Source organism: Paenarthrobacter sp. R1 (assembly GCF_030264015.1).
Classification (GTDB): domain Bacteria; phylum Actinomycetota; class Actinomycetes; order Actinomycetales; family Micrococcaceae; genus Arthrobacter; species Arthrobacter ureafaciens.
The window spans coordinates 1,203,965-1,313,021 of the sequence record NZ_CP127115.1 but is presented as its reverse complement, the minus strand read 5'-3'; the positions used below and the strand labels follow the sequence as shown (position 1 = coordinate 1,313,021).

130 protein-coding genes and 2 tRNA genes (2 of these 132 cut by a window edge) are annotated in these 109,057 nt (G+C 63.0%); 58 read left to right on the top strand and 74 right to left on the bottom strand.

Annotated features, from left to right (window positions below; genetic code table 11):
• Nucleotides 1-1,203 carry the 5' portion of a phage portal protein gene (locus tag QN084_RS06345; protein WP_285751336.1) on the bottom strand. Its footprint begins 423 nt before the window's first position, so the window shows 1,203 of its 1,626 coding nt (coding positions 1-1,203); its start codon is at nt 1,201-1,203; its stop codon lies beyond the left edge, outside the window.
• A 119-nt stretch (nt 1,204-1,322) separates the two neighbouring features.
• Between QN084_RS06345 and QN084_RS24005 the strand changes: the two genes are divergently transcribed.
• On the top strand, nt 1,323-1,778 hold the full coding sequence (locus tag QN084_RS24005) for a DUF2283 domain-containing protein (RefSeq protein WP_352231331.1): 456 nt from the start codon (nt 1,323-1,325) through the stop codon (nt 1,776-1,778).
• Here the strand turns inward: QN084_RS24005 and QN084_RS06340 are convergent.
• Complete coding sequence (locus QN084_RS06340) at nt 1,698-1,997, bottom strand: glycosyl hydrolase family 28-related protein (protein ID WP_285751334.1); 300 nt, start codon at nt 1,995-1,997, stop codon at nt 1,698-1,700. The genes QN084_RS24005 and QN084_RS06340 overlap by 81 nt on opposite strands.
• A 27-nt stretch (nt 1,998-2,024) precedes the next feature.
• On the opposite strand from QN084_RS06340, the gene QN084_RS06335 reads away from it, so the two are divergent.
• Nucleotides 2,025-2,321, top strand: coding sequence for a DUF732 domain-containing protein (locus QN084_RS06335; protein ID WP_264398720.1), 297 nt, complete (start codon nt 2,025-2,027; stop codon nt 2,319-2,321).
• Here the strand turns inward: QN084_RS06335 and QN084_RS06330 are convergent.
• The 48 genes from QN084_RS06330 to QN084_RS06100 form a co-directional block, all read right to left on the bottom strand.
• The gene (locus QN084_RS06330) at nt 2,318-3,619 is read right to left on the bottom strand and encodes a PBSX family phage terminase large subunit (RefSeq protein WP_285751331.1); all 1,302 of its coding nucleotides are present in this window, start codon (nt 3,617-3,619) and stop codon (nt 2,318-2,320) included. The genes QN084_RS06335 and QN084_RS06330 overlap by 4 nt on opposite strands.
• Nucleotides 3,616-4,149 carry a helix-turn-helix domain-containing protein gene (locus QN084_RS06325; RefSeq protein WP_285751329.1) on the bottom strand — a complete coding sequence of 178 codons (534 nt, stop codon included), beginning with the start codon at nt 4,147-4,149 and terminating at the stop codon, nt 3,616-3,618. The genes QN084_RS06330 and QN084_RS06325 overlap by 4 nt, the downstream gene beginning before the upstream one ends.
• A 30-nt stretch (nt 4,150-4,179) precedes the next feature.
• Nucleotides 4,180-4,662 carry a hypothetical protein gene (locus QN084_RS06320; RefSeq protein WP_285751326.1) on the bottom strand — a complete coding sequence of 161 codons (483 nt, stop codon included), beginning with the start codon at nt 4,660-4,662 and terminating at the stop codon, nt 4,180-4,182.
• Nucleotides 4,663-5,020: 358 nt separating this feature from the next.
• The gene (locus QN084_RS06315; RefSeq protein WP_264398714.1) at nt 5,021-5,254 is read right to left on the bottom strand and encodes a hypothetical protein; all 234 of its coding nucleotides are present in this window, start codon (nt 5,252-5,254) and stop codon (nt 5,021-5,023) included.
• Nucleotides 5,255-5,527: 273 nt separating this feature from the next.
• Nucleotides 5,528-6,328: a ribonuclease H-like domain-containing protein gene (locus QN084_RS06310; RefSeq protein ID WP_285751324.1), complete on the bottom strand. Its 801-nt coding sequence runs from the start codon at nt 6,326-6,328 to the stop codon at nt 5,528-5,530.
• Nucleotides 6,329-6,529, bottom strand: a complete 201-nt coding sequence (locus QN084_RS06305) for a hypothetical protein (protein ID WP_262275944.1) — start codon at nt 6,527-6,529, stop codon at nt 6,329-6,331.
• Nucleotides 6,530-6,624: 95 nt separating this feature from the next.
• Nucleotides 6,625-6,697, bottom strand: a tRNA-OTHER gene (locus tag QN084_RS06300).
• Between the two features lie 131 nt (nt 6,698-6,828).
• Nucleotides 6,829-6,899, bottom strand: a tRNA-Trp gene (locus QN084_RS06295).
• A gap of 159 nt (nt 6,900-7,058) precedes the next feature.
• Nucleotides 7,059-7,217: a hypothetical protein gene (locus tag QN084_RS06290; RefSeq protein WP_264398710.1), complete on the bottom strand. Its 159-nt coding sequence runs from the start codon at nt 7,215-7,217 to the stop codon at nt 7,059-7,061.
• Nucleotides 7,218-7,224: 7 nt separating this feature from the next.
• Nucleotides 7,225-7,500 carry a DUF7455 domain-containing protein gene (locus tag QN084_RS06285; RefSeq protein ID WP_264398709.1) on the bottom strand — a complete coding sequence of 92 codons (276 nt, stop codon included), beginning with the start codon at nt 7,498-7,500 and terminating at the stop codon, nt 7,225-7,227.
• Between the two features lie 120 nt (nt 7,501-7,620).
• Complete coding sequence (locus QN084_RS06280; RefSeq protein ID WP_285751314.1) at nt 7,621-7,932, bottom strand: hypothetical protein; 312 nt, start codon at nt 7,930-7,932, stop codon at nt 7,621-7,623.
• A 106-nt stretch (nt 7,933-8,038) separates the two neighbouring features.
• Complete coding sequence (locus QN084_RS06275) at nt 8,039-8,482, bottom strand: hypothetical protein (RefSeq protein ID WP_285751312.1); 444 nt, start codon at nt 8,480-8,482, stop codon at nt 8,039-8,041.
• Nucleotides 8,483-8,496: 14 nt separating this feature from the next.
• Nucleotides 8,497-8,739: a hypothetical protein gene (locus tag QN084_RS06270; RefSeq protein ID WP_285751310.1), complete on the bottom strand. Its 243-nt coding sequence runs from the start codon at nt 8,737-8,739 to the stop codon at nt 8,497-8,499.
• Nucleotides 8,736-9,050: a hypothetical protein gene (locus tag QN084_RS06265; protein ID WP_285751308.1), complete on the bottom strand. Its 315-nt coding sequence runs from the start codon at nt 9,048-9,050 to the stop codon at nt 8,736-8,738. The genes QN084_RS06270 and QN084_RS06265 overlap by 4 nt, the downstream gene beginning before the upstream one ends.
• Nucleotides 9,047-9,199: a hypothetical protein gene (locus QN084_RS06260; protein WP_285751269.1), complete on the bottom strand. Its 153-nt coding sequence runs from the start codon at nt 9,197-9,199 to the stop codon at nt 9,047-9,049. The genes QN084_RS06265 and QN084_RS06260 overlap by 4 nt, the downstream gene beginning before the upstream one ends.
• The gene (locus QN084_RS06255; protein WP_285751267.1) at nt 9,196-9,945 is read right to left on the bottom strand and encodes a hypothetical protein; all 750 of its coding nucleotides are present in this window, start codon (nt 9,943-9,945) and stop codon (nt 9,196-9,198) included. Before QN084_RS06255 ends, QN084_RS06260 begins: the two co-directional genes overlap by 4 nt.
• The gene (locus QN084_RS06250; protein WP_285751265.1) at nt 9,942-10,133 is read right to left on the bottom strand and encodes a hypothetical protein; all 192 of its coding nucleotides are present in this window, start codon (nt 10,131-10,133) and stop codon (nt 9,942-9,944) included. Before QN084_RS06250 ends, QN084_RS06255 begins: the two co-directional genes overlap by 4 nt.
• Entirely contained in the window at nt 10,130-10,342 is a 213-nt protein-coding gene (locus QN084_RS06245; protein WP_285751263.1) for a hypothetical protein, read from the bottom strand. Before QN084_RS06245 ends, QN084_RS06250 begins: the two co-directional genes overlap by 4 nt.
• A gap of 486 nt (nt 10,343-10,828) precedes the next feature.
• The gene (locus QN084_RS06240) at nt 10,829-11,341 is read right to left on the bottom strand and encodes a hypothetical protein (protein ID WP_285751261.1); all 513 of its coding nucleotides are present in this window, start codon (nt 11,339-11,341) and stop codon (nt 10,829-10,831) included.
• Nucleotides 11,328-11,468, bottom strand: a complete 141-nt coding sequence (locus QN084_RS06235) for a hypothetical protein (RefSeq protein ID WP_285751259.1) — start codon at nt 11,466-11,468, stop codon at nt 11,328-11,330. The genes QN084_RS06240 and QN084_RS06235 overlap by 14 nt, the downstream gene beginning before the upstream one ends.
• Nucleotides 11,469-11,600: 132 nt before the next feature.
• Nucleotides 11,601-11,795, bottom strand: coding sequence for a hypothetical protein (locus tag QN084_RS06230; RefSeq protein ID WP_285751257.1), 195 nt, complete (start codon nt 11,793-11,795; stop codon nt 11,601-11,603).
• On the bottom strand, nt 11,792-12,202 hold the full coding sequence (locus QN084_RS06225; RefSeq protein WP_285751255.1) for a hypothetical protein: 411 nt from the start codon (nt 12,200-12,202) through the stop codon (nt 11,792-11,794). Before QN084_RS06225 ends, QN084_RS06230 begins: the two co-directional genes overlap by 4 nt.
• Nucleotides 12,199-12,468, bottom strand: coding sequence for a hypothetical protein (locus QN084_RS06220; RefSeq protein WP_285751253.1), 270 nt, complete (start codon nt 12,466-12,468; stop codon nt 12,199-12,201). The genes QN084_RS06225 and QN084_RS06220 overlap by 4 nt, the downstream gene beginning before the upstream one ends.
• Nucleotides 12,465-12,620, bottom strand: coding sequence for a hypothetical protein (locus QN084_RS06215; RefSeq protein ID WP_285751251.1), 156 nt, complete (start codon nt 12,618-12,620; stop codon nt 12,465-12,467). The genes QN084_RS06220 and QN084_RS06215 overlap by 4 nt, the downstream gene beginning before the upstream one ends.
• A gap of 103 nt (nt 12,621-12,723) precedes the next feature.
• Complete coding sequence (locus QN084_RS06210) at nt 12,724-12,915, bottom strand: hypothetical protein (protein ID WP_264398688.1); 192 nt, start codon at nt 12,913-12,915, stop codon at nt 12,724-12,726.
• Complete coding sequence (locus QN084_RS06205) at nt 12,912-13,055, bottom strand: hypothetical protein (RefSeq protein ID WP_264398686.1); 144 nt, start codon at nt 13,053-13,055, stop codon at nt 12,912-12,914. The genes QN084_RS06210 and QN084_RS06205 overlap by 4 nt, the downstream gene beginning before the upstream one ends.
• Nucleotides 13,055-13,474: a DUF4326 domain-containing protein gene (locus tag QN084_RS24000; protein WP_352231330.1), complete on the bottom strand. Its 420-nt coding sequence runs from the start codon at nt 13,472-13,474 to the stop codon at nt 13,055-13,057. The genes QN084_RS06205 and QN084_RS24000 overlap by 1 nt, the downstream gene beginning before the upstream one ends.
• Nucleotides 13,475-13,568: 94 nt before the next feature.
• Complete coding sequence (locus QN084_RS06200) at nt 13,569-13,871, bottom strand: hypothetical protein (RefSeq protein WP_264398685.1); 303 nt, start codon at nt 13,869-13,871, stop codon at nt 13,569-13,571.
• Between the two features lie 192 nt (nt 13,872-14,063).
• On the bottom strand, nt 14,064-14,429 hold the full coding sequence (locus QN084_RS06195; protein WP_285751249.1) for a hypothetical protein: 366 nt from the start codon (nt 14,427-14,429) through the stop codon (nt 14,064-14,066).
• Nucleotides 14,430-14,438: 9 nt separating this feature from the next.
• Nucleotides 14,439-15,242, bottom strand: coding sequence for an LvrA C-terminal domain-related protein (locus QN084_RS06190; protein ID WP_264398682.1), 804 nt, complete (start codon nt 15,240-15,242; stop codon nt 14,439-14,441).
• 109 nt (nt 15,243-15,351) lie between these two features.
• On the bottom strand, nt 15,352-15,744 hold the full coding sequence (locus QN084_RS06185; protein ID WP_264398681.1) for a hypothetical protein: 393 nt from the start codon (nt 15,742-15,744) through the stop codon (nt 15,352-15,354).
• Nucleotides 15,741-15,929, bottom strand: coding sequence for a hypothetical protein (locus QN084_RS06180; protein ID WP_285751246.1), 189 nt, complete (start codon nt 15,927-15,929; stop codon nt 15,741-15,743). Before QN084_RS06180 ends, QN084_RS06185 begins: the two co-directional genes overlap by 4 nt.
• A complete protein-coding gene (locus QN084_RS06175) occupies nt 15,926-16,396 on the bottom strand; it encodes a hypothetical protein (protein WP_285751244.1) in 471 nt (156 codons plus the stop codon). The genes QN084_RS06180 and QN084_RS06175 overlap by 4 nt, the downstream gene beginning before the upstream one ends.
• Nucleotides 16,397-16,611: 215 nt before the next feature.
• Nucleotides 16,612-16,779: a hypothetical protein gene (locus QN084_RS06170; RefSeq protein WP_285751242.1), complete on the bottom strand. Its 168-nt coding sequence runs from the start codon at nt 16,777-16,779 to the stop codon at nt 16,612-16,614.
• The gene (locus QN084_RS06165) at nt 16,776-17,138 is read right to left on the bottom strand and encodes a hypothetical protein (protein ID WP_264398676.1); all 363 of its coding nucleotides are present in this window, start codon (nt 17,136-17,138) and stop codon (nt 16,776-16,778) included. The genes QN084_RS06170 and QN084_RS06165 overlap by 4 nt, the downstream gene beginning before the upstream one ends.
• Nucleotides 17,139-17,217: 79 nt before the next feature.
• A complete protein-coding gene (locus QN084_RS06160; RefSeq protein WP_285751240.1) occupies nt 17,218-17,667 on the bottom strand; it encodes a single-stranded DNA-binding protein in 450 nt (149 codons plus the stop codon).
• 242 nt (nt 17,668-17,909) lie between these two features.
• On the bottom strand, nt 17,910-18,860 hold the full coding sequence (gene bet, locus QN084_RS06155) for a phage recombination protein Bet (RefSeq protein ID WP_285751238.1): 951 nt from the start codon (nt 18,858-18,860) through the stop codon (nt 17,910-17,912).
• Nucleotides 18,861-18,873: 13 nt separating this feature from the next.
• Entirely contained in the window at nt 18,874-19,674 is an 801-nt protein-coding gene (locus QN084_RS06150) for a hypothetical protein (protein WP_285751236.1), read from the bottom strand.
• Between the two features lie 216 nt (nt 19,675-19,890).
• Nucleotides 19,891-20,109 carry a hypothetical protein gene (locus QN084_RS06145; RefSeq protein ID WP_264398669.1) on the bottom strand — a complete coding sequence of 73 codons (219 nt, stop codon included), beginning with the start codon at nt 20,107-20,109 and terminating at the stop codon, nt 19,891-19,893.
• Nucleotides 20,106-20,285, bottom strand: a complete 180-nt coding sequence (locus QN084_RS06140) for a hypothetical protein (RefSeq protein WP_264398668.1) — start codon at nt 20,283-20,285, stop codon at nt 20,106-20,108. Before QN084_RS06140 ends, QN084_RS06145 begins: the two co-directional genes overlap by 4 nt.
• 9 nt (nt 20,286-20,294) lie before the next feature.
• Entirely contained in the window at nt 20,295-20,576 is a 282-nt protein-coding gene (locus QN084_RS06135; RefSeq protein WP_264398666.1) for a hypothetical protein, read from the bottom strand.
• On the bottom strand, nt 20,573-20,704 hold the full coding sequence (locus tag QN084_RS06130; protein WP_021470846.1) for a hypothetical protein: 132 nt from the start codon (nt 20,702-20,704) through the stop codon (nt 20,573-20,575). Before QN084_RS06130 ends, QN084_RS06135 begins: the two co-directional genes overlap by 4 nt.
• Nucleotides 20,701-20,943 (bottom strand): hypothetical protein, encoded by a 243-nt coding sequence (locus QN084_RS06125; RefSeq protein ID WP_285751230.1) that lies wholly within the window; start codon nt 20,941-20,943, stop codon nt 20,701-20,703. The genes QN084_RS06130 and QN084_RS06125 overlap by 4 nt, the downstream gene beginning before the upstream one ends.
• Nucleotides 20,940-21,074, bottom strand: a complete 135-nt coding sequence (locus QN084_RS06120) for a hypothetical protein (RefSeq protein WP_285751228.1) — start codon at nt 21,072-21,074, stop codon at nt 20,940-20,942. Before QN084_RS06120 ends, QN084_RS06125 begins: the two co-directional genes overlap by 4 nt.
• Complete coding sequence (locus QN084_RS06115) at nt 21,071-21,247, bottom strand: hypothetical protein (RefSeq protein WP_264398660.1); 177 nt, start codon at nt 21,245-21,247, stop codon at nt 21,071-21,073. The genes QN084_RS06120 and QN084_RS06115 overlap by 4 nt, the downstream gene beginning before the upstream one ends.
• Complete coding sequence (locus QN084_RS06110) at nt 21,244-21,405, bottom strand: hypothetical protein (protein WP_264398659.1); 162 nt, start codon at nt 21,403-21,405, stop codon at nt 21,244-21,246. The genes QN084_RS06115 and QN084_RS06110 overlap by 4 nt, the downstream gene beginning before the upstream one ends.
• Entirely contained in the window at nt 21,402-21,722 is a 321-nt protein-coding gene (locus QN084_RS06105) for a helix-turn-helix domain-containing protein (RefSeq protein WP_285751225.1), read from the bottom strand. The genes QN084_RS06110 and QN084_RS06105 overlap by 4 nt, the downstream gene beginning before the upstream one ends.
• A gap of 3 nt (nt 21,723-21,725) precedes the next feature.
• Nucleotides 21,726-21,974: a helix-turn-helix domain-containing protein gene (locus tag QN084_RS06100; RefSeq protein WP_264398657.1), complete on the bottom strand. Its 249-nt coding sequence runs from the start codon at nt 21,972-21,974 to the stop codon at nt 21,726-21,728.
• Between the two features lie 359 nt (nt 21,975-22,333).
• Here QN084_RS06100 and QN084_RS06095 point away from each other — a divergent pair, with 359 nt between their 5' ends.
• From QN084_RS06095 to trhO, 5 genes are all read left to right on the top strand, one after another.
• On the top strand, nt 22,334-22,888 hold the full coding sequence (locus tag QN084_RS06095; RefSeq protein WP_264398655.1) for a hypothetical protein: 555 nt from the start codon (nt 22,334-22,336) through the stop codon (nt 22,886-22,888).
• Between the two features lie 119 nt (nt 22,889-23,007).
• Nucleotides 23,008-23,424: a hypothetical protein gene (locus tag QN084_RS06090; protein WP_264398654.1), complete on the top strand. Its 417-nt coding sequence runs from the start codon at nt 23,008-23,010 to the stop codon at nt 23,422-23,424.
• A 37-nt stretch (nt 23,425-23,461) separates the two neighbouring features.
• Nucleotides 23,462-24,664 carry a tyrosine-type recombinase/integrase gene (locus tag QN084_RS06085; protein WP_285751221.1) on the top strand — a complete coding sequence of 401 codons (1,203 nt, stop codon included), beginning with the start codon at nt 23,462-23,464 and terminating at the stop codon, nt 24,662-24,664.
• Between the two features lie 69 nt (nt 24,665-24,733).
• A complete protein-coding gene (locus tag QN084_RS06080) occupies nt 24,734-24,961 on the top strand; it encodes a hypothetical protein (protein ID WP_285751219.1) in 228 nt (75 codons plus the stop codon).
• Nucleotides 24,962-25,638: 677 nt separating this feature from the next.
• A complete protein-coding gene (gene trhO, locus QN084_RS06075; RefSeq protein ID WP_210731097.1) occupies nt 25,639-26,529 on the top strand; it encodes an oxygen-dependent tRNA uridine(34) hydroxylase TrhO in 891 nt (296 codons plus the stop codon).
• A gap of 53 nt (nt 26,530-26,582) precedes the next feature.
• Here trhO and QN084_RS06070 read toward each other — a convergent pair whose 3' ends face one another.
• On the bottom strand, nt 26,583-27,116 hold the full coding sequence (locus QN084_RS06070) for a DUF6023 family protein (RefSeq protein WP_069695916.1): 534 nt from the start codon (nt 27,114-27,116) through the stop codon (nt 26,583-26,585).
• 66 nt (nt 27,117-27,182) lie between these two features.
• A complete protein-coding gene (locus QN084_RS06065) occupies nt 27,183-27,626 on the bottom strand; it encodes a DUF6023 family protein (RefSeq protein WP_069695915.1) in 444 nt (147 codons plus the stop codon).
• A gap of 91 nt (nt 27,627-27,717) precedes the next feature.
• Between QN084_RS06065 and QN084_RS06060 the strand changes: the two genes are divergently transcribed.
• The 7 genes from QN084_RS06060 (at nt 27,718) to proC (ending at nt 36,703) form a co-directional block, all read left to right on the top strand.
• The gene (locus tag QN084_RS06060) at nt 27,718-29,364 is read left to right on the top strand and encodes a DUF7059 domain-containing protein (protein WP_285751218.1); all 1,647 of its coding nucleotides are present in this window, start codon (nt 27,718-27,720) and stop codon (nt 29,362-29,364) included.
• Between the two features lie 107 nt (nt 29,365-29,471).
• On the top strand, nt 29,472-30,110 hold the full coding sequence (locus QN084_RS06055; protein ID WP_062097847.1) for a helix-turn-helix domain-containing protein: 639 nt from the start codon (nt 29,472-29,474) through the stop codon (nt 30,108-30,110).
• A 134-nt stretch (nt 30,111-30,244) separates the two neighbouring features.
• Entirely contained in the window at nt 30,245-32,965 is a 2,721-nt protein-coding gene (gene topA / locus QN084_RS06050; RefSeq protein WP_062097845.1) for a type I DNA topoisomerase, read from the top strand.
• A 68-nt stretch (nt 32,966-33,033) separates the two neighbouring features.
• Nucleotides 33,034-33,468, top strand: coding sequence for an SseB family protein (locus QN084_RS06045; protein ID WP_062097843.1), 435 nt, complete (start codon nt 33,034-33,036; stop codon nt 33,466-33,468).
• Between the two features lie 72 nt (nt 33,469-33,540).
• On the top strand, nt 33,541-34,701 hold the full coding sequence (locus QN084_RS06040) for a Ppx/GppA phosphatase family protein (RefSeq protein ID WP_241650873.1): 1,161 nt from the start codon (nt 33,541-33,543) through the stop codon (nt 34,699-34,701).
• Nucleotide 34,702: 1 nt separating this feature from the next.
• Nucleotides 34,703-35,533 carry a sugar phosphate isomerase/epimerase family protein gene (locus QN084_RS06035; RefSeq protein ID WP_062097841.1) on the top strand — a complete coding sequence of 277 codons (831 nt, stop codon included), beginning with the start codon at nt 34,703-34,705 and terminating at the stop codon, nt 35,531-35,533.
• Between the two features lie 339 nt (nt 35,534-35,872).
• Nucleotides 35,873-36,703: a pyrroline-5-carboxylate reductase gene (proC, locus tag QN084_RS06030; protein WP_062097839.1), complete on the top strand. Its 831-nt coding sequence runs from the start codon at nt 35,873-35,875 to the stop codon at nt 36,701-36,703.
• A 55-nt stretch (nt 36,704-36,758) separates the two neighbouring features.
• Here the strand turns inward: proC and QN084_RS06025 are convergent, their stop codons facing one another.
• Together QN084_RS06025 and QN084_RS06020 are read right to left on the bottom strand one after the other, a co-directional pair.
• On the bottom strand, nt 36,759-37,445 hold the full coding sequence (locus QN084_RS06025) for a potassium channel family protein (RefSeq protein ID WP_069695913.1): 687 nt from the start codon (nt 37,443-37,445) through the stop codon (nt 36,759-36,761).
• A complete protein-coding gene (locus QN084_RS06020; RefSeq protein WP_062097837.1) occupies nt 37,438-38,871 on the bottom strand; it encodes a TrkH family potassium uptake protein in 1,434 nt (477 codons plus the stop codon). The genes QN084_RS06025 and QN084_RS06020 overlap by 8 nt, the downstream gene beginning before the upstream one ends.
• Before the next feature lie 103 nt (nt 38,872-38,974).
• Between QN084_RS06020 and QN084_RS06015 the strand changes: the two genes are divergently transcribed.
• Entirely contained in the window at nt 38,975-40,201 is a 1,227-nt protein-coding gene (locus tag QN084_RS06015) for an acetoin utilization protein AcuC (protein ID WP_069695912.1), read from the top strand.
• Nucleotides 40,202-40,211: 10 nt separating this feature from the next.
• On the opposite strand, the gene QN084_RS06010 is transcribed toward QN084_RS06015, so the two are convergent.
• Complete coding sequence (locus tag QN084_RS06010; RefSeq protein WP_062099328.1) at nt 40,212-40,688, bottom strand: hypothetical protein; 477 nt, start codon at nt 40,686-40,688, stop codon at nt 40,212-40,214.
• Between the two features lie 157 nt (nt 40,689-40,845).
• On the opposite strand from QN084_RS06010, the gene QN084_RS06005 reads away from it, so the two are divergent.
• Both QN084_RS06005 and gdhA read left to right on the top strand, forming a co-directional pair.
• Nucleotides 40,846-41,385 (top strand): ArsR/SmtB family transcription factor, encoded by a 540-nt coding sequence (locus tag QN084_RS06005; protein WP_062099325.1) that lies wholly within the window; start codon nt 40,846-40,848, stop codon nt 41,383-41,385.
• 206 nt (nt 41,386-41,591) lie between these two features.
• Nucleotides 41,592-42,929, top strand: coding sequence for an NADP-specific glutamate dehydrogenase (gene gdhA / locus QN084_RS06000; protein WP_069695911.1), 1,338 nt, complete (start codon nt 41,592-41,594; stop codon nt 42,927-42,929).
• An 85-nt stretch (nt 42,930-43,014) separates the two neighbouring features.
• Here the strand turns inward: gdhA and QN084_RS05995 are convergent, their stop codons facing one another.
• Nucleotides 43,015-44,346 carry an alpha-hydroxy acid oxidase gene (locus QN084_RS05995; protein ID WP_062097834.1) on the bottom strand — a complete coding sequence of 444 codons (1,332 nt, stop codon included), beginning with the start codon at nt 44,344-44,346 and terminating at the stop codon, nt 43,015-43,017.
• A gap of 78 nt (nt 44,347-44,424) precedes the next feature.
• Here QN084_RS05995 and QN084_RS05990 point away from each other — a divergent pair, with 78 nt between their 5' ends.
• On the top strand, nt 44,425-45,123 hold the full coding sequence (locus QN084_RS05990; RefSeq protein WP_069695910.1) for a FadR/GntR family transcriptional regulator: 699 nt from the start codon (nt 44,425-44,427) through the stop codon (nt 45,121-45,123).
• Nucleotides 45,124-45,147: 24 nt separating this feature from the next.
• Here QN084_RS05990 and QN084_RS05985 read toward each other — a convergent pair whose 3' ends face one another.
• A complete protein-coding gene (locus QN084_RS05985; protein ID WP_062097829.1) occupies nt 45,148-46,197 on the bottom strand; it encodes a LacI family DNA-binding transcriptional regulator in 1,050 nt (349 codons plus the stop codon).
• A 181-nt stretch (nt 46,198-46,378) separates the two neighbouring features.
• Here QN084_RS05985 and QN084_RS05980 point away from each other — a divergent pair, with 181 nt between their 5' ends.
• The 5 genes from QN084_RS05980 to QN084_RS05960 are packed head-to-tail and all read left to right on the top strand — an operon-like array spanning nt 46,379 to nt 52,263.
• Nucleotides 46,379-47,788 carry a Gfo/Idh/MocA family protein gene (locus QN084_RS05980; protein ID WP_069695909.1) on the top strand — a complete coding sequence of 470 codons (1,410 nt, stop codon included), beginning with the start codon at nt 46,379-46,381 and terminating at the stop codon, nt 47,786-47,788.
• Nucleotides 47,789-47,815: 27 nt separating this feature from the next.
• Entirely contained in the window at nt 47,816-48,802 is a 987-nt protein-coding gene (locus tag QN084_RS05975) for an NAD-dependent epimerase/dehydratase family protein (protein WP_069695908.1), read from the top strand.
• Complete coding sequence (locus tag QN084_RS05970; protein WP_062097823.1) at nt 48,799-49,704, top strand: 5-dehydro-4-deoxyglucarate dehydratase; 906 nt, start codon at nt 48,799-48,801, stop codon at nt 49,702-49,704. Before QN084_RS05975 ends, QN084_RS05970 begins: the two co-directional genes overlap by 4 nt.
• Nucleotides 49,704-50,831: a mandelate racemase/muconate lactonizing enzyme family protein gene (locus QN084_RS05965; protein WP_069695907.1), complete on the top strand. Its 1,128-nt coding sequence runs from the start codon at nt 49,704-49,706 to the stop codon at nt 50,829-50,831. The genes QN084_RS05970 and QN084_RS05965 overlap by 1 nt, the downstream gene beginning before the upstream one ends.
• Nucleotides 50,812-52,263, top strand: a complete 1,452-nt coding sequence (locus QN084_RS05960; protein ID WP_069695906.1) for an aldehyde dehydrogenase (NADP(+)) — start codon at nt 50,812-50,814, stop codon at nt 52,261-52,263. Before QN084_RS05965 ends, QN084_RS05960 begins: the two co-directional genes overlap by 20 nt.
• A 140-nt stretch (nt 52,264-52,403) precedes the next feature.
• Here the strand turns inward: QN084_RS05960 and QN084_RS05955 are convergent, their stop codons facing one another.
• From QN084_RS05955 to QN084_RS05945, 3 genes are read right to left on the bottom strand one after another with little or no spacing between them, the layout of a single operon-like run.
• Entirely contained in the window at nt 52,404-53,516 is a 1,113-nt protein-coding gene (locus QN084_RS05955) for a M24 family metallopeptidase (RefSeq protein ID WP_069695905.1), read from the bottom strand.
• Nucleotides 53,513-55,567, bottom strand: coding sequence for a DUF6807 family protein (locus QN084_RS05950; protein ID WP_062097817.1), 2,055 nt, complete (start codon nt 55,565-55,567; stop codon nt 53,513-53,515). Before QN084_RS05950 ends, QN084_RS05955 begins: the two co-directional genes overlap by 4 nt.
• The gene (locus QN084_RS05945) at nt 55,564-56,775 is read right to left on the bottom strand and encodes an acetylxylan esterase (RefSeq protein WP_069695904.1); all 1,212 of its coding nucleotides are present in this window, start codon (nt 56,773-56,775) and stop codon (nt 55,564-55,566) included. Before QN084_RS05945 ends, QN084_RS05950 begins: the two co-directional genes overlap by 4 nt.
• 384 nt (nt 56,776-57,159) lie before the next feature.
• Here QN084_RS05945 and QN084_RS05940 point away from each other — a divergent pair, with 384 nt between their 5' ends.
• The 3 genes from QN084_RS05940 (at nt 57,160) to QN084_RS05930 (ending at nt 60,571) form a co-directional block, all read left to right on the top strand.
• Nucleotides 57,160-58,104: a carbohydrate ABC transporter permease gene (locus tag QN084_RS05940; protein WP_021474328.1), complete on the top strand. Its 945-nt coding sequence runs from the start codon at nt 57,160-57,162 to the stop codon at nt 58,102-58,104.
• On the top strand, nt 58,097-59,029 hold the full coding sequence (locus QN084_RS05935) for a carbohydrate ABC transporter permease (RefSeq protein ID WP_021474329.1): 933 nt from the start codon (nt 58,097-58,099) through the stop codon (nt 59,027-59,029). Before QN084_RS05940 ends, QN084_RS05935 begins: the two co-directional genes overlap by 8 nt.
• A 165-nt stretch (nt 59,030-59,194) precedes the next feature.
• Nucleotides 59,195-60,571 (top strand): ABC transporter substrate-binding protein, encoded by a 1,377-nt coding sequence (locus QN084_RS05930; protein ID WP_062097812.1) that lies wholly within the window; start codon nt 59,195-59,197, stop codon nt 60,569-60,571.
• A 149-nt stretch (nt 60,572-60,720) separates the two neighbouring features.
• Here the strand turns inward: QN084_RS05930 and QN084_RS05925 are convergent, their stop codons facing one another.
• The gene (locus QN084_RS05925; RefSeq protein WP_069695903.1) at nt 60,721-62,739 is read right to left on the bottom strand and encodes a beta-galactosidase; all 2,019 of its coding nucleotides are present in this window, start codon (nt 62,737-62,739) and stop codon (nt 60,721-60,723) included.
• A gap of 205 nt (nt 62,740-62,944) precedes the next feature.
• On the opposite strand from QN084_RS05925, the gene QN084_RS05920 reads away from it, so the two are divergent.
• The 5 genes from QN084_RS05920 to QN084_RS05900 are packed head-to-tail and all read left to right on the top strand — an operon-like array spanning nt 62,945 to nt 68,058.
• Nucleotides 62,945-64,231: an ABC transporter substrate-binding protein gene (locus QN084_RS05920; RefSeq protein WP_021474332.1), complete on the top strand. Its 1,287-nt coding sequence runs from the start codon at nt 62,945-62,947 to the stop codon at nt 64,229-64,231.
• Between the two features lie 32 nt (nt 64,232-64,263).
• Complete coding sequence (locus QN084_RS05915) at nt 64,264-65,217, top strand: carbohydrate ABC transporter permease (protein ID WP_021474333.1); 954 nt, start codon at nt 64,264-64,266, stop codon at nt 65,215-65,217.
• The gene (locus QN084_RS05910) at nt 65,214-66,134 is read left to right on the top strand and encodes a carbohydrate ABC transporter permease (protein ID WP_069695902.1); all 921 of its coding nucleotides are present in this window, start codon (nt 65,214-65,216) and stop codon (nt 66,132-66,134) included. Before QN084_RS05915 ends, QN084_RS05910 begins: the two co-directional genes overlap by 4 nt.
• Before the next feature lie 10 nt (nt 66,135-66,144).
• Complete coding sequence (locus tag QN084_RS05905) at nt 66,145-66,762, top strand: Poxvirus protein I5 (protein WP_069695901.1); 618 nt, start codon at nt 66,145-66,147, stop codon at nt 66,760-66,762.
• Between the two features lie 15 nt (nt 66,763-66,777).
• Complete coding sequence (locus tag QN084_RS05900; protein WP_083261959.1) at nt 66,778-68,058, top strand: MFS transporter; 1,281 nt, start codon at nt 66,778-66,780, stop codon at nt 68,056-68,058.
• Here the strand turns inward: QN084_RS05900 and QN084_RS05895 are convergent.
• Nucleotides 68,055-70,079: a DUF6807 family protein gene (locus tag QN084_RS05895; protein ID WP_069695900.1), complete on the bottom strand. Its 2,025-nt coding sequence runs from the start codon at nt 70,077-70,079 to the stop codon at nt 68,055-68,057. The two genes, QN084_RS05900 and QN084_RS05895, sit on opposite strands and share 4 nt — an antisense overlap.
• 290 nt (nt 70,080-70,369) lie before the next feature.
• On the opposite strand from QN084_RS05895, the gene QN084_RS05890 reads away from it, so the two are divergent.
• From QN084_RS05890 to QN084_RS05845, 10 genes are all read left to right on the top strand, one after another.
• A complete protein-coding gene (locus tag QN084_RS05890; protein ID WP_069695899.1) occupies nt 70,370-71,131 on the top strand; it encodes a YesL family protein in 762 nt (253 codons plus the stop codon).
• 287 nt (nt 71,132-71,418) lie between these two features.
• Nucleotides 71,419-72,951, top strand: a complete 1,533-nt coding sequence (locus QN084_RS05885; RefSeq protein WP_069695898.1) for an extracellular solute-binding protein — start codon at nt 71,419-71,421, stop codon at nt 72,949-72,951.
• Nucleotides 72,948-73,922 (top strand): ABC transporter permease, encoded by a 975-nt coding sequence (locus tag QN084_RS05880; protein ID WP_069695897.1) that lies wholly within the window; start codon nt 72,948-72,950, stop codon nt 73,920-73,922. The genes QN084_RS05885 and QN084_RS05880 overlap by 4 nt, the downstream gene beginning before the upstream one ends.
• On the top strand, nt 73,922-74,794 hold the full coding sequence (locus QN084_RS05875) for a carbohydrate ABC transporter permease (RefSeq protein WP_021474343.1): 873 nt from the start codon (nt 73,922-73,924) through the stop codon (nt 74,792-74,794). The genes QN084_RS05880 and QN084_RS05875 overlap by 1 nt, the downstream gene beginning before the upstream one ends.
• A gap of 38 nt (nt 74,795-74,832) precedes the next feature.
• Nucleotides 74,833-75,504 carry a rhamnogalacturonan acetylesterase gene (locus tag QN084_RS05870; protein ID WP_069695896.1) on the top strand — a complete coding sequence of 224 codons (672 nt, stop codon included), beginning with the start codon at nt 74,833-74,835 and terminating at the stop codon, nt 75,502-75,504.
• On the top strand, nt 75,501-76,226 hold the full coding sequence (locus tag QN084_RS05865; RefSeq protein ID WP_069695895.1) for a DUF1961 family protein: 726 nt from the start codon (nt 75,501-75,503) through the stop codon (nt 76,224-76,226). Before QN084_RS05870 ends, QN084_RS05865 begins: the two co-directional genes overlap by 4 nt.
• 49 nt (nt 76,227-76,275) lie before the next feature.
• Nucleotides 76,276-77,283 carry an acetylxylan esterase gene (locus tag QN084_RS05860; protein WP_021474346.1) on the top strand — a complete coding sequence of 336 codons (1,008 nt, stop codon included), beginning with the start codon at nt 76,276-76,278 and terminating at the stop codon, nt 77,281-77,283.
• 220 nt (nt 77,284-77,503) lie between these two features.
• A complete protein-coding gene (locus tag QN084_RS05855; protein ID WP_021474347.1) occupies nt 77,504-78,652 on the top strand; it encodes a 3-deoxy-7-phosphoheptulonate synthase in 1,149 nt (382 codons plus the stop codon).
• Nucleotides 78,653-78,802: 150 nt separating this feature from the next.
• The gene (locus QN084_RS05850; RefSeq protein WP_021474348.1) at nt 78,803-79,015 is read left to right on the top strand and encodes a helix-turn-helix domain-containing protein; all 213 of its coding nucleotides are present in this window, start codon (nt 78,803-78,805) and stop codon (nt 79,013-79,015) included.
• Between the two features lie 171 nt (nt 79,016-79,186).
• Complete coding sequence (locus QN084_RS05845; RefSeq protein WP_003792170.1) at nt 79,187-79,285, top strand: 30S ribosomal protein bS22; 99 nt, start codon at nt 79,187-79,189, stop codon at nt 79,283-79,285.
• Between the two features lie 245 nt (nt 79,286-79,530).
• Here the strand turns inward: QN084_RS05845 and QN084_RS23990 are convergent, their stop codons facing one another.
• Complete coding sequence (locus QN084_RS23990; RefSeq protein ID WP_310649511.1) at nt 79,531-80,106, bottom strand: endonuclease domain-containing protein; 576 nt, start codon at nt 80,104-80,106, stop codon at nt 79,531-79,533.
• A 529-nt stretch (nt 80,107-80,635) separates the two neighbouring features.
• The gene (locus tag QN084_RS05835) at nt 80,636-81,451 is read right to left on the bottom strand and encodes an HAD family hydrolase (RefSeq protein WP_021474351.1); all 816 of its coding nucleotides are present in this window, start codon (nt 81,449-81,451) and stop codon (nt 80,636-80,638) included.
• A 269-nt stretch (nt 81,452-81,720) separates the two neighbouring features.
• On the opposite strand from QN084_RS05835, the gene QN084_RS05830 reads away from it, so the two are divergent.
• Both QN084_RS05830 and QN084_RS05825 read left to right on the top strand, forming a co-directional pair.
• Nucleotides 81,721-81,975, top strand: coding sequence for a glutaredoxin family protein (locus QN084_RS05830; RefSeq protein ID WP_021474352.1), 255 nt, complete (start codon nt 81,721-81,723; stop codon nt 81,973-81,975).
• 75 nt (nt 81,976-82,050) lie between these two features.
• On the top strand, nt 82,051-82,758 hold the full coding sequence (locus QN084_RS05825) for a redox-sensing transcriptional repressor Rex (RefSeq protein ID WP_021474353.1): 708 nt from the start codon (nt 82,051-82,053) through the stop codon (nt 82,756-82,758).
• Between the two features lie 58 nt (nt 82,759-82,816).
• On the opposite strand, the gene QN084_RS05820 is transcribed toward QN084_RS05825, so the two are convergent.
• The 3 genes from QN084_RS05820 to QN084_RS05810 form a co-directional block, all read right to left on the bottom strand.
• Nucleotides 82,817-83,584: a hypothetical protein gene (locus tag QN084_RS05820; RefSeq protein WP_062097793.1), complete on the bottom strand. Its 768-nt coding sequence runs from the start codon at nt 83,582-83,584 to the stop codon at nt 82,817-82,819.
• A gap of 264 nt (nt 83,585-83,848) precedes the next feature.
• Complete coding sequence (locus QN084_RS05815) at nt 83,849-84,565, bottom strand: hypothetical protein (RefSeq protein WP_285751202.1); 717 nt, start codon at nt 84,563-84,565, stop codon at nt 83,849-83,851.
• A gap of 193 nt (nt 84,566-84,758) precedes the next feature.
• Nucleotides 84,759-85,310, bottom strand: coding sequence for a YceI family protein (locus tag QN084_RS05810; protein WP_069695972.1), 552 nt, complete (start codon nt 85,308-85,310; stop codon nt 84,759-84,761).
• A gap of 204 nt (nt 85,311-85,514) precedes the next feature.
• On the opposite strand from QN084_RS05810, the gene QN084_RS05805 reads away from it, so the two are divergent.
• The 10 genes from QN084_RS05805 to QN084_RS05760 all read left to right on the top strand — a co-directional run bounded on the left by QN084_RS05805 (nt 85,515) and on the right by QN084_RS05760 (nt 99,662).
• Nucleotides 85,515-86,180 carry a histidine phosphatase family protein gene (locus QN084_RS05805; RefSeq protein WP_031217170.1) on the top strand — a complete coding sequence of 222 codons (666 nt, stop codon included), beginning with the start codon at nt 85,515-85,517 and terminating at the stop codon, nt 86,178-86,180.
• A gap of 9 nt (nt 86,181-86,189) precedes the next feature.
• Complete coding sequence (locus QN084_RS05800; RefSeq protein WP_069695893.1) at nt 86,190-86,798, top strand: TlpA family protein disulfide reductase; 609 nt, start codon at nt 86,190-86,192, stop codon at nt 86,796-86,798.
• A gap of 4 nt (nt 86,799-86,802) precedes the next feature.
• Complete coding sequence (locus QN084_RS05795; protein WP_021474360.1) at nt 86,803-87,558, top strand: cytochrome c biogenesis CcdA family protein; 756 nt, start codon at nt 86,803-86,805, stop codon at nt 87,556-87,558.
• Nucleotides 87,558-89,255, top strand: coding sequence for a cytochrome c biogenesis protein ResB (resB, locus tag QN084_RS05790; protein WP_062097790.1), 1,698 nt, complete (start codon nt 87,558-87,560; stop codon nt 89,253-89,255). The genes QN084_RS05795 and resB overlap by 1 nt, the downstream gene beginning before the upstream one ends.
• Nucleotides 89,255-90,316: a c-type cytochrome biogenesis protein CcsB gene (gene ccsB / locus QN084_RS05785; protein WP_021474362.1), complete on the top strand. Its 1,062-nt coding sequence runs from the start codon at nt 89,255-89,257 to the stop codon at nt 90,314-90,316. Before resB ends, ccsB begins: the two co-directional genes overlap by 1 nt.
• Nucleotides 90,317-90,529: 213 nt before the next feature.
• Nucleotides 90,530-92,569: an Hsp70 family protein gene (locus tag QN084_RS05780; RefSeq protein WP_069695971.1), complete on the top strand. Its 2,040-nt coding sequence runs from the start codon at nt 90,530-90,532 to the stop codon at nt 92,567-92,569.
• Nucleotides 92,570-92,571: 2 nt separating this feature from the next.
• Complete coding sequence (locus QN084_RS05775) at nt 92,572-94,641, top strand: LuxR C-terminal-related transcriptional regulator (RefSeq protein ID WP_083261958.1); 2,070 nt, start codon at nt 92,572-92,574, stop codon at nt 94,639-94,641.
• A gap of 166 nt (nt 94,642-94,807) precedes the next feature.
• A complete protein-coding gene (locus QN084_RS05770; protein WP_069695892.1) occupies nt 94,808-96,097 on the top strand; it encodes an IniB N-terminal domain-containing protein in 1,290 nt (429 codons plus the stop codon).
• A 146-nt stretch (nt 96,098-96,243) separates the two neighbouring features.
• Nucleotides 96,244-98,160 carry a dynamin family protein gene (locus QN084_RS05765; RefSeq protein ID WP_193786413.1) on the top strand — a complete coding sequence of 639 codons (1,917 nt, stop codon included), beginning with the start codon at nt 96,244-96,246 and terminating at the stop codon, nt 98,158-98,160.
• Entirely contained in the window at nt 98,157-99,662 is a 1,506-nt protein-coding gene (locus QN084_RS05760; RefSeq protein ID WP_069695891.1) for a dynamin family protein, read from the top strand. The genes QN084_RS05765 and QN084_RS05760 overlap by 4 nt, the downstream gene beginning before the upstream one ends.
• On the opposite strand, the gene QN084_RS05755 is transcribed toward QN084_RS05760, so the two are convergent.
• Both QN084_RS05755 and QN084_RS05750 read right to left on the bottom strand, forming a co-directional pair.
• Nucleotides 99,631-100,179, bottom strand: a complete 549-nt coding sequence (locus QN084_RS05755) for a hypothetical protein (RefSeq protein WP_052474246.1) — start codon at nt 100,177-100,179, stop codon at nt 99,631-99,633. The genes QN084_RS05760 and QN084_RS05755 overlap by 32 nt on opposite strands.
• Before the next feature lie 5 nt (nt 100,180-100,184).
• Nucleotides 100,185-100,628, bottom strand: a complete 444-nt coding sequence (locus QN084_RS05750; RefSeq protein ID WP_069695890.1) for a PLD nuclease N-terminal domain-containing protein — start codon at nt 100,626-100,628, stop codon at nt 100,185-100,187.
• Nucleotides 100,629-100,718: 90 nt separating this feature from the next.
• Between QN084_RS05750 and QN084_RS05745 the strand changes: the two genes are divergently transcribed.
• A complete protein-coding gene (locus QN084_RS05745; protein ID WP_021473845.1) occupies nt 100,719-101,024 on the top strand; it encodes a DUF4229 domain-containing protein in 306 nt (101 codons plus the stop codon).
• Here the strand turns inward: QN084_RS05745 and QN084_RS05740 are convergent.
• The 5 genes from QN084_RS05740 to QN084_RS05720 form a co-directional block, all read right to left on the bottom strand.
• On the bottom strand, nt 101,021-101,899 hold the full coding sequence (locus QN084_RS05740; RefSeq protein WP_021473846.1) for a 1,4-dihydroxy-2-naphthoate polyprenyltransferase: 879 nt from the start codon (nt 101,897-101,899) through the stop codon (nt 101,021-101,023). The two genes, QN084_RS05745 and QN084_RS05740, sit on opposite strands and share 4 nt — an antisense overlap.
• Before the next feature lie 51 nt (nt 101,900-101,950).
• Nucleotides 101,951-103,090 (bottom strand): AMP-binding protein, encoded by a 1,140-nt coding sequence (locus QN084_RS05735; RefSeq protein WP_069695889.1) that lies wholly within the window; start codon nt 103,088-103,090, stop codon nt 101,951-101,953.
• Nucleotides 103,091-103,097: 7 nt separating this feature from the next.
• Nucleotides 103,098-104,045: a 1,4-dihydroxy-2-naphthoyl-CoA synthase gene (locus QN084_RS05730; protein WP_021473848.1), complete on the bottom strand. Its 948-nt coding sequence runs from the start codon at nt 104,043-104,045 to the stop codon at nt 103,098-103,100.
• Between the two features lie 22 nt (nt 104,046-104,067).
• Nucleotides 104,068-104,505: a VOC family protein gene (locus QN084_RS05725; RefSeq protein WP_062099312.1), complete on the bottom strand. Its 438-nt coding sequence runs from the start codon at nt 104,503-104,505 to the stop codon at nt 104,068-104,070.
• Nucleotides 104,506-104,654: 149 nt separating this feature from the next.
• Complete coding sequence (locus QN084_RS05720; protein WP_021473850.1) at nt 104,655-105,383, bottom strand: CPBP family intramembrane glutamic endopeptidase; 729 nt, start codon at nt 105,381-105,383, stop codon at nt 104,655-104,657.
• A gap of 52 nt (nt 105,384-105,435) precedes the next feature.
• On the opposite strand from QN084_RS05720, the gene QN084_RS05715 reads away from it, so the two are divergent.
• From QN084_RS05715 to QN084_RS05700, 4 genes are all read left to right on the top strand, one after another.
• The gene (locus QN084_RS05715; RefSeq protein WP_069695888.1) at nt 105,436-106,380 is read left to right on the top strand and encodes a metal ABC transporter substrate-binding protein; all 945 of its coding nucleotides are present in this window, start codon (nt 105,436-105,438) and stop codon (nt 106,378-106,380) included.
• The gene (locus QN084_RS05710) at nt 106,377-107,111 is read left to right on the top strand and encodes a metal ABC transporter ATP-binding protein (protein WP_069695887.1); all 735 of its coding nucleotides are present in this window, start codon (nt 106,377-106,379) and stop codon (nt 107,109-107,111) included. Before QN084_RS05715 ends, QN084_RS05710 begins: the two co-directional genes overlap by 4 nt.
• A 1-nt stretch (nt 107,112) precedes the next feature.
• Nucleotides 107,113-107,973 carry a metal ABC transporter permease gene (locus QN084_RS05705; RefSeq protein ID WP_021473853.1) on the top strand — a complete coding sequence of 287 codons (861 nt, stop codon included), beginning with the start codon at nt 107,113-107,115 and terminating at the stop codon, nt 107,971-107,973.
• Nucleotides 107,974-108,099: 126 nt separating this feature from the next.
• A protein-coding gene (locus QN084_RS05700; protein WP_069695886.1) for an ABC-F family ATP-binding cassette domain-containing protein crosses the window boundary here: on the top strand, nt 108,100-109,057 show its 5' portion. Its footprint extends 704 nt past the window's final position; 958 of the gene's 1,662 nt are visible here — the first part of the coding sequence; its start codon is at nt 108,100-108,102; its stop codon lies off the right edge, out of view.

Below are 109,057 nucleotides of genomic sequence, written 5' to 3'. Positions count from 1 at the left end.
CGCGGTCACCTCAGTCGCGGTCTTATCCCCGCCTGTGGCGTCTTTCTCGCCGAACGTCTGCGAACTGTAACCGGCTGTGCGGATGATGACCGCGAGCAGCGCAGCGGCCATCTCAAGGTGCTCGGTCACACGGATGTCGAACTGGACTTTCTCGATCGCGAGTTTCGAGTCAGCCGCGGCGCCGGGGGAGGCCAGAACTTCTGAGATGATCGCCCGGTCGTTATCGAACGCGGCGCCCTTACCGGGGCCGAGGTCGTTCATCATGTAGGACGGGACGACGAGGCGGGCTTTGCCGAGCTCAAGTTCCCGCATCAACGACGAGTACACGCGGTCCAGGGCGTCGAGGAATGATTCGATGCCGTCAAGGTCGCTGCGTCCTAGGTAGGCGCCGTGTGGGTCGGTGCGCCATTTCCGGGTGGGGGTCATGTTGGGGACGTACTCGACGGCGAGGCCGGGGGTTTGGGTGCTGATGACCGAGTTGGCGTCAACCACGTCAGCGAGGTGCTTCGTCGCGGCGGACTCGGTCAGCGGGATCCGGGTGCCGATGTCCGTGGCGGAGCCTTGGTAAAGGGCCTGCTCGATGACACCGATACCGAAACTGTTGATTGAGTGGTGTTCGAGGTGGCGGGTGAACACCGTGCCCTCAACGTCCACGACGCGCCAGAACGTCACCTCAACCAACCTGCCGTACCGGAACACCGGTAAAGCGCCGTCAGCGTCCACCTTCGTGAGGAACACGTGTTTGTAGAGGCTGTCATCCCATGTTGCGCGGAGGTACGAACCGCCAAGCGCTGCGGCGACTTCAGCGGAGGCGACGAGGGTCTGGTCGAACCCCGCCCCGGTGATCAGGTCAAGACGGTCCTGCACTGCCTTGTTCTTGCCCTTGCTGTCTTCCACGGTGAACGTGGGCGGCTCGGAGTAGAGCAGGTCAGCGGACACTTGGCACAGGTCCGACGCGAGCGGTACATGCAGTTTCGTGACGCCGGCTTCCCCGTCGCTGCCCTTGGGGGTCCAGAACCAGTCAGCGACCCGGTTGAGCAGGCCGCGTCGTACACCGGCTGGGCCGGGGGTGCCGTTCGCGGAGTAGGCGGTGCGGAGCATGGCAATGTCATTTGCATACCATGCTGACCAGATCGCAAAGTCTTCGTGGATGTGGGCAACGTTATGCGGGGGCCATGCGGCGCCGTTGGCAGGCAGAGCCAAAATGGCCTCCTAAAAGTATTACTGGACACTAGCGGACACGAAAGGTACTATAAGGACATGGCAAAACGCATATCATCCGACGCGCCCTTGACCCCGCCGCTAAGTTGCCCTCCAAGACGATGACGAAGGAAGTTACTTGCGTCCTCGAAGTTGATCAGGAATCTGACAGCGCCTATATCAGGCTGCAAAACTTCACCGTTGCTCAAACCGTGGAAGTCTCTACTGACGTGCGAGTTGACCTCGATGATGCGGGGCGAATCTGTGGCATTGAGATAACGTCTCTTAATTCCCACTCCGCGCTTGCGAGAGTCATTGAAACGCTTTTTGCCGATTCCATGCATGAGCAAGCACGGAGAAAGGCAGCAGAAGGGCACTATTCGGCAGAAGTCGAGGCAATCATGAGTAAACCAACCATGAGTGTCGATGAATTGGCTACGATCTTAGGCGTAGGGCGCCGGCAGGCTTACGACGCTGTCAGGCAGGGAACGATACCGTCAATCCGTCTGGGCAAGAGGATCCTCATCAGCACCCGCATCGTAGAGAGCATCCTCTCTAGCGAGCCTGCTTCGGACTGAGAAGGCGAGGTTGATGCGCTCACGGAGAGTGAGCGCATCAACCCATTCAGGCCGCAGCATGCCGTCTGCTAGGGCAAGTAGGTAATCCCTGTGGTATTCGCCAACCATCTGCCCCGCGACTGTGGCCTTTGAGATGGCAGATTTGAACGCCTCAGTGTCATCGGTAACCCTGTCACCCGTGGCGCCGTGGTCTTGGACGTTGATGTATATAGGCGCCATGCCAATGCTCCTTGGTACGATTGGGGGATGAGGAAACTTGTGGGGGTGGTCACGGTGTTGTTGCTCGTGGCCGGGTGTTCCGCTGCTACGGGCGAGGCGGGGTTCGTTGACCGCGTCAAGAACGCCGTTAGGGAGCCCGCGGGCGGTGACTACGGTTCACTGGTGCAGGTCGGTCGTGACGTGTGCGCGTCGAAAGACACAGCAGCGGACACCACCAAACAATGGGCCGATGCGGGGTTCCGCGAGGATGAGGCCCGCGCGATTGTCACCGCAGCCGTTGAGACGCTATGCCCCGACCGGAAACCCTGGCTTGACGGGCACTAACCCGCTGGGTGGTTCAGGTATGGGCGCCAGTTCGTTTCCGTGGACGTAACCACGTACCTAAGGGCATCGACGCTATGGTCATTTACCTTGAGCGGCTTGTCCTCGCCGTTCTCCGTAGCCTTCGGATCCCACGCGTACTCGGACATTTCACCGATCAGGCCCGTGCACTTGTCCGACACCCGCAACCTGCCACTGTCAAGGACTGATGCGACGGTTTGGATGCCGTACAGCACTTCGTTGTTCGCGGGAAACATGTTCACGATGCCCTGTGACGCCATTTCCACCCGTAGCGAGGCTGCGGAGGGGTCGTGGATCAACCATTCGGGCATGGGCCTAGTGCCGTCAGGGAGTGTGAGGCCGTCGAGCCATTTGGTGATGCCCTCTACTATGGCGCCGTTGGTGAGGTTGATCTTGTCGGCGCGGGAGTCGTGCCGCCATTCGTCGATTGCGTAGAGGCGGTAGTCTTCGCCGAGGCCGAGCAGGATCGCGCTGGTGGCGTTCGTGGTGCCGTAGTCGATGCCGAGCCCGAGGATGCGCTGCATGCGGGGAAGGTCGGCGTACTTCACAATGTGTGACTCGGCTGACCACATGTCGTAGATCGCGCCCTCAGCGTTCGTCCACTCACCCTTGATCATGCGGTCGTAGAACACGCCCGAGTAAGACGCCTTCATGTCACGCATGTAGTCCGCCGTCAACGATGGGTTGTCGTCCATGGTGAAGTGGAAGACTTGCATGTTCTTCTGGCGGGCTTGCAGGATCCACTCCGTACGGAGCCAGTGACGCGTTGATCCTGGGTTCGTGGTCGCGAGTAGCCGGGGCGGGTTGGGGGTGCGGAGACGGGAGACAAGCATCTCCCAGAACCCCGTGGTGTTGTCCTTACCGCGCGGCAACAGCGTGGCCTCATCCACGTAGGCGAGTTCGATCGTGGAGCCGCGGATCTTTTCCTCAGAGCGGGCGTCGTTCGCCCCAACGAGGTGCACGGTCTTCCCGAGGATGATCGCGACACCGGAACCTTTGGTGTGTTGGATCGCGCCGGCAGCGAGCCCGTATAGGCGTGCGTCCATGAGTGGCTCAAGGATGTTCCGCTCAATGGTTTGCAGGGTTTTGCCGATGATTACTATGAGGCCGGTGCCCTCGGTTTTTTTGATCGCGATGAGGAACGCGAACAAGCTAGCGATGGTCTTACCAGCGGAGACGGCCCCGACCCATAGGCTGATCTTGACAGGGGGTACGTCGTCGCTGATTTGGGTGGCGCGAACGATGGAGTTGATTTGCTTTTGGGACAGGGGCGCGGTCACTCGGCGGGTCCATCACTGGTCGGGTTGAACGCTTGCGCGAGGCCGTTGATGAGCTTGTCCATGACGGAATCAACCTCGGCGGTCTGGTTGCCGTCTTCCTTGGGTGCGAGGCGGGCGATCGTGCCCGCGTGGGACGCCAGGGATGAGGCGTTGGAGCGCTTATCGTTGGGTGGGATGAAGTCGAGTTCCGCGACATCCTCGCCGCCGCCTGTGGACCGCAGCACGGTCTTCCACGTCTTGTTACCGCGCTGCACTTCGCGTATCTCAGCTGCGTCATGCTCGGCGATACCGATCACGTCCAAACGCAGGGCGCTGATGCGTTCCTGCGCGGACAGGACGTTCTTCTCGATCGCGGCTTTCTGGTCCGTGGAGTCGTACCTCATCCCGTTCCGGGTCATCCATTGCCCAACAGTGGACTTAGCCTTGTTCAGGTGCGCTGCGATGTCACGGTGTGAGTCGCCGCGTTCGTAGGCTTCTTTGATGTAGGCCTTGTCCGCGTCGGATAGTGCCGGTGGTCGTCGGGTCGCCAACTGGCACCTCCTGGATGCGCTCGGCGGTGGTTACGTGGCGTGGTTCCACCCTTTGGTTTCGTAGAACAAGGCCCAGTCTTTGGGGGTGGGTAGCCATGGGCGTGGGGCTTGGAGGCCTGCGGCGGTGATGGCTGTTTGGGCTAGGGCTGAGCAGGTGGTGGGTCCCCGGTTCGCAAGCCACCGCTGCACGGCTGGTGGCGTGTCTGTGCGGGTGATGGCCGCGATGGCGTGGGCTGCGCAGGCGAGGTAGTCGTACCGGACACCGATGCTGTATTCGGCGATACCGGCGATCAAATGGGCTTGCCGGTCGGTCAGCACGTATTGGGACCATGTCACATGCTGGTAGTCGCTGATGAGCCGGCGCCTCGTGCCACCAGGTTCGGCGCTGATGCATTGGACCTCGGATGTGGCGATGATGACGTGGGAGGTGTCTGAGCGGGTGACCCATTCGATGATGCGGGAGATGGGGTGCCGTGACTTACGCACGAGTCCTACCTGACCGGTGAGTGTCATGTTGCCCTCTTGCATCTGTGGCACCGTGTGCGGGTGGTGGGCGGGAAAACGCCGAGCTCGCAGATGGTGTAGACCTTGAACGTGGTGACGCTGGGTGACGCGCAGGTGGGGCACCAAACCCCTTGTGCGGTTACCTCGGCGTGGAGGGTCAGTAGGATCGCCATGAGGTTTCCCGCTTACCTAGCCGGCGTATCCTGCGCCGGAAGGGGCGTTTGCTGGCGCCTTGCACGCATCTGTCGCAGTTTGGGCTGGGGCAGCGTGTCCATCCGTGGCGGCGTTCGGTTCGGGACATGCGCGCCCTCCTAGTGCCATGTGCGGAGCCAGCGGCGGGGCCGATACAACACCAACCAGTAAGGCCTCATCGTTCCATGTGCTGAAGTGCCCGCTGCAGCAACCCCAGTTGGCTGTGGTACGGGATCCCGTCATTGCCGAGGAACCAGTACGAGGTGTGTTCCACGTCATCGGAGATGGCGGCAGCGGCGACGAGATGCCAGTCTGTCAGGTACTCGATGGAGTTCCCTTCGGCGGCGTTCTCGTCGGCGATGTGCGCGGCTATGGCGTCTTGCACAGCCTGCTTCGTCGCCTCGCTCATGGCTTACCCCCGTTGTTGATCAACGGCTTAGCCCACCATGCTCGGCGTACGAAACCGCACTTGCAGCGGTTGTAGCGCGCTTCCCAGTCCACCGTCATTGAGCAGCCACGCTTACTCATGGCGTTCCTAGGCTGAGGTCGTCGTGGGCGAGTAGGGCTTTGAGGTCTGCGCGGGCGAGGTCATCGACGCTGACCCATCCGGGGCAGGTGCAGTCGTTCCCTTGCGACCCGTCACCGCCACAGTCGCCACAAGTAGTACGTGGTGGATTGTCACTCATCGTGCGCTCCTGGTTTGCGTGGCGTCCTGTAGCTTCTTGGTGCCGCGTACCCAGTGGCCGCAGGTGCATTGGTACATGCGGTAGCGCTGCACGTTTGCGTATGAGGTGCCTGCCCGGAATTTGGACAGGTCTTTGTTGCCGCACACTGGGCAACCCCATTCCTCGCCCGTGAACATGCTGAGGTGCGGGTGGTTCGGGATCCAAGCCCGCAAACGGTCGTAGAGCTTCTCGGTGAGTACCACGTCTTGCATGTTGTACTTCCGCATGGTGTCCCATGCTTTGTCGTCACCGGCCATGCATTTGACCCAGAGTTCGTGGCCTATGTGGCTGGTTTTCTTGCCGAGGCCGATCTGTTGGGCGACGTGGTCGAGTTTCCCTGACGAGAACTTGAACTGCTTTCGGACGGTGAGTAGGAGGTCCACGTTCTTGTACGGTGCGGGCGGGTTCAAGCCGGCGAGGATGAATTCGCGGTTGAGGTGTTTCATGTCGAACCCGGCACTGTTGTAACCGACGATGAGGTCAGCTTCTGACACGAGCGCGTGGATCTTGTGGATCATCTCTTTGTGGCCGTTGTGATGGTCGCTGTAGAACAGGACTTCTTTGTCCCCGTACCATTTCGCGGCGACGCTGATGACTTTGGCTGTGTCCTGTAGCTGGGACAGGGACACGTTCTGATTGAACAGTGACCAGACATGCGCGAGGTTTGGGGAGTTCTCAATATCGAGGGTGAGGATGCGGACCTGTTGGACCGCTGCGGGCGCTATCTTCGGCGCGAGGCGTTTGGCGAGGTCACCCATTTAGAGCCACCCGCATGAGCAATCTGATTTGCGGTGGCGGCGTACGGCGTGTTCGGACATGGGGTGTCCGGCTTCGGTGAAGTCGCGTGCGATGTCGGTGTTGCTTTTGGTGGAGTTGAGCAGGTTGTGGATGGCTTCCTGGTCTTGCGGGTCGCCTTCGTTAATGATGCGGCTGAACATGCAGCCTTTGTTTCTGCTCATGGTTTTACTCCCTTGCTCATGGGGTTGAGGGTGATGGACAGGTACTAGATCGCATCGCGGTTCGTGTTGTTGACCGATGGGGTTCGCTGTCCTCGTGGGAGCAGCAGGAATCGAACCTGCCGTGGACTGATTTACAGTCAGCCCTGTCACCTTGACTCTTCTACTCCCGTTGCCATTCGCCACGCGTCCGTGGCTCCGGTGATGACTCACCGCCCCGCGCTGTACCGTGTAGGCGCTACAGGGACTAACAAGCGCCACAATGGGCGCTGTGCCCTACCGCCGAAGCAACAGGGGTTGAGCAGGGCATTGAGGGATCGAACCCCAATTGGCGGGTTTGGAAGCCGCTGTCTTGCCATTAGACGAATGCCCCGATGGACCCCGAAAGCTCATGTTCAATCGGGGCTATTTAGTTGTCCGGTCCCGATTGCGGGGTTTCCGGTGGTTTGGTCCTGTGGTGTGGCAGCGCAAGGCATGCGCCACGTCTCAGATGAGCGGCTGAGGGAAGGCGTTCACCACACCACAGGGGCTTTTAGCGGGTTCCAGGCGGATAAACGCCGAACCCTTGCGAAGGCTTTGAATCGTTGATGCCAAGGGTGATGGGAATCTCGATAGTCCCAATCTCTTTGGGTTCGTCCGCGCCAACTTGAATGAGGACCTTCGCGAGGATGCTCTTTACTGCAGCGGCCATGGGTTGCTCATTTCTTGAGGTTGGTTAGCTCGGTGGCCTCGGGCGGTTGGATGTGCTGTTGCAGGAATCGTGTTTCATCCAGGAGGTGGAGGACGTTGCAGCGAAGCTTGATGATCGGCATCGTTTCGCGCGAATGGTGAGCGCAAAAGAACAGCTCACCGCTGTCAGGGTAGCCGGCTTCGTTTAGGCCGGTTTCGATGATGACGTGCACGTACGCTCGTGATCCGCAAGCATCGCAGCGGTGGAGGGCGTTCAGCGTGGGTTTGTGCATATCAGCGGCCATCGCAGCGCCCCGTCCGGCAAAAGGAAAACCCCCGACGTTTGCGGGGGTTTCCGAGGTATGAATATTTCAGGCTAAAACGATAGTAGGACGAAACACTGCAACTTGTCAATACTTCTTGCACTAAGTTGCGGGAACTTCGTCAAAATGCGGTGCAAGGGCGAATCGGTAGACGGTGTTTTGGATGTCGAAGTGCTCATCCCAGCTAGCTTCTGGGTAGTCATCGCCAGAGGAAAGTTCATTGTACTGGCATTGATACCTGCGGGCGTTGAGCTTGTGGTACTCGGCCATGAGTTCAGCGTCAGTGAATCGTTTGTCGTTCATGCCGGTTGCGAGGGCTTCGGGCATCCATTGGCCTTTGTACCGGACAACGTCTTGCGCCCACTCGGACCGTGGGTGGTAGGTAAGGAACCCGCACTGGACTTCCGCGCTCATCGGTGGACCCCGCAAGCTGTACAGTGCCCGATGGTGTGGCGTTGGTGGGAGATGCAGAGTCGCCGGCGTTTGACCAGGATGCGTGTCACGAGCCGAACAGCCTCCCTCATGCGGCTTTTCCTTCGATCTCGATAATGTGATCGATGGCAAGTTTCAACGGTGGGGAAACATCCTCGTACGGGATGCCTTCGCCGCGGAACTTCTCCGCTAGGGTGTCACGTCGGCGGTTCAACTCCATCTCAGCCTCTTGCGCTGCTGCTGCTTTCTCGGCCTCCCGGTATTGCCAAACGGCGAGGTGTTCGAGGGCTGTTTCGCGTGGGTGGTCATCGTCGCCGGCCCAGCAGTCGCCGTTGATTTCGATGCCTTCGCTGCTGCATCCACAGTTGCCAACTGTGGGCAGATCTGCGCGTCGGATGAACAGGTATTCGGTCTCTATCGCCATGGCTGCGGCTTTGTCTTGGCGCCTGGGTTGCCCGTCTGGTCGTGTTCCGAGTTCTTTATCGGCGGCGGTTGCGATGAGTTGGGCGAGTCGGTTCGTTTCGTTGTTCATGGGTTCCCTTTGCGCTATTGCTGCGCCGTCGAAGTATTAGGGTTGCTGGGTTGGAATCCGAGACGGTACACGCCACCGTCATCGTCATCTATGGATCCACGCCCGTATCCTGCGTGCATTTCTGGTTTGGTGGTGTAGGAGTGGGCGTGTTCGGCTTGTGACGCGCCTGCACCTTCTGGTTCAGGTTCGGCGGTTTCGCTCATGGCTTTGGCGGATGCTTCAAGCCATTCGCAGACCGCGTTGTAGAGTCGCCTCATGGTGCGCTGACTTTGTACTTGCCGGTGATGGCGCTTCGGGGCATTGGCACCCGATAGGTTCCGTCGCCTAGTGGGATGAAGCTGCGGATCCGTTGGCGGATGGTTGCGGCGTTGTATCCGGCTTTGATGCGGGCTGCTTTGGGGTTTGCCTCCCAGCCGCCCACGAAAACAAACTGATCGGGTCGCAGGTCGAGCGTGTTGATGGTGTACCCGTCGTGGACGTAGATGTGCTCGAACCACTTGTGCCCATTCCGGTCGCACCATGAGTTGTACGCCCAACGATTCGCCGCGATCACATACTTAGGGCTCATTCAACTACCGCCCATCCGTTGCCGTCGTCCATGACAAGGGTGGCGGGCGCGTCCATTTGGGCGAGGTTGAGTTGACGGCGCGCTTCGGCCTCGGAATCGTAGACCCAGACGCCATCCCAGCGAGTCGCAACACCCCAACGCGGGCTCATGCTGTTCTTCCTTCGAGTGGTGTCCGGCGTGCGGCGTGGTAGAGGTCGAGTACGTCGTTGAGGCGGTATGCGGGTGGGATTGGTTGGCCTGTTTCGTTGGTGGCTGGGTTTGCGCGTTCCAGCTTGTCCCGTTGCGCCCATTTGCGGATCCGGTCGGCGGTAACCTGAATCCCGTACTCCGGCGTGGAGAGTTTCCTGCTGAGGTCGGTGGGTGTGCCGATGTAGTTGCCGTAGTGCTTGCGTGCGAAGTCCCGCCAAGCAACCACCTCATACGTGGCCGAACACGTCCCACAGCGTGCTTCGGGTTGGCCTTTGACCGCGTACAGGTCCGTGTCGCATTCCGCGCATCTGCCGGCGAACACCTTGGGCTCGCGGCGTGTGCGGGCGTTGTCCAAACCGTTTGTGTGCTCCACCACGGCTTTGTAGAAGTCGAGGCCCCATAACTGTGCGACGATCCAGGGGGCACGGGCGTACAGGTAATTGGTCAGGCTGTGCACGTCCCGGCCTGTCAACCCTTCCCCGGTTTCCATGGCTATCCTGAGCGCCCGATCCATCAGCAGGCGGTGCGCGGCTGCTTTTTTGTCGATGAGGTCCACGTCCACGGGTAACGGCGCGTGCTCCTGCGAACCGGTCGAGGTGCGGTGCCCGTACGACGCAACCATGGAGCCCCTGCCGATGTTCACCGCAGCCACCACCTGATCCAACACCGTCAACGCCCGCTCAAGCTGCTCCACCGTGACCGTCACGCCGCCACCTCCCAATCTGGTACTTCGCGATACACAAGGCGAGCGAGGCCTTCCTTGCGGCGGTTCATGCTCTCAACCATGTCCCTAGCCTCTTGCTCGGTGATGAGCCTGTAGTTCTGTGTCGTCACCACGCGGTCATAGTCGCCGTCAAGGAACGTCTTGTACTGGCACGCCCACTGAACTATCACGCGTCACACTTGAGAGCAGCAACGATGATCTTGACGGCGGCGTGTGCTGCGTTGGCGTCCAACTGCACGAAGCTGTCAGGCCTGCCACCGAATGGCAGCTTGACCCACGAGACTTCCCTTGCTGCCCGTTCTATGGCTTCGTCGGAGAACATCACCGCATCAGCAGCGGCAAGGAGGGTTGCGAGCGGGTCAGGCTGGGCGGTGGTCATGATGCTGGCTCATACAGCACATTCGCTGGCAGGTATGGTGCGTGCCAGTGCCCAGCTCCAGAACTTACGGCTGGCGTAACGCGCCGCCATCCAATAGGGGCATTTGTCACCTTGGTGCAAGAGGCGCCGAACGAGTCGAGCACCACAGACCCAATAGCAAGTTCACTTAGCTCTCCGATAGTGGCGATCTCTCTAGCCGCCGTGCTTTTGGATGCGAACAGAGCGCCAGCCACGAACGCACGGCGTTCACTTTCTGCCACCCCCCAGTCATCAACTGGCTCTTGATTGAATTCGTCCCAATCGCCCTTGTAGCGGGAAGAAGCTTCTTCGCTAGCGGCGGTCAAGACCGCATGTTCCTGGCTCATAGTGTTGCCTCGATGTCTTTTGCGATGGAAGGCGTTGACGGTGTTGGATCATAAGGGAACTCGCGTCGATAGGCTACACGCGCCGCATGAACTGCTTCCTCGGGGACGTTCACGTTCTCATTCACAGAAGAACTCCTTCGTTGATTGCTTTGGTCATGCCGCCTGTGCCGGGGAAGATGTCCGTCATGGTGTCACCTTCTTGATAGCCCATGAGGTCGAGGATCCAGCGGTTGAACTTATGGGGTTTCGCGCCCGTGAATCCTCGCTTGAGGGTGATGGGTTCGGATAGGTGGTCGCGTCCGATTGGGTCACCTTCGCGGCGAGGCAAGGCGCGGCGGAAGATGACAGGCTCCCAGGTGTATGCGATGGGCACGTTGCGTTTGAATGCCGCGAATGGCTTGACCCATGACGCCACTCGGACACCTTCGAGTTCGAGCACTGGCGCAAGCCACCCCAGATCGCGAGCGGTGCAGCTGTATGCCCAGCCGTCGTAGTCCCTGTCCAGAGTCGTCAGCAGGTCGAGGTGTGTTTGCTTCTCGTCCCAGATATGAGATTCGGGGTGGTCGTAGAAGTGCGAGCACCCGAGGTAGGGCGGGTCTGCGTAGGCGAACTTGCGAGGCTCATCCTTCTGCATATTCGGCCTGCCATGCTTTGAGGTGTTCAGGTGCTGGACCTGCGTACCAGAAGCCGTCTTCTGCTATGTGTCCGCAGCCGTCGCAGGTCCCGCCGCAGTCATCTGCGTGCCAAACTTCCTGGCTCATCGGTTGTCCTTGTCTTGTTCGTGTTCGCAGTGTTCGAGTGTGAGGTGGTGGAGTAGTTCAGGGATGTCGTATCGTCCGGTGCCGCGCATTTGGTCGAGTGCGTAGCGGGCCTTCGCAAGCTGACGCGCAGCCTCACACATTAGGGTTGTCCTTACGGGCATGATGTTGTGCATTATGGTCAGCGGCCATCGTTGGAAGGTAATCGGCGTAGCTGGACGTTTCAAACGTCCAGCCCCATTCGATCCCGCAGGCGAGGCATTCGACCATAAGGCGCGGTTGCCCATCGTCGTAGCTGGGCGGGACGTAGGGAACGATAACAGCGCTCATGCTTCTTCCCTGAGCGCGGACTCAATGGACTTGCGGAGGATGTTTGCGACGGCACCGGCAGAAGCGTTCAGGTTGTCAGATGAAGACGGGTTGACCTTCTCCACTGCGTCAAGGTTGAGGCACCATTCCTCCACGGCTTTCACGGCGGCGAGTAGGCGGGCGGTGTCCGTGGGGGATGCGGCGATGAAGTCAGCATCCTCTTTGCACCCGGTATGTATCTCAACAGCAAGCCAGGGTTCGTCCTCGTCGGCGGTTGGGTTATGGAAAGCATCGTTCGCGACGCACCACATTGGGCGGGGAGGCCATTCGCCCTCGTTTGCGTCGTACGTCTCCCATGGCCCCGGTGTCGCCGCGTCCAGGCGTTCCTGGATTGGTTCGAGCAGGGCAGGGATACCGGGGGTGGTCATGCTGTCACCTCCCAAGGGCCAGCGGGAACCTCGGCAACCAGCTTGGGTGTCCGCCGCCAGAGCATAGTGTTGCTGCCGTCGCAGTCCGCCGAGACGGTGAACTCGTGGGTGCCGTCATTGGATAGAGTGTCAAGGAACTCCGGCTCAAGTTTCCGGTAACCAGCGGCAAGGATCGCGTCAGCGGTTTCGTTGGGGCTGTGGTGTCGCCAGTCGTCAGCGTCTATGTCGTAGATGAGTGCGGCCAGTTCGTCGCGTTCGGTGCTCACAGGTCACCCTCCCAATCAACTTCGCGGCCTGTGGACTCAACTGCAAGCCCAATGGATTCAAGGACGCCGTACGGGTCTGACCATGACCCGCCGTCATTCGGGGTCACAAGCTGCGCTATACGATCCAGCGCGTCTGATTCTGGTGTGCTCATCGTTTTGGCTCCTGTGTGAGGATTTGGTGGAGTTGTTGGGGTGGGAGGTTCCGCAGCTTCGACGCCAACACGGGCGGGATGGTGGCGAGCGGGTCAGGGGCGGTCATGCTCGGACTCGCTCAATGCCGCCGCATTCCAATACTCCGATGTCTGGGTATTGCTCCCATGCCATGTCGTAAGCAGCTTCAAGTGCTACATCCTCGTTAGCTGCCTTGACCGTGAAGGTGTCTAGCAAGACCATCCCGTCTTCCGGGTTGCCATAATGCTCAATCGCCACGCGGAACAACTTCTTCATGGTCCGTTCTCCAAGTCTTTTGCGATGGTGTGTGCGGTGAGTTTGAGTTCCCTGACGAGGCCCCATTGTGCGCCTTCGTCTAGGCCGTCGATGAGTTCGAACAGGTGGTTCAGGTTGTGATGCTCAGGATGGGTTGGCATCACGCGGCACTCCCTACGAATCCGTGCTGCCGGAAACCCAGCAGAGGCCCGTAGACATTAGCTAGCTCAAGGAGAATGTCAGCGTGGCACGGTTGGCTAATTGGACACCGGCACACAAGATCCTTACCTCGCAGCGCGGGAAGGTTCTCCAAGAAAACCTGACGGTCAGCGTACGGAGTACCGATGAACGATTCATGCCCACCCGGCGCAACCCACGTCCAGCCGATTCCAGGCTTCCGGCGCCACACGAGCGGCATCGTCAGCCATTGCTTGAAGTGATCAGATACCAACTGACGGGATCCAGTTGACCAACCTTGCGGAGTGCCAAATGGGTTGTTGAACTTCGACCGAGGACCAACCCAAACGGCGTCTTTGCTTGGCTTCCATTCCTCGGTGCGTTGTATTCGCTTCGGGCTCATGATGTTCGCCGGCTTCCATGCTCCGGGGCGGGCCGCTCATAACCCGCCTGATGCACACCAGTTTACACCAAAACCCGCAAGAAAGTGCAACACTTCACGAACTTTTACCCGGTCGTTTCCCGCTAAGCAAAGCCACCAAATCATCGACCGTCATGAACACAACCTGCCGGCCAGGATCCGTTGTCCCACGACGCTTAGCCACCACCACACCCGCGATCGCGTTAGGCAGGTTCAGGCGCTCGATTTCGACCTCAGTGAGCCAAGTGCCCACGAGGAAACGCCCGCCGTAATCCTTGAACTCAACCGCCACGGGGAGCTCGTTGAACGTCTCCACATTCGCCGCATCACCCCTGTCCTTACCCCCATACAGCGGCATCTTCTCGATAAACCGGGACACGTGAACCCGCAAATAATCCGTGACGCTCCTGGCATGCCGGCTACCCGCAGCCTTCGCACTAGACCTCGACCTAACCACACAAACCACCCCCACAAGCCACAGACGCCGATCTCCCAGCCTCACACGCGCGCCCCGTAAAGATGGACGCCCCCGCATATTCCAGCGTCTTAGCAAGCGCTTTCCAATTGTTTTTCATGTTGTGCGTTCTTTCAGGGTTGTTTCACGTTGTTGTTTTCCGGCTTCGAGTAGGGCTTGCCAGCGTTGTGGGTCGCGTCTGCGGAGCGGGATTTGGTCGGATGGTTTGGCTGGTGTGGCGGTGAGTGCGCGCTGCTTGGCCGTGTATGACGCGACGAGTTGTCGTGCTCTTGTGGCTATTTCGGAGGGTTTGGGGGCTGTTGGGTAGAGCCGGAAGTGTTCCATGGCTGCGGCTTTTGCGGCCCGCACGTTGGTGTTCTTGAGTGCGTGGTGCCAGACTTCGCGGGCGCCTTCTTCATACATGACCCTTGGGTCAATTTTCGCGAGCCAGTCAGTGAACGCGATGGTTTCCTGGGGTTCCATGGGGTCGCCTTACTGTTCGATCATGAATGGTTCGGTGTCGTTGGCTTGGAGTTGTCGGAGCATCCGTTGTGATGCTGCTTCCACACGTTGGGCGTGGGTGGTTGGGCCGGTGTTCCTTGGCGGTAAGGGTTCGTCATCCCAACAGCCGTTGTTCAACCATGTCGCCGGGAGCTTCGTGAATTGTCCTTCACGGTTAGGGTCGGCTGCGTATCGTTCAGCGCCGGCGACCAACACCTCATGCGAGGCTTTCGACCGGGCCTTGATGTAGGCTTTCTCGGCTGCTGCCCTGGCTTCTTTCCTTGGGTAGGCCATATACCAATCCATGAAGTCGTCCGGTCCCACCGGACAAGTCTTTTCTATCCTCTGTTCCTCTGTTCCTCTGTTCCTCTGTTCCCCTGTTCCAGGCGCGAGGGTTACGGGAGGGCTCGCGACACTCTCGCGAATTTCGGATTGTTTGTAGTCGAAAGTCCCGTCAGGACGCGGATTTCTGCCCTTTCCGGGCTTGTCGATGCGTTGGGTTGTCTCCCACCAGGAGATGTATAACAACTGGTCGCCGTTGGCCTCGTATCGGTGCACTAAACCGGCTTGGTGGAGCTGGGAAATGGCTTCGGTAACCCTCGCGACAGTCTCGCGAGGGTTACTGAACATGTCGCGAGGAAATACGTCGGTAACGATGAGTTCGATGTCGTCCACGCCCACGCCGTTGTCATCCACATAGGACTCAAGGCCCTTCAGAACGAGGCGCGCGTCCCAGGACACGGACGCGATGCGGCGTGACTTCCAGAATTCCGGCTTGGTGCTGCGGATCCTCATGTGCGGCGCCTCCTTTGTGCTTGTTGTTCGCGTTGTTGGCGCATGGTTTGTTTGCGTGCGGTGTCCGCTTGTTTACGCTGCTGCCGGCGCTCACGATCAGACGCCGCGGTCATGCGGCGTCTTCCATTGCTGCTAGTGCTGGGATGATGGCGGGGTAGGCGTCAACGATGAGTTGCGCGGCGTTGACGTAGGTGCTGGTCTTGTTGACGTTGTAACGGTCCATGAGGATAGCCAGCGTGTAGACGGCCACTTGCTCAGGGGTGTCGCCGTCTTGGCTCATGTCTGGGCGGGTGGTTGCCTCGCACATCAGTTCCGTGCGGAGGTCTTCCATGATTCGGTGCTTCATGATGCCGAACGCCTGGTCAACGCTTCCGTGGCGTCCCGCGCATCCCTTCCGGTGGCATTCGGGCCACTCAAACTCAACCGCAGACCGGCTCACCTTCGTATCAGCTACGGTCGCGAGGACACGGCGGATAAGCGCTTCATCAACTTCCCGGCTCATGCTTCGCCCCCGAACACAACAACCTCGGGCGACGGTTTACCTTCGGCCTCGTTAGCTTTGCTGAACAGGTGAGCGGCGATAGCCCGGGCTTGCTTCGGTGTCATCTGGATGTACTGGTCATCCGGCAGACGCAGAAACACGTCACCTCCAACAACGCTGACTTTGGTGCGGTACGTTTCGCTCATGCTGCGATGTCCTTTGCGTATCCGTGGTGGTTGGGGTTGTCTATGAGGTCTTCGTCCCAGGCGAGGGGTGGGAGCCATCCGTTGATTTGGGCGATGGCGCGGGCGCGGGTGGCCGCACGTGACGGTACCGGGTTTGGGGTCATTTGGAGCCGGGTGAAGACATCAGCTATTGCTTGGGCCGTTTCAGCGCGAATGTACTTTTGCTTGAGTACGTGCCTTGGCTTGTCCGGGTGGATGCCGGCAAGTTTGGCTTGTTCTTCGAGTGGGTAGCCGATTGCTGCGAGGGCTTGGACGCGTCGGATAGTCCCGGTTGCGTTGGTTTTTCCTTCGGGTTTGGTTCGGTCTTCGGAGGTGACTTTGAGGATGGATTCGGAAGTGTGGTTGATGATTGTTTTCTGGCCGTCGAGGATGCGCGAGATGGTTTGGTGTGCGTTGGCTGAGTGGTGAGCGATTTCGGCTTTTGTCATGCCTTGTTTGAGTAAGCTTCGGATGTGTTTGCGGGCCGCTGCTGCGGGTACTTTGTGGGGGCGTGGGCGCCCGTATGCTTCGAGGCGGCGGTGTCGGTCGCGTTTCTGGGTGGCGTCATCGGTGCATGGGGTGCAGCGGCATGCGTGGGTGAGGTAGTTGTTGCGGGTGCCGTGGTAGTGCCGTGTCCTGGGGCAGTGGCAGTTGGTGTTGGGGTTCAATTGTTTTCCTCGAATCTGATGGCGAGGTCTGGGCGGTTGTGGCGTCGTAGCCAGCGGGCGAGTGTTTGTTCGTGTTTGTAGCCGGCGACTGTCATGGCGGTGTGGCTTGATTGGCCTTGGGCGAATTGCCATTCGATTTCTTCGATCAGGTGTGCGGGTTTCATGCTGCTTTGCTGCTTTCCCACTGTTCGGCTTCGGCGGTGGCCGCTTCGAGTCGTTTGCGTGCCCAGTGTTTGACGAGGTTGTTCTTTGCGCGTTGCCGTTCGCGGTTGCGGTCCTGCCTGGTTGGGTAGTCGCGGTCTAGTTGAGCGAGGCCGAAATCGTAGGCTTGTTCGCGGATTGCTTTGGCTTGTTTTTCGGCGGTTTTGATGATGGCTTGTGCGCGGTGGAGTGCTTCGATTTCGTTGCGTACGCCTTCGAGTCGGCGTGCTAGTCGGGCTCGTTCCATTTGTGCTTCGCGGAACGTTTTGACGAGGTTTTGTTCTTTCTTTCGGCTGGCGCCGAATGTGTATGTGGTGCTCATGGTTTGTCCTTGCTCAAGGGGGTTGGTGCGGGCGCCGGAGTGTTGCCGGCGCCCGCGTGGTGAGTCGTGGTGAGTTTGGTTAGAAAGCGGGGTCTGCGGTTGGCCCGTTGCCCCAGCCGCCCGCGCTTGCTGCGGGCGTGGCCCAGGGGTCATCCTGCGGGGCCTGCTGGGAGCGGGGCTGTTGTGCCTGCTGGGGCTCGGCCTTCGCCAGCTTGCGCACCGTCTGGAGGTTCAGGACAGGCTTGGACTTCTTCTCGCCGTCCTTCTCCCACTGCTGCGTTTCGAGGCGCCCGACAACGTACACCTGTTCACCTTGGGACAGGGTTTCCGCGAGACGTTCGGCGGCGTGCTCCCATGCCTGGGCGTCTGCGTAAAAGGTCTTGGTTGTGACCCATTTGCGTTGCTGTTCGTCGTATTTGGAATCGTTGAACGCGAGCCGCATGGAGAGGACGGCTTTGCCTGACTGCGTGTAACGGAGCTCCGGCGCGTTGATGATTCCGGCGATATCGGTGATGGTGGGGATGCTCATTAGGCTGCTTCCGTTTCGAGGGTGGTTGCGTATTTTTCGAGGTTTGCCGGGGTGGTGTAGATGGTGATTGCCTTTGTCATGCAGCTTTCTTGGTTCGGAGTGGGCTACGAGTCCAGTGCCACGATCCGTGTTGGCATTGGTAGTAGCGGACTGGTTCCCCGCCTCGCGCGGCCCATACTTGGGCGTGTACGAGGCGGGATTCCTCAAGAGTTGAGGATTGGACTTTCCCGCAGGCGCAACGGTTACGCGGCATCGGGGGTGGCGTCGTTTAGGAGGTCGATGATCCTGGTGGCCTCCGCTTTGGTGATGTCGCGGCGGGACACGAGTTGCCTGCCGATGATGGACTCGATGTAGTCCTTCTGGGCCGACGTGCCGTCATCGGTGAATCCGTTCTGCGCGAGCAGGGCGAACATCATCTTGGATTGGGGTTCGGTGATGAGTTCGACGGCGGGTTCGTCCACGATTTCGGCGGGTTCATCGTCGGCGGGCGCGGGAAGGTCTGTTGGGGCTTCGATCGGCGTGACAGGCTTGCGGGACCGGGTTTGCTTGGGCTTCGGTTCCGGGGCTGGTTCGGGTGCCGGCGCCGGGGCGGGGTGCTGGTTATCAGCCTGCGCCATTTCCTCCGCGGTGTAGATGCCTGACAGATCTTGCGGGAAGGCCTTGCGGAGAGCCAACGCCTCGGCGCACTTGGCGATCATGATCGCGCCCTTGGAGGACCACATCTGGGTATAGCTGCCGTCCTTGTTAGTTCCGGCGTACTCGCTAAAGAGGGCTACGGCGGAGAACCGTTCGCCGCCGCGGAGGACGGTAACCTTGGCTGCTGCGGGTGCGCTCTTGGACAGCCACACGTCACGCCACTGTCCGTCTTCGCCGCACCAGAGGGTGTCCTCGTAGCCAAACTGTTCGTTACGGCGGTCGGCAGCACGGCGAGCGATGAGTCGGTAACCGTCGATGCCGGTTTGAATCGTCTGCTTGACGCCCTGCTTGGTCCAACGCCCGATCATGTATATCTGGCGGGCGAACGGATCCAGGCCTGTTCGTACTGCTTGGTGGAAGAACACGGCGAGGTCTTCGCGGGTTGCGTTCTCTACCCCGAGATGCCGGAGGACTGCTACCTGGGGCTGGGTGAATTCGGATTGGCCGTCCTGGATAGTCAGGGCGGTGCTTTGGTGGCGGATTGCTAGGGTGCTCATTGTGTTCTCCTAGTTATGCGGCTGCGCTGAGGGGTGCGGCCATGGGTTCGGGGATCAGGTCACGCTCACGGGTGGTGTAGTAGGTGTACGCGGCGGCGCGGAACATGGCGTAGTGCCGGTCGATCGCTTCGGGGTTGGGCGCGAGTAGGTAGAGGTTGGTGCCGAGGGGAGCGTCACCGTAGCGGGCGTTCTCACCTTCCCGGTCCATGGGGGTCACATGCGCGACGTAGGTGGCGACAATCTCCGGCAGCTCGTGTTCGGTTTCCCCGTCCGCGTCCGTCGTGTAGAAGTCAGCCTTCGAATACGCCGCAGTCTGCAACTTCGTCTCCCCGTACACGCCCTTCGCGGTCTTGAGGTCGATCATCACGACCTTGTCCCCGTGGAGTTTCGGGATGCGGGCCAGGAGGTCGAACCTGCCGGCGACGTTCTTGCCGGGGTAGATGTTGCGGATGCCGACGTTGCATTCGGAGAGGACGGGTTCGACGCCGAAACGGTCAAGGAAGTCAAGGTACCCGTCAATGTATCCGGCGAGCTCATCATCGAAGGTGATGTCTTCGCCGTTGTGGAGTGCTTCGGCGAGGGCGTGGACGGCGGTTCCGCGTTCGGCTGCTTTGTCGCGTACGTCCCATGGTGCTTTGCGGATGGTGTCGTATGGGGCGCCGGGGTTGTCTATTGCGTATTGGGCGGCTTGGTTTGCGGCCCAGTAGGGGAGTGCTGGTTTGGGGATGGCGCCGCCGAGGATGGTGGTGACGCTGGTGGGGCGTTTGCCGTCGAGTGTGTAGCGGTGTCCTTCGTGGCTGAATTTGAGGCTCATTCGGGGTCCTGTTCGAGGTTGAGGGAGTGGATGGTGGCTTGGATGGCTTGGGCGCGTTGCTCGCGCTCGTACTGCTCTTGGGTGGTCATTCGATGTCCTCGCGGGGGAGTGGGTCGGTGGTGGGTCGGCAGTCGCAGCCGGGGTTTCCGCATTGGGTGAAGGTGTCCGGTGTTGCCCATGCCTCGTCCGGGTCCAACGGGTCCGACTTGCGGGGCTTCACAGTCCTGCCGCCTTGTTCACAAGTTGCATGTATGAGTTGCTGAGCTTGTGCCCGGCTCCCTCAATGCGCCTCACTGCTGCGGTGTCGAAGTAGCAGGAATCGAAGATCTTTCGCCAGTCATTGGTGTTGTCGATGAGGACGTACTTTCCATAGCGGTCCTGCACTAGGTAGTGCCAGGTATCCCCGCGTTTAGTGACGTATCCCTTGGCTTTCATGCCACGTCTCCGAAGATCATTTCCTCAAGGGCGGGGGCGAGTCGCTTGACCCTGCGGCGGGCGAGGTGCGCGTCAGGTACGGGTGCGATGCGGTTGAGCAGGGATTGGCGCATGGGGTCGAAGATCGCGGTCGGGGTGTAGGTGGTGTTCAGTGCGGGGAGGTTCAGGGCGGACATTGGGTGCTCCTAACGGGTAATCGGGGCGAGGATGGTGACGTGATCTTTTGCCTCATACCTTGCGAGGCAGTTGAAGCAGACGACGTTGCTGTTGGTTAGGACCGCTGCGACCATCCATGCGCAGTAGGCCTTGATTACGTTCACACCGCATTCGCACTGGACGCGCGCATAGTGGGTGGCTGGTCCGTCTGCATGCAGATCATGGCTGCAGGACTCGCATGCCAGTTCTTCGAACTCCCCGACCAGAACCTCAAGGTCCGTCACGGTTTCGATGCCTGCTTGGACGGTCATTGCCGGCGCCCTTCCATGAACGTGTCCCAGATGGCGAGTGCATAGGCGAACAGGAAAACAAGGATCCCAGCGCAGGCCGTGAACCCGATGGATGCGCAGAGGTAGATGAGAACAAGTTCCGGGCTCATGCCGCGTCCAGTTCCGTGTAGTCGCCGGCAGCGGCCTTGGATGCGATGCCGATGGCCCTGTCGCGGTCGAAGTACGTGCGGATTTTGAGTCCATGTTCCGGGTGCTTGACGGATACTCGCCACGCTCCGGGGAAGTTGGGGCTCTGGTAGACGAACGGCTTCTCTGGGTTGGTGCGGTGGTGCTGGAAGTGGCAGACGAGGCCGTGCGCGTCCGGGCAGTTGGGGGTGTGCTTGCTCATTGTTCGCCTTTCCTGACGCTGTCTGCGTCGTCTTCTAGTCGGGTTTGTTGTTGGGCTTCGTCGTCTTCGCGCTGCATGTAGTAGAAGCAGTCACGCGGTTCGGTCCAGTCGTAGGATTTGCCGGTTTTCATGATTCCTCCGAGAACTTAGATTCGAGGTCGCGCATCTCGGCCTCATTAGCTTTGAAGCGGTCGATGTCGTTCTGCCGTGGGGCGCTACCTGCCGCGACTGCTTTAGCGATCTGGTAGGCCATGGTGTCCCGGCGCTGTTTGGCTTTCTGCCACAGCTCGAACGTGTTGCTCATGCCGCGACCGCCGTAACAGTGGTGACCGGGCCGTGCTCGGTGATGGTGACCGATGTTACGTAACCGGGTCGTGCGCCGAGTTCTTGTTCGATCCCTTGGAGGATCGAAGGGTCACGCCGAAGGTCTGACGTGAGGACGGAGAAGGTGTGCTTGCTCATTTGAGTGTTCGTTTCTTTAGTTCTTCGGTTAGTACGTGGATTGCGTCGTGGAGCCCGGCAGCTTTGTGGACCGCTTTGGGCTCTTGGTTGCCCGCTAACTGAGTCACGTCAATGCCGAACAGGTCAGCTAATGCGAGTGCCTCGTGCAGTAAGACAGGGCGTTCACCTTTTTCGGTGCGGGCGACTGTTACTTGATAGAAGTTCGTCCATCCGGCTTCGTTCATGCGGCGGGCGAGGTAGCTCTGTGACCAGCCCATCTGGGCGCGGAGGTCTGCTATGCGCGCCCCGACTTGGATGTTTCCCGCTCTTGCATCCATGGCCTATGCGGCGTTCGGGTCAAGGATGCGGGGTTCAAGGCCGAGCGCATCGACAAGGCGGGGGATCCGATTTGCTGGGAGAGGCCGCCCGCCTCGTTCGTATCCGGCGAGGGTTGTTCGGTCGCAGCCGATGAAGCTCGCCAGATCTTCCTGGCTAAGGCGTTTGTGATCGCGGGCGAGGGCGATGATGCGCCCAATACGCACGTCGTCAATGTTCGTGATCTTCGCGACGGGTGTCCGCTTCTTAGTCAAGGGGTGCTCCTAACTTTCGTTTGCTCATTTCGCCTCTCCTGCTCATTTGGAGGGCGTAAAGCAAGACTATGCAACAACATGCCACTACGTCAACAGTCTTGGTGCAACAACTTGCAAAACAAGTGTTTCCGCAGGTCAGAAGGGGGTTGTTCTTTCCGGGCGGATGGTGATGTTGCAAGAAAACTTACGCAAGAGGGCAGAAAAAAAGTTTTGGTGTTGCATCAAAAGCTGCGCAACCATGAAAGGGCGATACCGAGTAGCCCAATGAGCGGGGCCACCGGTATTCACGTAGGAATGAGCCCCAAGACACGTACCTGCACCCCTTGGCTGGCAGGTAGCAACCGAAGGACAGTAAGCGCATGAGCGACGAGAAGAACTCGAAAAACACGCAAGGCCTCGCCTTGTGGATCAGCATGGCCCTATCCAGGAAAGGCCTCAGCCCGGACCACTTCGCCGCTGACCACCTGACCGGCTCCGCCAAGCGATCCTTCTACAACTGGTCAGCCGGCAGAAACGCGCCACAAAAGTCCAAGCACCCCGAAATTGAAGCTGCGCTTGGCTGGAAGTCCGGGGCAATCGATCGAATCCTGCGGGATGAGTTCGTGACTGAACAAGACGTGTTCTTAGCGGACGAGGATAAGGCTGCAAAGCGGGCCTCTGAACTGTCCACGGATGAACTACTCACGGAGCTCACCCGCCGCATGAAGGCGGCTGAGGCGATTGCTGAACAGTATGAAGCTAACGTGATCAAGATCGACGCGACCCTCCATGAAGGCAAGTCCGACAGTAAGCCTGCTGATAAGCAAAATCATGGGACCGTTACCGCTTTGGGCACGCGACGCAAGGCGCCACAGTACCAAGCGGCACGGACGGAAATACCAAGTGATAGTCCACTAGACGACTCAGACGAGTAACGTAACTCGACACGCCGCGAGGGTTTGTAAAACCGGCATATTAATCGTTCCATTTCCCTAGCGGCCCTGCTGGGGGGTGGCGGTTAGAGGCTTTAGGGGCGTGTCGAGTGCGCGGAGTTGTGTACGAAGAACTCAGCGGTGGGGTGCTGGGGTACTACGACCATGAAGATGGTTTGATCAGGGTTGATCCGCGGAAACCGCGGCGCAAGAGGCATGTGACGATCGTTCATGAAGCGTTCCACCGGACGCTAAGGCACGGGGAAGACGCCATGCCGAAACGGGTGTCCAGGGAGATTGTCGTTGAGCGGATGACGGCTCTGTACTTCATCAGTTTCCGTGATTTGTTGGATGCGTTCGTGCAGTGCGGGTCGGTGGATGAGATGGCCCGGTTTCTGAACGTTGATAACGGGCTGATCTACGCCCGCTGGTTGGCGCTGACGCAGGCGGAGCAAACCATCCTGAATGTGTGCGGGCGGGCGTGTATCGGGATCGATTACCGGGAGCCTACCCGTGCGGATCTTACCGTCGTCGCTTGACACGCATGAGATAATGGGTGTATAAGAGGGGGTTTTAATGCCACGACCACAACTAGGCATTGGCGAATACGGCACCATCGGCTACAGCCGCGACGGAACCAAACACGTCGCCATGGCCCGCTACCGCGACACGGACGGCGAGACGCGCCGCGTGAAAGCCGTAGGCACATCCAAAAGCGCAGCAGCCGCCGCACTCCGGGAAAAGTTCAAAGAACGCGCCCGCAGGGGCGGTGAAGACGACATCACGTCAGAGTCAACCATCGCGGAACTCGCTGACAGGTACCTTGCCGAGAAGCTGGCCGAGGACCTCGCGCCGAACACGATCCACAACAACCGGCGCTCCATGGAGAACCACATCAAACCCAAGCTCGGGAAACTCCGCCTCCGTGAAGCGTCCCCGCAGCGCATCTCGAAGTTCATTTCGGGCGTGACCGTGTCGAACGGCCCGGGTACGGCGCTCATGGTCCGGTCTGTCCTGTCCGGGATGTTCGCCGCCGCCGCCCGCTGGGACGCAGTCCCATCAAACCCGGTAGCGTACACCAAGCCGCCGAAGCTGGAACAGAAACCCATCCGGGCGCTCAGCCTGGACGAGCTTGTACGCATGCGTGAGCTCGCCTCCGAGGTCTTCGCACCTTTCACCCTTGAGCAGCGTTTGGAGCGGGCAGGAGGCGACGTGCGGCGTCTGGGAGGGCAGAACAGGTCACGTACCACCCTCGATATCATTGACTTCCTCATCGGCACCGGTTGCCGCCCCGCCGAGGCCCCCGGTCTAGCGTGGGAGGACGTGCACTTGGACGATGAACTTCCGTGGGTGAAGATCCACAAGCAGATCGTCATGGTCCCCGGCGAGGGCCTGCTCAGGACCCCCACCAAGGAACGGGACGTGCGCGACCTCCGCTTGCCTGGGTTCGTCGTGGACATGCTACGCAGGCGCCGCGCCGAGCACCCGGACGCGGTCATGGTATTTCCCTCCGAACGTGGGGGCGGGTACCGGTCACCAAGGAACATCGCCACAGCGTTCCAAAAGGCGTTCGCCGGCACCGAGTTCTCATGGATGACCCCCAAGACCCTACGCAAGACCGTCGCCACCCTGATCGATGGGCAAGCCGGGTCGGCGCAGGCAGCGCAGCAGCTCGGGCACAAGTCCGACACGATGACCCGCCGCCACTACATCGAACCGTCACGCCTACCCATCGACTCAGGCTCTGTACTTGAGTTGTTCCAGCAGGAATCGGTATAGGGTGTATTGACAGGGTGTATATACACCCTGTAGCTTTGTCTTATCGGAAACAACGAAAGGGCAAGGCAAGTGAGTAAGGTTCAGGAACTTCAGGTAGTTACCATCGCAGGCGCCGACTACACCGTTGAGGACTGGTCCGGGATGACGATGCTCATCTCCGCAAAGGGAACCGCCTACTGCATCGAAGAAGGCATCTCGCAGCCGATTTCGTTTCCTGGTGGCACGCCGCTCCGCAAGCGCGGAAACCCGGTGCGTGTCATGAATGTAGGCGGCTTCATCGAAGAAGTAAAGAAGTGAGCCCGTTCGAACAAGCGGCCCCCTGGGATGAGGGCCGCACTACCGCCCCGCTCCCAACGCTACCGGGGATGGCTCCTGGCATAGTCGCTGTCCGGGATGGGCAGCGGGGCAGGCTCTACACGCTTCAATGCATGAAGTGCTTCGCGACTGAAGAGCCGGAACGTCTAACTGCAATGACGATCCACTTCCATGCGCGCTCAGGGGACGGTAACCCGCGCCTTTGCCGGGAATGCCGAGTTGCCACCTACCCCGACTGCACGTGCGATTACTGCCGCCACGATCGAACTGGAAGTGAGTACTGAAATGGCACTAAGCCTGTCCTGCCTTCTTGGGTTTCACAACTGGGGGCCACTGTTTCTCAATCGGTGCAACATCTGCGGGAAGATATCGAAATGAGTAAGGGAACCAAAGTCCGTACGGTGCGTATCGATGACGCACTGTGGGACGCAGCCCAAGCCAAAGCCGCAGAGCAGGGTGAGAACCTGAGCGAGATAATCAGGGGAGCGTTAACGGAATACGTGTCTACGGGACTGAAACGGGACACAATGACCACGGGCCGAAAACATGCGGACAAAACAGCCAGTATTGTTGCAAGTGCTTGCAACACCAAAACGAGTTAGATCGGAAAGACCCTGAAAGACAAGACCTGCACTTGCACGTTCCTTCACAAGCCTGTTCTGAACCGAATTGTACTTTTTTACGGCTTTACTCCGATCGCCGACCCGGATGCAGTGCGCCTATGGCAGCGCGCCCTCTGCGAGAAACTGGGCCTTACCGGCCGCATCCTGATCTCCAAGGACGGCATCAACGCAACTGTCGGCGGTGAGCTCAACAACATGAAGCAGTACGTCAAAACCACGCGTGAGTACAAGGGTTTCCACGATATCGACTTCAAATGGTCCGACGGCGGCGCTGACGACTTTCCGCGGCTCAGCGTCAAGGTCCGCGATGAGATTGTCTCCTTCGGCGCACCGGGCGAGTTGAAAGTGGACGAGAACGGCGTTGTGGGTGGCGGCAAGCACCTGCAGCCCGAGGAGCTGCACGCCCTGCTGGACAGCAAGAAGGCCGACGGCGAGGACGTTGTTTTCTTTGACGGCCGCAACGCGTTCGAGGCTCAGATCGGCAAGTTCAAGGATGCGGTGGTCCCGGACGTCGCCACAACGCACGACTTCATCAAGGAACTGGACTCGGGGAAGTACGACGACCTCAAAGATAAGCCTGTAGTTACGTACTGCACCGGCGGGATTCGTTGCGAAGTTCTCTCCAGCCTGATGGTCAACCGGGGATTCAAGGAGGTCTACCAATTGGACGGCGGAATCGTCCGGTACGGAGAGACCTTCAAGGACAACGGTCTTTGGGAGGGCTCGCTGTACGTCTTCGACAAGCGCATGCATGTGGAGTTCAGCGACGACGCCAAGACCATCGGCTCGTGTGTCCGGTGCTCGGCGCCCACCAACAAGTTCGAGAACTGCTCCAACCCAAGCTGCCGTACGTTGACGCTTTACTGCGCGGATTGCGCTTCGGATCCGGCAACCTTGAGGTGTCCGGACGGCTGCGAAGCCGCCTGACCGCCGTCGGGCGCCGAACCAAAGGCGGCTACCCGCCCAAGGCGGCTGACCCGCTAAAGCCGGCTGACCCGGTACGCGAAGTTGGCATCGGACCTCGTTCCAACAGTGATGTCCAGGACCGCATCAGCCTCGAGTTGCACGACGCTCACGCGGGCATTTGCGCACCCAAGGGTCAGATCCACCAAATCCGATTCACCAAGCGCCACTTTGAAGGAGACCCTGCGGGTGCCGCGGCAGGCCAACGTCACCGCGTACGTGCCGCCGGGCAGTTGAACCGTTTGTTCCGTCCGTGATTCTCCTGGCTCAAGGTAGCCGCTGCTTGAGTAGAAAGACCGTCCCTGGGATTCGGGCAGTGCCGCTTGCGCCCACTCTTTCAGGGCTTCACCGGTCACTGTCGATTCCAAGGCCGGATCCGGAGGAAGCACTACGTTCCTGCCCGCGGAGGTCGTGGAATCAGCTTCGGCCCGACCAGGTTCCTCATAGGTGTACTCGCACCCCGTCAGCGCCGTGACCACTCCAAGCAGAAGCACGACGGCGGAACCCGCCAACCGTCGCGGTCCCACGGAGCCAGCCGCCTTGCCGCCCATGTTCTGACTTTACGCTTGCGCGCCGGCTCTCCATAGAGCCGGTTGTTGGTTCGATGGAGGCGGAGTTCAGCTCGTCGCGGGCGCCAGTTGGTAGGCGTAGATCAATGGCGCGTCGACGCTGCTCGTGGAGATGATGACCGCCCCCGTGGCCGGGATCTTGATCTTCACGGTTTCACGGCTGCCGTTGCAGGCAGCGCCGGCGTCGGCGATCTGCTGTCCGCCCGTGGATACCACGAAGAAGGCTTTTCCTCCGCCGTCACAGGCCATGGTGAGGGTGTACTGGCCGGCAGCAACGTTCTGAGCATCCTTCACGATCGGGTCCCGGTCCAGGATCTTTCCCGAGTCCTCCAACACAATGCCGGACGCGGCGGGCAGTGCGTCCTTCTTCCAGGCGGACACATCGGCGCGGGAGATGTCCACCGGCTGCTGGCATGCGGTGGCTGCCAGCAGGAAGCCGGCGGCAGTGAGAACCATGCCGGCACGGCGGACTGTGGAGGAGAAATTGAGCATGGTTCCACGCTACCGGTTTCCCCGCGGGAGTCTTTCCACATAGCGCATCCACGGTGAACCGGCAGGGCAACCCCGACCATAGACTGGCAACGTGAACCCATCCACATCAGTGTTTTCCTCAGGCAATACCCCCGATGCTCCCCGCAGTGACCAACCGGCGCTCCTGGCTGCCCTTGCAGACGCGTTCAAGTCAGTGAATTACACGCTCGACGGCGTTGCGGACCTTCTGGGGCCATCAGCCTATGCGGCGCTGGGCAGGGACCAGATCATCCCGGCCCTTTTGGCCACGGAACGGACGTCGGGTTCGGACCAGGCCGGGCTGCGGGGGTTAACCGTCCTGGTGCGGCTCTGGCTTCTTGCGGTTCCGCAGGCTGTTGCGGACGTTGATGCCGCCCTGCCAGGTCCAAGTGCCAACGGGCTCGCCGAGCTCGGGCTCGTCTCCATCGCGGACGGGGTTGTTACCGCCGCCGTCGATGTCCGTCCTTATGGATGGGACGCTAATCCGGACGGCAGCGGCGGAGCGGAACTGTGGGTGGCGAGTGACCTGGCGGCCCACCAGCAGCCGGGCGTGCTGCGGCACGACCACGTCCTGGGAATCGGCCAGGCTTCCACAACGCTGGTGCAGACCACCATTAGGCCGCATGCCAAGCGTGCCCTGGACCTGGGTACCGGTTGCGGAATCCAGACCTTCCACCTGCTCCACCATTGTGAGCACGTCACGGCAACAGACATTTCGGAAAGGGCCCTGGCCTTCACGAGGTTCAATCTCGTCCTCAACGCCGCAGTTTTGGAAGTGGATCCAAACAACCTCGAAGCCCGCATCAGCTTGAGGCTCGGTTCCCTCCTGGAACCGGTGGAAGGCGAACGATTCGACCTCGTAGTCTCCAACCCGCCCTTCGTCATCACTCCCCGCACCAAGGGCGAATCCGCAGCAGACCAGTTCACCTACAGGGATGGCGGTTTGCCGGGCGACCAGATCGTCTCTTCCTTGGTGAAGTCCCTCGGCAGCGTCCTTGAGCCAGGCGGAACCGCCCAAATGCTGGGCAACTGGGAGATCACCGCTGGTGCGCAGTGGAAGGACCGGCCTGCGTCCTGGCTCGAGGGTTCCGGACTGGACGTCTGGTTCATCCAACGCGAGCAGGTGGGGCCCGAACAGTACGCCGAGACCTGGCTCCAGGACGCATCCGAGTCCCGGGACCCGAACCACTACAAGGAGGCCTACGCTGCCTACCTTGAGGACTTTGCCTCCCGGAATGTGGAGGGCATTGGTTTCGGCATGATCTGGTTGCGTCGGCCGGCCGGAAGTCAGGGCACCATCAGCCGGTTCGAGGAAATCACCTACCCCATCGAGCAACCCATTGGCCCCCACTTGGGCGCGGCCATCGCGAGGGCGGACTGGCTGTCGGCCAACCAGTTGAACGAGGCCCATTTGCTGGTGGCCGAGGACGTCACCGAGGAGAGGCATCAACGGCCGGGCGCTGAGCACCCCGGAGTGATTCTGCTGCGGCAGGGGGCAGGCCTCCGCAGGACCAACCTGCTGAGCAGCGAACTAGCCGGCTTCGTCTCTGCCTGCGACGGTGACCTCAGCGTCAACCAGATCATCACGGCACTGGAAGCTCTCCTGGGCGGGGAAGAGGGATTCGACGCCGAAGCCTTCACGTCCACGCTCTTCCATGAGGTGGGCAATCTGGTCCTGGACGGATTCCTCGTGCCGGACGAGCCGGGCAAATCTCCATGACGCACGCAGATCCACGGAGGTCATTCCCCGGTGCCGGCACCCGCCCTCCCTCAGTACCCCCACGTGGCGCTGATCTCCCTGGACGTGACGCTGATTACACTGATGAAGTGATTGCGAAGAATCAGGAGACCGGGGTAGCGGGCGAACCGGCGGGCAGTGGACGTAACGAGCAAAAAGTTGAGATCACCGATCCCAAAGCCATCCGCGCCTTGGCGCACGCGGCGAGGTTGGAAGTCATCTCGGAACTTTATGCCACGCAGGTAAGCCACACGGCCACGGAACTTGCTGCCAGGACGGGCCTGACTCCCAGCGCCATGAGCTACCACCTCCGCGCACTCCAGAAGTGGGGGATCGTTGTTCCGGCCGAGAACGCAGGCGACGCCCGCGAACGTCGGTGGAAGGCGGCAGGGAAGGACTTCACCATTTCCGGCGGCAGCGTCGCCAGCCCGGAGATCGCGGTTGTCGATCTGGAACTCGATGCGTTCAGGCGGAGGGCGTCCGCTTTTGCCAAGGCCAGAGGCGAACGGCGGCAACGCGGTGAGACTGCGGAGGAACCGGCATCGGTGCTCCTGTCCAGCAACCTGCTGTATTTGACCAACCAGCAGCGTAAGGAACTTTCGGACAGAATCCGTGAAATTCTCAGGGAGTACGAGCTCGAGGATCCCACCCGGATTCCGCAAGATGCTGAACGTGTTGCTACGTTATGGTCGATGATTCCGGACGATCGGTCAGCGCCCGGGAACTAGGATTCAGGAGCCAGCCACCAACCGGCATCCTGGAAGGGCGGATTGACCGGCCCAAACGCAGGATTCTGCAAACTATGGTGAACTAGGCCAATATGGGCACCAGCCCAAATACACATTTTTTCTGTAGGAGCACCGTGCCCAGCAAGGCAAAAACCGGCAAGAAACTCGTGATCGTGGAGTCTCCGGCCAAGAGCAAGACCATCGCCAAGTACCTTGGCGAAGGCTTCATCGTCGAGGCTTCCATTGGTCACATCCGTGACCTTCCGCAGCCGTCCGACCTCCCTGCAGAACTCAAGAAGACCTCGCTGGGCAAGTTCGCTGTTGACGTTGAGCACGACTTCAAGCCGTACTACGTCGTCTCCCCGGACAAGAAGAAAAAGGTCGCCGAACTCAAGGCCCAGCTGAAAGACGCCGACGCGCTTTACCTCGCAACCGACGGGGACCGCGAAGGCGAAGCCATCGCGTGGCACCTCCTTGAGGTCCTGAAGCCCAAAGTTCCGGTCTACCGCATGACCTTCGGTGAAATCACCAAGGAAGCAATCCACCGCGCGATGGACAACCTGCGCGACGTGGACACGGCCCTCGTTGATGCGCAGGAAACCCGACGGATCCTGGACAGGCTGTACGGCTACGAAATATCGCCTGTGCTGTGGCGCAAGGTTGCCCGCGGCCTTTCCGCAGGACGCGTGCAGTCCGTGGTGACCCGGATGGTGGTTGACCGTGAACGTGAGCGCATGGCGTTCAAGGCCGCTTCCTACTGGGACCTGACGGGCCAATTCGGCGCCGAGTCGGGCTCCTTCAAGGCCAAGCTTGCTGCCGTCGACGGCTCCAAGGTTGCCACCGGCCGCGATTTCAATGACGACGGCCAGCTGGTCTCCTCGAACGTGGTCCACCTCAACGAGGAACTAGCCACCTCCCTTGCTGCCGGCCTGGAGAACGCGGACTTCAAGGTCCGCTCCGTGGACACCAAGCCGTACACCCGCCGTCCCGCCGCCCCGTTCACCACTTCCACGCTGCAGCAGGAAGCCGGCCGTAAGCTCAGGTTCTCCTCCAAGAGCACCATGCAGGTTGCGCAGCGCCTCTATGAAAACGGCTACATCACCTATATGCGTACGGACTCCTCGGCGTTGAGCGACGAGGCCGTCACGGCCGCGCGTCGCCAGGCTGCTGAGCTCTACGGTCCCGAATTCGTGCCGCAGAGTCCGCGGATCTACGCGAACAAGGCCGCGAACGCCCAGGAAGCGCACGAGGCTATCCGCCCGGCCGGTGACTCCTTCCGCACCCCGGCCCAGGTGGCCAAGCAGCTCAGCGGAGACGAGTTCCGGCTGTACGAACTCATTTGGAAGCGCACCGTGGCCTCCCAGATGGCAGATGCCAAGGGCTCCACGGCAACCATCCGCCTTGGCGCAGTTGCAGCGGACGGCCGGGACGCCGAGTTCTCTGCTTCCGGTACCGTGATCACCTTCCCCGGCTTCCTTGCCGCCTATGAGGAAGGCAAGGACGAGGGCCGCGGCGATGACGACTCGGACGACGCCCGCCGCCTGCCGAACGTGGCCAAGGACGATTCCCTTACCGCCTCGGATATTGTTGCGGTTGGCCACGAGACATCTCCGCCGCCGAGGTACACCGAAGCGTCATTGACCGCTGAACTGGAAAAGCGAGGCATTGGACGCCCGTCTACCTACGCTTCGACCATTTCCACCATCCAGGACCGCGGCTACGTCCGCAAACAAGGTTCCGCGCTGGTACCCAGCTGGATCGCCTTCTCTGTGATCCGCCTGCTGGAACAGCACTTCACCGACTATGTGGACTACGAATTCACCGCTGACATGGAAGGCGACCTGGACAAGATCGCCAACGGGCAAGCGGTGGGCGCAGCATGGCTGAAGCACTTCTACTACGGAGAAGATGCCGATCCCGGCCTGTTGAGCATCGTCAACAACCTCGGCGAGATCGACGCCCGCGAGATCAACTCCGTGCCGATCGCAGACGGCATCACGCTGCGGGTGGGTAAGTTCGGCCCGTACCTTGAGAGCACCATCCCCACGGTCGATGAGAAAACCGGGGAGGTCGTGGAGTCCGCGCGGGCCAATGTTCCCGAGGAACTGGCCCCGGATGAGCTGACGGCCGCCAAGGCCATCGAGCTCATGGAAACGGCGGCACCCGAGGAACGGGTCCTGGGAACAGATCCGCACACCGGGCACACAGTTGTAGCCAAGAACGGCCGCTACGGCGCTTACGTCACCGAGATCATCCCGGAAATGACGGAAGAACAGCTCGCCAATCAGCCGGTTGAGTATTACAAGAACGGCAAGCCGAAGCCGCCCAAGAAGCCTGTGAAGGTCAAGCCCCGCACCGGCTCGCTGTTCAAGTCCATGTCCGTGGACACCGTCACGCTGGACGAAGCTTTGCAGCTGATGAGCCTGCCACGGGTCCTCGGCGAGGACGCGGAAGGCAACCCCATCACCGTGCAGAACGGCCGCTTTGGGCCTTACCTGAAGAAGGGGACGGACTCGCGCTCCATTGGTTCGGAGGAGGAAATCTTCACGATCACCCTGGAGCAGGCGCTGGAGATCTATTCGCAGCCCAAGCAGCGTGGCGCGCGTGCAGCGGTCCCGCCGCTGGCTGAGTTCGGTCCCGATCCCGTGTCGGAAAAGAACATCGTGGTGAAGGAAGGCCGCTTCGGCCCCTACATCACTGACGGCGTCACCAACATTACGGTTCCGCGTTCCACGTCCTTGGAAGAGCTCACCAGGGAACGGGCCATCGAGCTGCTCGCCGAGAAGCGCGCCAAGGGCCCGGTGAAACGGACCACCCGCAAGGCACCGGCCCGCAAGGCAGCGGCGAAGAAATAGCACTGCGTCGGGACGCATGGCGATGATCGCACTTTGCGTCCCGGCCGCCATCATGGTCGAGTAGAACCATGACTGAACAGACTGCCGCCCCGGACAACCAACCATTGAATGATCTTGAGGCGAAGCTTGCTTTGGCCGAGCAGCCGGATGCGAATCCGGTGGATGTCATCCTCGCCTTCCTGAACAACGAGGTCTACCTGGTCAGCTCCGAAGCCGTAGACGGTCCGGATTCCTCCGTGGAACCCTTGGTGCTGTCCAACGCGGACAACCAGCCGGTCCTGGCTGTCTTCAGCCACCCGAGCCGTGTGGATGCCCGCTTCCTCGAAGCGGCCCCGAACGTGCTGGGTACCATGGGCTCGGCCATCCTCGCGAACATCGGCGACGAACTGGGCCTGGTCATCAACCCTGGAAGCGAACACGGCTTCGAGATCGATCCTGAAGGCATCGCCAATATCCGCCGTGATTTCAAGCGGGCGGACGAAGTCGACGAGACTGCAGAGTAAAAGGGCCTCAGAGTCGGACGAAACGTGCCCGCGAGTTGCTTCCCGGGCTCCGATTCGGTGAATAATGGCAGAATGCGTCTTGGCGTTCTCGACATCGGGTCAAACACCGTCCACTTGCTGCTGGTCGATGCCCATCCCGGCGCGCGTCCGGTGGCTTTCGCCTCCCATAAGCGTCCGTTGTCGCTGGTGCAATACCTGGACGGCGACGGAAACATCAGTGATGAGGGCCAGCACGAGCTGATCGAATTTGTCCTTGAGGCGTGGGAGTTCGCTGCCCGCCACAAGGCCGAGGATCTGTTGGCCTTTTGTACCTCGGCCATTCGCGAGGCCACCAACGGTGCCGAGGTCCTGGCCAGGGTCAAGCACGAAACCACCGTGACGCTGCAGGAACTCACCGGGAGCGAAGAAGCGTCCATGACGTTCTTCGCCGTGCGCCGCTGGTACGGCTGGGGGGCCGGGCCCATCCTGGACCTGGACATAGGCGGCGGCTCGTTCGAAATGGCCTACGGCACTGACGAGCTTCCCGAGTTCGCCACGTCCGTCCCCTTGGGCGCAAGCCGGCTCACCCGGGACTGGCTGCATGAGGACCCGCCCACGGCCAAGAGCGTCAAGGAACTGCGCCGGTACATCCGCTCGACCCTGAAACCGGTGGTGCGCGAATTCCAGGAACTCGGCCGGGCCAACCTCGTGGCGGGGACGTCCAAGACTTTCCGGTCCCTGGCACGTATTGCGGGTGCCGCGCCGAGCGCCGCAGGCCCGTACGTCAAACGCGAGCTCCATGCGGCGGACCTCGGCCTCTGGGCACAGCGGATCTCCGCCATGACCGTGGCGGATCGCCTGTACCTCCCGGGAGTTTCCGACGCCCGGGCCCGCCAGCTGCTCGCCGGAGCGCTGGTCGCCGAGGCTGCACTGGAGCTTTTCGAGTTCCCCAAAATGGAGATCTGCCCGTGGGCGCTGCGGGAGGGCCTGATCCTCCGCCGGCTGGACCAGTTGGTGTTCGAGGAAGCCCTCGAACCGGCCCCGCATGTGGGCAAGCGCAAGAAAGACAAGTCCAAAAAGAAGAAGAAGGCCAAGGAAAGCGAAGAGCACACGGACACAGACAAGCACTTGGAAACGGCCGGGCAAGCAGATGCCGACGGTCCCGCGCACCCGGTAGAGGGCCTGCCGGTACAGCTCGGCGCGCCGGTCTCCGACACGGCACCGGCCATGACGGCAAGGGGGGTGGCTTCCTAGGATGACTACCGACGTCGAACCTTCAGAGAACCATCGCCGGATTCCGGTGGCGCTGTCCAGCGCATCCGTTTACCCGCTCAGCGTCCACGACGCCTTCGCCGTGGCCCAGGACCTCGGTTATGACGGCGTGGAGGTCATGGTCACCAACAATGCCGTGAGCCAAAACCCCGGTGCGCTCATCCAGCTAAGCCACCGCTACAACCAGGAAATCGTGTCCATCCACGCACCCACGCTGTTGTTGACGCAACAGGTTTGGGGCACCGCCTGGAACAAGATTGAGCGTTCCTGCCAGATGGCCAAGGAGGTGGGTTGCGACACCGTGGTGGTGCACCCGCCTTTCCGGTGGCAGTCCAACTACGCCGAAAACTTCGTTGAAGGCGTCCGTGAGATCTCGGCAATGTACCAAGTGCACATCGCCGTTGAAAACATGTACCCGTGGCGCGTCCGGGGACGTGAAGCGGTGGCTTACCTGCCGCACTGGGACCCTATGGAGGGGGATTACGACGCCGTCACGTGGGACTTCTCGCATGCGGCCACTGCCGGGGCCAACAGTTTGGAGGCCGTGAAGGCCTTGGGCAGCAAACTGCGGCACGTCCATCTCACGGATGGTTCAGGCTCGGGCAAAGACGAACACCTGGTCCCGGGAACAGGAACCCAGCAGTGCGCCGGTGTCCTTCAACATCTTGCCTCCAACGGGTTCACAGGCGCGGTGGTGGCCGAGATTTCCACCCGTAAGGCCAAGGTCACCGGGGAGCGTGAGGAGATGCTCGCTGAGACGTTGCGCTTCGCACGCCAGCACCTCGCTGCCCCGGTCCGCAGCCTGGAGGGGTAGCGCCGGCTTCGGCAAGGCCCGGGACCCGGACATAAAACCTGGGCCCGGGCTTTGGCGTGCTTACAGCGGAAGCCTTTGCCTCGCGTTTTGTCCCATAACCCCGCTTAAAAGCGAAAGCACCGGCGGCCGAATCGGGAAATGGGGGAAAACCCGTCCCGGCCACCGGTGCTGCTGGCGGACATCCCCATGCCCGCCTCATCACTCGCACCCTCAATGAGGTAAGAACCAACTTACGGACCAACCTTGGGTGGGGCCTGCAATAATCTTGGGAACTTGCTGTGAATCCCTCAGTGCGGACTCCGTTCGACCCCTCCGCAGGGGAACTGCCATGATGGACCAATGAGCAACCGAATCGCATTCCTTGGCTGTGGATCAATGAACGAGGCAATTCTCACCGGCATCCTTGCTGCCGGGACCGCCCCTTCGGACATCGTCGCCACGGTGCGGCGGGCCGAGCGGGCGGAGGAGCTGGCCGAGCGGCACCGGGTTACCGCTATTGCAGGCGAAGAGGAACCGGACAACAACAAGCTGGCCACCAAGGGTTCCAGCATGGTTATCCTGGGCGTCAAGCCTGTGGGCATCACGGACCTCGCCCGGGAAATCAGCCCGGCGCTGGCGAAGGATACTGTGGTGGTCAGCGTTGCTGCCGCGGTTTCCATTGCCCAGCTTGAGGCGGCCCTCCCGGACGGCCAGCCGGTGATCCGCACTATGCCGAACACTCCCTCCAAGTTGGGCCGGGGCGTCATTTCAGTGTCGCCCGGAACGCACTGCACGGCTGTGCAGCTCGAGTCAGCCAAGGCTGCGTTCGCAGGAGCCGGCAAGGTTGTGGAGATTCCTGAGGAGCAGGTGGACGCCCTGTCCGCGATCAGCGGTTCGGGTCCCGCTTATGCGTTCTATCTGGCCGAGGCCATGGCCGCCGCCGGTGTTGAGCTCGGTCTGGACGAGGAATTGTCCGTCATGCTTGCGCGCGAGACCGTAGCCGGGGCCGGCTTCATGCTCGCTGAACCGGGTGCGGATCCGAGCGCACTCCGCAAGGCAGTCACCAGCCCGAACGGCACCACCGAACGCGCCATTGCCGCGTTCGACGACGGCGGGCTGCCCAAGATCATTGCCGAAGGCGCCCGGGCTGCCGCAGCGAGGGCAGCTGAGATCACCAAGGAGCTTGGCTGACCGCCAAGGCGGCGCCGCACCGCTAAGCCCGCGCCGAACCGCCAAGGCCGCGCCGCTAAGGCCGCGCCGCGAAGCGCTCCAACAAGTCCACGTGTCCGGATACGATCAGCATGTCGTGTCCGGACACTTTGGTTTCCGGCCGGGCATACGTGAAGTCCTCGCCCGGAGTCTTCACGCCAACGATCGTCACGCCGTACTTTGAGCGGACCTTGGATTCCTCCAGCGTGAAGCCCACGGTTTCCTTGGGCGGGTACATCTTGACGATTGCGTAGTCGTCGTCGAACTCTATGAAGTCCAGCATGCGCCCGGACACGAGGTGCGCTGCGCGGACGCCGGCATCGGCTTCGGGGTAGATGACGTGGTTGGCACCGATGCGGCTGAGGATCTTCCCGTGCGAGGGCGTGATGGCCTTGACCCACAAGTGCTGGATTCCGAGGTCCACCAGGTTCACTGTGATCAACACGGAGGATTCGATCGATGTACCGACGCCCACCACGGCGGAGCTGAATTCCTGCGCACCGAGCTGGCGGAGGGCGTCGATGTTGGTGGCATCGGCTTCCACGACGTGGGTCAGCGCCGGTGCCCACTTCTGGACAAGGCCACGGTCACGTTCGATCGCAAGGACCTCCCGGCCTTGTTTCACCAGTTGCTCGGCGGTTGCCGAACCGAAACGCCCGAGTCCGATCACCAGGACAGGCGCGTTGTGGGCGGGGCGATTGGCCGCCCCTTGGATGCTAGCCAATGATTGGCCTCTCTTCCGGGTAGTGGTACAGCTGGCTGCGCTGGCGCAGGGCCAGGCCCGCAGCAAGGGTAACGGTGCCGACGCGGCCCGCGAACATCAACGCTGTCAGGACGTAAACGCCCGACGGCGGCAGTTCGGCACTGAGGTTGGTGCTCAGTCCAACGGTGGCAAAGGCGGAAATGGTTTCAAACAGCACCCGGTCCAGAGAAGCTCCGCTGATGGACAACAGCAGGAAAGCAGCCACGGAGACGAGCGTTGCTCCGGCCACGATGACGGAGATGGCTACCCGCATGGTGCCTTGGGGGATGGTTCGGCCGTAGACCTTGACGTCTGCGTCACCGCGCGCTTCGGCAACGATTGCCAGGAACATGACGGCGATGGTGGTCACCTTGATTCCGCCCGCGGTGGACGCCGAACCGCCGCCGGCGAACATCAGGGCATCCGTGAGCAGCATGGTGGTGGATTCCATGTGGTTCTGGTCCACCAGGTTGAATCCACCGGACCGGGTCATCACCGAGGCGAAGAGTGAGTGGATGATCTTGTCCCCAAGGCTCATGTGCCCGATGGTCCGCAGGTTGTCCCACTCCATCAATGCCCAGAGGACTGTTCCCGCCGCCAGCAGGATGAAGGACACCTGGATGGTGAGCTTGGTGTGCAGGTTCCATTTCTTCCAGTTCAAGCCGTTTTGCTGCAGCACCATGACCACGGGAAAGCCGAGGCTGCCCAGGAATACCCCCAGCATCAGGGGTACGAGGATCCACAGATCGGTCTCGTAGGGAACGATTCCGTCCGAGTGCGGAGTGAAGCCGGCGTTGTTGAAGGCTGAGATGGAGTAGAAGACACCGTGCCACACCGATTGCCAGAACGGCTCACCCAGCAGCATGAACCGTGGCACCAGGACCAGGGCCAAGGCACCCTCGATGACCACCGAGGTCACGATCACGATCCGGAGCAGGGTACCCACTTCGCCGAGCCTGCCGGCGTTGTTCATGGCTTCCTGCGCGATGAGCTTTCCACGGACACCAAGCCGTTTGCTCACCATGAGGGCCAGCAGCGACGCCAGCGTGAGCGTACCGAGGCCGCCCACGAAGATGCCGATCAGGATGACGAGCTGCCCGAAGAAAGACCAGTGGGTGGCAGTGGAAACAACCGTCAACCCGGTAACGCAGACGCTGGAAACCGCGGTAAACATGGCTTGGTGGAGGGGAGTGGGCTCCCCGGAGGCAGAAGACGCCGGAAGTGACAGTAGCCCGGTGAAAAGCAGGATGACCAAGGAGAAGGCCACCAGCGCCAGGCGGGCCGGGGAGGTGTTGGCGATGTTGTCGATAAAGTCGCGCGCACGCGTGAAAATCCACAAGCCTTCGCGTTCCGGCTGGCCGGGTTGCCAGTTGGCCGGGGTAGTTGACCGCGACTGGCTTTGAGACATGGCGCTCTTCCTCAAGTGAACATACTTTCCCTGAGTAGTAAACCACTATTCGCCCGCCGTAACCGGGCGAAGCGGCGGGACGCCCTCAGGTAGCCTGTTCTGGATGAATGACACGCTTGGAACGTCTGCTTCCAGCATCACCCGCTCCGCACTGCCAACGACGGTGGTGTGGGACTCTGCCATGACCGCGTACAACTTCGGGCCTACCCACCCGATGGCACCGCAGCGGCTTGAGCTGACAGCAAGACTTGCTGAAACGCTGGGCCTGTTCGACCACAAGCATGTGGCGATGGAACCGCCCAGGATAGCCACCGACGTCGAACTTTGCTCGGTCCATAGCGCCGCCTATGTGGAAGCGGTGCGGAAGGTCAGTGATGACCCTTTCACTCCGGATGAAGGACGCGGGCTCGGGACCGAAGACGACCCGGCGTTCGCCGGAATGCACGAGGCCAGCGCGCGACTGGCCGGAGGTTCGCTGGTGGCGGCGGACGCGATTCTGTCCGGGGCCGCCGTGCGGGCCGTCAACTTCAGCGGCGGGATGCACCATGCCGCCCGCGAACGGGCCAGCGGCTTCTGCATCTATAACGACGTCGCGATGGCCATCCAGAGGCTGCTCGACAACGGCGTGCAGCGGGTGGTGAGCATCGACGTCGACGCCCACCACGGCGACGGGACCCAGAGCCTGTTTTGGGACGATCCGCGCGTCATGACCATTTCCTTGCACGAGTCGGGCCTCACCATGTTCCCCGGAACAGGTTTCGCCAATGAGACCGGTGGCCCGAATGCCCCGGGCACGGCAGTGAACGTGGCCGTTCCGGCGTTCACGGGCGACGCCGCGTGGCTTCGGGCGTTCTACGCAGTGGTTCCGCAGATCGTGGGCGCTTTCCAGCCCGAGGTCATTGTGAGCCAGCACGGTTGCGACTCCCACCGGCTGGATCCATTGACGCACCTCAACCTCAGCGTGGACGCCCAGCGGGAGGCCGCAAGCGCGATCGGAAGCCTCGCGGCCAGGTACTGCGATAACCGGTGGATAGCCACCGGGGGCGGCGGGTACGAGGTTGTGAACGTTGTTCCGCGCGCGTGGACCCACTTGATCGGAATGGTGACGCAGCGTCCCGTTCCCCTGGCCAAGCCCGTGCCCGCATCGTGGCGCACCTATGTCAGCGAGAAGTACGGGGTGTCCGCGCCGGAAAGCATGGGCGACGACGTCGATATCTGGTGGCGCTCCTGGGAAGTGGGCTATGACCCTGCCGATCCCGTGGACCGGACTGTCATCGCCACGCGCAAGGAGATCTTTCCGTTGTACGGCCTGGACCCCTGGTTCGACTGAGCGTTTGCGGCTAGGCGTCCGACTTTTCGGTCTGGAACACCACCCCTGCAGCCCCCACCAGCCAGCCGAGCAATGACAAGGCGAAAGCTCCGATGAGGTCCGTTGAAGCCTGGCCTTTGAAGAGCCACAGCACCAGGACCAGCATGCCCATGGTCATGTAGGTCATGATCGCGAAGATCACCCGTCCGGAGAGCCGGGTGGCCACCTGTGCAGGGTTCACCAGCGGCCCGTTCCCGTCCGCCCCGGCGTTGTCCCTTTTGACCTCCGAGATGGTGAACCCCAACGCCGAAGCGGTGAGGGAACTCAGCGACGTGGCCAGGACTCCGGCGGCCGTCACCAACGCTCCGTTGAGTTCGGGTGCCTCGGCCTGGCCGGTCGGAACCCACGTGCCCACCCGGATGAGCACCGTGGTCCACACCAGGACAAACAGCGCCAGGAACGCCGCAGCGATGATGTTGAAGATATGCCGGCGGAAGAAGTCAGCCATAGCAATGCACCCCGTGCAGTTGGCGGTCGGGGCCTGGGAGCCCGGACGGACCGTGAAAACGTTGTAGCACCGGGTCATTGCGCGGTCAACGGGGAGGGCGGTGACGCCGCAGGAAACAGGGATGCCAATTGACGTATATGTCGCTAGGGTGGGAGGCATGGTGACTGACGACGTATTTGCCGTCATAGCTGAGGCAACCAGGCGCGAGATCCTGGTTTCCCTCCGCTCTGGGGATAAGGCTGTAGGCGAACTGGTGGAAGAACTGGCTGCGAGCCAGCCCACTATCTCCAAGCACCTGAAAGTCTTGCGTGAAGCGGACCTTGTCAGCATGCGCGCGCAGGGCCAGAAGCGTTACTACACCCTGAACCCCAAGCCCCTGGCCGGCGTGGCCAGCTGGCTGGAAACGTTCGACGTCGGACCCGCGGCTCCCGTCGCCGTCGTACCTTCTGCGGGGGAGAAAGCGGCAGTGGCTGCCGAGGTGGCCGAAGCTCCCGCCGCAGCCGAACTGACAGCGGTGCCCCAAGCGTTGAGTCCGGCCGTCACGGTTCAGGCCGGCGAGGCTCCGGTCTCGGTGGAGCTTCAGACCGATGACACTGTTCCGCAGCAAATTGGCCGCACGGTGGGCCGGGCCGCCACCAAGGCAGCCGACCTGCTTGCGAACCTGCCCACCCTGCCTAAGTTCGGGCGGAAGCGCTAGCCCGCAATCTAACGTGATCCTTCTCACATTGTGAGGTTTTGTTCACCTTCTGATCCTTTACATTTCAAGGATTTTCCACGGTTGTGTTAACTCGCGTTCCTCGGTCACATCCGACCCGGGTGGAGATCCTACCTTTGATGGTGAAACCATGAGTGCGACTTACTGTCTTGCCGCCGCCCGTGGCACTGAAGGGATTGGAAGACGCAATGGATTCAAGGCTCGAAGCCGTCCGGGACACCGTACTTGCTCGCAATCCGGGTGAGAAGGAGTTCCACCAAGCCGTGACCGAGGTTTTCGAAAGCCTCGGCCCGGTCCACGACAGGCACCCCGAGTTCCTTGAGGGTGCGGTCCTGGAGCGCCTCTGCGAGCCTGAACGCCAGATCATCTTCCGCGTCCCGTGGACTGACGACTCCGGCCGTGTACACGTCAACCGTGGCTTCCGGGTGGAGTTCAACTCGGCCCTCGGCCCGTACAAGGGGGGTCTCCGTTTCCACCCGTCCGTGTACCTGGGAATCGTGAAGTTCCTGGGCTTCGAGCAGATCTTCAAGAACGCCCTGACCGGCATGCCGATCGGTGGCGGCAAGGGCGGATCCGACTTTGACCCCCGTGGCCGCAGCGATGCGGAAATCATGCGTTTCTGCCAGTCCTTCATGACCGAGCTGTACCGGCACATCGGAGAATACACTGACGTCCCCGCGGGCGACATCGGCGTGGGCGGCCGCGAAATCGGCTACCTCTTTGGCCAGTACAAGCGGATCACCAACCGGTATGAGTCCGGTGTGCTCACCGGAAAGGGCATCTCCTGGGGCGGATCGCTGGTCCGCCCGGAGGCCACCGGCTACGGCACCGTGATCTTCGCGCAGGAAATGCTGAAGACCCGCGGAACCTCCTTCGACGGCCAGCGCGTTGTGGTCTCGGGTTCGGGCAATGTTGCCATCCACGCGATCGCCAAGGCCCAGGCGCTTGGCGCAACTGTGGTGGCGTGCTCCGATTCGGCCGGCTACATCGTGGACGATTCCGGCATCGACGTCGAACTCCTGCGCCAGATCAAGGAAGTGGAGCGCGCACGCCTCACGGAGTACGCGGCCCGGCGCCCCGGCTCGAGCTACGTTGCCGGCGGTAGCGTGTGGGACGTCAACGGCACTGTTGCCCTGCCCTGCGCCACCCAGAACGAGCTGGACGGCAACGCCGCCGCAAAGCTGGTCAGCAATGGCCTGCTCGCCGTGGCCGAAGGTGCCAACATGCCTTCCACCCAGAAGGCCGTGTCCGTCTTCCAGGAGGCCGGCATCCTGTTCGGGCCGGGCAAGGCTGCCAACGCCGGCGGCGTGGCAACCTCGGCCCTGGAAATGCAGCAGAACGCCAGCCGCGATTCGTGGTCGTTCGAGCACACCGAGGAAAGACTCACCGAAATCATGGTGGGCATCCACGACCGCTGCGCCGAGACGGCCGAGGAATACGGCGCGCCCGGTAACTACGTAGTGGGCGCGAACATCGGTGGTTTCGTCAAGGTTGCCGACGCGATGCTCGCCCAGGGCCTGATCTAATTCCAACTGAGTAGCAGTAGAGCGCGTTCTGAACCCTCAGAACGCGCTCTACTGCTACTTGGATGGGTTAGCGTACCTGGACGGGTCAGCGCTGGAGCAGCCGCACGTGCTCCGGGTTCAGCTCCGAAACCTTGCTGACGCCCAGCAGGGCCATGGTGCGGGTCATGTCCTTCTCCAGGATCTGGATGGTGCGGTCCACGCCCTCGCGGCCCCCGGCCATGAGTCCGTACAGGTAGGCGCGGCCGATCAAAGCGAAGTCCGCGCCAAGGGCAAGTGCTGCCACGATGTCGGCTCCGCTCATGATGCCTGTGTCCAGGACGACCGCGGCGTCGCTGTTGTCCGCTTCCAGGGCAGAGGTCACCTCCGGCAGCAAGTGGAACGGAATCGGTGCCCGGTCCAGTTGGCGTCCGCCGTGGTTGGACAGGACGATCCCGTCTGCGCCATGGTCCACGACGCGCCGGGCGTCCTCCACTGTCTGGATGCCCTTGACCACGAGCTTGCCCTTCCACGTTTCGCGGAGCCAGTCGAGGTCCTCGTAGGTCAGTGTGGGATCGAACATCGAGTTGATCAGGTCGGCCACCGTGCCCGTGTAGCGGGACAGTGAGGCGAAGGTCAGCGGTTCGTGCGTGAGGAAGTTGAACCACCAGGCCGGCCGGTAGGACGCGTCCAGCACCGTCTTCAAGGTCAGGGCCGGCGGGATGGTCATGCCGTTGCGGACATCGCGGAGCCGGGCGCCGGCCACTGCCGTGTCCACTGTGACCATCAAGGTGTCATTGCCTGCCTTGGCAGCGCGCTCGATCAGCTCGAGCGAGCGGTCCCGGTCCGTCCACAAGTACAGCTGGAACCAGTTCCGGCCGTTCGGTGCAGCCGCTGCAACGTCTTCGATCGATGCCGTGCCCATGGTGGACAGCGTGTACGGGATCCCGGCGGCTTCAGCTGCCTGGGAGCCGGCGTACTCGCCTTCGGACTGCATCATACGGGTAAACCCGGTGGGGGCGATGCCGAACGGAAGCTTCGACTCCTGCCCAAGGATGTCTGTGCGCAGGTCGATCTTCGACACATTGCGCAGGATCCCGGGACGGAACTCGATGTCCTGGAACGCCTGGCGTGCCCTGCGAAGCGTGATTTCCTCTTCGGCCGCACCGTCCGTGTAATCGAAGGGCGCCTGGGGTGTCCGCCGCTTGGCGATGTCGCGGAGTTCCCAGATGGTGTTGGCCCGCTTGAGGCGGGCGGCCTTGCTGAATTCGGGCTTCTTGAACTGCATCAGCGGCGCGAGGTCGGCCACTTTGGGGACGCGGCGCTTCAGCGCGGGAGGCTGTACGACGGCGGGGGCCGGCTGGGGTGCGCGGCTGACGTTCTGGTCGCTGCCGGCATTGGCGGGGGCGGCCGTGAGCTTGGGATCGAGGGTGTTTGTCACTTCGGTTCTCCCTGGTGGTGGTGTGGTCTAACCACACTGTAGGCCATGTGGACAGACCACATCAACTACTATTCGACTATGCGAACGCACCAACTTGTCCTGGAATGGATCGAGAACCAACTCGCCAGCGGAGAACTGGCACTCGGCGGCCGGCTCCCCGGCGAGCGGGCCATGGCCGAGCAATTGCAGGTCTCCCGCACGTCCGTCCGTGAAGCCGTGCGGATCCTGGAAGCCATGGGGGTGGTCCGCGCCGGCGTGGGGTCCGGAAAGGACGCAGGCACCATCGTGATCGCTGAACCGGGGTCGGCGTTGGGGTCCACCCTTCGCCTGCACGTGGCCACCAGGCACCTGCCGGTCCCGGACATCGTGGAAACGAGGGTGCTCCTGGAATCCTGGGCAGCGGAGCGGGCCCGGCCGGGGGTAGCGGCACTCGACGACGCCGCGGAGCTTCTCGAGCAAATGGAGAACGCCCCGGACGTCGACACTTTCCTGGCCCTGGACTCCCGGTTCCACGTCGCCCTGGCTGAGGCGGCGGGCAACGCCGTCGTCAGTGCCATGATGGCGTCCCTGCGCGGCGCCATAGAAAACTACGCCGGCGAACTGACAGGAAACCTGCCCGATTGGAACGCCACTTCGGCGCGGCTTCGGGCGGAGCACCGCGCCATCCTTGAGGCGGTCAACGCGAACGACGGCGGCCGGGCAGCGGAGCTGGTGGCCGCGCACATCAGGGGCTTCTACGCGGAGGCAGGTGTGGGCTCGGCGCCCTCACCGAAGTGACAGTTTTACCCGGTGGGATTGCTCTTAACTGCCAACCCGCGGGGCAGGAGTGGGCGTGAGTGCAGGGGCCGCGGTGCTTTTGCGGATTTCAATCCGGGGCTCGAACTCATCCTGCGGTTGGCTGAGGGCTTCGGCCGATTGCTGGATCTGTTCGCGCATGCGCCGCCAGGCAAGGCTGCCGAGTTCGTTGATGGGCACAGCGGCCGTTGTGAGCGGGGGAGTGGTGTACTTGGCGAACGGGATGTCGTCGAAGCCGGTGACCGAGATGTCTTCCGGGACCCGGATGCCGCGTTCGTGCAGGCCGCTGAGCAAGCCCATGGCGACGAGGTCGTTGAATGCCAGAATGCCGGTAGCGCCGCTGGCGATGATGGCGTCCGTGGACTCGTGTCCGGAATCGAAGTTGGAACCGCCGTGGAGCATCTGCAGCTCGATTTCCGGGTGTTCCCTCCGGAACTTGTCCAGGCCCACCAGGCGCTGCCGGTTCGATGCGCTGTGTTCGGGACCGGAAAGGAAGGCCAGGCGCTTGTGCCCCAGTGAAACCAGGTGTTTGGCCAGCTCCTGGATGCCTTCCCCGTAGTCGACGCTCAGGCTGGGGGTATTGGTGGTGATGGTGGTCCGGTTGATGAGGACCAGGGGATGGAGCGTGGGAGCCAACTCTTCGAGTTCGGCATCCGCCATGCGTGGCGCGCAAAGAACAACTCCGTCGCAGCGCCGGCGTGCTTCTCCGGCCAGGATGGCTTCTTCGCTGGTTACTTCGGATGAATCGGCGATCAGGACTCTGTAACCGTCCTGGGCTGCTGCGATGCTGAGTCCGCGCAGGATGGCTTGGAAGGTCGGGTTGGCAAGGTCGGGCACCACGATGCCGATGGTATCGGTCTTTCCCAGTGCCAGGCTTCGGCCAACGGGGTTCGGCTGGTACTTCAATTCCGCTGCCGCAGCACGGACCCGCTCTGCGATTCCGGGGTCCACTGCTGCGTTGCCGTTCATGACGCGCGACACGGTGGCGTGGGAGACGCCTGCCTTTTCCGCGACGTCGGCAATGCCAACGCGCCTGTTGGTATTCCTGCGTGCCATGGTGCCCCTTCCGGTTGGCCGACCGCGTGCTGCTCCGTCCTTGGAGCGATGGTTGACGCGACCGCCAGTGTCTTGATACAAAGCTTATAACGCTCTGAGAAAACGCTTTCTCATGATTCTTCCCAGATCAAGCCGGGCCGTCAAGCGGTTCATTCCTGCCTTTGGAAAGGGGCATTTCCCCATGGTCAACGTCGACACCGCCGAGACCCAACCAGTCGCTGCTGCGGCATCCCCGAACACCTCCGCCCACCGGACCAGGATCGCCCTCATCGGCACCGGTGGCCGCTCCGAAATGTACATCAGGGCCATCTACGGCCAGCACTCCGACGTGGCAGAACTCGTGGCGTTGTCCGACGTCAACCCGGGCCGTGTGGACTTCTACCAGGACCTTATCCAGGAGCTCGGCGCGCCGGCTCCGGTAGCATCCTTCGAGCCCGCCCGGCTCACGGAGTTCATCCAGGCCAACGGCATCGAGCGCGTCATCGTCACCACGCCTGACTACACGCATGCGGACTACATCGTCGAAGCGCTCGAGGCCGGTGCCGACGTCGTGGTTGAAAAGCCGCTCACCATTGATGTTGAAGGCTGCCGCCGCATCACCACCGCAGTGGCCGAAACCGGCCGCAACGTGGTGGTGACGTTCAACTACCGTTACTCGCCCCGCAACTCAGCGCTCAAGGAAATCATCCAGAGCGGCGTGATCGGCAAAGTGACGTCCATCGACTTCAGCTGGGTGCTGGACACCGTGCATGGCGCCGACTACTTCCGCCGCTGGCACCGCGATAAGAAGAACTCCGGCGGCCTCCTCATCCACAAGGCCTCCCACCACTTCGACCTCGTGAACTGGTGGATCGACGATGTCCCCGAGCGCGTCTTTGCCTCCGGCGGCCTTCGCTTCTACGGGGACAAGAACGCCAGCGAGCGCGGCCTCGGTGCCCGTCCGGAGCGCGGAACCGTGGACGGCCTGGAACGCGATCCCTTCCGTTTGGACCTCCGCGACGACGAACGGCTGAAGGCGCTGTACTACGACAACGAAAAGTTCGATGGGTACCGCCGTGACCAGGACGTGTTCACCGACGGCATCACCATCGAGGACAATCTTGCGCTGGTGGTGGACTACCAGGGCGGTCCGACCCTGAGCTATTCCCTGAATGCGCACAGCCCCTGGGAGGGCTACCGGGTGAGCGTCAACGGAACCGAGGGCCGCGCCGAGCTCGAAGTGGTAGAGCGCGCCGCCGTCGAATTCAGCACCGACAAGAAGACCGTGGTGGACCCGAGCGCTACCCCGGTTGAGGAGGAAGACGCGGTCCGGCGTAACGGGGAGCGCCTGGTGGTCCAGCCCCACTGGGAGCCCGCCTATGAAGTCCCGATCATCAATGGAGAGGGCGGCCACGGCGGCGGCGACAACCTGCTCCTCTCCGACCTTTTCAACGGACCCGGCGTGGACCCTTTGGGCCGACCGTCCGGCTACATCGATGGGCTCCGCTCCGTCTCGGTTGGCATTGCCGGCAACCAGTCCCTCGAAACCGACCTTCCTGTCCGCATCAGCGAGCTTGGCCTCGGGGCCGACCTCAGCCGCGGCCAGGGCTAAAGCTTCTTTGACAACAAGGACTAACCAATGAGCAGGATTTTCGTCACCGGCGGTTCCGGCCGGCTTGGCCGCAGCGTCGTCGCCGGACTCGCGGCCGCCGGACATGAGGTGTTTTCGGTCGACCGGGACGCCATCCCCGCAGAGCAGTTGCCCGCCGGCGCAGTGCAGTACACCGCCGACCTTCTGGCGCCGGGGGAAGCCGAACGGCTGATTCGCGAGACGGCGCCGGACGCTGTCATCCACCTCGCGGCCATCGCTGTCCCCTTTAGCGCTCCTGAGGACGTCATCTTCAGCACCAACACGCGGCTCGCGTTCGCCGTCATCAGCGCAGCAACAGAAGTTGGCGTTCGCCGGATCGTCACGGCCAGCAGCCCCACCGCCTTGGGCTACGGCTGCCCGGAAGGCTGGCTGCCGCCGTCGTTCCCGCTGGACGAAAACACGCCGGCAACACCCTGGAACGCGTACGCGCTGTCCAAGCTGATCGCCGAGCAAACAATCCGGATGTTTGCCGCCGCCCAGGGGGACAAGATCCGCTACGCGGCGTTCCGCCCCTGCTACGTCATTTCGCCCGAGGAGTGGGAGGGCGCGTTGACGCAGCAAGGCCACACGGTACGCGAGCGGTTGGCGGATCCGTCGCTGTCCGCTCCCGCACTGTTCAACTACGTTGACGCGAGGGATGTTGCTGATTTCCTGGATGTGCTCCTGGCGAAGATGGATTCCATTCCGAACGGGCAGACGTTCTTCGTGGGGGCCAAGGATGCCTTGGCTGCCGCGCCACTGTCGGAGCTGCTGCCGCAGTTCCTGCCCGGCAGCGGCCCGCTCACGGAACACCTCACGGGGACCAGTCCAGCGTTCTCCATCGAGAAGGCACGCACCCTTCTGGGCTGGGAACCGAAGCGGAGCTGGCGCACCGAACTCACCCCGCCTTTTGACGGCGCAGACACAGCAGTACTCAAGGACGAGAACAACCGCGGGCTTGTGCCTGCGGGCGCAACCAGCAAGGAGACAGCATGAATTTCGACGGCGTACTTTTCTTCCCCGTCACACCCTTCGCCGAAGACGGCTCAGTTGATGTGGAGCTTTTGAAGGAACACATCGGTTCACGGCTGCCGTTCGGTCCGGGCGGTGTGTTCCCAGCATGCGGCACGGGCGAATTCCATGCCCTTTCCCTCGATGAGATCCGCACCGTGGTGACTGCCGCCGTCGAGGTCGTTGCCGGCGCGGTTCCGGTCGTCGCCGGTGCGGGAGGCCCGCTGGGCCACGCGATCGCCGCTGCGAAGGTGGCCGGGGAAGCCGGCGCCGACGCACTCCTGGTGTTGCCTCCGTACCTGGTCTCCGGGCCGACGGACGGCGTAGTGGCTTACGTTGAGGCCGTCGCCGCTGCCAGCAGCCTTCCCGTCATTGTCTACCACCGCGGCACGGCGAAGTTCACCGCGGCAGCCATGACCCGCCTGACCGCCAACCCCAAGGTGGTGGGCTTCAAGGACGGGATCGGCGACGTTGGGCTTGCCCAGGAAATCGTGTCTGCCATCAACGCCAGCGGCCGCAAGGACTTCGCACTGTTCAACGGACTCCTCACCGCGGAACTCACCCAGGGCGCTTACCGGGGACTGGGCATCCCGCTGTACTCCTCGGCTGCGTTTGCCATGGCTCCGGAGATTGCCAAGGCCTACTATGACGCCTACGTCGCCGGCGACGAAGACCGCCGCAATGCGTTGCTTGAGGGGTTCTACGCACCCCTGGTCCGGCTCCGCGACCAGACCCCAGGCTTTGGTGTCTCCCTCATCAAGGCCGGACTCCGCCTCGCCGGGCTTCCCGTTGGTTCCGTCCGCCCGCCGCTGGTTGATCCCACCGAAGAGCAGCTGCTGGAGCTCAAGGCGATCCTGGCCAAGGGTCACGAGCTGGCCGGCAGCTGATGACTGCGAGGATCACCGGGCTCTCCACGCGGCTTATCACCGTTCCGCTGCTGCGCAGCTGGGGAACCGAGGCGCCGGAGAACCACGTGATTGTCACCGAACTGTCCACGGACGACGGCGGCACGGGCCACGGTTTCTCCTGGACACCTTCCATTGGTCCCCACGCGGTAAAGGCCCTCCTGGACCACGACATTGCTCCCTTTATTTCCGGTGTGGAAGCCAACCCGGAAATCGTGTGGGACCAGTTGTGGAAACGGCTCCACGAAGCCGGCGGGGGAGGGCTGACCACCATCGCGATGGCCGGCGTGGACCTCGCCCTGTGGGACCTCCTGGCACGGCAATCCGGCACCTCCATCACCGGGTTCCTTGGCCAGAGGCAGGAATCCGTAGAGGTTTACGGCTCCGGGGTGAACCTGCACTACACGCTGGAGCAGTTGGTGGAGCAGGCCCAACGGTGGGTGGCGGCCGGACACAACGCAGTCAAGATCAAGGTTGGCAAGCCCGAGCTGCGGGAGGACGCCGAACGGGTGGCTGCTGTCCGGGAAGTGATCGGCCCGGACCGCCTGCTCATGATCGACGCCAACCAACGGTGGGACCTGGCCCATACCTTCAGGGCCTTGGATGCCCTGGCCGGCTATGGCCTGGAATGGCTGGAGGAACCGATCCGTGCAGACGATCTTTGGGCCTACCGGAGGCTGCGCAAGCACTCGCCGGTGCCCATAGCCTTGGGGGAGAACGTCCACACGATCTATCGCTTCAGGGATTTCATCGAGGCAGAAGCCGTGGACATCATCCAGCCGAACATTGTCCGCGTGGGCGGCATTACCCCGTTCCGGAGGATCGTCGAACTAGCCCGGGCCAACAGCATCAGGGTTGCCCCGCACCTTCTGCCCGAGTTGTCCGGCCAAATGGCACTGACCATGGCAGAAGCGGTGAAGGTCGAAGACGTCGAGGATGCTTCGTTCGCACAATTGGGCATCCTGGCCGGATCATCGCCCATCCATATCCGCAACAGCAGGCTCAGTTCCGGGGGGCGTCCCGGGCTCGGCTTCGATTTCGGTTCCATGACGCCCGCAAGCGAGAGCTCCGAAAACAAAGGAATGCACATTGAGTACAGCAACTCTTGACCTGACGGCGGTCACGCAAGCAGCGGCAGCCGCCGCCAAAGTGACCGCAGCAGCTTCCGACGCCGAACGCGCCACCTGGTTGACCGCCGTCGCCGACGCGCTGGACGCGAACGTGAACGAACTCGTGGCCATTGCCGATTCCGAAACCAGCCTCGGCACAGTCCGCCTGGCGGGGGAAGTGGCGCGGACCAGCGGGCAGCTGCGGTTGTTCGCCAAGGTGATCACCGAGGGCTCGTACCTCGAAGCGGTCATTGACCATGCCGATCCGGGCGCCACCCCGCCCAAGCCAGACCTGCGCCGCATCCTCAGGCCGGTTGGCCCCGTAGCCGTGTTCTCGGCCTCGAACTTTCCGTTCGCGTTCTCCGTGGTAGGCGGAGACACCGCCTCAGCGCTCGCCGTCGGCTGCCCCGTGATCGTGAAGGCCCACTCCGGGCACCTTCGCCTCTCCGAGCGGACCGCGGAAATCGTCAGCGAGGCGCTCGTGGGAGCAGGCGCGCCGGAGGGTATCTTCGCGCTGGTCAGCGGACGGGAAGCCGGCACTGCCCTGGTCCAGGATCCCGCCATCAAGGCCGTCGGCTTCACGGGTTCCATTCCCGGCGGGCGCGCACTGTTCGACCTCGCTGTTTCGCGCCCGGACCCCATTCCGTTCTACGGGGAACTGGGCAGCCTGAACCCCGTGGTCATCACGGAAGCGGCAGTGGCCGAACGGGGCGAGGAACTCGCCGCGGGCCTTGGAAGTTCCTTCACCATGGGTGCCGGCCAGTTCTGCACCAAACCGGGACTCGTCTTCATCCCAGCCGGCACCGACTTCGCCGCGCACCTGGCCGAAGCCAGCAAGGACAAGCCCGCAGCAGCGATGCTGACCGAACGCATCGCGGAAGCGTTCCCGCACGGGCTGCGGGGCGTCGCCGAGTTGCCCGGCGTCACGCTGGTCAGCGGAACCGCTGAGCAGGATGCGCTTGCCGACGGCGCCGCCCCCGTGGTTTTCGCGACCACCGCGGCGAACGTGGTGGAGCGGCCGGAGGAGCTGCTGGAGGAGTGCTTCGGCCCCACCACGCTGCTCATCGAGTACGCCAACCAGGATGAGTTGTCGCAGGCCCTCGCCAAGGTACCCGGCAGCCTGACCGCCACTGTCCACTCCCAGCCGGGCGAGGACATCTCCGCTTTGGTGGAGCAACTGAGTGAACTCGCCGGGCGTGTGCTGTTCGCGGGGTGGCCTACCGGCGTCGCGGTGAACTGGGCCCAGCAGCACGGGGGCCCCTACCCGGCCACCACCTCCCTCTTCACCTCGGTGGGAGCCACGGCTGTGCGCCGGTTCCAGCGGCCTGTTGCCTACCAGGACGCTCCCGAAAGCATCCTGCACCCCGCCCTGCACGAGTCCAACCCGCTGGGTATCCCGCGCCGGGTGGACGGCGTGCTCCAGCTTGGCTAAAGCACCCAACTGAATCGCAGTTAAGCGCGTTTTCAGCCGTCAGAACGCGCTTAACTGCTACTTACTTGGGCGGGGGAACACAAAAGGTGGCGGGCCACCTTTCCGGTGACCCGCCGCTTTTGCGTTGTCGCGTTGGGTGCCTACGGGCGCAACGTCAACGGACGACCGCGGCCGTCCACTTCAGTTGTGGGCCACCGCTCGTCCACGGTGAGGATCTGCAACCCGCTGTCAGTGAGCAGCACCGTGTCCTCGATCTTCACCCCGGGGCCCGAGGGGTTCCACGTAAAGGGCTGGTTCAGCACGATGGTGTCCGTCACCGCGGAGGTGACCCGTGGATCCCGGCCGGCGTAGCCCGCGGGGCCGCCCTGGTGGTGCAGCGTCCACTGCTCGGGTCCGAAGCCGTGACGTTCGTAGGCCTGCTGGATCTCCGTGAAAACCTCATTCAGCCGTACCCCGGGGACAGTCGCGCGGAAGATATCTGCCTCAACTGCGGCGATTCGGGCCTCTGCGTCCAACTCCGCAGGGCTGCCGGCGTCGAAGGCCACCCACCGGGTCACATTGGCCACCAGGCCATCACGTCGAGCGCAGACCACGGCCATCGCCCGCCGCCCGATGGGGGAATGGGTGGCCAGAGGGTGCCGGAAATCGCTTCGCCCGGCACCGTTGCAGAGCAGGACCAACGGCTCGGCACCCGCGGCCACCACGCGGGCAGCGAGGCGGGAAACGAGTTCAAACTCCGTGGTGTCAGGGGTCGCTTCGCCCAGGACATCAGTCATCGCTGCGGCGGCATCGGCAGACAAGGCAGCGTAGCGGGCTGCCTCCGCAGGGAGGAGTTGCTGCCGGGCAGCCCGCAATTCCGCGGTGACGTCTCCTTCCAGCAGCGGGTTCCCGTCCGGGGCCAGGCCGGCGGCTGTGGCGTGCAGCGGTCCGTGCCAAGGAACGGTATGCAGGCTCACGTCCGCGGGCAGTTCCTCGGCAGCGATCCGTCCTGCTTCATTATTGAACGTGACCAAGTGGTCGCCCGTCCGGTCAACCAGCAGGGCGGCGATGGGGTCACCGGCCAGGCTGATGTGCACCCGGCTGCCATCCAGGTACCAGGTCAGGGCGGTGTTGCTTGTCAGCAGCAGGGCGTCCCGGCCGGAGGCGTCGAGGATGTCCAGGACGCGGCGGCGTTTGATGGCACGGTCGGCGGCGTTGCCGGGTGCCGTGCGGGACGCGGTAATGGTGCGGGTGGTCTGCGTTTGAGCGGTCATGCCGTTTCCCCCAAAGTTGCGATGAGTTGGTCAATGTCTTGTGAAGCCAGGAAGCCGTCGGCGATCAGGACCGAGACGGTGCGGTGGATGGGCTTGCCGGGTTCCACGGCCACGGGGGATTCCCAGGCAAGGGAGAGCCCCACGCCCGGGTAGCCCGAGTGCCGGACGAACCAGGGGTCGGGAGCCTGCGGGGACGCCCGGAACACGAGCGTTGCCGGGTGGCCCAGAGATTCAGCGCCATGCACGCCTGCCGGACTTCCGGCGTCGAACGTTCCCGACCAGGCCAGCCACGGCGCAACGCTGCCATGGACGGCATCCTCACCCCGCGCGTCAGCAGTCCAGATGGTGGCGTCCGCAACCTTGGGCAGGCGCCAGAAGAATCCACCGTAGCCGCCTTGCGGCCTGCCGTTCGAACCCGGGCTGCCCAGCAGCACCGTCCCGTCCGTGGCCGTCTGAAGCGTGAAGTCCAGCGTCAGTTGCCAGATGGACTGCCCGACGGCGGACCAGCGCCACTCGCGCTGCTCGCCGATCAGACGCGTGCCGTCCGGGCCAACCCAGCTCAACTGTTCCAACCGCCTGCCGTCGCCGTGGTCAACCGATTCGGTGACGATCCGGCCATGATCCTTGCGCCAGACGTAGGCGCCGGCGTCACGGGTGTACGTGCGGCCGCCCCAGAAATTGATGCCGTTCACGTCCTGCACGGCTACTCCCGCGCCGAGATGCCAGACGTGGTCCGCCGGGACGTGATCGGTCACCACCGTGCCCGCCAGGGTGCTGACGGGATGCAGGTAGGGCCGCGGCGATGACGTGGGCCGGATGCTGCTGCCGTCCTGGAAGACGGCCACCGTGGTTCCATCAATGCTTGCGGCAGGACGGGTTGCGGGGGACGCCCACGGGGCACCGAGCTCGGCAAAGGTTGCCTGCCCGAGTGCGGCGCGCCGGATCCACGACCCGATGTCGTGGACAACAGCGTGGGCATCATCGCCTTCACCCACCCAGGTGACGTGGGCCGGGTCGATGAGCCGCGGCGCCTCGGCGGTCCGGATGGCCTCCAGCACCGCCACGTAGGCCCCGGTTTTGGCGAGGGGACTGAGCAGGTCCTCCTCGGAGCGGGCTGTGATGAGGTTCTCCAGCAAGTCCGTCCGGGCGAAGTCCTGGATCCTTGTTCCCTCCGGAGACGTGATCTCCACGCGGTCCTCGGTGTAGGAGAACGTGAGTTGTCCCAGCGTTCCGTACACCGTGACGGCGGGGGCAGTCTGCACGGGCGCGCAGAGGGTCAGGGCGCACGTGAGCACGGTCCCGGCGGTGGCCACCCGGACCACCGTGGTGTCGTCGCTCTCGGTGTCGTTTGCCCTGTAGAGGTCGGTGTCCACGGACCGGACATCGGTCACCGTCTCCGCTCCGGCGAGGCGCAGCCCCGTCGCAACCGCATGGGCGAGTGCGTTGGTCGCAACGCCATCCACCACGTCCACTCCGTCCAGGCGGCGCTTTCCTGCCCAGCGGGAGCGCTTGAAATAGGCCTTGGTGCGCAGCCATTCCCCCGTGGTGCTGATGCCCCGTACCTCGCCGATCGCGCCCGTTTCCACGAGGTTCCGGATTGCAGGCACGGCGTGCGAACCCAGGCTCTGGAAACCCACTTGCACAAGCTTTCCCGCCGCACGCGCTGCGGCCAGGACTTCTTCGTAATGCGCCATGGACGCCACGGGAGGCTTCTCGAGGTAGACATTCGCGCCGGCCGCCAGGGCTTTGAGGGCCAAGGGGGCGTGGGTTTGGATGGGGGTGGAAATGATGACGACGTCGGGTGTCATGTCAGTGCCGTAAGCGGCCAGGAGGGCCTCGAGCGAGTCAAAGACGTCCACTCCTGCGGGGAGCCGGCCATCGGCCGGCGGCACGGGATCGGCCACCGCCACGAGTTCCAGTTTGCCTGCCGAGCTCAGGCGGGCGATGTTGTCGAGGTGCCGTTCGCCGAAGCCGTGCACGCCCACCAACGCGATGCGGGGGAGGCGGCCGGGAGTCAGCGATGGTTCGGGCACGGTAGCGGGCAGGGTCATGGGGCCGTCCTAGCGGGATCAGTTGAAGGTGGGGTGGCATGGGGTCGTTTTTCGCGCAGCCCGGACGCGAGGAAAGCGGCAGCCTCGTCCTGCATGGCCGGGGTAAACACATGGGGCTCGTCCCAGAAGGTGCCGGTGTACCTGCCGGGCAGATGGTGGGAGAGGTACGAGTGCGCGTCTCGCATCCCCTGCTCGGGAAAGAGGCCGTCCCGAAGCGCATACTGCGCCAATACGGACTCGGCCCGGGACCGGAGCGCGATGTCCGGCCACTCGCCCAGCTCCGCCAACCCGGGGGAGTGCAGCAGCCAGGAGTGGGCGTCCAGGTAGGCGGGCAGGAGCGAGGCAAAGGTGGTCATCATGCATGTGACGACGTAGCTGCGCACCAGCGGGCTGAGGCCGGCGAGGATCAAGGCCCGGCCGCCTCCGCCGGAGAACCCGATGCACCCCAGCCGCTCCGGATCCACTCCGGGAAGGCCGGCCAGCACATGGAGCGCGGAAAGGTCGTCGTGGGCCACGGTCCCGGCCACAGTGGTACCCATGAGGGCAGCGGCTTTGGCTACCGTTTCCTCGTGCGCCGCGGCCGCCTCGTTATACCGTTCTGCCGGTGAAGGTACGACGCCGGCCTCCCGCCACAGTGCCTCCTGTCCGGCAACGGCGTGCGCCGTTCGGTAGGGGAGCGGGTCAAGGGTGAAACCGCGGCTGCCCCACATGAAGGCATCGTGGGCCAGGACCGCGAAGCCCTGCTGGGCGAGCCAGGTTGCCAGCGGACGTCCCCCGTACAATGTCGTCCGCAAGCCCGCTGGCACGGGGCCGGGCTGATGCGCGGAGGAGGTTCCGCCGTCGGGCATTGCCACCAGCCGTTCGGCACCGTGGGATTTGATGCCGCCGTGGCAGTGCAGGGCAAGGACCCCGGGCAGGGGGCCCGAAGGTCCGGCGGGGCGCACGAACCACGCGGCGGTCCGGGGTCCAAAACCGGTCTGCCAGCCAAGGAGCGAGGTGACCACGCCGTCGTGTTCCACTTCCCGGTGCACCGTGTAATCGAGGTTCCCGCTGACGGCGGGGACGCCCAACGTCAGGGCAAGCTGCCGGGCTGCCGGCGAACTTCCCTCGAAGCCTGTACCCGGACCGGTGTTGCGCGCGGCGTAGTCCGGCCAATCTTCGTACCCGGCGATTGCGCCGGGGCGTTCCGCCGTTTCAGTCACCGGCATGGTGACGGGCCCTGGGGAACTGGGTTGATAGGAAACAATGGGAGTCCTGCTTCGCTGGGCGGAGGGTGTGCGAAACCGCACGCCGAGCTTCTTCAGCGTGGGGAAAACTTTGCATTGGCGCTACTAAGAAAACGCTTTCTCAAAAATTAGCAAAAGGCTGTACATGGGTCAAGAAAACGTTTACTTTGGTACGGAGCCGCTGAACGTCGGGATCGAAATCCCGGAAAATCAGAGGGCAGCGCCGGTTTTCTCCGGCGGTCCCGGAAGGCAGCAAGTCCCAGCACGAATTCCGTGGCAGGCCACGATGACCAAAGGAGACCACATGGCCGAAAAGCATCACCCTGAGGCGCCGTCGGGCGTTCAGGGTCTCGCAGGGAGGACGCAATGAGCGCGATTGGTGAACTCTCATCGATGACCCGACGCAAGGGTCCCATGACAAAGGAAGAGAAGAAGGCGAACGGCCGCGACAACAAGGCCGCCTACATCTTCCTTCTGCCCTGGTTGCTTGGCCTGGCGGTCATCACTGTTGGCCCCATGTTGATGTCGCTCTACCTGTCCTTCACGGACTACAACCTCTTGCAGCCGCCGGCCTGGGTTGGCTTGGACAACTTCGCCCGCATGTTCGGCGATGCGCGGCTCCATAACTCCCTGCGGGTCACCTTCACTTACGTCCTGGTGGGTGTTCCCCTGCAGCTGGCCGTGGCGCTGCTGATTGCGCTGGTCCTGGACAAGGGGCTGCGTGGTCTCCCGTTCTACCGCTCCATCTTCTACTTGCCCTCGCTCCTGGGTGGCTCGGTGGCCGTTGCCATCCTGTGGAAGCAGATCTTCGGCACCACCGGCCTGGTCAACCAGGTCCTTGCCATGATCGGCATCGAAGGCCCGGGCTGGATCTCTGACCCCAACACCGCACTAGGTTCGATCATCCTGCTGCACGTGTGGACCTTCGGCAGCCCCATGATCATCTTCCTGGCCGGCCTTCGGCAGATTCCGAACATGTACTACGAGGCTGCCGAAGTTGACGGTGCCACCACCATGCAGAAGTTCTGGCGGATCACCATTCCCATGCTGAGCCCGATCATCTTCTTCAACCTCGTGCTCCAGATCATTGGATCCTTCCAGTCGTTCACGCAGGCGTTCATCGTCTCCGGTGGCAATGGCGGTCCGTCGGACTCCACCATGTTCTTCACGCTGTACCTGTACCAGAAGGGCTTTGGCCAGTTCGACATGGGCTACGCCTCAGCGATGGCCTGGTTCCTGCTGGTCATCATCGGTGCCTTCACGGCCATCAACTTCATCGCTTCAAAGTATTGGGTGTTCTACGATGACTAAAACTCAGACCCTGCCTCCCGCATCCGGTTCTTCCGCCGACAAGCCCGGCAAGACCCCGCGCCGCCGTGAATCACCCGGAGGCCTTGCCTTCAGCCGGAGCGCACGCGTCAAAGGACTCATCAAGCACGCCATCCTGATCCTGGTGGGTGGCATCATGATCTACCCGCTGCTGTGGATGGTGGTCTCCTCCCTGCGGCCCAACGACCTCATCTTCCGCGAGCCCGGCCTCTGGCTGCAGAACCTGGAGATGAGCAACTACACGGACGGTTGGTCTGCGCTGACTCACCCGTTCGGCCACTACATGGTCAACTCGGCGATCGTGGTGCTGGGCTCGATCATCGGCAACCTGATTTCGTGCTCCATGGCGGCGTACGCGTTCGCAAGGCTTCAGTTCACGGGCAAGAAGCTCTTCTTCGGCATCATGTTGTTGACCATCATGCTGCCGTTCCACGTGGTGATCGTTCCGCAGTACATCCTGTTCTCCCAGATCGGATGGGTGAACACGTTCTGGCCGCTCATCGTTCCCAAGCTGCTGGCAACGGACGCGTTCTTCGTCTTCCTGATGGTCCAGTTCATCCGCGGTATTCCGAAGGAGCTTGACGAGGCTGCCAGGATCGACGGCGCCGGTCACCCGAGGATCTTCCTCCGCGTCATCCTTCCCTTGATGGTCCCGGCCCTGGCCACCACCACCATCTTCACGTTCATCTGGACGTGGAACGACTTCTTCAGCGCGCTGATCTACCTGACGGATCCGGACATGTTCACGGTTCCTGTTGCCCTCCGCGCGTTCGTGGACTCGCAGTCCGCCACCAGCTGGGGATCGCTGTTCGCGATGTCCATCGTGTCCCTGCTTCCCGTTTTCCTGGTGTTCCTGTTCGGCCAGCGGTTCCTGATCAAAGGCATCGCCACCACGGGCATCAAGTAGACCAATCAGGCGCCCCGCCTGCGGGGAGGGACCGGTATGCGCCGGCTCCTCCCATGCAATCCAGCCAGCAAGAAATACTTGTCACACAAGCTTGTGACTTGTATCATAAATTCAATGAGAAAACGCTTTCTCACCACAGTGGATCAAAGAGGATCGGAGACTACAGTGCCGTTATTTCCAAAGGGTGGAGCAGTCGCCCGCGCAGCATCGCCGGAGACGCGCGCGCAGGAGCCCAAGGCCAGGAAGTCCGGGCGCAAACTTCGCGCCTCCGCCATTATCGCAGCCACGGCGGCAGCCGTCCTGGCCCTCAGCGCCTGTGGTGGAGGGTCGGAGGCCAAGAGTGCCGACGGCAAGGTGGAGCTTCGCTTCTCCTGGTGGGGAGGGGACAAGCGCGCACAGCTGACCCAGGAAGCCATCAAGGCCTTCGAAGCGGAGAACCCGAATATCACCATCAAGGCTGAATACGGCGACTGGTCCGGCTACTGGGACAAGCTCGCCACGCAGGTGGCGGCCAACGACGCCCCGGACATCATCCAGATGGACGAAAAGTACATCACCGAATACTCCAGCCGTGGCGCGTTGCTTGACCTCTCCAAGTACCAGATCGATACTTCCAAGCTCGATGAAGCGGCCCTGAATGCGGGCAAGGGTCCCAAGGGCCTCACCGGCATTGCCGCCGGCATCAACGCAGCAACCATCCTCGCGAACCCGGCCGTTTTCAAGGCCGCCGGCGTGGAGCTCCCGGATGACAAGACCTGGACCTGGGATGACTTCGAGCGCATCGCCGCCGAGGTTACCGAGAAGTCCCCCAAGGGCACCTACGGTGCAGCAGCCTACGGCACTGACGAAGCGTCGCTCGGCGTGTGGCTGCGCCAAAACGGCAAGTCCCTCTACACCGAAGACGGCAAGCTCGGCTTCGAGCCGTCCGACATCGCCGGCTACTGGGACAACCTGAAGAAGTTGAGCGAGAAGAAGGCTGTACCGTCGGCGTCGGAAATCATCGAAGCTGAAGCCGCACCGCTGGACCAGAGCGGACTGGCAACCGGCAAGAACGGCATGGCCTTCTGGTGGTCCAACCAGCTGCCTGCCTTGGAGAAGGCTTCCGGCGGCGAGCTGGAGATCCTCCGCTTCCCGTCCAAGACCGGCAGGGCTGAGGATGTTGGGCTCTGGTACAAGGCTTCACAGTTCTGGTCTGCCTCATCGCGGACCAAGCACCCCGAAGAGGCCGCCAAGTTCATCGACTTCCTGACCAACAACGTCAAGGCCGGCGAGATCCTCCTGGCTGACCGCGGTGTGTACCCGAACTCGGATGTCCGCGAGGCGATCAAGACCAAGCTGGCTCCCGCGGACACCAAGGTGGTGGACTTCATCAGCGAGATCCAGCCGGAGCTCGGTGAAGCTCCCGCCGCTCCGCCGAAGGGCGCCGGTGCCATCCAGGAGATCATCAAGCGCTACACCTCAGAGGTCCTGTTCAACAGGCTCTCCACCGAGGAAGCGGGCAAGAAGGCTTCGGATGAAATGAAGTCCGCGATCGGGGCCTAGCTCCACCGCATCCCTCAGCGCACTTCCCTCAGCGCCCCGGGTGAATCGTAAAGATTCGCCCGGGGCGCTTTCGCGTCCCCAGCCCCAACCAGGTCGCATTAGAGCGCGTTGAGAACGTTCAGAACGCGCCCTGCTGCGACCTGCTTGGGTCAGTCTTCGGCAATGACAGCCACGGCTCCGGCAGGCACAACGCCCGTGAAGCGCTGGCCGCCCAGCAGCTCCACGCCGTCGGACTTCACCGCCACGTCCTCCCGGCTGTGGTTGATGGCGAACAGGAAGTTGCGGCCGTCCGCGGAGCGGCGGCGGACAAGCTCGACGGCGGCAGAAGCTTCCGCTGCCGAGGTCACCTTTGCCTCCTCCAGCAAGCGCGCGGTGAGTGCATCGACGCCGTCCGCATCCGGGAGGGTCGCGAGGTACCACGCCGAGCCGGCGCCCGTGGCCCGGCGGGTCACGGCAGGTACGCCCTCGAGCGGGTAGTGCGTGAACGTGGAAAGGACCTCGGTGGCTTCGAGCGCCTGTACCTGTTCGCTCCACACCGAGCCGGCAGTTCCATCGCTCAAGGTCACCGGCGTGCCGGGGAAGAGCGGGTGGAACTCCTCGGTCCGGATTCCCAGCAGTTCCCGGAACGCGCCCGGGTAGCCGCCCAACCGGATGTGATCGCGTTCGTCCACGATCCCGCTGAAGTAGCTGATGAGGACGGTTGCTCCGTCGCTTGCTGCGGCGGCGACGGACCCGGCGGCTTCGTCCGTAACCGAGTACAGCGTGCAAACGAGGATGAGGTCGTAACCGCCCAGGTCCGCGGAGGGGTGGACAAAGTCGACGGTCACGCCGCGGAGGTACAGGGCGCGGTGGAATGCCCGCATTGTGTCTAGGTATTTGACGCCTTGGCTGGGGTGCGAGTCGAGCTCGGAAGCCCACCAGGCCTCGTAATCGAAGACGATGGCAACGCGCGAATCAACGCGCGAACCCTTGACCGGCTCCAGTCTGCGCAGGGCGTCCCCGAGGTCCACCACGTTGCGCCAGACCTGGGTGTTGCGGCCGCCGTGCGGCACCATGGCCGAGTGGAATTTCTCCGAACCGGCCTTGCTTTGGCGCCATTGGAAGAACATGACGGCGTCCGCTCCGCGCGCGACGTGGGCCAGTGAGTTGCGCAGCATTTCGCCGGGCATCTTGGGTTGGTTGTAAGGCTGCCAGTTCACGGCCGACGTCGAATGTTCCATGAGGATCCATGGGTTGCCGCCGGCGACGCCGCGGGTCAGGTCGGCGCTGAAGGCGAGTTCGATTTCCCGTTCGGGATCGGCGGCCACCAGGTAGTGGTCGTTGGCGATGACATCCATGTCCTTGGCCCAGTCGAAGTAGTCCAGGGTTTTGGTTGCGCTGGCGACCATGAAGTTGGTGGTTGCCGGGACATCGGGGGTGACCTCGCGCAGTACTGCCAGCAGCTCGCGGTAGTAGTCCATGAAGGCCCGGGAGTTGAAGCGTGCGAAGTCCAGTTGCTGGCCCGGGTTGAGCGTGGTGGGGGCCAGGCCCGGCGGGATGATCTCGTCGAAGGATGCATAGTGCTGGGACCAGAAGGCTGTGCCCCACGCTTCGTTCAACGCATCAATGCTGCCGTAGCGGCGCTCAAGCCACAGGCGGAAAGCGGCTGCATCCTCTTCGCCGTAGAACTCGCCGACGTGGCAGCCGAGTTCGTTGTCGACGTGCCACAGTGCCAGCACCGGGTGGTCCTTGTAGCGTTCGGCGATGACCCGCGTCATGGTTGTGGCGTACCGGCGGTACACCGACGACGACGGCGAGTAGTGCCGTCGCGAGCCCCGTTCCAGCCGGGTTCCTTCCGCAGTGACGGGAAGGATTTCGGGATGCTTGCGGGCAAGCCATGCCGGGGGAGATGCGGTGGCGGTGGCCAGGGCCACCTTGATGCCCGCGCCGTGGAGATTGTCCAGGACATCATCGAGCCAGGCGAAGTCGTAATTGCCTTCGCTTGGCTCAAGGAGGCCCCAGGAAAAGATGGCAACGCTCAGCAGGTTGACGCCGGCCTCTTTCATCAGATCGATGTCTTCGAGCCGGACGTGTTCGGGCCACTGTTCGGGGTTGTAGTCACCGCCGTATCCAAGCCCGCGGATGCTGCTCCAAACGGACGGACCGCGTGGTGTTTCAGGTGAAAGCAAGGGGACTCCTTCGTCGATTCTGCGGTGGTGGCAGGGATATGCGGGGCATGGTGCGGCCGGAAACCTGAAAACCACCCTTCTTGGAAAACGCTTGCCCAGATCTCCGATTGGGGCTATTGTATCGTTTCAGAAAGAGTGTAAGCGAGATCACTGCCACGTTGGACGGATCACATGGGGCTTGCACCGACTGAGCAAGGAGGCTCTCATGATCAACAGAAGGAATTTCCTCACCACGGTGGCCATGGGCGCGGCATCGGCTGCGTTCCTCGCCGCCTGCGGGCAGTCTTCGTCGGCGGGACAGACCGGTTCTGCCGAGAATCCGGTGACCATCACCTACACGTGGTGGGGCAACGACGACCGTGCGGAGCGCACCCGCAAGGCCATAGCGCTGTTCGAGTCCAAGAACCCGGACATCAAGGTCAACGGCAACTTCACCGACTTCAACGGGTACTGGCAAAAGCGTGCCACGGAAGCCGCAGGCGGCGGTTTGCCGGACGTCATGCAGTGGGATTTGTCCTACCTGCGCGACTACGGCCAGCGCAACCAGCTCCTGGACCTCAGCACGGTCAAGATCAACACCGACGCCTTTGACAAGTCCCTTCTTCCCTCCGGGCAGATCCGCGGCAAGACCTTCGGCATCCCCACCAGCACCAACGCCTTCGCCGTCTACTACGACCCCGCAAAGCTCAAGTCCCTGGGCATCGCGGAACCGGACGGCAGCTGGAACTACAAGGAATTCAACGCCTTCCTCACGGAGGTCGGCTCCAAGGGCAACGGCACGCTGTTCGGTGGTACCGACTACACAGGGGTGTGGTGGAACTTCAACATCTGGCTGCGTCAGAACAACATCCAGGCCTTCACCGATGAAGGCAAACTGGGCTTCTCCAAGGACGACCTGAAGAAGTGGTGGAACCTGGCCGCCGACCTCCGCGGCACCGGGGCCATTGTGGGCGAGGACAAGGTGACCCAGTTGCTGCCGAAGTCTCCCTTTGGCTCCAATGTCACGGCAACCGAGGTCACGTGGGACAACTTCATGGCCGGATACCTCGCTGACAGCGGCGCCAAGGAACTGAAACTGGTTCCTGTCCCGTCGGACGATCCGGACAACCTGGGGCTCTTCCTCAAGCCCTCCATGCTCATGGTTGCCAGCGCGAAGACCAAGTACAAGGACGCAGCCGCCCGCTTCATCGACTTCATGGTCAACGACCCCGAGGTGGGGCAGATCTTCAAGACCTCCCGCGGTGTTCCGGCGTCGAAGACCCAGCGCGACGGCACCACGTTCGAAGGCACGGACAAGCTGGTGGTGGATTACGAGAAGTCCATCGAGAAGTACCTCAAAGATGCTCCCGAGCCGCCGATCGTCGGTTTCGGCACCTTGGAGACTTCCTTCAAGCGCATCAGTTCTGAACTGAACTACGGCAAGCTGACCGTGGACAGTGCCGCAGACGCGTGGTTCAAGGAAGCCGAAGACCTCATCAAGCAGAACGCCTGATACAGGCTTTCCCCAACCAACGGACGTAACTCGTGACTCAAAGCCCAACCCTGAGCAGGCGCCCCCGGACGTCCGCCGCCCCGCAACCGCGCAAGTCGCGGCGGCGCGGCGCGGATGCCCGCGCCGGCTACACGTTCCTTTTGCCCTGGTTGCTCGGATTCATCGCCCTCACCGTAGGGCCCATGATTTCCTCGCTCTACCTCTCCTTTACCAACTACAACCTCTTCGAAGCTCCCAAGTGGATAGGTTTTGACAATTACGCCACCCTTTTCCAGGACGAGCGCTTCCTGCAATCGGTGGGAGTGACCCTGAGCTACGTGGTCTTCGGTACCCCGTTGAAGCTCGCAGCCGCTTTGGCGATCGCCATGCTGCTCAACAGCAAGCGCAAGGGCCAGGGCTTCTACCGTTCAGCGTTCTACGCTCCCTCCCTGATCGGCGCGTCGGTCTCGATCGCCATCGTCTGGAAAGCCATGTTCGGTGACTCGGGACCCGTGGATCAGGGGTTGTCCTTCTTCGGGATCAACCTGGGCGGCTGGGTGGGCAACCCTTCCATGACGATGCCCATGATGATCCTGCTCACCGTCTGGCAGTTCGGTGCTCCGATGGTTATCTTCCTGGCCGGCCTCAAGCAGATCCCGGCGGATCTCTATGAGGCAGCGTCCATGGACGGTGCCGGGCCGGTGCGGAAGTTCTTCAACATCACTTGGCCCATGCTGTCGCCGGTGATCTTCTTCAACCTGCTGATGGAAACCATCCACGCGTTCCAGATCTTCGCCTCGGCCTACATCATCTCCAACGGTGAAGGCGGGCCTGCCGGCTCCACCCTCTTCTACACGCTCTACCTTTACCTGCGCGGCTTCAGCGATTTCCGGATGGGCTACGCTTCGGCGATGGCCTGGCTCCTGGTGATCGTGGTCGGCGTGATCACGCTGATCTTCTTCAAGACGTCCAAGCAGTGGGTCCACTACAGCGGTGATTCAAAATGACAACAACGGCAACTCCCATGCAGTCGGCACCTGCGCCCGCACCGGCTCCCGCCTACAACCCAAAGTCGGAATCCGGAACGGCAAAGCGCGTCAAGAGCATCATCTTCCACGTTGTCGCCCTGGCGCTGGTAGCGATCGTGCTGTATCCGGCTTTGTGGATGATTGCCTCATCCTTCAAGCCCAATTCGGAGATCGGCGGCGGCAACACAGCCCTGTGGTCCGCCAACTTCAGCTTCGACAACTTCATCACCGCCATGGACGGGATCGGCGGGGTCAGCACGCTGACGTTCTTCACCAACTCGTTGGTCCTGGCCGTCGGGGCGGTGGTGGGGACCATCCTCTCCGCCAGTGTTTCCGCCTACGCGTTCGCCCGGATCAACTTCCCGGGGCGCGGCTTGTTCTTCGGCATGATGATTGCCACCCTTCTGCTGCCCTTCCACGTGGTGATCATTCCGCAGTACATCGTGTTCCAGCAGCTGGGACTGGTGGATACGTACGTGCCGTTGCTGATCGGCAAGTTCCTCGCAGCCGATGCCTTCTTCGTCTTCCTGATGGTGCAGTTCATGCGGAACCTGCCTGCTGAACTGGACGAAGCAGCGCGCATCGACGGTGCCGGGCATGTGCGGATCTTCGGCTCGATCATGCTCCCGCTGATGAAGCCGGCACTGATTTCCACGTCCATCTTCTCCTTCATCTGGAGCTGGAACGACTTCCTGGGTCCGCTGCTGTACCTCAACACCCCGGAAAAGTATCCGCTCCCGCTCGCCTTGCGGTTGTTCGTGGACCAGACACAGTCCTCCGACTACGGCGCAATGATTGCCATGTCGGTCCTCGCCCTGCTGCCGGTGCTGGTGTTCTTCCTGATCTTCCAGCGCTACATCGTCGAAGGCGTTTCAACCCAAGGCCTCAAGGGCTAGGAGAAGGCACATGAGCATCATGGACACCACTGGACAGTCTTCGGACAAGCCGGGCATCCCGGTCAACCGCTTTGCCCTCTTTTCCGAAGCCATCCTCGCCGGCGTCATAGTGCTCCTGTTGTCCCTGCCGTTGGTGACGTTGCCCGCGGCCTATGCTGCCGGCGTCGCGCACCTCGAGAGGCACCTCAGCGGCAGGGACGATTCCCTCAAAACCCTGTGGCGGAACTTCCGCCTGGCACTGCCCGGCAGTTGGAAGTTCGGGATCACGACGGCGGCAGCCGGCGTCGTGATTGTCCTGAACCTGCTGCTTGCACTGGTGGGGCAACTGCCGGGACGCTCGCTGATCCTGCCGGCGACAGTCGCGCTGGCCGCCGTGGGCGCCGTCCTGCTGCTGAGGATCGCCGCGGGTTGGAGCGGCCGGGAAGAGATTGCAGGCCGGGACCGCTGGGCAGCCGCGTACTCGAACGCCAAGGAAGAAATGCTGCGCGACTGGTCGGGCACGCTGTTGCTGCTTGCAGCGATGGGCATGGCCGTGGTGTTCGTGTGGATGCTTCAGGCGCTCTTTGTGATTGTTCCCGGAACGCTGGTCCTCGCCGCAGCCGCCATCAAGATCCGATCCCGCTCATAGGAGCTGACCCCAGCCTTGCCGCCGCGCCCGTTTTCCCAGCGCTTCACTTCCCGACGTCCTGCTCCAGCCCCTCCTGATCCGGAGACGTGGCACTACCCGCTCCGGCAGCACAACTACCGCATCTTCGTTGCACTGACGCTGGCCGGCAGCGGCGGCGTCTGGATGCAGCGGCTCGCGCAGGATTGGCTGGTCCTGCAACTGACCGGAAGCCCCGCAGCGGTGGGGCTGGCCGTGGCACTCCAATTCCTGCCCATGCTGGTGGTGGGTCCGCTCAGCGGCGTGCTGGTGGATCTCTTTCCCAAACGCCGGATCCTGTTGGCCTGCCAATCGGTGGCAACGGTGCTGGCAGCGGGACTGGCCGCTTGGAGCGCAACCGGCGGAACCGACGTCGGGGTTGTCTACGCCAGCTGCATCATCCTTGGCGTCACCACCGCCATCGACGGGCCTGCGCGGCAGGTCTTCGTCAACGAGGTAGTCGGGGACCGGGGCCTGCCCGCAGCGATCGGGCTCAACAGCGCCATAGGACAACTCGGCGCAATGCTGGGGCCCGCCCTTGCCGGCGTCGTGATCGCCCAGGCCGGACCGGCGGCGGCGTTTGCGGCCAATGCCGGTATTGGGGTCGCGGTCCTGGCCATGATCGTGGCGATCCGTCCGGCAGAGTTGCACCATGGTGCCGACAACCACAACCCGCTCCCGCGCACCAACGGCCGGCGGCAGATCCTGGCCGGCTTCCATTTCGTGTGTGCCCGTCCGCCGCTCCTCCTCACCATGATCCTGGCCGGGCTGATGGGTGCTTTCGGGATGAACGGGCCCGTGGTGCTGGCCGCGTTCGCTGACCGGGTATGGCACAGCGGCCCCGCGGGTTTCGGCCTCTTCAACACGGTCAGCGCCTTGGGAGCGTTGACGGGGGCGTTGCTGGCTACACGGATCAAACGCTTCGGCCGCAAGGGAATCGTGGCCAGCGCCGGGCTGTTCGGCCTGTCCCAGTTGCTGGTGGCCTTGATGCCCACCCAGGAATCATTCGTTGTGATGCTGGTGGTGGTGGGCTTTATGACCCTGCTGTTCCTGACAAGTGCCGCTACTGCGGTGCAACTTGAGGCAGGATCACACGTCCGGGGCAGGGTGCTGGCACTGTACTTTCCCCTCCTGCTGGGTGGGCATGCCGTGGGCGGCTTGCTGGCCGGATGGCTGACGGAGGAGTTCGGCGTTCGCACCGGATTGGTGGTCACGGGCGCATTGGGGATGGCCTCCGCTGCGGTGGTTGCCGTGTTGCTGCGCAGGCGCTCGCGAGCCTAGGCGACCAAGCCTTCGATCTCCTCTGGCGTGAGCGTTCCATCGCTGATCCAGACTGTGATGGTGCGGCTCAGGCTCTGGCCTGCAGCGAGGTCCACCGGTGAATCCCAAGCCAAGGCTGAACCCACCGCCGGGTATTGGTTGAGGCGCACGAACCACGGATCCGTGGACTCGGCGGGCGCGCCGAACACCAGAGTCGCCGGGCCGCCGTCGAAATCCCCGGTCCACGCCAGCCACGGCGCCACCGTACCGTGCACGTCAGGTTCGCCCTCGGCTGTGGAGGAGAAGACGCGGGCCGAACCGTTGGCGGGCAACCGCCAGAAGAAGCCGCCGTAGCCACTGCCGGTTGCGCCATGCGAGCCCGGGCTGCCCAAGGAGCAATCAACGACGCCGGTCAGCTCGGTCCGGATGTCCAGTCGCCACGTGCGGTGGTCAATGGAAGTACGTTCGAAGCTCCGCACTTCCCGGAGGAGAGCGGAACCGTCGGCGCCGATCCATTGCAGGTCCAGCGTGGTCTTGCCCGGTCCTCGATCGATGCTTTGGAAGGCGATCCGGCCGTGGTCCTCGAGGTCCACGTACCTGCCGGCGCTGCGACGGTAGCTGCGGCCGCCCCAGAAATTGGTGCCATTGACGTCCTGGAGGGCGAACCCGGCACCGAGATGCCACGCGTGGTCCACGGGCATGTGGTCGGTAACAACTGTTCCCGCGAGCGTGGAGACCGGGTGCAGGTAGGGCCGCGGTGAGAGCTCGTTCCAGAGCGTTGAACCGCGTTGCAGGGACGCCTCCGGGGAATCCGTGAAGAGCGGCTCTGTGCCGGTCGAATCCCGACAGGCCCAGGAGACCCCGAGCTCGGAGAACGTGGCGTGGGCTTTTGTGGCCCGTTCCAGGATCTCTTCGATCCCGGGAAGTACCGCGTGGGCCTGTTGGCCCGTTCCCACCCAGTTCACTGCATCGGACGGGATGGCGGTCGGTGGTTCAGCTGTTCGGACGGCTTCCAGGACCTTCATGAAGGCGCCGCTGTGATCCAGCGGGCTCAGGAGCGGGGTGCCTTCGGAAAGATGGCTCAGGAGGTTCTCCGTCAGGTCGTCCCGTCCGAACTCCCGTGTTGCTTCGCCGGCCTCGGTGCGGACGGTCACGCGGTCCTCGGTGTAGTGGAACACCGCCGTTCCTTCAGTGCCGTGCAGTTTGACGTACGGTTCCACCGATTCTGAAGCGCAGAGCGTCAGGGCACAGGTGATCGGCAGCCCCTGGACGGTGCGCATGCGGATCACGGAGGTGTCGTCGGCTTCTATGTCGTTGGCCCGGTAAAGATCGGTATCCACCGATTGGAGGTCGGCTGCGGTGCGGGCCCCTGCGATCCGCAGTGCCGTGGCAATGGCGTGGGCCAACGGGTTGGTTGCCACGCCATCCACCACGTCCACGCCATCCAGGCTACGTTTTCCGGCCCATCGTGACCGGGCGTAGTAGGCCCGGTCGCGCACCCAGCGGCCTGTAGCCGATATCCCTTTGAGCCTGCCGATTGAGGGGAAGTCTGCGGTTGCTTCACCCTTGGCGAGCTGCTCCAGCGCCTTGAGGGCGTGGGAGCCAAGGCTCTGGAAGCCGATCTGGACACTCTTGCCGGCTTTCCCGGCAGCCTCCTGCAGGTGGAGGAAGTCCTTCATGGAAGCAACGGGAGGTTTCTCAAGGTAGAGGTGGGCCGAGGAAGCCAGCACGGACAAAGCAAGTGGTGCATGGGTCTGGATGGGGGTGGCAACAATAACCACGTCCGGCCTGTGGTCCGCAGCCAGGAGAGCGTCCAGGTCCGGATAGACAGCCGTTGTGCCGGGCAGGGTGCCTGCGGCGGGCGGGTTGGGGTCGGCCACGGCAACGAGGTCCACCAGTTTTTCGCCGCTGAGCCGTGCCAGGTTGTGCAGGTGGTGTTCGCCGAATCCGTGGACGCCAACCAGTGCAACCCGGGTGCTTCCGGAGGAGGCGGGGGACACCTTCACGGACGAGTTTGGCGAATCGGTTGACGGCGTGCCCATGGGTCTCCTCTGGCGTTTCACAACAGCCGGCTGGACGAGGGGCGGATGACGCCATCGTCACGTCCGGAGTTGGTTCGGGCCTTCAGGTTATCGCCTCGGTGCCGGCTGCGGCAAGCGCTTTCCCGCAGGCGACCCTTGGAGCTGCGCTGAAGCGACCTAGAAGATGTAACGATTCAAACAAGCCCTTGACCGGCATAGCGGGACGCGGCTAGATTGCCTGAAACCGTTTACTTTGTGATGCCGCACACGCGGCTGCCAATTCTGCAACGATGGAGAAAGGGGGGAGTTCCATGCCGTCTGGCGGACTCGGATTCCGGGCTTACGCCTTCTTCGACACACTCCTCTGGATCGCCTGCCTCAACATTTTCTGGACCACCTTCACCCTTCTGGGCGGGGTGGTGCTGGGTGTAGGTCCAAGCACAGCGGCTGCGCACATCCTGGTGCGCGACCGGGTTCGAGGAAACGCGGCGCCGCTGCTGAAGCGATTTGCGCGCGAGTACTTCAAGAACTTCCTCAAAGGGAATCTGCTGGGCGTTCCGGTGCTGTTGGTTGCCGTTGCCTTGTTCCTGAACTGGAGCTACTTCTCGGCCGGCTGGGACCTTGGATCGCAGGTGGCATCCATGGCCGTTCTCCTGCTGGTCCTGTTCGCTGCGGGCGCCCTCTGCCACCTCTTCCCGATGTTTGCCCGCTACGAGCTGACCATTCCCCAGTACTTCCTGATGTCTTCGCGCTTCGCCATGCGCCACCTGGCCGGGACGGCCATCCTGCTCTTTATGACGGTGGCCGCCGCGTTCGCGTGCCGCCAGGTTCCGGGGCTCATTCCGTTCTTCGGGGTCGGCGCCTGGCTGTACGTCACGGGCTGGTTGTGCGACCGCTTCTTCACAGCCAATGACGACGCCGTTGCCCAGGGAAGCGCGGCCGCTGATGGTGCCGCTGAGGTGCTGGCGCCGCCGGCCGCTTCCGGAGCAGCGTCACGTGTGACCGCTGCCCGGCCGGCTCTTGTTGCCACCGCCACCGCCGTGCCGGCAAACAAGGAGGCCAGCCTTGCGTGACCTTGGTCCCGAAGTGCCGGTAATGCGGCCTGATTTGCACCGGGCCCTCGATGTCGCGTCTTGGGATGCCGTGGGTGCAGCTCCCTCGCCTGTCCCGCCTGGGCAAGCCATCCCCGGCCGGTCGCCAGGAGGGGATCTGAACACTCTGTCCGGCTCTGGCGGCGACATTAATGAAACGTATCAAATTTTGGTGAGTACGCAGCTGTGGACCATCAAACGGTTCCACGGCGGCCGAAGCCTGGAACTCCCGACGGACACCAACCCCGAAGAAGTGGAAAAGGAACATCATGAACCGTAGAAGATCAACGCTCGCAGCCGCCGTCGTTGTTTCCGTCGCACTGGCGCTGACCGCATGCGGCGGGGGTGAGCCCCAAGCCGCCGACATGAAGAGCATCAGCATCATGGCGCCATTCCTTGAGGCGCAGCCGCCTTCCTCCGACGGGGCTGTACAGAAGAAGCTCGAAGAGATGACCGGCAAGGACATCACTATCTCGTGGGCACCGAATGCCTCGTACGAAGACAAGATGAACATCACCCTGGCTTCCTCGGACATTCCACAGGTGCTGGTGGTCCAGAGCAAGTCCCCGGGCTTCGTGAAGAACGCCGAGGCCGGGGCGTTCTGGGACTTGACGGACAAGCTCAAGGATTACCCCAACCTCAAGACCACCTTCCCTGAAGTCCAACAGAACGCAAGCGTCAACGGAAAGGTGTACGGGGTGTTCCGGGCCCGCAACCCGATCCGCGCGGCCGTGATGTTCCGGCAGGACTGGCTGGACAAAGTCGGCATGAAGGCTCCTGAAACGGTGGAAGACCTTTACAAAGTTGCCAAGGCCTTCACCGAACAGGATCCGGATGGCAACGGCCAGAATGACACCTACGGAATCACCATCCCCAAATGGGGATCGCTGGGCACCAACAGCCCCTACGACCTGATGGAAACCTGGTTTGGCGCAGGCAACCGCTGGACGGAACGGGACGGCAAGCTGGTCCCGAGCTTCGAAACGGACGAATTCCTCGAAGCCGACCGGTTCATCAAGAAGATGGTGGACGAGAAACTCATCAACCCGGATTTCGCCACCTTCGATCCCACCAAGTGGAACGAGCCGTTCTTCAACGGCAAGGGCGGAATCATCGTCGACGTCGACTCCCGGGTCAGCGTGCTGATCAACCTTTTCAAGCAGGCCAACCCTGCTGACTTCCAGAACAAAGTGGGCTTCGTGGGAAGCCTGAAGGGCCCGGACGGAGAACTGCACGCCCACCCCACGGACGGCTACTCGGGATTCCTGGCCATCCCCAAGTCCAGCGTCCGCACGGAAGCTGAGCTGGATAACGTCCTGAAGTTCCTGGACACCATGAACAGCAAGGAAGCGGCCGTGCTGTTGAACAACGGCATCGAAGGCGTCAACTTCACGGTCCAGGACAACCTCGCTGCCAAGATCACGCCGGAGACTCCGGAAGGCAAAGAAATCAACACCGACGTCAAGAGCTACTCACAGCTTGGCACCAACGTCACCGGCAACAACTTCTACGACGTCAAGCAGGCCTCCGAGTACGAACAAAAAGTGTTCGAAGACCGCCAGAACGTGATGGCCGAGGACCTCAAGAGCGCCGTCTACAACCCGGCCGCGGCCTTCGTCTCGCCAACCTACGTTGCCAAGGGCGCCCAGCTGGACAACATCGTTGCCGACGCCCGCATCAAGTACCTCGCCGGCCAGATCGATGAGCAGGGCCTGAAGGACGCCATCAAGCTGTGGAACACCAGCGGCGGTGACAAGGTCAAGGAAGAAATCAACAAGCTCTGGCAGGAAAACAAGAAGTGACAGCGCCCGTCGTTGAGACCAAAGCTCCGGAGCGGGCGGCCACGCAGCCGCCCGCCCCGGCGCGGCGGCGCGGTTTTGCCGTCCACTTCGCCCACTACAAGTGGCTCTACCTGCTCCTGCTCCCGGGGCTCCTGTACTTTGCGATCTTCCGGTACGGACCCATGTACGGGGTGTCCATCGCCTTCAAGGACTACGTTCCTTTCCTCGGCGTCAACGGCAGCCCCTGGGTGGGAACGCAGCATTTCCAGGACTTCTTCGCGAACCCTGACTTTCCCCGGCTGCTCGGCAACACGCTGATCCTTGCCTTCCTCAACCTGGGCATCGCGTTCCCGCTGACCATCGTGCTGGCGCTGCTGCTCAACGAAGTCCGGCTCAGCATCCTCAAGCGCACCGTCCAGACGCTCGTCTACATTCCGCACTTCCTGTCCTGGACCATCGTCGCGTCCCTGAGTTTCCTGTTGTTCGCGCTGGACATCGGCCCGCTCTTCCAGTTCGTCAACGGACTCTTCGGCACCAACGTGGACATCCTCTCCGATCCCAACTGGTTCCGGCCGCTGATCGTGCTCCAGGAAATCTGGAAGAACACCGGCTGGGGAACCATTATTTTCCTCGCCGCGCTGGCAACCGTTGACCAGGACCAGTACGAGGCCGCAATCATCGACGGCGCCGGCCGCTTCCGGCGTGTTTGGCACATCACCCTTCCCGGCATCCGGTCCACGGTGATCGTGATGCTCATCCTGGCCATCGGACAGATGCTCAACACCGGCTTCGAGCAGATCTACCTCATGACCAACGCACTCAACCGCAGTGTGGCCGATGTCTTCGATACCTACGTCTACTTTGTTGGCATCACCCAAGGCGCCTACAGCTATAGCACCGCCGTCGGGCTTTTCAAGTCGCTGGTGGGCATCGTGCTGATCTTCGGCACCAACTGGCTCTCAAAACGCTTCAACCAGAGCGGACTGTTCTAATGAAGATTCACAACACCCGAGGCGGGCGGATCTTCGACGCCGCCAACTACGTTTTCCTGTCCCTGGTGGGGATCGTCACCCTGCTGCCGTTCGTGTACGTCCTTGCCGGATCGTTCGCCTCCGAAGCGGAAATCACCAGGCGGCCGTTCTTCATCTGGCCTGAACAGTTCACGCTCGGTTCCTACGAGTACATCTTCTCCACGCCTGCGTTCACCAAGGCCCTGCTCACCACGGTGCTCGTGACCCTGGTGGGCACCCTGATCCAGCTCCTGCTGACGGTGACCATGGCCTACCCGCTGGCCAAGCGCGGACTCCGGGGCCGGAAGCTGATCCTTTCCCTGGTGGTCTTTGCCATGGTCTTCTCCGGCGGAATGATCCCCACCTTCCTTCTGGTCAAGGACCTCGGCCTCCTGAACACATACTGGGCGTTGATCCTGCCGGCAGCCATCAACCCGTTCAGCCTGATCATCATCAAGAACTTCTTCCAGGAGCTACCCGGAGAACTGGAGGAGTCCGCCAAGATGGACGGCGCTACGGAGATTGGAATTCTCTGGCGCATCCTGCTGCCGTTGTCCAAGCCCGTGCTGGCCACGTTTGCCCTGTTCTACGCCGTCGGGATCTGGAACGACTTCATGTCTCCGTTGCTGTACCTCAGCGACAACAGTATGTGGACCCTGCAGATGTACCTCCGGCAAGTGACGGCAGCGTCGGACCTCCTGGGTACCGGCAATGTGGACCCCACCTACATCCCGCCCGAGCAAGGCGTGAAATTCGCGGTGATCGTTGTGGCCACCCTGCCCATCCTGATCTTCTATCCCTTCCTCCAGAAGCACTTCGCCAAGGGAATGCTGATCGGCTCAGTGAAGGGCTGAGGCTCACAAGCTCACAAGGCTCACACCAAAGGACAACCATGAAAATCCTCCTCGCGGGCGACTCCACAGTGGCGGCCTGCCCAAGTTACGAATACCCCATGAGCGGTTGGGGCGCCCACCTTGCGCCCGAAACCTTCTGGTGGGCGGCCGTGCACAACTACGCCAAGGGCGGCGCCACTACGGAGTCGTTCCGCGAGGAAGGCCTCTGGCACCAGCTTCTCCATCAGACGGTCCAAGGCGACGTGGTCCTGATCCAGTTCGGACACAACGACCAGAAGCGCGCCCACCTCGCCGCCCGGACAGGCTACGCGGGGAACCTCCGGCGCATGGTTGCCGAGGTGCGTTCCAAGGGCGGGATTCCGATTTTGTGTACCCCGGTGGAACGCCGGCATTTCGACGGCGGCGCCCTTCAGGAGACGCTCGGTGAGTATCCCGCCGTCGTGCGTGAACTCGGAGGCGGGCTGGGACTGGACGTCATCGACCTGAACCGCTGGACCCGCGCACTGTACCTGGAATTGGGGGAGGAGGGTTCCACGGAGCTGTTCTTCCACTTCGCACCCGGGGAGCATGCGCATTGGGTTGGCGGCCTCGAGGACAACACGCACTTTCATGAGAAGGGTGCGCGGTTGATCGCGGCTCACGTGGCGGGCGAACTGGAAACGCTCGGGTTTGGTCTGCCGGTGTCGTTGAGCGCAGGGGTGCAGGCTTGAGCGTCGCTACTGTTTACGGGAACAAGCTCAGGGGACCCGACGACGTTGCCGACTGGATCGCCGAGGGGCCGGTCCGGTTGGAAACATACGACGACGGTCCAGGCGACGACGGCGGTGCAGGCGACGACGGCGGGCCGGCGCTGCTGCTTTCGGGCGCGCTTGATCCTGAAGTCCGCGGCGACCATGCCCACTGGACGCTGTGGTGTCCCCGCGAATTGCCGGACCACGTCCGCATCACGTGGGAGTTCAAGCCGATCGAAGAACCGGGCTTGGCGATGGTGTTCTTTGCGGCCCGCGGCCACGGTGGCGAAGACCTGTTCTCCTCGGCCCTCACTCCGCGCACCGGGTTCTATCCGCAGTACCACTCCGGCGACATCGACGCCCTTCATATCTCCTACTTCCGGCACAAGTACGCTTCCGAGCGCGCGTTCCGCACCTGCAACCTCCGGAAGAGCGCCGGATTCGAACTCGTGGCGCAGGGAGCCGATCCGCTCCCGCCGGCCGAGGATGCGGATGGCTTCTACCGCATGGAAGTGGTCAAGGACGGGCCGGAGGTCCTTTTCTCCATCAACGGTTTGTCCTTGTTCGCATGGTCGGACCCGGCGGCCGTGCCCTTGGGCGGAGGCTACTTCGGGATCCGCCAGATGGCTCCGCTCCGGGCCGCCTACCGGAACCTGATGGTCGGGCCCCTAAGTGACGGAGACCACGCTGCCATGACGTAGGATGTCCTCAACTGCGCTACCACCAACCCCTCTCTCCTTGGAACGGACCATGCCTCTTTTCGACCTTCCCCTCGAACAGCTCCGCGACTACACCTCCAGCGCCGTCCAGCCGGCCGACCTCCAACCGTTCTGGGACCGGACCATTGAGGAAGCGCGCCAATTTTCCCTCGATGCCACCTTCGAGCCCGTCGACAACTACCTCGCCGTCATCGACACCTTTGACGTCACCTTCTCCGGCTTCGGCGGCCACCGGATCAAGGGCTGGCTGCACCTCCCCGCACACCTCCAGCCCGGGCAGCGCCTGCCCGTTGTGGTTGAGTTCATCGGCTACTCGGGTGGCCGGGGGCTGGCCAACCAGAACACACGCTGGGCGCAGGCCGGATACGCGCACTTCATCATGGACTCGCGCGGCCAGGGCTACGGCGGCGTTTCCGGCGATACCCCGGATCCGCATTCCTCTGCTGGGGACGTGGCCTATGCCGGCCTGATGACCCGCGGCATCCGGCACCAGGATGACTACTACTTCCGCCGTGTCTATGTTGACGCCTTCCGTGCCGTCGAAGCGGCACAGAGCCATCCCGCCGTCGACCCTTCCAAAGTGGTGCTGACGGGCATCAGCCAGGGCGGCGGCATCACCGTGGCCACCGCGGGGCTGGCAGCGGGAAGGCTCGACGGCGTTATCGCCGCCATGCCCGACGTCCCGTTCCTGCAGGACTTCCCGCGGGCCATCGACATTACTCCCCGCGGACCGTACCCGGAGATCGCCTCCTTCCTCGGCCGGCACCGGGACCGCTACGAGGCCATGCTCGCCGTGCTGAACTACTTCGACGGCGTGCACTTGGGGAGGGCCGCCACCGTTCCGGCCCTCTTCTCCGCCGCCCAAATGGACGACATTTGCCCGCCGTCCACTGTTTTTGCCGGCTACAACAACTACGGCCTTACCGGCGGTACCCCGGAAAAGGACATTGAGGTCTACCGTTTCAACAACCACGAGGGCGGGCAGGAACACCACTGGATCAAGCAGTTGCAGTTCCTGCGCAAACTTTTGTCATCATGACGGACGCGATTTGCCGGGGTTGATTCGCCGCGGTTATGGTGTGGCTATGACTAAGCGTTGGTATGCGTATTTTTCGTTGGCTCTGGAGGGGCCCGCGTCTAACTGACACGCATCCAACTTTCCTTCAGAGCCAACAGGGCAGAGATGATTCTCTGCCCTTCGCCATATCCGGCGGGTTCTGAAAAGGGGCCCGCTCCGCCACCGGAACAGGACCCAGAAAATGACCAGCATCGCCCACGAAACCGCTGCAGCCGCCCACCCCGTTGATGCCCTTGGCGCCGCGCAGCCCGCCACCTCCAACCTTCGGGTGGCCCGTTTCGAGCCCCTTCCGGCACCCCAGGACATCATCGCGGAGTTGCCGCTGGACGCCCGCTCGGCTGCCGTCGTCGACCGTGGCCGCGACGAAGTACGCGCCGTCATGGACGGCGTCGACGACCGGCTGCTGGTGATCGTGGGCCCCTGCTCCATCCATGACCCCAAGGCAGGCCTCGAATACGCCCGGCGGCTGGTCAGCCAGGCCGAGAAGCACAAGGAAGACCTGCTGATCGTCATGCGGACCTACTTCGAAAAGCCGCGCACCACCGTGGGGTGGAAGGGCCTCATCAACGATCCCCACCTGGACGGCAGCCATGACATCGCCTCCGGCCTCCGCGCCGCCCGCGGCTTCCTGAAACAGGTCACTTCCTTGGGGTTGCCCACCGCCACGGAGTTCCTGGAACCCATCAGCCCGCAGTACATGGCTGACCTGGTTTCCTGGGGTGCCATCGGCGCGCGGACCACCGAAAGCCAGATCCACCGCCAGCTCGCCTCCGGACTGTCCATGCCCATCGGCTTCAAGAACGGTACCGACGGCGACCTCCAGGTAGCCATCGACGCTTGCGGCGCCGCTGCCGCCGAACAGGCCTTCCTGGGAATCGACGACGACGGCCGGGCGGCTTTGGTGGCAACCGCTGGAAACCCGGACACGCACGTGATTCTCCGCGGCGGACGCAAGGGCCCCAACTACTCGCAGGATGACGTGGCCCATGCCTCGGAAAAGCTCTCTTCGAAGGGCCTGAACCCCCGGCTGATCGTCGACGCAAGCCACGCCAACAGCGGGAAGAGCCACCACCGCCAGGCCGAAGTGGCGCTGGAGATCGGCGCCCAGCTGGAATCCGATCCGGCCACCCCCATCGCCGGCGTCATGCTGGAAAGCTTCCTGGTTGGCGGAGCGCAGAACCTGGACGTCGCCAAGCAGCTCGCGGGGGAACAGGACCTCGTCTACGGCCAGAGCGTCACGGATGCTTGCATGGAGTGGGACGTTACTGCTTCCGTTCTGGAGCAGCTGGCGGCCTCGGCCCGGAAGCGTCGGCTGGCGTCGGGGGAGTAGGCGGGAAGTACAGTCCCACTTTTCCCAAAGTGCTTTCACATTGGCACCATCAGCCTCTAGAGTATCTAGACATGGTTGTTTGATGGCTCAGCATCGGCACACCGTTCTGCTGGGGGTGTCCTATTGTCTGAGAGCAAAGGAATATGGGAAATGTCCGCGGAGACTAACTTCTCGAACGCGCGTTTCATGACGGTGGCCGAAGTGGCCGACGTCCTGCGCGTTTCCAAAATGACCGTGTACCGCTTGGTTCACTCCGGAGAAATGCCGGCCGTCAGGTTCGGCCGTTCTTTCCGTGTCCCCGAGGAGGCCGTCGCACAGTACCTGAAAGGTGCTGTTGTGGACGGGCAAACCGAGACCGCCTGAGTGCCGATTGTCCGCACAGCGGGCCGTGGTCATCGGGTACCTCTGCGAAGCGGTACCCTGTTAAGGAACGTTTTACGTCATTGTAAGAATCTGTCAGTTGTACTGTCTGCTGCTTTGTCCGCGGATCCGTTCCAACAGACAGGACCTTCATCTAGTTTGTAAGGAACTTTCGTGGGTTCAGTTATTAAGAAGCGCCGCAAGCGTATGGCCAAGAAGAAGCACCGCAAGCTGCTTCGCAAGACTCGCCACCAGCGCCGCAATAAGAAGTAGAAATACTTCATCAAGCGTGAATGCCCGTTGCCTCCAAGGTAACGGGCATTTCTGCATCCCCGCCCCTCCTGCATCCCTCTATCACCTCCCGCGCCCTTTAGGGTGCCCCTCTATCACCTCCCGCCGGTTTCGGGGCGTTCCTCTATCACCTCCCGCCGGTTGTGGGGGGTGTTCCTCTATCACCTCCCGCCGGTTGTGGGGGGTGTTCCTCTATCACGTTCCGCCGGTTTCGGGGCGTCCATCTATCACCCCCGGGCAAAGCCGGACTCGACCGAAGGGTCCATCCACGCCGTCCGCAGTGCCTTTTTGATCTGCTTCGTTGCAGAGACGAAGTCTTCTCCCGCGTCGTCTTTGTCGAATACCAAAACGGTCCATCCGGCCGCCCGAAAGGCTTTATCCCTGCGCATATCGCTGAGGATCTGTTCCTCCTCAAGGTGATGGCCGCCGTCGTACTGTATGGCGAGCCGGCGGGCCCTGAAGCCCAGGTCGGTAGTCGGCGAGAAGGGATCCCCTACCCGAAGTTTCACTTGGAGTTCAGGCTCCGGGAGGCCAGCATCGAGCATGGCGAGCCGAAGCCGCGTTTCCGGTGCCGAATCAGCGCCGACGCGCAAAAGCTCGAGGGCCTCACGCGCGCGGACGACGCCCTGCCTTCTGCGGTGACGGTCCAGCAGTGTGCGCAGTTCAGCGAGGGTTGTGTATGGAGCAGTTCGTCCTTCCAACTCCGGCCTCGGCACGCGTATGAGCTGATCTCCAACGCAGATGAGGTCGTATAACGGTAGTTGTGTGGCCAAGTCGAGCCACGTCCTCGAACGCGTGGTCATCCGAATTCCCTGCGTCTCTTCGACTTCACCGTCAAAGGCCAACACAGTATGTCCGACCACTCCTTTGCGGCGCACAGGCGGAAGCTTCCTGGGTTTGCTGAGGTGCAGTTCGTTGGAATCTGACAACCACGGCGGAAGGAAAAGTCCCTGTAATCTTGCGGCAGTAACGTGTGAAATCCATGCGCCCGGGCTGGCGGCGGACAACGACCGCGCTGCCGCTGCAAGGTCGAAATCCCACTCCACCGGTCGATAGAGGCCCCTGCTGACAGGATCGATGTCAGCTCGCCGCCATAGCTCGGTCTGTTGTAACCCCGCAGCTTTGGCTTCATTCAATGTAAAGGGCGCGTAAGGCAGTCTAGGGCTGATGAGAGAAGGCTTTTCCATAAAGGCATTGTTGCCGGAAAGCCTCGATGCCCGCAGAAGTTATCCACAGGTCGGCGGTCGATCTGACCGGGTGATAGAGGAAGCCGGAAAACCGGGCGGGAAGTGATAGAGGAGGCCGGAAAACCGGGCGGGAAGTGATAGAGGATCAGCGGGGGGTGCGGAAGCGGCTGAATCCCCGCCACAATCCATAAACAGCCCCACCCACCGTAGCGGCTTTGAGGCCGAGGGTCGCCGCGCGGCGACCGGAGCGGAAGTCGTAGACCGGCCAGTTGTTCTCGCGGGCGTGCTTGCGAAGCCGGGAATCAGGATTGATCACCACGGGATGGCCCACCATGGTGAGGAGGGGGATGTCATTGGCGGAGTCGCTGTAGGCCCAGCAGTGCTCCAAATCCAGGCCTTCCCTTTCAGCGACCAGGCTGACGGCGACTGCTTTGGCCGGACCATGCAGAATGTCGCCCACCAAACGCCCGGTATACATACCGTCCTCGATCTCACCGACGGTACCCAAAGCGCCGGTCAGCCCAAGCCTGGTGGATATCACTGTGGCAACTTCGATAGGAGTTGCAGTAACCAGCCAGACGGGTCGACCAATTCGAAGATGCTGCTCCGCCAAGGCCTTGGTGCCGGGCCAAATCCTGGACTCGATCATTTCGTCGTAGACCTCTTCGCCAAGTGCTTTGATGTCATCGACAGTGATTCCTGCGGCGAGCGTTAAGGCCGAGTCCCGGACGGCATGGACATCATCCAGGTTTTCGCCGCGCAATACGAACTTGAACTGTTTCCAGGCGAACCCCGCCGCCTGGGACAGCGTGAAGGCCCTTCGTTCGTACATTTTCCGGGCCACATGGAAGAGGCTTGCGCCCTTCATCAAGGTGTTGTCCACGTCGAAGAAAGCAGCCTCACCGGTATTCGACTGCGCTAGGGCAGCCGCGGCTATGGCGGCGTTATTCTCCTCGGGCATGCATTGAGTCTAGTCAATTGCCGCCGCCCCTCGCTGGGAGGCGCGTTCACGCCGCCCCGCGGGTGGGATGTGGGAGAGGGATGGTCGGGTGGGGGTGGGATGTGGGAGAGGGATGGTCGGGTGGGGGTGGGATGTGGCAGAGGGATGGTCGGGTGGGGGTGGGATGTGGCAGAGGGATGGTCGGGTGGGGGTGGGATGTGGGAGAGGGATGGTGGGAAGGGGGTGGGATGTGGCAGAGGGATGGGCTGGACGGGGGTTAACGTGGAGGCATGGCTACTCCCGACGTCGTCCTCCTCACCAAAGCTGACTGCCACCTCTGCACGGCGGCCCGCGCCGCCGTCGAACGCGTGACCTCCGGGCTCGGAGTGGCGTGGACGGAGCAACGGATCGAGGATGATCCTGAGCTGCAGCAGAAGTACGCGGAGGAGATCCCGGTGGTCCTGGTGGACGGCGTGCAGCGGGATTTTTGGACCATCGACGAACAGCGGTTGATGCGGATTCTCAAGAAGGCCCTGGCGGCCTGAGCGGCAGCAACCGGGAGGTAACGGCTTTTGTTGAGCGTGGCCGGGGGCCATAGAGTTGAACAACAAAGTGACGCAATGGAGAAAACCGTGACTGCGCTGGAACCGTCCCCTGAAGCAACAACGGGGGACCATGAATCTGCCACGAAGCAGATCCCGCCCGCGGCTGTGGCCCGGATGACCCTCTACTTGCGCGCGCTGAACTCGCTTCTGGCTGAAGGCGTGGAGCGGGTCTCTTCGGAGGCCTTGGCTGAGGCTTCCGGTGTCAGCTCCTCCACCCTCCGCAAGGACCTGTCCTACGTGGGGTCTTACGGCACCCGGGGGGTGGGCTACGAGGTGCAGAATCTCAGCCGCCACATCGCCGCTGCCATGGGGCTGACGCACGACTGGAAGGTCGCGATTGTTGGTGCCGGTAACCTCGGCAAGGCGCTGGCCCGGTACGGAGGGTTCGAGTCCCGTGGCTTCGATGTTGTTGCCATTTTCGACGCCGATCCCATGGTGATCGGCAACGAGGTGGGCTGGCTGCGGGTCAGCGATGCCGCCGAGCTGGAACGCGTCTTGGAGCGGACCCACGCCAACATGGTGGTGTTGGCGCTCCCTGCAACAGTCGCCCAGCAAGTCTGCGACCGGGTTATCGCCGCGGGGATCCGTAGCATCCTGAGCTTCGCACCCGTGCTCCTTCAGGTCCCGCCGCACGTCAATCTGCGGAAAGTCGACATGGCCACCGAGCTGCAGATCCTGGCGTACCACGCACAACGGGCACAGACTCCGGGCGAGGCCGTTTAGCCCGCCGGGTCCGTGCCCGTCGTTGAAAGTTCACGGCCTCTGACCGTGAAGTGATGGCCTAGCGGCCGTAAGGGTTCTGGTACGGGTTGCCGAAGGCCTGCTGCTTACGGAAGTAGGGAGCAGTAGCCGGCAGGTAAAGCAACACCATCGCGGCAACGCCGAGCAGGATGGTGATGGTGCCCACGCCGATCTGGGTCAGGCCGAGAAGCGAAATCGCAGCGAAGACCGTGCCCAGGATGCGGGCCCAGTTCTTGCCCTTGCGGATCTTGAAGGCGACCAAGGCATACAGCCCGGCCATGATGAGCGAAATGATGACCACGAACGTGATGGCAACGCCAACGATGCTGCTCACCGAGATTTCGCTTCCGCTGGTGCCCTGCGCATCAAGGGCGTCCTGAATCATGGACTGGCCTTCGCTGGAGTTCAGCAGGGCGATGGTTATGGGGATGGAGATCAGGGTCAGGATGCCGGCAGCAAGGATCATCCAGAAGGAAACGTTGACCAGTTGGGGGACGCCGCTGGGACCGGGCTGCTGGCTGGGCCAGTTGGTGTCCTGCCCGTACTGCGGAGCAGCTTGGCCGTAAGGCGAACCCTGCTGCCCATACTGGGGAGCCTGCTGCCCGTACTGCGGTGCCTGTTGACCATACTGTGGGGCTTGCTGGCCATACTGCGGCGTCTGCTGACCGTACTGGGGAGCCGCCGGCTGCCCGTACTGCGGCGCCTGCGGCTGGGACTGCTGGCCGTACTGCGGTGTTGAGGGCTGGGACCCCTGCTGCTCGGGGCCGGAGTCGCCCGGGTTCGAGGGCGGGTAGGGAGGGTTGCTCATGGCATTCCTTTGCTTGTTCGACTGCTGGTACGGCTACCGGGGTCCACAAAATACCCTGCCCCCAGCATGGTTCTGAATCCACCGTACCCCGACCGTTTGGCGGTGGGGACGAGCACACGCTGGAATTTCCCGCGTGTGGATAAATCATCATGTGGGCGTACAAAGACCGCGGGAAATACGCCTTCGTGATGAAGGCCGCGGACCCCAATAAGGGCCGCGGCCTTCCGCGCTTGAGCAACGCCCGACGGCGGAGCATCGGTTTGGTCAGGCAGTGCCCTTGACTGCCTTGAACCAAAGTTGCGAGTTGGGAAGCCACATGAGGACAACGGCTACGGCGCTGACAAGGAAGCCGAACCAGTTGCTGCCCAGCCCGGTGCTTGGACCGCCCATGTTGATGGATCCGAAGATGGCGCGCACCAGTGACACGGCGGCAATGGCGGTGAGCGCCAGGCGCGCCCATTCCTTGCCTTCCTTCATCTTCATGGCCAGCACCACTTGGGCTGCGGCCACGGCGAGGCTCACGAGGAGCAGTACCAGTGCTACGGCTGCCAGGGCCGGAATGAAGGCGAAGGCCGCGATGATGGCGAAAAGTCCGATCAGCCCGAACAGCAACCCAACCAGGCCCGAGATCACCCAGATGAAATAGGACACTTTCAGCTCGGTGGGCAGGCCTTGGGTCTTGAACATGCCGGAGAAGCCACCCTGGGGGAGGACATCGTTGAAGCTCCGGGGACCGTCGGTGGGCATTTCGAAGTGGAACCCGCCGGGCTGGCCCGCAGCAGGCTGCGAATACTGGCCCGGCTGTGAATACTGGCCGGGCTGGGACTGCTGACCCGGAGACTGATAACCCGGGGGCGGCTGGTAGCCCTGGGGAGGTTGGTAGCCCTGCGGAGGCTGGTAACCCGCAGGAGGAACATTGCCGGGCTGCGGAGGCTGGGCGCCGGGCTGCTGTGGCTGTGGTGCTTCGTCTGGGTTACTCATGGCATCACTCTAGACCGCAGGGTGTACGAAACATAGGAAATTCCGGACCAACGATTTGGGTAGATACGCGCAGGTCAGCCAGCTATTGGCCCGGCGAGTTCCGAGCATGCGGAAACGGCGCCTCCGCCCAGCCCCGTGGGGGCTCACCTGATGCGGTGAGGGGGAGACGCCGTTCCGTGGAAAAGCGGGGAAATCAGGCAGCGGCCGGTGCGATGAAGGCGAGTTCGAGGTTGATGGCAACCTTGTCGCTGACCAGGACGCCGCCGGCCTCGAGCACGGCGTTCCACGTGAGGCCGAAGTCCTTGCGGCTGATGGTGGTTTCGCCGGAGACGCCGGCGCGGGTGTTGCCGAACGGATCTACGGCCACGCCGTTGAACTCGGTCTCGATGGCAACTTCCTTGGTGACACCCTTGATGGTGAGATCGCCCACAAGGTCGAAGCCGTCTCCGTTGGCCTTGACGTGGCGGGAGACGAAGGTGATCTCCGGGAACTTCTCCACGTCGAAGAAGTCCTCGCCCTTGACGTGGGCGTCGCGGTTGGCGTCACCGGAGTCGAAGCTGGCGGTCTGGATGGTGGCGGTCACCTTGGAGTCCGTGAGGGTTTCGCCGACCTCCAGGGTGGCGGACGCGTCCTTGAACTGGCCGCGAACCTTGCTGATACCGGCGTGACGTACGGTGAAAGCGATCTCGCTGTGGGAGTTGTCGAGGGTCCAAGTGCCGGTGGTGACGTTGGCGGGGAGGGTCATCATGGTGTTGCTCCTGTGTGGTGGAAGGGATAGTGCTTACCCGGCTGAACCTGATTACTTGAAGCATCAACCGAGCTTCGTATCCAGTATAAACATGCATATGCATCTTTTATTCCGCCTCGCCGGAACATTTTTGGAAAACTTTGAGTTCTACTAGCGGTAGAAGATTTCAGATCGCTCCGTATCTTTGAGAAACTGGTAAACATGCCCCACGCAACTGTCCATCTGCTCCGCCATGGCGAAGTCCATAATCCCGATGGCGTCCTGTATGGTCGGCTGCCCGAATTCCACCTCTCCGAACGGGGCAGGGACATGGCCCGCATGCTTGCCGAGCACTTCACGGCGCGTGCAGGAAACGGCGCGAAGATCGTCCATCTGGTGGCCTCGCCACTGACGCGCGCCCAGGAAACTGCCATGCCCACGGCGGAAGCACTTGGCCTGGAGATCACTACCGACCCGCGCATCATCGAGGCGGAGAACCACTTCGAGGGGCTCCACCCGACCAAGAGCGAGTTCCTGAAGCCCAAGCACTGGTACTACTTCCGCAATCCGTTGCGGCCTTCCTGGGGCGAACCGTACAAGGAACAGGCGGCCCGCGTGTTCGCCGCGGTCCAGGATGCCCGCCTGAAGGCCCTTGAACTGGGCGGTGAGGGAGCAGAAGCAATCCTCGTCAGCCACCAGCTGCCCATCTGGGCTACCCGCCTGTCCGCGGAGGGCCGGCCGTTGGCCCACGACCCCCGGAAGCGTGAATGCACCCTGACGTCATTGACGTCGTTGGTGTTTGACGAAGACGGCAAGATCCTCCGCGTCGAGTACAGCGAGCCCGCGGCAGTCCTGCTGCCCGGTGCTGCCAGCACCCCGGGGGCATGAAAGCGAATCATGGATAAGAAGAACCTCACGCGCCGCAGTGCGCTCGCTGCCGGCGGCGTCCTCCTGGCAGGGCTCACCATGGGCCTCTCTGCCTGTGCCCAGGAGGATTCCCTTGCCGAACAGGCGCGCAAAGGCGACAACAAGAACTACGTTGCAGGCGACGGCTCCGTGACCGAGTTTGCCAAGGCTGACCGCAGTGCACCTGTGGCGCTCAAGGGAACCCTCTTTGACGGAACGGCCGTAACCCCGGACGTCCTCAAGGGAAAAGTCACGGTGCTGAACTTCTGGTTCGCCGCCTGCGCGCCCTGCCGGGTGGAGGCGCCGCAGCTCGAAGCCCTGCACCAGGAGTACAAGGACCAGGGCGTCCAGTTCTTCGGGGTCAACCTGCGTGACGAAAAAGCCACGGCCGAAGCGTTCGACAAGACCTTCAACATCACCTACCCGAGCTTCAACGACAAGGACGGGGCGGTCCTGCTCTCCGTCTCCGGCATTGTTCCACCCGGCGCCGTACCCACCACCCTGGTGCTGGACAAGGACGGCAAAGTTGCCTCCCGTGTGCTGGGCGAGATCGAAAAGAGCACGCTCAAGGCCCTGATCGCTTCAGCCGTGGCCGAGTAGTCCCATGAACAGTCCCTTCGCCGAAACCATCCTGAACGGATCGTTGCTGCTGGCCGTGCCGGTGGCTCTTTTGGCGGGCCTTGTCTCCTTTCTTTCCCCGTGCGTGCTGCCGCTCGTCCCGGGTTACCTTGGCTACGTCACCGGGCTGACCGGCGTCGACCTCCAACGGCAGCGGCGGGGCCGCATGCTGGCCGGGATCGGCCTGTTCGTGCTGGGCTTTTCGGTCATCTTCGTGCTCCTGGGCGGGGCGTTCGGCCAGCTGGGCACAGTGCTCACCGGCAGCCAAAACGCTTGGATCACCCAGCTCCTGGGGGTCCTGGTGATCATCATGGGCGTAGTGTTCATGGGCGGCTTCTCCTGGTTGCAGCGCGACGCGAAGATCCACGCCAAACCTCCCGCCGGCCTGTGGGGTGCTCCGTTGCTTGGGCTGACGTTCGGCCTGGGGTGGGCTCCGTGCATCGGGCCGACCTATTCGGCCGTGCAGCTGTTGAGCCTTTCCGGGGGATCGTCCGCGGCGAAGGGTGCGCTGCTCGCCTTCGTTTACAGCCTGGGACTGGGGGTGCCGTTCCTGTTGATCGCGCTGGCCGTCCGGCGTGGCATGGGCGTGATGTCCTTCTTCCGCAAGCACCGCCTGGCCATCCAGCGGATCGGCGGCGGCATCCTGATTTTGCTTGGCATTCTCATGGCCACAGGAGTGTGGGGTCATTGGGTGACTGAGTTGCAGTACTGGTTCCAAACCGACGTGAAGTTGCCGATCTGATGAGCGAGTCCGTGAAATCCACCAAGAAGTCTCCCGCCGAAGGACCTGACGCAGGCAAGCTCCAGCAAGCAAAGTCGGACGCCGCGCTGCCCACGTTGGGTGTTGGCGGCATGCTCCGTTGGGCCTGGACGCAGCTCACCAGCATGCGCACGGCCCTGTTCCTGCTGCTCCTGCTTGCGGTTGCCGCAGTGCCCGGATCGCTGTTCCCGCAACGGCCCGCGAACCCCGCAGTGGTGACCGACTGGATCAAGAACAACCCGACGTCGGGCCCGTTCCTGGATGCTGTGCAGATGTTCGACGTCTACTCCTCGGCGTGGTTCTCGGCCATCTACCTGCTGTTGTTCATTTCGCTGATCGGTTGCGTCACGCCCCGGGCCATTGCGCACTACAAGGCCATGAAGTCCCAGCCCCCGCGTACGCCCAAGCGCCTGTCGCGGCTTCCGGAGTACGGCACGCTGGTGTTGGCCGCCGACGCCGGGATCCCGGCGTCGAAGGCCATCACCGATGCCGCCGGGGTTCTGAAGAAGCGCGGCTACCGCGTTGAGGTCAGGGACGCCGACGGCGATCTGCCGAGCCTGGGCGCCGAGCGCGGCTTCATGAAGGAAGTGGGAAACCTGATTTTCCACACGTCGCTGATCGGCGTGCTGGTGTCAGTGGCCATCGGCGGGCTGTTCGGCTACAGCGGTCAGCGCATCCTTGTGGAGGGCGACACGTTCGTCAACACCCTGGTGGGCTACGACCAGTTCTCCCCGGGCACCAACTTCCAGAGCGGCTGGCTGCAGCCGTACTCGGTCCGCCTGGACAAATTCCAAGCGACTTTTGACAGGGAATCGCCCCGGAAGACCGGCCAGCCGATCGACTACACGGCCGAGGTGACCACCAAGGAAAACACGGACGCTCCCGAGAAGAAGGAGATCCTCAAGGTCAACGACCCCATCTCCCTGGGCGGCACCAGCATGTACCTCACGGGTAACGGCTACGCTCCCGTGGTCACGGTCCGGGACGGCGAGGGGAATGTAGCGTTCCAAGGCCCGGTTACTGCCAAGGTCCAGGGCGACAACTACTACTCTTCGGTGGTCATCAAGGTTCCGGACGGCAAGCCGGACCAGTTGGGCTTCAACGGCTTCTTCCTGCCCACCGCGTTCGAAACGGAAGAAGGGATCTCCTTCAGTGCCGATCCCGCCCTGGCCAACCCCCAGCTCACCCTCGACTCGTACTACGGCGATCTGGGACTGGACAATGGTGTTCCCCAGAACGTCTTCGAGCTTGACGTCAGCGACCTCACCCAGTTGAACGGACGCAAGCTCGAGGCCGGCGGCATCACGCTTGTCCTGGGCCAGACCGCAACGCTCCCGGAGGGCAAGGGAAGCATCACTTTCGACAGCGTCAAGAAGTACGTCGGTGTGGACATCCACCACAACCCGGGCCAGCTGTACGCGCTGATTTTCGGCCTTCTGGCCGTTGCCGGCCTGGTGACCTCGCTTTACATCAGCCGCCGCCGCGTGTGGGTCCGGACCGGAACCCACCAGGACGGCCGCACCATGATCGAGTACGGCCTCCTGGCCCGCGGCGAAGACCACCGCCTGGCCGGCGAAGCAGCGGCCATCAGGGAACTCCTGGCCAACGAATGGCAGATATCCCCGCACCCCAGTGACACTCCCGACACCGTCTCTTCCACAACCCAGAAGGACCAGTAATGCCCGCTATCAACGAAACCCTGGGCCAGTACAGTGAGCTCTTCATGCTGTTGGCCGCCGGCACATACACTATTGCGTTCCTTGCTTTCCTCTGGGACCTGGCCAAGAGCAGCAAGACCCTGCGTGCCGTTGACCTGAAGGCGGCAGCGGGTTCGACGACGCAAAAGGTTGCCGTTGCGGCCGGCCGAATCGGCTTGGGTGCCTCCGACGCCGCAGGGCCGGCGGACCGTGGCGAGCGTCCGACGTCGGGCCCTACCGTTGCTGAGTCGACGGCAGCGGGCGACATGAAGTACGCAGGCGAACGCCGGGCTGCCGCCCGGGTGGGCGTAGCACTGACCGTCCTGGGTGTCCTCATCCACGGTGCCGGCGTCCTCACGCGTGCGCTGGGTGCCGGCCGCGTGCCGTGGGGCAACATGTACGAGTTCCTCACCACGGGTGCTTTCGTGGCGGTGGCGGTCTTCCTTATCGCGCTGATCCGCAGGGACCTCCGCTTCCTGGGCACGTTCGTGGTTGGCCTGGGCATCATCATGCTCGTTGCCGCGTCCGTGGCTTTCTGGACTCCCGTGGGCCACCTCGTTCCCGCGTTGCAGAGCTACTGGCTGATCATCCATGTGTCCATTGCGGTGCTGTCCTCTGCGCTGTTCACCCTGACGTTCGCGATGTCCGCGCTGCAGCTGCTCCAGTCCTACCGCCAGAAGAACCTGGCCGCAGGCCGCGCGGACAACCTGGCGTTCCTGCGCGTGGTCCCCAACGCCTTGAGCCTGGAGAACCTTTCCTACCGGATCAACACCGTGGCCTTTGTCGGCTGGACCTTCACCCTGATGTTCGGTGCCATCTGGGCCGAAAAGGCGTGGGGCCGTTTCTGGGGCTGGGACCCCAAGGAAGTGTGGACGTTCGTCATCTGGGTGGTCTACGCCGGCTACCTCCACGCCAGGGCAACCCGCGGCTGGACCGGAACGCGTGCTGCATGGTTGTCGATCGTGGGCTACGCCTGTGTGATCATCAACTTCACGCTGGTGAACACGGTCTTCAACGGCCTGCACTCGTACTCAGGCCTCTAAAGCCGTACCGCCCTGCCGGCCGAATGTTGGCCGGCAAAGCCGCGACCATGGCCTGATCTGGGCTTTCTCCATCGAGTCGACTATCAGTTGAAGAAAGCTCCAAGGAAGCTGTGAAAAGTGCTTTTGCCCGCCGCCGGGCAAGTGCTACCTTGTGTGAACCCCGCCTGTGAAGAAGACCGCATGCGCCATGCCCATGTTCTTTTCGAGGTAACTATGAGCTATGTTCTCGCCATTGACGTCGGGACGAGTTTTACCGCGGCAGCCATTTACAAGGAGGGGCAAGGTACCAACCTTGCCCCCGAGATACTCCCGTTGGGTTTGCACGGCAGTGCTGTGCCCTCGGTGCTCTACTATGCCGACGACGGCAGGGTACTGGTGGGCGAAGCCGCCGAGCGCCGGGGCCTGGACGACCCCCGGCGGATGGTCCGGGAATTCAAGAGACGCATTGGGGACTCCGTCCCGATCGCCGTCGGGGAAGCCTGGATGGCGCCCGAAGACGTTTATGCCACGATGGCCCGCTGGGTGGTGGACAAGGCCCGGGAGCGCGAAGGCGGTCCGGCGGATTCAGTAGTCATGACCCACCCGGCTGCTTGGGGCCAGCATCGGACATCCACGGTCCTTGCAGCCCTGAATATGGCCGGACTTCCGGAAGTCACGCTGATCAGCGAACCGGAGGCCGCAGCACTCCATTACGCGTCCCAAACCCGTGTGGAGGATGGCAGCACCATTGCCGTCTACGACCTCGGCGGTGGCACCTTCGACACCGCTGTGCTCCGCAAGGCAGGAGCAGGACGCTTTGAACTACTGGGCCATCCCGATGGCATTGAAACCCTTGGCGGCGCCGATTTCGACGCCGCTGTTTTGCGTCACGTTGTGACTCACCTAGGCGAAGCCGTCACGGGCCTGGCGCCCGAGGACCCTGCAACGCTCGCCGCACTCTCGCGCTTACGCCGTGAGTGCCGGGAAGCCAAGGAAGCACTGTCCCTGGACAGCGAAGCAAGCATCTCCGTCTCCCTCCCGGGAACCCAACAGTCCGTCCGCCTGGTCCGCGCCGAGTTTGAGGCGATGATCGAACCCCACATCCGTGACACCCTGGATGCCTTGGAACGCAGCTTGGCTGAGGTCCGGTTGCAGCCGGAGGACTTGAGCGTGGTGCTGCTCATTGGCGGTTCGTCCCGGGTGCCGCTGGTTGCTGAACTGATCTCGGTTGAACTGGAGCGGCCCATCGCCGTGGACGCCGATCCCAAAGCCTCCATTTGCCTGGGTGCCGCGCTTTCGCTGAAGGGCACCCCCGACGCCGAAGCCGCTGCGCTTGCGGCTGTGTCTGTGGCCCCCGCCCAGGAACAACGCGAGGTGCCGCTGGAAACAGTGCCGCGCCCCGACGTCGTGCGTGGACGCCCGGAGCTGGCTGCGCTGAAGGCCGCGGCAGCGGGCGGAGCCAAAGCAGGCCGACACGCTCCGCGTTCGCGCGTCCGCATGGCCGCGGCTGCTGCGGCGGCCGCCACCGTCCTGACCGTGGTGACCGCGACGGCGGCGCAAAGCCCGGACGTGCAGGCGCTCTTCGGCTCACAGGCCGCGGACGTGATGCGCGACGGCGGTGCCCAGGCAAGCGGCGCTCAACCAGCCGGTGCGCAAGGCGGAGCCCAAGCGAAGGGTCAGGCCAGCGGCGGCGGGGCCGTTCCTCCTGCCGCCAAGGCCGGAACAGGACTGGACGCAAGCGCCAAGGGCGCCGCTGCCAGAACGTCCGCTGGCACCGGTCAGGGCGCGAAGAAGTCCACCACCGGCCCAGGTGCCGGCAGCGCCGGAACGGGCAGCGGCACTGCGGCCGGCGCGACCAGCGGCAACGCGGGCGGAACCACGACGCCGGGGACCACCACACCGGGCAGCGGCACGGGAACTGCCACTCCGGGGACGTCAACGCCGTCGTCGCCCCCTGCCTCGGAACCGGGTGGTGCAGCCAGTGGTCCAACCCCGACCACCCCACCGACGCAGCCTCCTGTGACGGACCCGACGCAGCCGCCCGTGACGGACCCGACGCAGCCTCCTGTGACGGACCCGACGCAGCCGCCACCCACCACAACGCCCGAACCGGACCCCGTGGTCCCCACGCCCGAGCCCACCGTCCAAGCGCCGGAACCCCCTCCAGTGACGCAGGACCCAGCGCCGACGGAACCGACAACGGAACCGTCCGTGGCGCCTGTTCCACCTGCAACGAGCCCGAGCCAAGAACCCGCACCGTCCCCGGAGGTGTAGGCATGAGGGGCCAGGGAAACGCGGAAGCACCCTCGGAAGCAAAATCCCGCCCGGCGGCTGCCACGCTGCCGTCGGACGGGACCAAGCTGCCTTCGGACGGGACCACGCAGCTGGCTGCGGCGACCTCATCGGCGTCGACCGCCTTGCCGGGCGGGACCGCGGCGGTACGGGAGTTGCTCCTGGCGTTGTCCGCGGGATTCACCCTGCCATCGCCGCTTCCGGACAACCTGGAAGGACGCAGCGATCTTCCCGGGATCATTGATTCGGCGATCGATGCACAGCTCCTGATGCCTGACGGATCTGTAGTGGGCACGGTGCGGCATGCCCTGCTCACCAGCACTCCAGTCCCAACCATCCACGCCCTGCAACGGGAATTGGTGGATAAGTTGGCTGCAGAGGGCAGACCCTTGGGGGAGTTGGCCCGTGACCTGGCCAGGGGCGGGCTGCAGGACTCTCGCGTGGCAGCCGAACTGGAGGAAGCCGCGGACAACGTGCTGGAGACCGAGCCCGCCATGGCCGCAGCTCTCTACGCGGAGTCGGTGCTGGCTGGCGCCAAGGAAATGCCGAAAGCGGCCTGCCGGGCCCAGGCCGCAGCGGGCATCGGTGATCTGGACTCGGCCGGCCGTTTGATAGACCGGCTGCTCGCGCTGCCGGAACCGCCGGACGTCCGGCGGGGAGTGGACGTTGCCGCCTCGGTGTGGGCCCAGCGGGGCATGATGTCCCGAAGCGCCGATACCTACTCGTGGCTGGGGCCTGGGAAGACGGCTGCCTCGGCGCCCCTGGCAGCAATTGCCATGATCGGCTCCGGAGACACTGCCGGAGCGGAGGCCATGGTGGCCGACGGCGGTTCGCGCCGGTCCCCGACCCACTTGGCGGTGGCGTTATCCCTGGCAAGCGACGGCCTGCGCCAGACCCTGGGCCAAAAGCCGCACTTGGGGTTACCGTCCTTGATCAGGGCCTCGGACATGATGAACGCCGCGGGCACAGCCATTCCCCTCCCGGAGGCACCGGCAGTGCTGGCGGCCTTGTGCGCCCTGCACAGCGGAGAGACCGCGGTGGCCGCTTCCGTGCTCAAGGCAGCAGTTGCCGCCGGTCAGGGCGGAGACTCGATGCGGCCCCGCCTGTACCTGTTGCAGGCCTGGTGTGCCATGCAGCAGGACAACACGGACGATGCCCGCCTGGCCATCAATGAAGCGAACAAAGCCAATCACTGGGCCTTGGCGCCCCGGGAGGAATTCCTCCTGGCGGCCCTTGAACTGGGTTTGGCGCGCCGCGGCGGAGAAGTCCACGAGCTGGTTTTGGCATGGGACAGGGCGCGGGAAGCCATGATGCATGTTTCCGTTGACCTGTTCAGCCTCCTGCCGTGGGGCGAGGTGCTTGTTGCCGCTGCACGTTTACGGGAATCACATCGGGTTTCGCACTACCTGCACGGGGCCTGGGACTTGCTGGAGCGGCTCGGGAATCCGCCGCTGTGGTCGGTCCCTCTGCACTGGGCAGCCGTCCAGGCTGCGTTGCTAAGCGAGAGTCCCACAGACCTTGCACCACATGCAGCGGCCTTGGTCAGGGCTTCGGAGCATAGCCACTACGCGGGTGTGCTTGCCGCCGGAGGCAAAGCCTGGGTATCGGTCCTGGCCGGCAGGTTCGCCGCGGCCGACGTCGAAACGGCCGCCCGTGGGTTGGCCGCCGTCGGAATGCCGTGGGAAGGGGCGCGCCTGGCCGGGCATGCGGCCGCGCGTGCCGATGAACGCCGGGACATGGTCAAGCTTCTGGCCTGTGCCCGGGACATCCACCCGCAGGGTGGCCACGCACCCGCGGAGGCTCATGAGGAATCTCCCGCCTCCACCGCGCCGGCGCCCGAGCCGAACGGCTTGAGTGCCCGCGAAATCGAGGTGGCAAGACTCATGTTGGAGGGAAAGACCTACCGCGAAATCGGTGAGGCCATCTACATTTCGCCCCGCACCGCCGAACACCACGTGGCCAGGATGCGGCGCCGGTTAGGGGCCGAAAACCGCTCTGAGCTGCTGGTTCGCTTGCGGATCGCGCTGGGGGAGGGGCACCCGCCCGGGGAGTGAACCCCTGTGCCCCTAACGGAGCCCGGCCGAAATCCCCTAATGGTGGGGTGCCGGATAGGGGGACCGGACCCGATGCCCCGGGCATCCCCCCGGCCATACGTTGAATGCAAGCCCGGCAAAGGCGCCGGGCGTTTTCCATCACCACAGAATTTGAGGGAGCGTTCCAATGCCAACACTCGCACAACAGCTCGTACAGTTCCTGATGAGCCTGTTCAACAACCCCGATGCAGCCGATGAGTTCGTCCGCAACCCCGAAGCTGCGTTGTCAGCCGCAGGGCTGCGGGACGTTTCCTGCGCTGATGTGGATGCCGCCCGGCCCGTAGTCCTGGACTACGCACCCATCAACGCCCGTGCCTCCTTCGACCGTGAGTACAACACCGGCGGCAACCACGCCTCAACCGGTGGTGGCGGCGAGCACCACGCTCCCGGCGGCGGTGGCAACACCGGCGGCTGGGGCGGCCGCGACGATGATCACGACGGCGGACACGGCCACGGCGGTGGCGGCGGCTGGGGTGGCCGTGACGATGACGACCACGACGGCGGACACGGCGGTGGCGGCGGCTGGGGCGGCCATGATGACGACGACCACGACGGCGGACACGGCCACGGCGGTGGCGGCGGACACAACGGCGGCGACTGGGACGATCACGCCCATGCAGTCCAGCAGTTGGTCCACGTGGTGAACAACTACTCCTACACCACCAACATCGACGACCGCGACACCATCACGGACCAGTCCGTGAACCAGAACATCTGGGCCGACGGCGACGTCACCCAGCTGTTCAACCAGGACGCAGTCATCGCATCGGGTGACGGAGCGATTGCCGCCGGCGACGACGTCGAGGACTCGGGCAACACCACAACCACCACGACCACCACCACAACCACCAACAACACCGACGACCACTCGCTGAACATCACCAACGGTTCCGGCGAAGTGAACGTCGGCAACACCGAACTGGATGTGGAGATCGAGGATTCGTTCAACGACAACTCGGATCATTCGGTGACGAAGGACTCCTACAACACGGACAACTCCACCCACACGGACGATTCGTACAACACGGACCTGGACGTGGATGTGGAGATCGAGGACTCCTTCAACACGGACAACTCCACGCACACGGACAATTCGAACAATTCGGTGAACGTCACGGACTCGTTCAACGAGACGGACAACTCCACCGAACTCGAAGTGGGAGACGTGGACGTGGAGGTCATCAACGACTCCATCGTGGTCCAGGACAACGAGCTGGAAGTTAACAACTCCACAGAGTACGACGTGGAAGACGTCCAGCTCAACTACGATTCCACGGTGATCCAGGACAACGAGGTCGAACTCGAGTACACCAACGTTGAGGACAACACGGTCATTGCCGACAACGAACTCGACGTCGAATACAACGACATCGACGACTCGCTGGTGGTAGCCAAGAACGATGTGGAAATCGACTAATACCGGGAGCCAACCGGTTTAGAGGCCAGCAAGGAAAGGCCCCGGCAGTGCCCGGCAGGCGGGAAACCACCTGCCGGGCACTTTCGCCGGACATTCACATACTTGAGGTCGTAAACAAAGGATCAGCTGTGACGGAAACCGAACGCATGGCCACGTTGGTGGAACAGGGCATGGAATTGGTGGGGGCAGGGGAGAGGAACGACCTTCGACGCCGGCTGGAGCAGACCCGGCGTCGTTTGCTTGACCCCAGCGTCCGCGTGATCGTGGTGGGCGAGTTCAAGCAGGGCAAGAGCCAGCTCATCAATGCCTTGGTCAACGCTCCGGTGTGTCCGGTGGACGATGACGTCGCCACCTCCGTGCCCACCGTGGTGAAGCACGGGGACGCGCCATCGGCCTCGGTGTTGGTGGCCAAGGGCCCGCAAGTACCGGAACAGGACCCTGCCACCCACGCTGTACCCGCCGGAAGTGATCAGCTGGAACGCCGGCCGGTCAACATCAACGAACTTGCCGCCTACGTTTCGGAAGCCGGCAACCCCGGAAACGCCAAGAACCTTGCGGCAGCCGAAGTCGCGCTGCCCCGCCAACTCCTCGCAGGCGGACTGACCCTGGTGGATTCTCCCGGCGTGGGCGGCCTCGGTTCCAGCCACACGCTCACCACCCTCACCGCCTTGCCGTCGGCGCACGCAGTGCTCTTCGTCTCCGACGCCTCCCAGGAATACACCGAACCCGAAATCCGGTTCCTTCGCCAGGCCATGCGCGTCAGCCCGAACGTCCTCGCAGCGCTCACCAAGACCGACCTGTATCCCAGCTGGCGGCAGATCGAGGCGCTCGACCGGCAGCACTTGTCCGAGGTAGGGCCCGGAATTCCCCTGTTCCCCGTATCCTCGGAGCTCAGGCTGCAGGCTGCGCGCTTGAAGGATAAGGAGCTCAACGACGAGTCAGGCTTCCCGGCGCTCATCACGTCGCTTCGCAACGACGTCGTGGGCAAAGCCGCCACGCTCCGGCGTCGTTCTGTGGCGCAGGACCTGCTGACCGTCACCGAACACCTCAGGCTCTCCCTCCAATCCGAACTGTCAGCGCTGGAGAACCCCGAAGGCACCCCACAGATGATTGCCGACCTGCAAGCCGCCAAACAGGAAGCCGACGCGCTCAGGAAACGCTCCTCCCGCTGGCAGACCACCCTCAACGACGGAATCGGCGATCTCATAGCGGACATGGAGTACGACCTCAGGGACAGGCTCCGGCGCATCCAACGCGAAGCCGAGACCGCCATCGACCAAGGCGACCCGGGGCCGGCATGGGATCAATTCACCGTCTGGCTGGAGCAAAGCACGGCTGCTGCCATCTCCGACACCTTTATTTGGACCAGCGAGCGCTCCCAGTGGCTTGCCCTCCAAGTCGCCGAACACTTCTCCGAGGAAGTGGTCGCGCTGCCCCTGACCAACGTCGCAGACACGGGCGGGGTCCTGGATCCGGTCGGCGAAATGCCCACCATGGAAGACGGGCGCCTGGGACCGCTCCAGAAACTCCTCATCGGCATGCGCGGCTCGTACGGCGGGGTGCTGATGTTCGGCCTGCTAACGGGCATCTTCGGCATGGCCCTGATCAACCCGCTGTCCGTCGGGGCAGGGCTCATGCTCGGCAGGAAGGCCTACCGCGAGGAGAAGGAAGCACGGCTCAAACGGCGCCAGGCCGAAGCGAAGACGCTGGTCCGGAAGCAAATCGACGACATCGTCTTCCAAGTGGGAAAGCAGCTGAAAGACCGCTTAAGGATGGTGCAGCGCGAAACCCGGGACCACTTCACCGAGATCGCTGACGAACACCACCGTTCCCTCACCGATTCCGTGGCCGCCGCGCAAAAGGCCGCCGCCACCTACGCGGTGGAACGCGACCTGCGCATGAAGGAGATCCGGACCCAGCTCAAGACGGTGGACGCCCTGCACCAGGCAGCTACGCAGCTGCAAGGAAGTGCCGTCGACGCGAGGCACCCCGCACCGGAGAAGCGGCCGGCCGCACCTGAACAGCAGCAGGCTTCCCAAGCCACCGCGGTGCGGGCCGGATGAATGGTCAGGTGGTAGCCGAAGCCGCAGTGTTGCTGCAGCAGGCCAGGCAGATTTACGACGGCGACGCCCGGGCGCTCGCGGTCATCGACGACCTGGCGGACCGCCTGGACGGGCCGCTGCGCATTGCGGTGGCCGGCATGGTGAAGGCCGGTAAGTCCACGTTGCTCAACGCAGTCATCGGCGAGGAGATCGCACCCACCGACGCCGGTGAATGCACACGCATAGTTACTTGGTACCGGTACGGAGCAACACCCCGTGTGACGCTCCACCCCCTTGCGGGCGAGCCCCGCACCTTGCCGGTCACCAGGGAAGACGGCCGGCTGGTCTTTCAATTGGGGGACATCCAGGCGGAAGATGTTGACCGCCTGGTGGTTGACTGGCCGGCCGCCAGCCTCAGGGACCTCACCCTGATAGATACTCCCGGCATTGCCTCCCTCTCCCAGGACGTCTCCGGACGGTCAACGGCATTCCTTCTTCCGGAGAACGCGCCGTCGTCTGCCGATGCCGTCATTTATTTGATGAGGCACCTGCACGCCTCGGACGTGCGTTTCCTCGAGTCATTCAAGGACAACGCTGCCGGGAAGTCCGGGACCGTCAACGCCTTGGCCGTGCTCTCGCGAGCGGACGAGATCGGAGCGGGCCGGATCGACTCCCTGATCTCGGCCGCTGTGATCGCCGACCGCTACAGCCGGGACCAGAACCTCAAGCCCTTGGCCCTGGGCGTCGTCCCGGTGGCAGGCCTCCTGGCCCAAAGCTCCAGAACCATGCGTCAAACCGACTTTGAGGTCATGGTTGCCTTGGCCGGAATGGACAAGGCCCAACGCGACAAAACCCTGCTGTCCGTGGACCGTTTTGTCCGTTCACCGGAACCCGCCGGTGTGGAACAAGGCGCCAAGGCTTCCCTGGTTGCGCGGTTTGGGTTGTTCGGGATCCGGCTCGGGGTGGCGCTGATCAATGGCGGCATCAGCGACCCCACCAACCTGGCCCACGAGCTTGCCCGGCGCAGCGGCTTGGGCCAACTCCTTCAAACGGTCGCCGCGCTCTTCCAGACGCGGGCCGAGGCCCTCAAGGCCAGGGCCGCCGTCGTGGGTTTGGAAGCTTTGCTCCGCACTGCCGGGACGGCCGGCGCAGCAGCGAGCGGGGATGCCGCCCGGCTGCTCACGGCCATGGAACGGTTGCAGGCGGGCGCGCACGAATTCCGGGAACTGAAGCTGCTGGCAAAGCTGAGGACCGAAGGCGCGGGCCTCACTCCGGAGCTCGCCACCGAAGCCGAACGGCTGGTGGGTGGCCGCGGGACCCTGCCGGCTCACCGGCTGGGAGTCGCACAGGACGCGGACGACGACGCCATCAGCGAGGCTGCGCGGGCGAGCCTGAACCGTTGGCGGCTGATCGCAGAGAACCCGCTCACCGAGCCGTCAGCCCTGGATGCTTGCCGGGTGGTGATCCGCAGCTGCGAAGGGATGCTGGCGGCTATTCCGGCTGCTGCTCCCGCCCGCTCCTGAGCCACGCCGTTGTGGCGGGGAGGAAGAGCAGGATCAGTCCGGCCGCGGCCAAAATGTATTGGGCGGCCAGCAGCACGGTGGCCAGGACACCGTCGGAACCCGGCGCAACGACGAAGTCCGAGATGATCACGGTGACCACGGCGTGAAGCAGGACCAAGGGTGCCAGCGCCCATCGCGCCCAGCTCCTGCGCTTGAAGATAATCGCCAGGAGGACGGCCTCCATGGCGATCACCAGCGCCAGCATGCCCAGGCTTCCCAGGAAAACGACGGCGGTGGCGCCCTCCAGTGACTCAGCGTCACCAGCCGGGACCATGCCTTCGATGACGCCCTTGAGCCGTTCGAAATGGGAGTTCCTGCCGAGGAAATCCGTCACGATCAACGCTGCTCCGGCAACGAAGCTTGCCACCCACAAGGAGCGCGACACCTTGGCCGGACCAGGTGCCTCCGTAGCAACGGCTATGGGCGGTGGTGCGGAGAGCGTTACACCGGGACGTGGCGGAGGCGCTGGTGTGGCCATATTACCTACTTCAGCTCGTCGGTATCATGGGGGTCCGGCTCGCCATGCTTGGCCTCACCGGTAGCAAAACCTTTGCCCTTGGGCCCGCCCGTTCCCTCCGGGCCCTTGGAATCCTTGAGCTTGCGCTCCTTGGCGTCGAGCTCGGCCTTGAGCTTCTTCAGCCGTTCTTCTTCTGCCTGGTTCCGCCGGCGGAGTTCGAGGTTGCGGAGGAACTCGGGATCGTCGTCGGGGGCCGTGGGGTAGCGGCGGACGGGTTGTGCCGAAGGCTTGCCGTAGGGGCGGCCGAAGATAAACCAGAGAATGGCGCCAAGCACAGGCAAGACGCTCATGACCACGATCCAGGCCGGTTTGGAAATCCCGCGGGTGGCGTGGCGGTCCGTACGGATGACATCCACAAGGGCGTACACGAAGACAACAAGGACGACGACGACGCCAACAACCCGGAGCATGCACCAAGTCTAGTCGCCCGGAGCGGTTCGCTGGATCCCCTCCAAAGGCTGTGATCAGAGTGCAATGAATCGGGCGGCTAAACTTGAAGGGTGGCTTTCCTGAAGTATTCCTTGATCCGCTTGGCGCTGTTCGTGCCTCTGTTCGTCCTTTTCCTGTTTTTGGGGACCGGAGTGTTCCTGGCAGTGATCTTTGCCGGGCTGATCGCCTTTGCCATCAGCTACCTGTTCTTCCAGAAGCAGCGTGACGAGGCCACGGCGGCCATGCGTGAACGTTTCTCCGGGCGTGCCAAACCCATGCGCACTGCGGGCGAAGTGGACGATGCCGCTGCCGAGGATGGCCTGGTGGAGCAGAACCCGGACGTATCCATCAACACGGACAAGCGGCCCAACGCCTAAATCCGGGTGAGGATCAGTCCGAGCGAGAACAGCAGGCTGTAGCCGAGGTTGATCAGGCCGGTCTGCTTGAGCACCGGAATGAGGCTCTTGCGCTTCTTGCCGTTGATCATGAGCCAGGCCGGCATGAGGCAAGCGGGGATCAGCAGCAGCACAATCAGCATCCACGGCTTGGTGGGTGCCAGCACGATGACCAGCAGGATCGCCACACCGAGCATCAGCACGTAGCTTTCGCGGGCGTGGCGGTCACCCAGCCGGACAGCCAGGGTGCGCTTGCCGGCGGCGGTATCCGTGGGAATGTCCCGCACGTTGTTGGCCATCAGCAGGGCGCACGCAATCAGGCCGGTTCCGATCGCACCTACGACGGCGGCGAGGCTCACCTGCCCTGCCTGGGTGTAGGTGGTTCCGAGCGTAGCCACGAGCCCGAAGAACACGAAGACGAACACATCGCCCAGGCCCATGTAGCCATAGGGGTTCTTGCCCCCGGTGTAGCCCCAGGCGGCCAGGACGCAGCCGATGCCCACCAGGATCAGCCACCACGCCTGGGTGATGATCACCAGGATCAAACCGCACAGCATGGCCAGCCCGAACAGCCCGAACGCGGCCCACTTCACCTGCTCAGGCTTAGCAACGCCGGAACCTACCAGGCGCAGCGGCCCCACGCGTTCCTCGTCGGTGCCGCGGATGCCGTCGGAGTAGTCGTTGGCGTAGTTCACGCCGACTTGGAGCAGCAGAGCCACAAGTGCGGCGAGGATGGCGTTCGGCAGCCGGAAAGCCTGGAGTTCATACGCCGCCGCGGAGCCGATCAGGACCGGCGCGATCGCCGCGGGCAGTGTTCGGAGCCTGGCTCCTTGAATCCATTGTGCAGCTGTCGCCACGTGCAGTACCTCGTGTGTTTCGCTTTGATCTTCGGTAGGGACGAATCTGTCCTATTGTCCCTGATGCAGCCGGTTGAGCTGTTCGGTCATGGCCATCCGGTCCGGTTTCCCGTTCGGCAGCATGAGCAGTTTCTTCTCCACCAGCACTGTTTTGGGGCTGAGGACTCCCAGGGCTGACTCGCGGCGGCCAGTGAAGCCCTTGATGCCGGCGGGCGTCGGATCCTCCATGGCTACATACGCTGCCACCGCCTGGCCCCACTCGCGCGAGGGGACGCCGGCCACGAAAGCTGCCGTGACGCCGTCGAGCTCTTCGAGCTTGCTTTGGATGTACGCGGCGGAGGCCTTGACGCCTCCGGTGATGATGACGTCGTCGGCGCGGCCCAGCACGGTGAGCTTGCCGTCGTCGGAGAGTTCGCCGAGGTCGCCGGTGACGTACCAGCGGACGCCGTCCTCCTCGAAGAACGCCGCATTACTGGGCTGGGGGGCGTCCAGGTAACCGGCCGCCACCGTTTCGCCGCCCAGCAGGATGCGCCCTTCAAGTTCGCCGGTGCCGATCCGGACCTCGACGCCGTCCAGGGGCTCGCCGTCGTACACGCACCCGCCGCATGTCTCGGCGGAGCCGTAGGTGGTGACCACCTTCAAGCCCTCACTGTGGGCGGTCGCGAGCAGTTCGGCGGAAGCGGGGGCGCCACCCAAAAGGATGGCGTTGAAACGGCGCAGCGCGGCCAGGGTTTCAGGGCCGGGGGAGTCGAGCAGGCGCTGCAGCTGGGTGGGCACCAACGACGTGAAGCGGACCTTGTCCGTCAGCTCCTGCGCGGCGGCCGTGAACGCCTCCGGGGTGAAGCCGTTGGACAGGTCCATCGCCCACGGCCTGGTGCCCGCATACAGCGAACGCACCAGCACCTGCACTCCGGCAACGTACTGGAGCGGAAGTGCCAGCAGCCACTGGCCCTCGGCGCGCAGCGTGATGGCCGTGCCCACGGACGACGCCGCGAGTGCATCGATCGTAAGGACGGTCGCCTTGGGTGTCCCGGTGGAGCCCGAGGTGCGGACCACCACGGCAGCGTCCTCGACGCCGGTTTCCACGGGTACCGCGCTCGGCCGGCCGTCCGCGTCGGTGACGATTTCGACGGCGGGGCCCTCGCCATGGAGGGCAGCGGACAGGGCCTTCAGGATGGGATCGATGTCCATGCCGGTCCTAGAAGTAGTAGGGGAAGTTGGACCAGTCGGGGTCGCGTTTCTGCAGGAAGGCTTCCTTGCCTTCCACGGCCTCGTCCGTCATGTAGGCCAGGCGGGTGGCTTCACCGGCGAAGACCTGCTGGCCTGCCAGTCCGTCGTCGGCCAGGTTGAATGCGAACTTGAGCATGCGGATGGCCTGCGGGGACTGGCGGGCGATGTCCGCAGCGTACTCCAGGGCTACTTCTTCCAGCCGTTCGTGGTCCACCGCCTCATTGACCGCGCCCATGCGCACCATATCCTCGGCGGAGTATTCGCGGGCCAGGAAGAAGATCTCGCGCGCGGCTTTCTGGCCGATCTGGCGGGCCAGCAGCGCTGAGCCGTATCCGGCGTCGAAACTTCCTACCGTGGCGTCCGTCTGCTTGAACTTGCCGTGCTGGCGGGAGGCGATGGTGAGGTCGCTGACCACGTGGAGCGAGTGGCCGCCGCCGGCCGCCCAACCGTTGACGACGGCGATCACCACCTTGGGCATGGTGCGCATGAGGCGCTGGACTTCAAGGATGTGGAGCCGGCCGGCGCGGGCGGGGTCAATGCTTTCTTGCGTTTCACCTTCTGCATAGCGGTAACCGTCCCGGCCGCGGATCCGCTGGTCGCCGCCGGAACAGAACGAGTGTCCGCCGTCCTTGGGGGAGGGGCCGTTGCCGGTGAGCAGCACCGTTGCCACGTCGGGGGTCATGCGGGCGTGGTCCATGGCCCGGTACAGCTCATCGACGGTGCCCGGGCGGAACGCGTTGCGGACTTCGGGCCTGTTGAAGGCGATCCGGACGGTGGGGAGGTCCCTGATTCCGTCAGCCGTGCGCTCAACCTGCCGGTGGTACGTCATGTCCTTGAAGTCGTCGAAGCCGGAAACGGTGCGCCAGCGTGAGGGGTCAAAGACGTCGGAAACCTTGGCAGGGAGATCGTTGTTCACAGTCCGAGTCTAGTAACGCTCCTCAGCTGATGCAGAACTCGTTGCCTTCGGGGTCGGCCATGGTGTGCCACTCGTGCGGCCCCTGGCTGGCGGTCCACAGATGGGTGGCACCGCGCGCTTCCAGTTCCTTGCGGACCACGTCCTTGTCCCGGCCGTCCAGGCGCACGTCCCAGTGCACCCGGTTCTTGACGCTCTTCGGGTTCGGGTCCGTCTGGAAGAGGATCCGCCGGCCGGTCTTGGGATCCTTGTCCTCGGCCGGAACGATCGCGCAGCCTTCGGCCCACACCAGCTTGCCGTTGTGCGTGATGGTTTGGTCCTCGGTTGCATAGCCCTTCCGGATCATGGACCGGATGAAGTCCTCGTCCTGCGGCTCGACCGTCCATTCGAGGGTCTCGGCCCACCAATCGGCGAGCTCGTGCGGGTTCTTGCAGTCCACTACCACCTGGATGTTGAGTGTCATGTGCTCCAAGCTAATCCCGCTGCGGGTGGCCGGGTAGGACTTTGCGGTCACCTTCCGTCCGGGTTCCCCCAACTGGGTCGCATTTGTGCGCGTTTTCAGGGCTCAAAACGTGCACAAATGCGACCTGGTTGGGTGGTTTGGGGGTGCGGTCAGTTGGTGAGGAGTTCCGCGGGGATTGCGTAGATCAGCACCACGGCGAGGAGGTTCTTGGTCGCATGGACGAAGTAGGCGAACATGAGGTTCTTGCCCGTCCAGACGTAGACGCCCACCAGGACCACGGCCATGCCAAGGTACGGCGCCAGCGCAGACAACTCCAGGCCCTCGCGTCCGATTGTGTGGATCGATGCGAACACCACGGTGGAGATGGCGCAGCACACCCAGATGTTGACGTACTTGGACAATTTCCCGATCAACAAATGCCTGAAGAGGTATTCCTCGACGAACGGCCCCACCAGCACCAGTAACGGAACCATCAGCCAAGCGGGCACCTGCTGCAGCAGGCCTTGGATCCCCAGTTGGTTCTCGGAACTCTGCGCGGTCCCCAGCGCGGCCACCAGGAGCGCGGTGAGGATCAGCATCGCCACCACCGCCAACGGCACCATGCCCAGCGTGAACCACGGCCGCGTGCCCAGGATTTTGAGGTCGCGACCGGCCACCCGCCAGGCAGAGGCTACGGCGAAAAGCCCGACGGCGGCATAGAAGACCGCGTTGACCGCGTAGGACGCTGTGGCCGGCTCGGGAAACAGCTGAAGCATCAGCCGCTCGACGGACGCGCCGAAGAACGTGAAGTACAGGGTAAAGCCCACGTATGCGGCAACGGCGGCAGCGTCCAAGGCATTGAACCTGTAGAGCCTTGTCTGCGTGGAAATTGTGCCCATATGAACAGCCTAGCTTTGCCGCCCGCAACCGGGGGCCGCTACAATTTTCGGTATGCCTAACTTTCCGTTTCGGCTCGCCAAAGTTGTCCGCCGTTTCGTTGCTTTCCTGGCCTCCATTGCCGTGGTGCTGGGGCTCTCGGCCTGCGGTGGCAACTCCACTGCGAGCAACTCAGACAAGCCCGTTGTGCTCACCACCTTCACGGTCCTTGCAGATATTGCAAAGAACGTCGCCGGAGACAAACTGCAGGTGGAATCCATCACCAAGGCAGGCGCGGAAATCCACGGCTACGAGCCCACGCCCGGGGACATCCGCAAGGCGGCGCAAGCGGACCTCATTCTGGATAACGGGTTGAACCTGGAAGCCTGGTTCGCGCAGTTCGTCGAAGGCCTGGACGTTCCCCACGCCGTAGTCAGCGAGGGCGTGAAAGTCATGGACATTGGCGAAGACAGCTACCGCGGCAAGCCCAACCCGCATGCCTGGATGTCGCCGGACAACGTCCAGATCTACGCAAACAACATGGCCAAGGCCTTTGCCGGCCTGGCGCCGGAGCACGCCTCCGAATTCGAAGCCAACGCCAAGGCATACAACTCCCGGCTGCAGGAAGTGAAAGACGAGATGGTGTCCAAGCTGTCCGTCCTGCCGGAAAACCACCGGGCACTGGTCACCTGCGAAGGGGCGTTCTCCTACCTGGCCCGGGACGCCGGCCTCAAAGAGGTCTACATCTGGGCCGTAAACGCTGAACAGCAAGCCACGCCGCAGCAAATCGCCCGGGCAATCGGGTTCGTCAAGGACAACCAGGTGCCCGCAGTCTTCTGCGAATCAACCGTGTCCGATGCACCCATGCAGCAAGTGGTGGGAGCCACCGGAGCGAAGTTCGGCGGAGTGCTGTACGTAGATTCACTGTCTGAAGCGGACGGCCCCGTGCCCACGTACCTGGACCTGATCCGGCACGACGCCAAGATCATCACCGAGGCCCTCACGGGAGGAACGGCATGAGCAGCCCGGCTATTGCTGTTGAAAACGTCACCGTCCACTACGGCGAGGTGCTCGCGCTGGACTCGGCATCGCTGACCCTGGAACGCTCCCGCATTTGCGGCCTCGTGGGCATGAACGGCTCGGGAAAGTCCACGCTGTTCAAGACCATCATGGGCATGGTCAAGCCGGACACCGAGCGGGTCCTGGTCAACGGCCACCCGCCGGCAAAGATCCGCAAAGAGGCGGGCATCGGTTACGTTCCACAAAGCGAAGAAGTGGACTGGGCCTTCCCGTTGTCCGTCCGCGACGTAGTGATGATGGGCCGCTACGGGCATCTGGGTTTCACGCGCCGGCCCCGCAAAGCCGACCGCGACGCCGTCGAGCACGCCTTGGAACGCGTGGAACTGGCTGACTTTGCCGACCGCCAAATCGGGCAACTGTCCGGCGGGCAGAAGAAACGCGCCTTCGTGGCCCGGGGCATTGCCCAGGACGCCACCATGATGCTGCTCGATGAACCGTTCGCCGGGGTGGACAAACGCTCCGAGGCCACCATCACCCGGCTGCTCAAGGAATTGGCCGCCGATGGCGCCACCATCCTGGTCTCCACCCACGATCTCCATGCGCTCCCGCAACTCTGCGACGAAGCAGTCCTCCTCATGCGCAAAGTACTGATGCACGGAAGTCCGGACGTGGTGCTGCAACCGGAAAACCTGGCCATGGCTTTCGGCCTCGACGTCATGAACAGGGGCTGAGATGGAATTCCTGCTCGAACCCCTCAGCTACGACTTCATGGTCCGTGCCCTCGCCACCACGGCCATCGCCGCAGTGGTGTGCGCCGTGCTCAGCTGCTGGCTGGTCCTCATCGGCTGGTCCCTCATGGGTGACGCCGTGTCCCATGCGGTGCTTCCCGGCGTCGTGCTGGCCTACATCGTGGGTGCGCCGTTCGCGCTGGGCGCTTTGGTGTTCGCGCTCTTGGCGGTGACCCTCATCGGCGTTGTGCGGAACACCAGCCGGGTCAAGGAGGATGCGGCGATCGGGATCGTCTTCACCTCACTCTTTGCCTTTGGCCTGGTGCTGATTTCCGTGACGCCCAGCCAAACCGACCTGAACCACATCATCTTCGGCAACCTGCTGGGCGTAAGCGTCCCGGACCTGATCCAAGTGGTCATTCTCGGGGCCGTCGCCTTCGCTATTTTGATCCTCAAGAGGCGGGACCTGACGCTCTACGCCTTCGACCCCACGCACGCCCACGCAATCGGCCTCTCGCCACGGCTGCTGGGCGCCCTCCTGCTGGGATTGCTCGCCCTGACCTCTGTGGTTGCGTTGCAGACCGTCGGCGTCGTCCTGGTGGTGGCGATGCTCATCATTCCCGGCTCCACGGCCTACCTGCTGACGGACCGTTTCAACCGGATGCTGGTCATTGCCCCCGTGATCTCCGTGGTGTGCTCCGTGGCGGGCATCTACCTGAGCTACTACCTGGACACCGCCTCGGGTGCCATGGTGGTGGTCACCCAAGGTGCGGTGTTCGCCGTCGTGTACTTGTTCAGTCCGCGGCAGGGGCTCATCGGAACCCGGCTCGCGAAAGCCCGGCGGAAGCGGGCACTGGCGGTCTAAGGCCTTGACGCGCCCGCTTCCCAGCGGGCAGTCTGGACCGATGAAGTCTTGAGAGCAGCCACTATCCGGCTGCATCCCCCGTACACCCATGGCCACCTGCCTGCTACGGACTCGCGAGGACACCTCATGACTGACCACCTGCACCTTTCCGGCGTCTCCCACGGCTACGGGGACCGCCAACTTTTTGATGCCGTCCACCTGGTGATCCCCCACGGCGAGCATGTTGCCGTCGTGGGCGAGAACGGTGCCGGTAAATCCACGCTGCTCCGCCTTCTGGCCGGGGTCGAAACGCCCGACGACGGCGAAGCGGGCTTCTCCGGCAACCCCGCCTACCGCGTGGGTTACCTCGCGCAGACACACGGGATGGCGGAGTCGCTGACCGTGGGGGACGCCATCGACGCCTCCCTTGGTGCGCTCCGTTCCCTCGAAGCGCACATTGCCGAACTGGAACGCGGACTGTCCGAGGCCGACACGGAGACGCTTGAGCTCTACGGCAGCCTGCAAACCGAATACCAGCTCCGCGAAGGGTACGCCGCCGAATCCCGGGTGGAAGCAGCGCTGGACAAGCTGGGGCTGGGAGGCGTGGACCGCCGTCGAACGCTTGGCTCCCTGTCCGGCGGCGAGCAAGAGCGGGTGGCGCTCGCCTGCCTGCTCGCCGACCCCGCAGAAGCCCTGCTCCTGGACGAGCCCACCAACCACCTCGACGCCACCGGCACCGCCTGGTTGGAGTCCCGGCTGGTTGCGCACCGGGGGACCGTGGTGGTTGTCTCCCACGACCGTGTCCTGCTGAAGAAAGTTGCCAGCACCATCATTGAGGTGGATGCTGATCGTCGCTCCGTGAACCGTTACGGAAACGGCTACGACGGCTACCTTCGCGAGAAAGCTGCCGAACGCGCCCGCTGGGTCCAACAGTACGAAGGCTGGGTGGACGCCATCGCCGCCGAACGGCTCCAAGCGGCCACCGTGGCGGACCGCATGGGCTACGGGCGCAGGCGGGACAAGGACAAGATGGCCTTCAGCTTCAAGAGCGGCACCTGGCAACGGGCGGCTGCGAGCAAAGTCCGCAACGCCCAGGAGCGGCTCC

Coding starts and splice junctions, on each gene's coding strand:
- ccsB (WP_021474362.1), top strand. CDS start 89,255: ATGCCCGCTATCAACGAAACCCTGGGCCAGTACAGTGAGCTCTTCATG.
- QN084_RS05955 (WP_069695905.1), bottom strand. CDS start 53,516: ATGACCGCTCAAACGCAGACCACCCGCACCATTACCGCGTCCCGCACG.
- QN084_RS05800 (WP_069695893.1), top strand. CDS start 86,190: ATGGATAAGAAGAACCTCACGCGCCGCAGTGCGCTCGCTGCCGGCGGC.
- QN084_RS05705 (WP_021473853.1), top strand. CDS start 107,113: ATGGAATTCCTGCTCGAACCCCTCAGCTACGACTTCATGGTCCGTGCC.
- QN084_RS06085 (WP_285751221.1), top strand. CDS start 23,462: ATGCCACGACCACAACTAGGCATTGGCGAATACGGCACCATCGGCTAC.
- QN084_RS06130 (WP_021470846.1), bottom strand. CDS start 20,704: ATGAGCCCGGAACTTGTTCTCATCTACCTCTGCGCATCCATCGGGTTC.
- QN084_RS06175 (WP_285751244.1), bottom strand. CDS start 16,396: ATGACAAAAGCCGAAATCGCTCACCACTCAGCCAACGCACACCAAACC.
- QN084_RS05755 (WP_052474246.1), bottom strand. CDS start 100,179: ATGGCCACACCAGCGCCTCCGCCACGTCCCGGTGTAACGCTCTCCGCA.
- QN084_RS06275 (WP_285751312.1), bottom strand. CDS start 8,482: ATGAACAACGAAACGAACCGACTCGCCCAACTCATCGCAACCGCCGCC.
- QN084_RS05875 (WP_021474343.1), top strand. CDS start 73,922: ATGAAGATTCACAACACCCGAGGCGGGCGGATCTTCGACGCCGCCAAC.
- QN084_RS05905 (WP_069695901.1), top strand. CDS start 66,145: ATGAGCATCATGGACACCACTGGACAGTCTTCGGACAAGCCGGGCATC.
- QN084_RS06160 (WP_285751240.1), bottom strand. CDS start 17,667: ATGAGCATCCCCACCATCACCGATATCGCCGGAATCATCAACGCGCCG.
- QN084_RS05850 (WP_021474348.1), top strand. CDS start 78,803: ATGTCCGCGGAGACTAACTTCTCGAACGCGCGTTTCATGACGGTGGCC.
- QN084_RS05720 (WP_021473850.1), bottom strand. CDS start 105,383: ATGGGCACAATTTCCACGCAGACAAGGCTCTACAGGTTCAATGCCTTG.
- QN084_RS05825 (WP_021474353.1), top strand. CDS start 82,051: ATGGAGAAAACCGTGACTGCGCTGGAACCGTCCCCTGAAGCAACAACG.
- QN084_RS06190 (WP_264398682.1), bottom strand. CDS start 15,242: ATGAGGATCCGCAGCACCAAGCCGGAATTCTGGAAGTCACGCCGCATC.
- QN084_RS05775 (WP_083261958.1), top strand. CDS start 92,572: ATGAGGGGCCAGGGAAACGCGGAAGCACCCTCGGAAGCAAAATCCCGC.
- QN084_RS05940 (WP_021474328.1), top strand. CDS start 57,160: ATGAGCGCGATTGGTGAACTCTCATCGATGACCCGACGCAAGGGTCCC.
- QN084_RS06180 (WP_285751246.1), bottom strand. CDS start 15,929: ATGAGCGAAACGTACCGCACCAAAGTCAGCGTTGTTGGAGGTGACGTG.
- QN084_RS06280 (WP_285751314.1), bottom strand. CDS start 7,932: ATGAGCGCGGAAGTCCAGTGCGGGTTCCTTACCTACCACCCACGGTCC.
- QN084_RS05765 (WP_193786413.1), top strand. CDS start 96,244: ATGGCCACGTTGGTGGAACAGGGCATGGAATTGGTGGGGGCAGGGGAG.
- QN084_RS06230 (WP_285751257.1), bottom strand. CDS start 11,795: ATGAGCGCTGTTATCGTTCCCTACGTCCCGCCCAGCTACGACGATGGG.
- QN084_RS06170 (WP_285751242.1), bottom strand. CDS start 16,779: ATGAAACCCGCACACCTGATCGAAGAAATCGAATGGCAATTCGCCCAA.
- QN084_RS06020 (WP_062097837.1), bottom strand. CDS start 38,871: ATGTCTCAAAGCCAGTCGCGGTCAACTACCCCGGCCAACTGGCAACCC.
- QN084_RS06305 (WP_262275944.1), bottom strand. CDS start 6,529: ATGAGCAGAAACAAAGGCTGCATGTTCAGCCGCATCATTAACGAAGGC.
- QN084_RS05870 (WP_069695896.1), top strand. CDS start 74,833: ATGAAAATCCTCCTCGCGGGCGACTCCACAGTGGCGGCCTGCCCAAGT.
- QN084_RS06135 (WP_264398666.1), bottom strand. CDS start 20,576: ATGACCGTCCAAGCAGGCATCGAAACCGTGACGGACCTTGAGGTTCTG.
- QN084_RS06010 (WP_062099328.1), bottom strand. CDS start 40,688: ATGGCTGACTTCTTCCGCCGGCATATCTTCAACATCATCGCTGCGGCG.
- QN084_RS06105 (WP_285751225.1), bottom strand. CDS start 21,722: ATGGATGCAAGAGCGGGAAACATCCAAGTCGGGGCGCGCATAGCAGAC.
- QN084_RS06215 (WP_285751251.1), bottom strand. CDS start 12,620: ATGAGCACACCAGAATCAGACGCGCTGGATCGTATAGCGCAGCTTGTG.
- QN084_RS05920 (WP_021474332.1), top strand. CDS start 62,945: ATGATCAACAGAAGGAATTTCCTCACCACGGTGGCCATGGGCGCGGCA.
- QN084_RS06035 (WP_062097841.1), top strand. CDS start 34,703: ATGACTACCGACGTCGAACCTTCAGAGAACCATCGCCGGATTCCGGTG.
- QN084_RS06115 (WP_264398660.1), bottom strand. CDS start 21,247: ATGAGCAACACGTTCGAGCTGTGGCAGAAAGCCAAACAGCGCCGGGAC.
- QN084_RS06065 (WP_069695915.1), bottom strand. CDS start 27,626: ATGCTCAATTTCTCCTCCACAGTCCGCCGTGCCGGCATGGTTCTCACT.
- QN084_RS06015 (WP_069695912.1), top strand. CDS start 38,975: ATGAATGACACGCTTGGAACGTCTGCTTCCAGCATCACCCGCTCCGCA.
- QN084_RS05965 (WP_069695907.1), top strand. CDS start 49,704: ATGACTGCGAGGATCACCGGGCTCTCCACGCGGCTTATCACCGTTCCG.
- QN084_RS05725 (WP_062099312.1), bottom strand. CDS start 104,505: ATGACACTCAACATCCAGGTGGTAGTGGACTGCAAGAACCCGCACGAG.
- QN084_RS05910 (WP_069695902.1), top strand. CDS start 65,214: ATGACAACAACGGCAACTCCCATGCAGTCGGCACCTGCGCCCGCACCG.
- QN084_RS06290 (WP_264398710.1), bottom strand. CDS start 7,217: ATGGCCGCTGCAGTAAAGAGCATCCTCGCGAAGGTCCTCATTCAAGTT.
- QN084_RS05780 (WP_069695971.1), top strand. CDS start 90,530: ATGAGCTATGTTCTCGCCATTGACGTCGGGACGAGTTTTACCGCGGCA.
- QN084_RS05830 (WP_021474352.1), top strand. CDS start 81,721: ATGGCTACTCCCGACGTCGTCCTCCTCACCAAAGCTGACTGCCACCTC.
- QN084_RS05980 (WP_069695909.1), top strand. CDS start 46,379: ATGGTCAACGTCGACACCGCCGAGACCCAACCAGTCGCTGCTGCGGCA.
- bet (WP_285751238.1), bottom strand. CDS start 18,860: ATGAGCACCCTAGCAATCCGCCACCAAAGCACCGCCCTGACTATCCAG.
- QN084_RS06225 (WP_285751255.1), bottom strand. CDS start 12,202: ATGACCACCCCCGGTATCCCTGCCCTGCTCGAACCAATCCAGGAACGC.
- QN084_RS06150 (WP_285751236.1), bottom strand. CDS start 19,674: ATGAGCCTCAAATTCAGCCACGAAGGACACCGCTACACACTCGACGGC.
- QN084_RS06195 (WP_285751249.1), bottom strand. CDS start 14,429: ATGGAACCCCAGGAAACCATCGCGTTCACTGACTGGCTCGCGAAAATT.
- QN084_RS06315 (WP_264398714.1), bottom strand. CDS start 5,254: ATGAGCGAGGCGACGAAGCAGGCTGTGCAAGACGCCATAGCCGCGCAC.
- QN084_RS05815 (WP_285751202.1), bottom strand. CDS start 84,565: ATGAGTAACCCAGACGAAGCACCACAGCCACAGCAGCCCGGCGCCCAG.
- QN084_RS05835 (WP_021474351.1), bottom strand. CDS start 81,451: ATGCCCGAGGAGAATAACGCCGCCATAGCCGCGGCTGCCCTAGCGCAG.
- QN084_RS23990 (WP_310649511.1), bottom strand. CDS start 80,106: ATGACCACGCGTTCGAGGACGTGGCTCGACTTGGCCACACAACTACCG.
- QN084_RS05970 (WP_062097823.1), top strand. CDS start 48,799: ATGAATTTCGACGGCGTACTTTTCTTCCCCGTCACACCCTTCGCCGAA.
- QN084_RS05760 (WP_069695891.1), top strand. CDS start 98,157: ATGAATGGTCAGGTGGTAGCCGAAGCCGCAGTGTTGCTGCAGCAGGCC.
- QN084_RS06335 (WP_264398720.1), top strand. CDS start 2,025: ATGAGGAAACTTGTGGGGGTGGTCACGGTGTTGTTGCTCGTGGCCGGG.
- QN084_RS05895 (WP_069695900.1), bottom strand. CDS start 70,079: ATGGGCACGCCGTCAACCGATTCGCCAAACTCGTCCGTGAAGGTGTCC.
- QN084_RS05855 (WP_021474347.1), top strand. CDS start 77,504: ATGACCAGCATCGCCCACGAAACCGCTGCAGCCGCCCACCCCGTTGAT.
- QN084_RS06270 (WP_285751310.1), bottom strand. CDS start 8,739: ATGAGGCGACTCTACAACGCGGTCTGCGAATGGCTTGAAGCATCCGCC.
- QN084_RS24000 (WP_352231330.1), bottom strand. CDS start 13,474: ATGAGCCCGAAGCGAATACAACGCACCGAGGAATGGAAGCCAAGCAAA.
- QN084_RS05890 (WP_069695899.1), top strand. CDS start 70,370: ATGCCGTCTGGCGGACTCGGATTCCGGGCTTACGCCTTCTTCGACACA.
- QN084_RS06235 (WP_285751259.1), bottom strand. CDS start 11,468: ATGAGCCAGGAAGTTTGGCACGCAGATGACTGCGGCGGGACCTGCGAC.
- QN084_RS06125 (WP_285751230.1), bottom strand. CDS start 20,943: ATGAGCAAGCACACCCCCAACTGCCCGGACGCGCACGGCCTCGTCTGC.
- gdhA (WP_069695911.1), top strand. CDS start 41,592: ATGGATTCAAGGCTCGAAGCCGTCCGGGACACCGTACTTGCTCGCAAT.
- QN084_RS05820 (WP_062097793.1), bottom strand. CDS start 83,584: ATGAGCAACCCTCCCTACCCGCCCTCGAACCCGGGCGACTCCGGCCCC.
- QN084_RS06070 (WP_069695916.1), bottom strand. CDS start 27,116: ATGGGCGGCAAGGCGGCTGGCTCCGTGGGACCGCGACGGTTGGCGGGT.
- QN084_RS06310 (WP_285751324.1), bottom strand. CDS start 6,328: ATGGGTGACCTCGCCAAACGCCTCGCGCCGAAGATAGCGCCCGCAGCG.
- QN084_RS05985 (WP_062097829.1), bottom strand. CDS start 46,197: ATGGCACGCAGGAATACCAACAGGCGCGTTGGCATTGCCGACGTCGCG.
- QN084_RS06285 (WP_264398709.1), bottom strand. CDS start 7,500: ATGGCCGCTGATATGCACAAACCCACGCTGAACGCCCTCCACCGCTGC.
- QN084_RS05975 (WP_069695908.1), top strand. CDS start 47,816: ATGAGCAGGATTTTCGTCACCGGCGGTTCCGGCCGGCTTGGCCGCAGC.
- QN084_RS05715 (WP_069695888.1), top strand. CDS start 105,436: ATGCCTAACTTTCCGTTTCGGCTCGCCAAAGTTGTCCGCCGTTTCGTT.
- QN084_RS06240 (WP_285751261.1), bottom strand. CDS start 11,341: ATGCAGAAGGATGAGCCTCGCAAGTTCGCCTACGCAGACCCGCCCTAC.
- QN084_RS05935 (WP_021474329.1), top strand. CDS start 58,097: ATGACTAAAACTCAGACCCTGCCTCCCGCATCCGGTTCTTCCGCCGAC.
- QN084_RS06210 (WP_264398688.1), bottom strand. CDS start 12,915: ATGAAGAAGTTGTTCCGCGTGGCGATTGAGCATTATGGCAACCCGGAA.
- QN084_RS05885 (WP_069695898.1), top strand. CDS start 71,419: ATGAACCGTAGAAGATCAACGCTCGCAGCCGCCGTCGTTGTTTCCGTC.
- QN084_RS05950 (WP_062097817.1), bottom strand. CDS start 55,567: ATGACCCTGCCCGCTACCGTGCCCGAACCATCGCTGACTCCCGGCCGC.
- QN084_RS06165 (WP_264398676.1), bottom strand. CDS start 17,138: ATGAGCACCACATACACATTCGGCGCCAGCCGAAAGAAAGAACAAAAC.
- resB (WP_062097790.1), top strand. CDS start 87,558: ATGAGCGAGTCCGTGAAATCCACCAAGAAGTCTCCCGCCGAAGGACCT.
- QN084_RS05710 (WP_069695887.1), top strand. CDS start 106,377: ATGAGCAGCCCGGCTATTGCTGTTGAAAACGTCACCGTCCACTACGGC.
- QN084_RS06095 (WP_264398655.1), top strand. CDS start 22,334: ATGAGCGACGAGAAGAACTCGAAAAACACGCAAGGCCTCGCCTTGTGG.
- QN084_RS05810 (WP_069695972.1), bottom strand. CDS start 85,310: ATGACCCTCCCCGCCAACGTCACCACCGGCACTTGGACCCTCGACAAC.
- QN084_RS05735 (WP_069695889.1), bottom strand. CDS start 103,090: ATGGACATCGATCCCATCCTGAAGGCCCTGTCCGCTGCCCTCCATGGC.
- QN084_RS24005 (WP_352231331.1), top strand. CDS start 1,323: ATGACGAAGGAAGTTACTTGCGTCCTCGAAGTTGATCAGGAATCTGAC.
- QN084_RS05805 (WP_031217170.1), top strand. CDS start 85,515: ATGCCCCACGCAACTGTCCATCTGCTCCGCCATGGCGAAGTCCATAAT.
- QN084_RS06040 (WP_241650873.1), top strand. CDS start 33,541: ATGCGTCTTGGCGTTCTCGACATCGGGTCAAACACCGTCCACTTGCTG.
- QN084_RS06260 (WP_285751269.1), bottom strand. CDS start 9,199: ATGAGCCCGCGTTGGGGTGTTGCGACTCGCTGGGATGGCGTCTGGGTC.
- QN084_RS05750 (WP_069695890.1), bottom strand. CDS start 100,628: ATGCTCCGGGTTGTTGGCGTCGTCGTCGTCCTTGTTGTCTTCGTGTAC.
- QN084_RS05795 (WP_021474360.1), top strand. CDS start 86,803: ATGAACAGTCCCTTCGCCGAAACCATCCTGAACGGATCGTTGCTGCTG.
- QN084_RS05990 (WP_069695910.1), top strand. CDS start 44,425: ATGCGAACGCACCAACTTGTCCTGGAATGGATCGAGAACCAACTCGCC.
- QN084_RS06320 (WP_285751326.1), bottom strand. CDS start 4,662: ATGACACTCACCGGTCAGGTAGGACTCGTGCGTAAGTCACGGCACCCC.
- proC (WP_062097839.1), top strand. CDS start 35,873: ATGAGCAACCGAATCGCATTCCTTGGCTGTGGATCAATGAACGAGGCA.
- QN084_RS06140 (WP_264398668.1), bottom strand. CDS start 20,285: ATGTCCGCCCTGAACCTCCCCGCACTGAACACCACCTACACCCCGACC.
- QN084_RS06145 (WP_264398669.1), bottom strand. CDS start 20,109: ATGAAAGCCAAGGGATACGTCACTAAACGCGGGGATACCTGGCACTAC.
- QN084_RS06245 (WP_285751263.1), bottom strand. CDS start 10,342: ATGACCACCGCCCAGCCTGACCCGCTCGCAACCCTCCTTGCCGCTGCT.
- QN084_RS05860 (WP_021474346.1), top strand. CDS start 76,276: ATGCCTCTTTTCGACCTTCCCCTCGAACAGCTCCGCGACTACACCTCC.
- QN084_RS06265 (WP_285751308.1), bottom strand. CDS start 9,050: ATGAGCCCTAAGTATGTGATCGCGGCGAATCGTTGGGCGTACAACTCA.
- QN084_RS06185 (WP_264398681.1), bottom strand. CDS start 15,744: ATGAGCCGGGAAGTTGATGAAGCGCTTATCCGCCGTGTCCTCGCGACC.
- QN084_RS05770 (WP_069695892.1), top strand. CDS start 94,808: ATGCCAACACTCGCACAACAGCTCGTACAGTTCCTGATGAGCCTGTTC.
- QN084_RS06205 (WP_264398686.1), bottom strand. CDS start 13,055: ATGCCAACCCATCCTGAGCATCACAACCTGAACCACCTGTTCGAACTC.
- QN084_RS06120 (WP_285751228.1), bottom strand. CDS start 21,074: ATGAAAACCGGCAAATCCTACGACTGGACCGAACCGCGTGACTGCTTC.
- QN084_RS05945 (WP_069695904.1), bottom strand. CDS start 56,775: ATGCCGGTGACTGAAACGGCGGAACGCCCCGGCGCAATCGCCGGGTAC.
- QN084_RS06005 (WP_062099325.1), top strand. CDS start 40,846: ATGGTGACTGACGACGTATTTGCCGTCATAGCTGAGGCAACCAGGCGC.
- QN084_RS06110 (WP_264398659.1), bottom strand. CDS start 21,405: ATGAGCAAGCACACCTTCTCCGTCCTCACGTCAGACCTTCGGCGTGAC.
- QN084_RS06340 (WP_285751334.1), bottom strand. CDS start 1,997: ATGGCGCCTATATACATCAACGTCCAAGACCACGGCGCCACGGGTGAC.
- QN084_RS06045 (WP_062097843.1), top strand. CDS start 33,034: ATGACTGAACAGACTGCCGCCCCGGACAACCAACCATTGAATGATCTT.